Below are 114,330 nucleotides of genomic sequence, written 5' to 3' on the forward strand. Positions count from 1 at the left end.
ATATCGCCTACTCGATTCCCAAGGAAGGTTCCAACCTGTGGTTCGACCTGTTGGCCATTCCCGCCGATGCCAGCAACCCGAAAGAAGCCCATGCCTTTATCAACTACCTGCTCGACCCCGAGGTGATCGCCAAGGTCAGTGCCTCGGTGGGTTACGCCAACGCCAACCCGGCTGCGAAGGCCTTCATGGACCCGGAACTGGTGAACAACCCCGAGGTGTACCCGTCCCAGGAAGTGCTCGACAAACTCTACATTTCCACCACGCCCACCCCGGCGACCATGCGCCTGATGACCCGCGCCTGGAGCAAAGTGAAGACCAACAAATGATCGCGTCCAACGACCATGCCCATTCCTATTACCGGGCCACGGCCAACGCCATGCCCCAGCGCCTGTCACTGGGGGCCGACCTGAGCGCCGATGTGTGTGTGATCGGCGGCGGGTTCACCGGTGTGAATACCGCCATCGAACTGGCCCAGCGCGGGCTGTCGGTGATCCTGCTGGAGGCCCGGCGCATTGGCTGGGGTGCCAGCGGGCGCAATGGCGGGCAATTGATCCGTGGCATCGGTCATGACGTGTCGGGGTTCGCCAAGTACGTGGGCGAGGAGGGCGTGCGGTACCTGGAGCGGGCCGGGATCGAGTCGGTGGAATTGGTGGGGCAGCGTATACGTGATCATCAGATCGACTGCGACCTGCGCTGGGGCTTCTGCGAGCTGGCGAACACGGCGGCGCAATTCGCTGCGTTCAACGCTGAGCAGGAGCACCTTGCCACCCTGGGCTATGCCCACCAAACCCGCCTGGTCGGCCCGCAGGACATGCCGCAAGTGGTCGGTTCGACGGTGTACGCCGGTGGCCTGGTGGACATGGGCTCCGGGCACCTGCACCCGCTGAACCTGGTGCTGGGCGAGGCCCAGGTGGCCGAGTCCCTTGGCGTGCTGATCTATGAAAACACTGAAGTGCTGGAGCTGATCCATGGCGACAGGGTGCAGGTGCGCTGCGCGGGTGGCACGGTGCGCGCTGACACGCTGGTACTGGCCTGTAATGCCCACCTTGAGGAACTGGAGCCGCGCCTGAGCGGGAAGGTGCTGCCGGCGGGCAGCTACATCATCGCCACCGAGCCGTTGTCAGCGGAACTGGCCAACCAGTTGATCCCGCAGAATCTGGCGCTGTGCGACCAGAAGGTCGGGCTGGATTACTACCGGCTCTCCGCCGACCGCCGTCTGTTGTTCGGCGGCGCCTGCCATTACTCCGGGCGTGATCCGGCGGACATCGCGGCCTACATGCAGCCGAAAATGCTCAAGGTGTTCCCGCAGTTGGCCAATGCCGCCATCGAGTTTCAATGGGGTGGCAAGATTGGCATCACCGCCAACCGCTTTCCCCAGGTCGGGCGGTTGAAGCAGTACCCCAACGTGTTCTACGCCCAGGGCTATTCCGGGCATGGGCTGAACGTGACGCACTGGTGTGCAAAATTGCTGGCCGAAGGGATTCACGCCGGCCACAGCACCGGCCTGGATATCTTCAGCCAGGTGCCGCACATGACCTTCCCAGGTGGCAAGGCCTTGCGCTCGCCGCTGCTGGCGCTGGGCATGCTCTGGTATCGCCTGCGGGAGTTGGTCTAACTGACGCCACAATCCAAATGTGGGAGCGGGCTTGCTCGCGAATGCGGTCAGTCAGTGACATATGCACTGACTGACCCGCCGCATTCGCGAGCAAGCCCGCTCCCACAGTTTTGAACGGCGTCAGGCTTGGGGTTCGGTGAGCACTTTGCGGAAGGTTTCCACCAATGGCCGCAGGTTGATCCGGTGCCAGGCTGCCCACAGCGGGGTGGTGTAGGTCAGCCATGGCAGGTCGCGCAAGACCACGCCGGGCGGTGCGTTGCGGCTCAGGCCTTTTTGCACCATGGCCACGCCCAGCCCCGAGGCCACCAGGCCCAGGGCGGTGAACGGCTCGCTGGCCTCCATGGGAATCTGTGGGGTGAAACCGGCGCGGATGCAGGCGGCTACAAAGTCATCGGTAGGGCTGGCGCCGGGTTTGCGTTGTACGCCGATCCACTGCTGCTCGGCCAGGTGCTCGGGCAGCAGCGGTTGTTGGTGGGCGAGGGGATGGTGCTCGGGCAAGGCCAGCAACATCGGGTCGTCCAATACTTGCAGCGCGGTCAGGTCCGGGTCATCGGCGGCCGGTGGTTCGCCCACCAGTGCAATATCCAGGCTGCGTTGGCGCAGGCCTTCGAGCTGTTCGAGGGAGGGCATGTTGTACAGCTTGATGTGCACGGTCGGGCGGTCGTCACGCAGTACCCGCAAGGCATTGGGCAGCACGCCGGCATGCATGGCGTTCTCGATGTAGCCGATGCACAAGCCGCCTTCTTCACCGCGTCCCAGGCGTTTGCCGAGGGATTCCAGGCGATTGGCATGGGTGAGCAACGCCTTGGTTTCGGCCAGAAAGGTCTGACCATCGCGGGTCAGGCGGATGCGCTGCTGGCTGCGTTCGAACAGGGTCAGGCCCAGGCGTTCTTCGAGCTGGGCGATCTGCCGGCTCAACGGCGATTGGGAGATGTGCAAGCGCTCGGCGGCGCGACCGACGTGTTCTTCTTCGGCGACCACTTCGAAGTAGCGCAGCTGGCGTAGGTCGATCATGTTAGACCTCATGGGACTCAAGTCTGTCGAAGTATGTCTTGGACGGTCAGATCTTGGCAATCTAGGATCTGCTCAACGGTCACCGCGACCACGAACCGATTGAGGATTCACCATGAGCTTGAGAGACAAACTGCCCGGCCCACTGGGCTTTGGCACCGCACCACTGGGCAACATGTTCCGCGCCATTCCCGAGGACGAGGCCCAGGCCACCGTCGAGGCGGCCTGGAACCAAGGCGTGCGTTACTTCGACACCGCGCCGTTCTACGGCTCGGGCCTTTCCGAGATCCGCCTGGGCCAGGCCCTGGCGCAGTACAACCGCGACGACTTCGTGCTCAGTACCAAAGTGGGCCGGGTGATTCTCGATGAAGTCGAAGAAAGCACTCGCGACCTCGGCGAAAAGAGCGGCGTGTTTGAACACGGCCGCCCCAACAAGATGCTCAACGACTACAGCGCCGACGCCACGCTGCGCTCGATTGAAGACAGCCTGAACCGCCTGAAAACTGATCGCCTGGACATCGTGTGGATCCACGACATCGCCCAGGACTTCTACGGCGACCAATGGCTGGAGTACTTCAACCAGGCCCGTACCGGCGCCTTCAAGGTGCTGACCCGCTTGCGTGAAGAGGGCGTGATCAAGGCCTGGGGCCTGGGCGTCAACCGCGTCGAACCGTGCGAATTGACCCTGGACCTGAGCGAGGCACAGCCTGATGGTTTTCTGTTGGCCGGCCGCTACACCTTGCTGGACCACGACCGCGCCCTGCAACGCCTGATGGACGCTGCCTTGGCACAGAACGTCGAGTTTGTGGTCGGCGGCCCTTACAGCTCGGGCATCCTGGCCGGCGGCGCGCACTTCGAATACCAGAAAGCCAGCCCGGCGATCATCAGTAAAGTCGAGCAGATCAAGGCGATTGCCCAGGCCTTCGGCGTCAGCGTGAAAGCCGCTGCGCTGCAATTCTCCCTGGCGCATCCGGCCGTGGCTGCTGTAATTCCGGGTGCCAGTCGTCCGGGGCGAATTGCCGAAGACGTCGCGGCGTTGTCAGAAACCATTCCGGCAGCCTTCTGGCTGGCCCTGCGCGACGCCCGATTGATTTCGGACCGCGCACCTCTGCCGCTCTAACTCAAGGAATCTTGCGATGAACATTGATGTAAGTGGAAAGGTTGCCATTGTCAGCGGCAGCACCGCCGGGATCGGCCTGGGTATCAGCCAGGCCCTGGCGCAGTCCGGCGCAACCGTGGTAGTGATCGGGCGTGAAAAGGGCAAGGTCGACGAGGCCCTCGCAAGTATCCGCCAGGCGGTACCGGGCGCCGACCTGCGTGGCCTGGTGGCCGACCTGGGCACGGCCGAGGGCGCGCAAACGCTGTTCGCCGCCGAACCTCGCGCCGACATCCTGGTCAACAACCTGGGCATCTTCAACGATGTGGACTTCTTCGAGGCGCCCGACAGTGAGTGGACGCGCTTCTATGAGGTCAATGTGATCTCCGGCGTGCGCCTGGCGCGGCACTATGTGCCGGGCATGGTCGAACAGGGCTGGGGGCGGGTGATTTTCCTGTCCTCGGAGTCCGGCGTGGCGACCCCGGCCGACATGATCAACTACGGCGTGACCAAGAGCGCCAACCTGGCGGTGTCCCACGGCCTGGCCAAGCGCTTGGCCGGTACTGGGGTGACAGTCAATGCGGTGCTGCCGGGGCCGACGTTCACCGATGGCCTGGAGCATATGCTCAAGGACGCCACCGCCAAGTCGGGGCGCAGTGCGCGGGACGAGGCCGACGTGTTTGTGCGCCAGGCGCGCCCTACGTCGATCATCCAGCGTGCGGCCAATGTGGATGAAGTGGCGAACCTGGTGGCGTACATTGCCTCACCGCTGTCTTCGGCAACCACAGGCGCGGCATTGCGGGTCGACGGTGGTGTTGTCGACAGCATGGCGATCTGAATTCTTTTAATGGTGTGGAGTATTTATTGTGGCAACAGCCTCTTCTGTAATCGAAGTACCCGTATCGGCCGATCAGGTCTGGCAATTGGTGGGTGGTTTCAACGCGCTGCCGGACTGGCTGCCGTTCATCGTCAAGAGCGAGCCAAGTGACGGCGGCCGCGTACGCCATTTGCAAACCGCTGACGGCGGGGTGGTGGTCGAACGCTTGCAGACGTTTGACAACGTGGCTCGCACCTACAGCTACACCATCGAGCAATCGCCGTTCCCGGTGAGCGCGTACCTGGCGACCTTGCAGGTTGAGGCCTTGACCGATGCGTCGGCCAAGGTGACCTGGTCCGGCGTATTCACCCCGGTAGCGGGCACCACCGATGCGGCGGTCGAAGAGTTGTTTGCCGGCGTCTACAGCGGCGGCCTTGAGGCCCTGCGCGCCAACTTCTAACCCGACTCGCTAGACAACACAAATCCAATGTGGGAGCTGGCTTGCCTGCGAAAGCTGTGTATCAGTCACCGGAATGATTGACTGATCCACCGCTATCGCAGGCAAGCCAGCTCCCACAGAGTTGTGTGGTGCTCGTGTTATTCGGGCATGAGTTGTTGGCGGCACTCGAGAATCAGGCGGGCACCGCCTTGCTCGCTGGTGCCCACCTCCAACTTGAACCCATGCAAGTTGATGATCGCCGCCACAATCGACAAGCCCAACCCGAAACCGCCTTGCTGGTCGCTTTCATCCACGCGATAGAAGCGCTGGAACACCGCATCGCGTTCCGCCACCGGTATGCCGGGGCCGGAGTCGTGCACTTCGATGCGCGTGCTGCCCGCATCATTGACCCCGCGCAGAATCACCTCGCCGCCGGGTGGGGAGAACTTGATCGAGTTGCTCAGCAGGTTGGCCAGGGCTTCGAACAACAGGGCGCGGTCGCCGGTGATCCACGGCAGGGACTCCGGCGCCTCAAGCCGCAGCTGCAATTCACCTTCTTCGGCCAGCGGCAGGTAGAAGTCGTGCAGTTCGCGCAACAGCGGCAACGGGTCCATCACCAGGAAGCCTGAACGGCGCTGGTGGTCTTCCAGCTCCGAGATGCGCAACAGCCCGCGAAAGCGCGCCATCAGGGTGTCGGTTTCGGCAATGGCGTCATCGAGTTTTACCGCGTAGCCCGAGTCTTGTTCAGCTTCCTGCTTGATGCGGTATAACTGCGCCCGCAGGCGTGTCAGCGGCGTGCGCAGGTCGTGGGCGATGTTGTCGCACACGCCTTTGACCTCGTTCATCAGCTTCTCGATGCGGTCGAGCATGGCGTTGACGATGGCCGCCAGCATGTCCAGCTCATCACGTCGGTTCGACAGCGGCAGGCGATGGGTGAGGTCGCCTGCCACGATGGCCTCGGCACTCGCCTGGATCCCACGGATACGCCGCAGCGGGCGGCGGCGCAACAGATGCCAGCCGGCCGCACCGGGGATGATGGTCAGGGACAACGCCCACAACAGCGCATGCCAGATGATCCGGGTCACGCCGAATAGCGAACCGTTGGCCCGCACCAGCACCAGCCAGCGGCCGTCTTCGGTGTGGGTGGCCACGGCGTCGCAGCTGTCCTTGGGCAGTTTCGGGTCGTCGGAGTCGACGCAATTGGCCAGGGCGTGGATCTTGCCGTCCAGCGGCAGGTCCGGCGGCACGGCACGAATCGGCCCGCTCAAGGGGCGGAACTGTTCATCGAACAGGCCGTAGGCATCCACGCCCTTCATGTCGAAGGTCATGCTGGTGGTCAGCGCTTCGACCAGCTCTTCGCCGTCGAAACGCTGGAACAGGTGCTGGCGCTGCATCAGGGAGTGGCGCGACAGGTCGCCCAGGTAACCCGACACTTCGTAGTACAGCACCCCCATGAGGATGCAGCTCCACGCCACGAACAACGAACTGTAGAGCGCCAGCAAGCGGCTGCTGGAAGAACGCCAGCCCTTAGAGGGGTTCAGCAATGACATAGCCGGAGCCTCGTACCGTGCGGATCAGCGGCGTGAGGCCCGGTGGATCGATTTTCTTGCGCAGGCGACCGATGTGCACGTCGATCAGGTTGGTGCCCGGGTCGAAGTGGTAGCCCCAGACTTCCTCGAAAATCATCATTCGCGACAGGATCTGGCCGGTGTTGCGCATCAGGAATTCGAGCAATTTGTACTCGGTGGGCAGCAGGCTCAGGGGTTGCTCGGCGCGGCTGGCTTCGCGGCTGATCAGGTTCAGTTCCAGGTCGGCCACGCGCAGGGCGGTCTCGAACTCCTTCACCGTGCTTTTGCGGCGCAGCAGCACTTCAACGCGGGCCGCCATTTCGTCGGAGGCGAACGGCTTGGTCAGGTAGTCGTCGCCCCCGGCTCGCAGGCCACGGACCCGCTCGTCGACATCGGAGAGGGCGCTGATCATCAAGATCGGCGTCGACACCCCGATGGTGCGCAGGGTGGTCACGATGGCCAGGCCATCGAGTTCCGGCAGCATACGGTCGAGGGTAATCAGATCGTAATCACCACTGACAGCACGGACCAGGCCTTCGCGGCCGTTGTCCACCCAATCCACATCCAGTCCATGGCTACTCAGCTCGGCGACGATCTCGCGGGCTGTTACGGCGTCATCCTCGATTGTCAAAATACGGGTCATAGGATTACCTGGTGAGCGGTTCACACGACAGAAGTGGGGCCATTTTGCCAAGAAATGCCTGAACGCTTCCTAAATTAAACTTCATCTTGGCAAAACCGACACATTTTCATGTTGCAGGCCGGCAGGAAACCCAGCCACCGATAACAGAACCCACCCTACAATCCCGTAGGAGCCGGCTTGCCGGCGATGAGGCCCCTGAGCCTTGCGCTGTGGCAGAGGCCGCGATCGCCGGCAAGCCGGCTCCCTACAGGGGGGGCGGGAGTGCATAACGCCCGCCGCAATCGATCAGTTCTTGCAAGTTGCACGGTCCTAGGAAGTTCAAGTTATTTAACGCATTGAAAAACAAGACATTTTATTTTTGCGACGACTGGCATGGTGCCTGCACTGTCTCTTTTGAGACTTGTAACACTATTTTTCTGCCTGGAGTACAACAACAATGATCACATCCTCATCCACGCTGCAAGAGTCGAGCACGCGCTCCGGGGTTTCCTGGGGGGCGATCTTTGCCGGGGCCGCTGCGGCGGCGGCACTGTCCCTGATCCTCGTATTGCTGGGCTTTGGCCTGGGTTTCTCGGCGGTGTCGCCGTGGGCCGACAGCGGTATGAGCGCCAAGGGGCTTGGCATTTCCACGATAGTCTGGCTGGCCTTCACCCAGATTGTCGCGTCGGGCCTGGGCGGCTACATCGCCGGCCGGTTACGCGTGAAGTGGGCCAATATGCACGGCGATGAGGTGTACTTTCGCGACACCGCCCACGGTTTCCTGGCCTGGGCCGTGGCCACGCTGGTGACCGCGATGCTGGTGGTCGGCTCCCTCAGCAGTGTGGTCGGTGGCGGCGTGAAAGCCGGTGCGAGTGTGGCTTCGGGCGCAGCTCAAGCCGTCGGCAGTGCCGCCCAAGGGGTGAAAGGCGATGACTTCGGCTACTACGTCGACAGCCTGTTCCGCGACGACCGCCCGGTTGCCGTCAGCGATGACGCGGCCCACGGCGTGGTCGCGCGCATCTTCACCCGTACCCTCGCCAACGACGGCCAACTGGCCCCAGAGGATCGCGCCTACCTGGCCCAGTTGATCAGCCAGCGCACCAACCTCAGCCAGGCCGACGCCGAAGCGCGTATCGACAAAGTCTATGGCGACGCCCGCAAAGCCGTGGAAGACGCCAAGCTCAAAGCCAAGCAGGCTGCTGATACCGCTGCAAAAGTCGCCGCCTATACCTCGCTGTGGACCTTCATTTCCCTGCTAATCGGTGCGTTCTTTGCCAGCTTCGCGGCCACCTACGGCGGTCGCCGCCGTGATGCCGTGGTGTATGTCGAAACCGAACACTTCGTACGTTAATTCAAGGAGAACGTCATGCGCTCATTACTGTTGTGGTTCCTCGGTGTGCCTATCCCGGTCATCATCCTGATCGCGATCTTCATGCACTGATCCCGAGCCTGGCTCGGTCCCCTGTGGGAGCGGGCTTGCTCGCGAATGCGGTGTGTCAGCGACTGATGAGTTGGCTGACACGGCGCTTTCGCGAGCAAGCCCGCTCCCACATTTGTTAATGGCGGCTTAACACGTGCTTGGCTAGACTCGCGCCCCATGAGCCGCCTTCTACGTGTCATCCTCGTCATGCTGCTGAGTCTCACGCTTCCCCTCACCGGGATGGCGGGTGTGCCGTCGAGCACCGAGCCTTGCCCGATGAAGATGAGCGACATGCGCCTGATGAGCGACATGTCTCCCGACTGCTGCCAGAGCGGCGTCGACCACGGCAAGGCGTGCAAACCCGGCCAGGAATGCAAGACCGGCGGCCTGTTGCAATTGTCGATGCCGGTGCTCAAGGCGCCGTTGACCCTGGCCCATCCCCTGGCCGCAAACTTCGCCTCGGACTTCATCCCCGACCGCACGCCGTCCGGCGTCTGGCGCCCACCCCGTACCTGATTCCTGTTGACCTCAAGCCTCATTCCGCTTTCGGGATGACCTTGCTGTGGGCCGCATAACGCGGCGCGCAGTGGAACAGATCAGGAATCTTCACCATGAATGCCCTCTACCTGCGCGCCCTGATGATGGGCGTGCTGGCGTGGCCGGCGTTGGCGAGCGCGCTGACCCTGGATGACGCCCTGCGCCTGGCGCAAAACAACGCGCCGTCGTTGACGGCCGAGTCGGCCAAGCTGCACGCCGCGACCCAGGCGGCGATCCCGGCCGGCGAGTTACCCGACCCCAAGCTGGTGGTTGGCCTGCAGAACTTCCCCATCGGCGGGCCCAATCGCGGCACGTTGTATGGCGATGACATGACCCAACAGATGATCGGCATCCAACAGCAGGTGCCCAGCCGTGACAAGCGCAAGGCACGGGTCGAGCTGGCCGATGCCACCGTCGAACGCACGGCGGCCGAAGGGCGGATCGAACGCCTGAACGTGCGCCAGGCCACCGCCCAGGCGTGGATTCGCGCCTATGCGGTGGAGCAAAAACAAGCGCTGTTCCCGGCGTTCTACCAGCAGAACCGCCTGCTGCAAGACAGCGTAAGGGCGCAATTGGCGGGTGGGCGTGGCCAGGCGTCCGATGCGGTGATTCCCCGGCAGGAAGCCGCCGACCTGAACGGGCGCGAAGACGAGCTGACCGAGCAACGTGCCCAAGCCCGTGCAGCCCTCAAGCGCTGGATCGGCCCGGCCGCCAATGAAGCCCCCAGCGGTGCGTTGCCCAACTGGACGCTCGACAGCCACGGCCTTAGCCACAACCTGCACCAACACCCTGAGCTGCAAGCCTACGCGCCGCGTACCCGCGAGGCCCAAGCGCGGTTGCAGGAAGCCAAGGCGCAAAAGACGTCGGATTGGAGTTGGGAAGTCGATTACGGCCATCGCGGCCGTGAGTTCGGTGACATGGTCAACGTGCAGTTTACCTTTGACCTGCCGATTTTTCCTGGCCGCCGCCAGAACCCTGGCATCGCTGCCAAGCAGGCTGAATTGGACCAGCTGGATGCCGAGCGTGAAGCCGCCACCCGTGAGCATGTGCAGAGGCTCGATGACGACCTGGCGCAATACCAGCGCCTGGACCGGGCGGTGCAACGCAGCCAGGACAGCCTGGTGCCGCTGGCCGAGGAAAAGGTGCGCCTGAGCCTGGCCGGTTACCGGGCGGGCAAGGCTGACCTGATGAGCGTGGTCGGCGCCCGCCGTGAGTTGGTCGAAGCCCGTTTCAAACAGATTGATGCCTTGGAACAACGCGCCCTGGTCGGCGCCCAGCTGTATTTCGCCTATGGGGAACCTGCCAATGAATAATCGAATCGTGGCTGCGCTAGTGCTGCTGGGGCTGGGCGCAGGTTATGGGGTGGCACAGCTGCATCCCACCGCTTCGGCACCGGCTAAAGACGACAAAAAGGCGCTGTATTGGTACGACCCGATGTACCCGCAACAGCAATTCGACAAGCCCGGCAAGTCGCCCTTCATGGACATGCAACTGGTGCCGCGCTACGCCGACGGTGGCGCAGCGGCGGCAACGCCGGCGGTGCAGATCGACCCGCGTCTGGCCCAGAACATCGGGGTGCGCCTGGCGCCGGTGACCCGGGGTGTACTCACCACCACGCTGGACGTATCGGGCACCCTGGCGTTCAACGACCGTGACGTGGCGGTGCTGCAGGCGCGGGCGGCGGGGTTTGTCGAGCGTGTGTACGCCCGGGCGCCGGGGGACGTGCTCAAGGCCGGGGCGCCGTTGGCGGACATTCTGGTACCCGAATGGGCAGCCGCCCAGGAGGAGTTCCTGGCACTGCGCCGCAGCGGTGAGGGCAGCCTGATCGGCGCGGCTCGCCAACGCCTGCGGCTGAGTGGCATGCCGGCGACGTTGATCGCGCAGATGGAACGCAGCGGCCAAGTGCAGTCGGTGTTGACCGTCAGCAGCCCGTTGAATGGCGCGCTGCAGACCCTGGAGGTGCGCGAGGGCATGACGGTCGCGGCGGGGCAGACCCTGGCGCGTTTCAATGGCTTGGATCACGTGTGGTTGCAGGTCGCTGTGCCCGAAGCCCAGGGCGCTGCCTTGCACGTGGGGCAAAGCGTGCAGAGCCGCTTTGTCGGTTTGCCGGGCAAAACGCTTACCGGCACGGTCAGTGCGATCCTGCCGGCCGCAGCTCTGGACAGCCGCACCCTGCAGGTTCGCGTCGAGCTGCCCAACCCCGACGGTACCTTGCGCCCCGGCATGACGGCCCAGGTCAGCCTGGCGCAAAGTAGCGCGCAACCGGTGCTGCAGGTGCCCAGCGAAGCGTTGATCCGCACCGGCAAGCGGGTGCTGGTGATGCTGGCCGAGGAGGGTGGTCATTACCGGCCCGTCGAGGTGCACGTGGGGGCTGAAAGCCAGGACCAGACCGCAGTCGTCAGCGGCTTGCAGGAAGGCCAGCAGGTGGTCGCCTCCGGGCAGTTCCTGCTCGATTCGGAGGCCAGTCTCAAGGGCATCACCGTGACCCCCGCCGAAGCCGCGATGAACATGCAGCCGGGAGCCCAGCCATGATTGCCTTGTTGATTCGCTGGTCGGTGGCCAACCGCTTCCTGGTGTTGCTCGCCACGCTGTTCATCACCGCGTGGGGCATCTGGTCGGTGCAGAACACCCCGGTGGACGCCTTGCCGGACCTCTCGGATGTGCAGGTGATTATCCGCACGCCGTACCCGGGCCAGGCGCCGCAGATTGTCGAGAACCAGGTCACGTACCCGATGACCACCACCATGCTCTCAGTGCCGGGGGCCAAGACCGTGCGCGGTTTTTCGTTCTTTGGCGACAGCTACGTGTACGTGTTGTTTGATGAAGGCACCGACCTGTACTGGGCGCGCTCGCGGGTGCTGGAATACCTCAGCCAGTTGCAGGCGCGCCTGCCGGCGTCGGCCAAACCCTCGCTGGGGCCTGACGCCACGGGGGTGGGATGGATCTACCAGTACGCCTTGGTAGATCGCACCGGCCAGCATGACCTGGCGCAATTGCGCGCCTTGCAGGACTGGTTCCTCAAGTTCGAGCTCAAGACCCTGCCCAACGTGGCGGAAGTCGCGACCATCGGCGGCCAGGTCAAGCAGTACCAAGTGCAGCTCGACCCGCTGGCGCTGGCCAGTCGCGGGATCACCCAGGCGCAGGTCAAGGAAGCCATCGACAAGGCCAACCAGGAAACCGGTGGTTCGGTGCTCAACCTGGGCGAGTCTGAATACGTGGTGCGGGCCTCCGGCTACCTGAAAAGCCTGGCTGACTTCCGCGCCATTCCGTTACGCCTGGACGCGAACAACGTGCCAGTCACCCTCGGCGATGTGGCGAACATCCAGTTGGGCCCGGACCTGCGTCGGGGTATCAGTGAGTTGGACGGCGAGGGCGAGGCGGTGGGCAGTGTGGTGATCCTGCGCAGCGGCAAGAACGCGCGGGAAGCCATCGCGGCGGTCAAGGTCAAGCTCGACCAGCTCAAAGCCAGCCTGCCGCCCGGCGTGGAGATCGTCACCACGTATGATCGCAGCAAGCTCATCGACCGCGCCGTGGACAACCTCAGCCACAAACTGCTGGAAGAATTCCTGGTGGTGGCGCTGGTGTGCGGGATTTTCCTGTGGCACTTGCGCTCATCCCTGGTGGCGATCATCTCGTTGCCGGTGGGGGTGCTGATCGCCTTTATCGTCATGCGTTTCCAAGGCATCAACGCCAATCTGATGTCCCTGGGCGGCATCGCGATTGCCATCGGGGCGATGGTGGACGCGGCGGTGGTGATGATCGAGAACGCCCATAAGAAAATCGAAGCCTGGCACCACGCCAATCCCGGACGGGACCTGAAAGGTGAAGCGCATTGGAAGGTAATGACGGAGGCGGCGGTGGAGGTTGGCCCGGCGCTGTTTTTCTGCCTGTTGATCATCACCTTGTCGTTCATTCCGGTGTTTACCTTGCAGGCTCAGGAAGGCCGCCTGTTCGGCCCGCTGGCCTACACCAAGACCTACGCCATGGCGGCGGCCGCCGGTTTGTCGGTGACCTTGATCCCGGTGCTGATGGGCTACTGGATTCGTGGGCGCATTCCCGATGAGCAGCGCAACCCGCTCAATCGTGGCCTGATCAAGCTCTATCAACCGGCCCTGGACGCTGTGCTGCGTTGGCCACGCATGACCTTGCTGGTGGCGTTGCTGATGGTCGCCAGTGCGCTGTGGCCGATGTCGAAGCTGGGCGGGGAATTCCTGCCCCCGCTGGACGAGGGCGACTTGTTGTACATGCCGTCTGCGTTGCCGGGCTTGTCCACGCAAACGGCGGGCGAGTTGCTGCAACGCACCGACCGGCTGATCAAGACCGTGCCCGAAGTCGCCCACGTGTTCGGCAAGGCCGGGCGCGCCGAAACCGCCACCGACCCGGCGCCGCTGGAGATGTTCGAGACCACCATCGAGTTCAAGCCCAGGGACCAATGGCGCCCCGGCATGACCCCGGATGCGCTGGTCAAGGAGCTGGACCGTGTGGTGCAGGTGCCGGGCCTGACCAACATCTGGATCCCGCCGATCCGCAACCGTATCGACATGCTCGCCACCGGGGTCAAGAGCCCGATTGGCGTGAAAGTCGCGGGCAGCAACCTGATGCAGATCGACGCCGTGACCCAGGCCGTGGAAAAGGTCGCCAAAGGCGTGCCGGGGGTGAGTTCGGCGCTGGCTGAACGCTTGACCGGCGGGCGTTACATCGACGTGGACATTGACCGTGCCGCTGCCGCGCAATATGGGCTGAACATCGCCGATGTGCAGTCGATTGTGTCGGGGGCGGTGGGCGGCGAGACCATCGGCGAGACCGTGGAAGGCCTGGCGCGTTTCCCGATCAGCCTGCGTTACCCCAAGGAATGGCGCGACTCGGTGCAGGCGCTGCGGGACCTGCCGGTGTACACACCGAAGGGCAGCCAGATCACCCTGGGCACGGTGGCAAAAATCCAGGTCAACGATGGCCCGCCGATGCTCAAGAGTGAAAACGCGCGGCCTTCGGGCTGGGTGTACATCGACGTGCGTGATCGTGACTTGGCCTCGGTGGTGAAAGACCTACGCACGGCTATCAACGCGCAGGTGCATTTGCAACCGGGGATGAGCTTGAGTTACTCGGGGCAGTTCGAGTTCCTGGAGCGCGCCAATCAGCGTTTGAAGCTGGTTGTGCCGGCCACGCTGCTGATCATTTTTGTACTGCTGTACCTGACCTTTCGCCGGGTGGAGGAAGCGCTGTTGATTCTGGCGACGCTGCCGTTTGCCCTGACGGGCGGTGTGTGGTTGCTCTACTGGCTGGGTTTCAACCTGTCGGTGGCCACGGGCGTGGGGTTTATCGCGTTGGCGGGGGTGTCGGCGGAGTTTGGCGTGATCATGCTGCTGTACCTGAAAAACGCCTGGGCCGAACGCAAGGACGGCAACCTGTTGGCCGCCCTCAGCGAAGGCGCGGTGCTGCGGGTGCGGCCCAAGGCGATGACGGTGGCGGTGATCATCGCCGGGCTGTTGCCGATTTTGCTGGGCGGCGGTACGGGCAGTGAGGTGATGAGCCGCATTGCGGCGCCGATGATTGGCGGGATGCTCACGGCGCCGTTGCTGTCGCTGTTCGTCATCCCGGCGGCGTACTACCTGATGCGTAAAGCCAAACACTGACCCAAAAATGTGGGAGCTGGCAAGCCAGCTCCTACAGGGGGCGTGGTGCGACAGGCGTCAGTCGTCGAACCCAACCTGTTCGTGGATTTCGTCCACCTTCAGTTCCAGGCGGTAGGCCACGGCGATGAACAGCGCCTGGCACAGGCACAAGGTGGCGCTCAACGAGCGGAAGGCAAACGAGGAACCTTCGTTCACCAGCAGCACCGCGTTCGCCCGCTTGGCCAGGGGCGACAGGTTGCTGTCGGTGATGATCAGGGTCTTGGCCTGGTGATGCTGGGCGATGCGCAGGCAGTGCTGGGTCTCTTTGCCGTAGGGCGTGAAGCTGATGGCGATCACCAGGTCGTTGGCGCGCACGCTGCGCATCTGCTCGCGGTAGCTGCCGCCCAGGCCCGAGATCAGGTGGATGCGCTTGTTGGTGTGCTGCAGGTTGTAGACCAGGTAATCGGCCACCGCGAAGGACCGGCGCACGCCGACCACGTAGATGTTGTCGGCATTGACCACCAGGTCCACGGCTTTTTCGAAGGCCGCATCATCCAGTTCCAGCCCCAGGCGCTCGATGCCGGACAGGGTGGCGTTCACACATTCCCGCGCCAGGTCGCCGCCGCTGGCTTTCTGCGACTTGTTGGCGATCATGCTGCGGATGCGCTGCTGGTAGTTCTGCACCGGCGTGGTCTTGTGGGTGTAGGCCTCGCGAAACAGCGCCTGCATTTCGCTGAAACCACTGAAGCCGAACCGCTGGGAGAACCGCACGATGGCAGATGGGTGCACCTCGCATTCGCGGGCGATGTCGCTGATGCGGTCGACCATGATCCGGTCGCTCTGCTGGCTCATGTAGCTGGCGATGCGCTTGAGCTGGCGCGGCAGGCTTTCGTATTCGTCGGTGATCAGCTGCAACAGGCGCTCGGCATTGATCGGAGGGCTGGCGATGGTTCCTTCCAGGGTGGTCTCGTGATCGGTGCTGGACATGGGCAATCCTTCTGGCTTGTTCGTCTGATGCGCTGATGGGTGGCGCAAGTCTACAGGGTAGGCGCAAAAAAATACCCCGGCATCACGGCGTGCCTGGCCTGCTGAATCGATGCAGTGTCGGGGCAGAGCCTTCAAGGTGGCGTATTGGAAAAAATATTCCACTAAAAATAATTATGGAATAAATATTGATTGCCGTCGCCGGACGTTCTAGTCTGCTCCCACCAAGAGCGTTTGCCGTCGCCACGGCGGCACAACGCAGGCTGATAAAAATAACAGGAGCCAGCATGGGCCAGACTCGTTTTGCCAGTGGGCGTCAATTGGATCTGATTTGCCTCGGGCGCCTGGGCGTCGACCTCTACGCACAGCAAGTGGGTGCGCGGCTTGAGGACGTGTCCAGCTTCGCCAAGTACCTCGGCGGGTCCTCCGCCAACATTGCCTTCGGCACTGCGCGGCTGGGGCTCAAGTCGGCCATGCTGAGCCGGGTGGGCGACGACCACATGGGGCGCTTCCTGGTGGAATCCCTGGCCCGCGAAGGCTGCGATGTCAGCGGCATCAAGGTCGACCCGGAGCGCCTCACCGCCCTGGTGCTGCTGGGCCTCAAGGACCGCGAAACCTTCCCCCTGGTGTTCTACCGCGAAAACTGCGCCGACATGGCCCTGCGCGCCGAAGACATCAGCGAAGCCTTCATCGCTTCCAGCAAAGCCCTGTTGATCACCGGCACGCATTTCTCCACCGAGGGCGTGTACAAGGCCAGCATCCAGGCGCTGGATTACGCCGCCAAGCACAACGTCAAGCGCGTGCTCGATATCGACTACCGCCCGGTGCTGTGGGGCCTGGCGGGCAAGGCCGACGGCGAGACGCGCTTTGTTGCGGACCAGAATGTCAGCCAGCACGTGCAAAACATCCTGCCGCGCTTTGACCTGATCGTCGGTACCGAAGAAGAATTTTTGATCGCCGGTGGCAGCGAAGACCTGCTCACCGCCTTGCGTACCGTGCGCTCGCTGAGCCCGGCCACGCTGGTGGTCAAGCTCGGCCCGCAGGGTTGCACGGTGATTCACGGCGCGATCCCGGCACGCCTGGAAGACGGCGCGATCTACCCCGGCGTGCGCGTCGAGGTGCTCAATGTGCTCGGCGCGGGCGATGCCTTTATGTCGGGCTTCCTCAGCGGCTGGATCAAAGATGCCAGTGATGAGCGCTGCAGCCAGTTGGCCAACGCCTGTGGCGGCCTGGTGGTGTCGCGCCACGCCTGTGCACCGGCCATGCCGACCCCCGCTGAACTGGACTACCTGTTCAACAGCCCGGTGCCGATCACCCGGCCCGACCAGGACGTGACCCTGCAACGCCTGCACCGGGTGACGGTGCCGCGCAAAGCCTGGAAGCAGTTGTTCGTGTTTGCCTTCGACCATCGCTGGCAACTGGTGGACCTGGCACAGAAGGGCGGCCAGGACCCGGCGCGCATCAGCGATGCCAAGCAACTGTTTATCCAGGCCATCGAACGCGTCGAGAAAAAACTCGCCGAGCAAGGCGTGGAAGCTGACGTGGGCCTGCTGGCCGACCAGCGCTTCGGCCAGGACGCGCTCAACGCCGCCAGCGGTCGTGGCTGGTGGATCGCGCGCCCGGTGGAGGTGCAGAACTCTCGGCCCCTGGCGTTCGAACACGGCCGCTCGGTGGGCAGCAACCTGATCGCCTGGCCGCAAGAACAGATCATCAAGTGCCTGGTGCAATTCCACCCCGACGACGAACCCATGCTGCGCCTGGAGCAGGAAGCCCAACTCAAGGCGGTGTACGAGGCGTCAATAGTCAGTGGCCATGAGCTGCTGCTGGAAGTCATCCCGCCCAAGGATCACCCGTCTACTTATCCCGACGTGCTCTACCGCAGCCTCAAGCGCCTGTACAACCTGGGCATCTACCCGGCGTGGTGGAAGATCGAAGCGCAGTCGGCTGAAGACTGGAAAAAACTCGACGAGTTGATCCAGGAACGCGACCCGTACTGCCGAGGCGTGGTGCTGCTGGGCCTGAATGCATCGGCCGAATGCCTCGCCGAGGGCTTCCAACAGGCCGCCCAGAGCACCACCTGCCGAGGGTTTGCCGTAGGCCGCACGATCTTCCAGGAGCCGAGCCGCGCGTGGCTGGCGGGGGAGATTGATGACGAGACGCTGATCCAGCAGGTGCAGGCCACCTTCGAACAGCTTATTAACGCCTGGCGCCAAGCGCGGGACTGAAAATGCTCTCAATCTGAAATGCAATCCAATGTGGGAGCTGGCTTGTCGGGTCGCCGCACCGCTGCGATGCAGACGACTCGGTCCATCAGACATACCGAGTTGATGCCATCGCAGGCAAGCCAGCTCCCACAGAAGCCAGATCTCAGTGATATCTGAAAACAATAAAAGGTGCAGCCATGCCCGCAATCCGAATTGGCATCAACCCGATCTCCTGGAGCAACGACGACCTGCCGGCCCTGGGCGGCGAGACGCCCCTGAGCACTGCCTTGAGCGAGGGCAAGGACATCGGCTACGAAGGTTTTGAACTCAATGGCAAGTTCCCCAAGGACGCCAAGGGCGTGGGCGATGTGTTGCGCCCCTATGACCTGGCCCTTGTCTCCGGCTGGTACTCCAGCCGCCTGGCGCGTCGCTCGGTGGCCGAAGAAATCGAAGCCATCGCCGGGCATGTCGAGCTGCTCAAACAGAACGGCGCCACCGTGCTGGTGTACGGCGAGGTCGCCGACTCGATCCAGGGCTCGAAAATCCGCCTGATCGAACGCCCGCGTTTTCACAGTGAACAGGCCTGGCAGGACTATGCCGACAAGCTCACTGAACTGGCGCGCTTCACCCTGTCCCAGGGCGTGCGCCTGGCGTACCACCACCACATGGGCGCCTACGTCGAATCTCCGGAAGACATCGACCAACTGATGAGTCGCACCGGCCCCGAAGTCGGCCTGCTGTTCGATTCCGGCCACTGCTACATGGGTGGCGGCGAGCCCATCGACGTGCTGCGCAAACACATCGGCCGCGTCTGCCACGTGCATTTCAAGGACGTGCGCAAACCGGTGGTGCAACTGGCGCGCAACCAGATGTGGAGCTTTCCCGATTGCATCGTAAACGGCACCTTCACCGTGCCTGGCGACGGCGATATCGATTTTGCCGAACTGCTCGATGTGCTGCTGGCCGCCAGATATGAAGGCTGGCTGGTGGTGGAAGCCGAACAGGACCCGGCTGTGGCGCCCAGCTACATCTATGCGAAAAAGGGTTATGACACGTTGCGTGCGCTTCTCACTGAGAGGGTTGGACAATGAGCCTGTTGGTCAAAAGCAGCAAACGCGGGCAAACCATGGTCGCCCTGGAAGACGGGCGCCTGGAGTACGTAGGCTTCGCCGCGTATCGCCTGAGCCTGGGCGAAACCTTGCCGGTGACCGCCGGCGATCAAGAACTGTGCCTGGTGCTGCTCAGCGGTCGCGTGAACATCGAGGGCGAGGGCTTCAACTGGCAGAACCTCGGTGATCGCCAGTCGGTGTTCGAAGACAAATCACCCTTCGCCGCCTACCTGCCGCCCGGCACCGATGCCCAGGTTACCGCCTTGAGCGACGTGCAGATTGCCGTCTGCGCCGCGCCGGGTGCCAGCGGCTACGAACCCCGGCTGATCCGCCCCGAGCAGTGCAAGCGCAGTGTGCGCGGCAAAGGCGCCAACACTCGCTATGTGTGCGACATCCTGCCCGACAGCGAGCCGGCGCATTCGCTGCTGGTGGTGGAAGTGCGCACGCCGTCCGGCCACTCGTCCAGCTACCCGCCGCACAAGCACGACACCGACGACTTGCCACACCAGAGCTTTCTGGAAGAAACCTATTACCACCAGATCAACCCGCCCCAGGGCTTCGTGTTCCAGCGCGTCTACACCGACGATCGCAGCATCGACCAGGCCATGGCCGTGGAAAACAGTGACCTGGTGGTGGTGCCCAAGGGGTATCACCCGGTCAGCGTGCCGTACGGCTACGAGTCGTACTACCTGAACGTGATGGCCGGCCCCAAGCGCGCCTGGCATTTCCATAACGACCCGCAGCACAGTTGGCTGTTGGACCTTTAACCGGTTTGGACGGAGAACAACAACAATGAAGTCGCCGTTACGTTTTGCCCTTAACCGCATGGTCGCCCCCAACCTGTCCCTGCCGGACTTCATCCAATTGGCGGCGGCGTTGAAGTGCGATGCCATCGAAATCCGCAATGACCTCGGGGACAAAAAGATTGAATTCGGCACCCCGGCCAGCCGCGTGCGTGAACTGTGCGCGGTGCAGGGCATCACGGTGTTGTCGATCAACGCGCTGTACCCGTTCGATGTGTGGAATGACGAGCGCCGTGCCCAGGCCATCCAGCTCGCCACCTACGCCCGTGAATGCGGGGCCAAGGGCCTGGTGATGTGCCCGCTCAATGAGCGCGGCGACACCCGCACCGAAGCCCAGCGTGCAGCTGGCTTGCGCACGGCCTTGAGCGAGCTGGCGTTGATCCTGCGTGACCATGGGATTCTCGGGTTTATCGAACCCTTGGGCTTTGAAGAATGCTCACTGCGGCGCAAACGCGTGGCGGTGGACGCGATCCAGTCCATTGGTGGCCTGGATGTGTTCCGCCTGGTGCACGACACCTTCCACCATCACCTGGCCAGCGAGCACGAGTTCTTCCCGGAACTGACCGGGCTGGTGCATATCTCCGGCGTAGAAGATGCCGAGGCGCCGCTCAACTTGATCCGCGACGGCCACCGCGTGCTGGTGGGCGAGGGCGACATTCTGGGCAATGCTGCGCAGATCGACACATTGCTCAGCACCGGTTACAGCGGTTACCTGTCGTTTGAACCGTTCGCCGAGAGCGTGCACGAGTTGGCGGATATCCAGCAGGCGTTGGGCGCGAGTATTGCCCACCTACAGAAATCTCGAACCTGACAACGATCAACCTGTAGGAGCCGGCAAGCCGGCTCCTACAGTGGATCGGGGTTGAACGATCGAATTGCATTCACAAGGTGTGAACATGAGTACAACACGATTGACCATGGCCCAGGCCCTGGTGAAGTTCCTGGATAACCAATACATCGAAGTCGATGGCGTGCAGAGCAAATTCGTCGCCGGGGTGTTTACGATTTTCGGGCATGGCAACGTGCTGGGCCTGGGCCAGGCCCTCGAGCAGGACGCCGGCGACTTGGTGGTGCACCAGGGCCGCAATGAGCAGGGCATGGCCCACGCGGCCATCGGTTTTGCCAAGCAGCACCTGCGCCGCAAGATCTATGCGTGTACTGCTTCGGTCGGCCCCGGCGCCGCCAACATGCTGACCGCGGCGGCCACCGCCACCGCCAACCGGATTCCGTTGCTGTTGCTGCCTGGTGACGTCTACGCCAGTCGCCAGCCGGACCCGGTGTTGCAACAGATCGAGCAATTCCACGACTTGAGCATCAGCACCAACGATGCCTTCCGTTCCGTGAGCAAATACTGGGACCGCATCAACCGCCCCGAGCAACTGATGACGGCGGCAATCCACGCCATGCGCGTGCTCACTGACCCGGCTGAAACCGGCGCCGTGACCCTGGCATTGCCCCAGGACGTGCAGGCCGAGGCCTGGGACTATCCGGATTATTTCCTGCAAAAACGTGTGCACCGTATCGAGCGTCGCCCGGCCACGACGGCGATGATCGGCGACGCGCTGGCCGCGTTCCGGGGCAAGCGCAAGCCGCTGATCATTTGTGGCGGCGGGGTGAAGTACTCCGGCGCGAATGCCGCGCTGCAAGCCTTTGCCGAGCGCTTTGATATTCCCTTCGCAGAAACCCAGGCGGGCAAGAGTGCGGTAGTGTCCAGCCACCCGCTGAACGTCGGCGGCATTGGTGAGACCGGCTGCCTGGCGGCCAACCTGCTGGCGCCCGAGGCGGACCTGATCATTGGTGTCGGTACGCGCTACACCGACTTCACCACCTCGTCCAAGTCGCTGTTCAAGCACCCGGACGTGACATTCCTCAACCTCAATATCAGCCCTTGCGATGCGTTGAAACTGGACGGTGTGCAAGTGCTGGCCGACGCACAGGTCGCCCTCGAAGCCCTCGCCGATGCCCTGGGCGACTACCGTGCCGGTTGGGGCGGGCAGGTCGCCGAGGCCAAGGCGCAGCTGGACGCCGAAGTGGACCGTGTGCATCAGGTGGAATATGCCGGCGACAACTTTGTGCCCGAGGTCGATGACCACCTGGACCGCGCGGTGCTGCGCGAATTCATCGAGCTGACCGGCTCCTGCCTGACCCAGAGTCGCGTGCTGGGCGTGCTCAACGAAACCCTGGCCGACGACGCCATCATCGTCGCCGCAGCCGGCAGCCTGCCTGGCGATTTGCAGCGCGCCTGGCGCAGCAAGGGCGTGAACACCTACCACGTCGAATACGGCTATTCGTGCATGGGCTACGAGATAAACGCGGCGCTGGGCGTGAAGCTCGCGGAGCCGGCAAAAGAGGTCTACGCCCTGGTCGGCGATGGCTCCTACATGATGCTGCATTCGGAACTGGCCACCTCTATTCAGGAGCGGCGCAAGATCAACGTGGTGCTGCTGGACAACATGGCCTTCGGTTGCATCAACAACCTGCAGATCGGCAATGGCATGGACAGCTTCGGCACCGAATTCCGCTTCCGCAACCCCGAGAGCGGCAAGCTCGACGGCGGCCTGGTGCCGGTGGACTTCGCCATGAGCGCGGCGGCCTACGGCTGCAAGACCTACAAGGTCAGCACCGTGGAGCAGTTGGAAGCGGCCCTGGCGGATGCGCGCACGCAAACCGTCTCGACGCTGATCGACATCAAAGTGCTGCCCAAGACCATGGTCCACGGCTATCTGTCGTGGTGGCGGGTGGGCGTGGCGCAGGTCTCCACCAGCGAACGCACGAATGCAGCGGCGAAAAAACTCAATGAACACCTGGCGAAGGCCCGGCAGTACTAATAACAAGAGGAGTTTTGTATGTCTTTGAAGCTTGGAGTCATCGGTACGGGCGCCATCGGCCGGGACCATATTCGTCGTTGCAGCCAGACCCTGCTCAACAGCCAGGTGGTGGCGGTGACCGACATCAACCTGGAGCAGGCTGCCAAGGTGGTGGCCGACCTGAATATCAGCGCCGAGGTGTACGCCGACGGCCATGCGCTGATCCGTTCGCCTGAAGTGGAGGCGGTGCTCGTCACCTCTTGGGGCCCGAGCCACGAAGAATTCGTGCTGGCCGCCATTGCTGCCGGCAAGCCGGTGTTCTGCGAAAAACCCCTGGCGGTCACCGCCGAAGGCTGTCGCAAGATCGTCGACGCGGAAGTGGCGTTTGGCAAACGCCTGGTGCAAGTCGGCTTTATGCGCCCTTATGACGAAGGCTATCGCGCCCTGAAAGCCGTGATCGACAGCGGCCAGATCGGCGAGCCCTTGATGCTGCACTGCGCGCACCGCAACCCGACGGTGGGCGAGAACTACAAGACCGACATGGCGATCACCGACACCCTGATCCACGAGCTGGATGTGCTGCGCTGGTTGCTCAACGACGACTACGTGTCGGTGCAAGTGGTGTTCCCGCGCAAATCCAGCAAGGCCCTGGCCCACCTGCGCGACCCGCAGATCGTGCTGCTGGAAACCGCCAAGGGCACGCGCATCGACGTGGAAGTGTTCGTGAACTGCCAGTACGGCTACGACATCCAGTGCGAAGTGGTGGGGGAGACCGGTATCGCCAAGCTGCCGGAGCCGTCGCAAGTGCAACTGCGCAGTGGTGCGAAGCTGTCCAACGCCATTCTGATGGACTGGAAGGATCGGTTCATCGGCGCCTATGACGTGGAGTTGCAGGCCTTTATCGACAGCGTGCGGGCCGGGCAAGTCGGCGGGCCGTCGGCGTGGGATGGGTTTGCGGCAGCGGTGGCGGCGGATGCGTGTATTGAAGCGCAAGGCAGTGAACAGATCGTGAAGGTGAGCTTGCCGGAGCGTCCGCACTTCTACGGCTGAACCACTGAAGAAACTCGGTCAAAAATGTGGGAGCTGGCTTGCCTGCGATAGCGGTCTTTGAGTTAAAAATGCAGTGCCTGATACACCGTCATCGCAGGCAAGCCAGCTCCCACAGTTGACCGGGTTTCCAATTCAAGAAGGAATCGACTCATGAGAATTGGATTGGTTGGCTACGGCCACGGAGGGCGCTTCTTTCATGCGCCGCTGATTGCCACGCTGCCAGGCGCCACGTTTGTCGGCGTGGTCACGCGCTCAGCCGAGCGCCGCCAGCAATTGAATACTGACCATCCGGGCGTGAAGGCCTTTGACTCCATCGGCCAGATCGTCGAAGCCGGCGTCGACGCCCTGGTGATTTCCACCACCCTCAAAGGCCGCCCGGCCCTGGTGCTGGAAGCCATCGAGCACGGTGTTGCCGTGGTCAGTGACAAACCCTTTGCCGCCAACGCCGAACAGGCCCAGGCCCTGATCACGGCGGCCGAGCGTCAGGGCTCGCTGCTCAGCGTCTACCAGAACCGACGCTGGGACTCGGATTACCTGACCCTGCGCAAACTGATCGATGCCGGCGCCCTGGGCACCATCACCCGTTTCGAATCCCGTGTGGAACGCTACACCCCCGAGGCCGTGGGCAACGCCAGCGGTGGCGGCTGGTTGCGCGATTTGGGCAGCCATCTGGTGGACCAGGCGTTGCAACTGTTCGGCCCGGTCGACCGGGTATTCGCACAACTGCAGTTCAGCCCTGAATACCCTACGCTCGACCATGGCTTCTTTGTGTCGCTGAGCCACGCCAACGGGGTGATTTCGCACCTGTGGGGCAGCGCGTTGCAAAACAGCCAGGGGCCGCGCTTTCGGGTCAGCGGCACCGCCGGGTGCTACACCGTCGACGGGCTGGATGGCCAGGAGGCGTTGCTGATGGCCGGCAAGTCGCCGAAAACCGAAGGCGAGCACTGGGGCGCGGAAGAACACCGGCGCTGGGGCTGGTTCGAGCAGGGCGAGGAGCGTGAGCGGGTGCCATCGGAAAAAGGCTGCTGGACGCAGTTCTATCGACAGTTGCACAGTGCTGTGCAAGGGCAGGGGCCGCTGCCGGTGGAGGCCGCTGATGCACTGGAAACCACGCGTATTTTGGACGCCGCACGGCTCAGTCATGAGCGTCGTCAGGTGGTCGAAACGAAGGCGCTGTAGGGCTTTTCCAGAAAAATAGAATAAAATTCTAAAACTTGTTGATATGGAAATTATTTTCCAATAAAGTCTTTTCCAGGTTGCATAAAGTACGTTCGGACTCGATTCGAGCGGCTCAACAAAAACAAGATCAAAAACAACCAGGTACCGTCAGATGAAAATCTTCAACGCTGTACTGCGAGTTTTACGCCCTGCCCACACGCCACGCGGCCTGCCCCGCGCCCGGCCGTTCTACTTCTCCTTCCTCAATGTGCTGATCGTCGAAAATAAAGACGCGCTGGTGTGCTGCATTCCAGGGGCGCCGGTGGTTCGACTGCCGTCTTCGCCCGTACCGCTCTGATAAACGCAACGTCCAAAAAACCAACAAGAAATTGGAGACAGACCGTTCATGAAGACCCCGATCCGTTTTACCGCGCTGGCCCTGTCCATGCTGCTTGCCAGTGGCTTTGCCTCGGCTGCCGACCTCAAGATAGGCGTGAGCATGTCCGCGTTCGATGACACCTTCCTGACTTACCTGCGCGAAGACATGGACAAGCAAGCCAAGTCCTATCCCAAGGGGGACGGTGTGCAGCTGCAGTTCGAAGACGCCCGCGCCGACGTGGTCAAGCAACTGAGCCAGGTTGAGAACTTCATCAGCCAGAAGGTCGACGCGATCATCGTCAACCCGGTGGACACCGCCTCGACCGCCAACATCATCAAGGCGGCTACTGCAGCAAAAATCCCGCTGGTGTTCGTCAACCGTCGTCCTGACAGCCCGACCCTGGCCCCAGGCGTGGCGGCCGTGACCTCCGACGACGTCGAGGCCGGCAAGCTGCAAATGCAGTACATCGCCGAAAAGCTCGGCGGCAAGGGCAATATCGTGATCCTGCTGGGTGACCTGGCGAACAACTCCACCACCAACCGTACCAAGGGTGTGAAGGAAGTGTTGACCAAATACCCGGGCATCAAGGTGGAACAGGAACAGACCGGTATCTGGTTGCGTGACAAGGGCATGACCCTGGTCAACGACTGGCTGACCCAGGGCCGCGACTTCCAGGCGGTGCTGGCCAACAACGATGAGATGGCCATCGGTGCTTCCATGGCGCTCAAGTCGGCGGGCAAGAAGGGCGTGTTGATCGCCGGTGTCGACGGCACCCCAGATGGCTTGAACGCGATCACCAAGGGCGACATGACCGTGTCGGCCTTCCAGGACGCCAAGGGCCAGGCCGACAAGTCGGTGGAGACAGCACGCAAGATGGCCAAGAACGAGCCTATCGAGCAGAACGTGGTGATCCCGTTCCAGCTGATCACTCCGGACAACGTCAAAGATTTCAAATAGCCCTGACATAACAACAATAAGCCGGCGGGGCGGCCTCGGTCGCCCCGCAGATGGAGTACCTTCTATGCTCGCTCAAGCGACTGTCTCGCAGCCTCCCGGTATCCAGCCTCAGCCGTTGGAAGAACCCTACCTGCTGGAAATCGTCAACATCAGCAAAGGCTTTCCCGGTGTCGTGGCCCTGGCCGACGTGCAACTGCGGGTACGCCCCGGCACGGTGCTGGCGCTGATGGGCGAGAACGGTGCGGGCAAGTCGACGTTGATGAAGATCATCGCCGGCATCTACCAGCCCGACGCCGGCGAGATTCGCCTGCGCGGCAAGCCGATTGTGTTTGAAACGCCCCTGGCAGCGCAGAAGGCCGGGATCGCGATGATCCACCAGGAACTCAACCTGATGCCGCACATGAGCATCGCCGAGAACATCTGGATCGGCCGCGAGCAGCTCAACAGCCTGCACATGGTCAACCACCGCGAAATGCACCGCTGCACCGCCGAATTGCTGGCACGCCTGCGCATCAACCTGGACCCCGAGGAACACGTGGGCAACCTGAGCATCGCCGAACGGCAGATGGTCGAGATTGCCAAGGCCGTGTCCTACGACTCCGACATCCTGATCATGGATGAACCGACCTCGGCCATTACCGAAAAGGAAGTGGCCCACCTGTTTTCGATCATTGCCGACCTCAAGTCCCAGGGCAAAGGCATCGTCTACATCACCCATAAAATGAACGAAGTGTTCGCCATTGCCGATGAAGTGGCGGTGTTCCGTGACGGCCACTACATCGGCCTGCAACGCGCCGACAGCATGAACAGCGACAGCCTGATCTCGATGATGGTCGGCCGTGAACTGAGCCAGCTGTTCCCGGTGCGTGAGACGCCGATTGGCGACCTGCTGCTGTCGGTGCGCGACCTGCGCCTGGATGGCGTGTTCAAGGACGTGTCATTCGACCTGTATGCGGGTGAAATCCTTGGCATCGCCGGGTTGATGGGCTCAGGCCGCACCAATGTGGCGGAAACCATTTTTGGCATCACCCCAAGCTCTGGTGGGCAGATCACCCTGGACGGCAAGCCGGTGCGCATCACCGACCCGCACATGGCCATCGAAAAGGGGTTTGCGCTGTTGACCGAGGACCGCAAGCTCAGTGGCCTGTTCCCGTGCCTGTCGGTGCTGGAGAACATGGAAATGGCGGTGTTGCCGCATTACACCGGCAACGGTTTTATCCAGCAGAAAGCCCTGCGCGCCTTGTGCGAAGACATGTGCAAGAAACTGCGGGTGAAGACGCCGTCCCTGGAGCAGTGTATCGACACCCTGTCGGGCGGCAACCAGCAGAAGGCCCTGCTGGCGCGCTGGCTGATGACCAACCCACGCTTGCTGATCCTCGATGAACCCACCCGTGGCATCGACGTGGGCGCCAAGGCCGAGATTTACCGTTTGATTTCCTTCCTTGCCAGTGAAGGCATGGCGGTGATCATGATTTCCTCCGAGCTGCCCGAAGTGCTGGGCATGAGCGACCGGGTGATGGTGATGCACGAGGGCGACCTGATGGGCACCCTGGACCGCAGCGAAGCGACCCAGGAAAAAGTCATGCAGTTGGCTTCCGGTATGACCGCAGTCCACTGACTACAGAATAAGAAGGTGATTGGCTATGAACGCAATAACAGACAACAAGCCCGCCACGGCACCGGTCAAGCACCGTCGACGCATGCCGACCGAACTGAGCATTTTCCTGGTGCTGATCGGCATCGGCCTGGTGTTTGAACTGTTCGGCTGGATCGTGCGCGACCAGAGCTTTTTGATGAACTCCCAGCGTCTGGTGCTGATGATCCTGCAGGTGTCGATCATCGGCCTGCTGGCCATCGGTGTGACGCAAGTGATCATCACCACAGGGATCGACCTGTCCTCCGGCTCGGTGCTGGCGCTGTCGGCGATGATTGCCGCGAGCTTGGCGCAGACGTCGGACTTTTCCCGGGCGGTGTTCCCCAGCCTGACCGACTTGCCGGTGTGGATCCCGGTGGCGATGGGGCTGGGCGTGGGGCTGTTGGCCGGGGCAATCAACGGCAGCATCATCGCCGTCACGGGGATTCCACCTTTTATTGCAACCCTCGGCATGATGGTCTCGGCCCGTGGCCTGGCGCGTTACTACACCGAAGGCCAGCCGGTGAGCATGCTCTCGGATTCGTACACGGCCATCGGCCATGGCGCGATGCCGGTGATCATCTTCCTGGTGGTGGCGGTGATCTTCCACATTGCCCTGCGCTACACCAAGTACGGCAAATACACCTACGCCATCGGCGGCAACATGCAGGCGGCGCGGACCTCGGGCATCAACGTCAAGCGCCACTTGATCATCGTGTACAGCATTGCGGGCCTGCTGGCGGGCTTGGCCGGCGTGGTGGCCTCGGCACGTGCCGCGACCGGGCAGGCGGGCATGGGCATGTCCTATGAGCTGGACGCGATTGCGGCGGCCGTGATCGGCGGCACCAGCCTGGCGGGCGGGGTAGGGCGCATCACCGGCACCGTGATCGGCGCGCTGATCCTCGGGGTGATGGCCAGCGGGTTTACCTTTGTCGGGGTGGATGCGTACATCCAGGACATCATCAAGGGCCTGATCATCGTCATCGCGGTGGTGATCGACCAATACCGTAACAAGCGCAAGCTCAAACGTTAGTGCTGCCTCCTCGGAAATGCGCGATGGTGCACTGCGCCTGGCGCATGTAGTGAGCGGGCTTGCCCCGCGCCGCGGTACACCAGCCTCCTGAAGCCAACCTGACACCGCCGCGCAGGGCAAGCCTGCTCACTACAAGTCAGCTGCAGTTTGTAGTGAGCGGGCTTGCCCCGCGCCGCGGTACACCAGCCCCCTGAAGCCAACCTGACACCGCCGCGCAGGGCAAGCCTGCTCACTACAAGTCAGCTGCAGTTTGTAGTGAGCGGGCTTGCGCCGCGCCGCGGTACACCAGCCACCTGAAGCCAACCTGACACACCGCCGCGCAGGGCAAGCCTGCTCACTGCATCAAGGCGCCAGGGGGAGGAACCGGCGTTCGGCCAGCTCCCGGCTGATCCCGCCGCGATGCACGTCCACCACACTCTGTGGGCTTTGTGCCTTGTTCAGCAGTGAGTAGTAGCTCTCGGTGCGCTGGGCCTTGGTCTTGAGGTGGGCGACGCTGTACTCGGCCTTGGGCGTGTCCGCCTTGGCGTAATGGAAGTGTGCATACCACAACGGAAAGCCGCGCTTGTCGTTGACGGCATATTCCTGGATGAAGTCCTTTCGCTCCCCACGCATGGCTACCCGTGGGCCGAGGCTGGCGAGCTGGATCTTGTCCTGCCCAAGCAGGTACGCCACATGGCTGTCGGTGGGGGGCAGCTCCAACGTGCGCTGGACCCGCAGCTCATGCCCCTTGGCAATCATGGTATCGGACGCACTGCGCAGTTCTGCCGCCAGGTTGCGGTCGGCCGTAAGTTGCAGGTCGGGCGCCAGGGCTGCAATCGCCCGCTCCAGTTCGCCCGCCAGTTCGGTGAAGCGTGCAGCCTCGTTCTCCAGGCTTTCCTGTATTTCGATCGGGAATCGCGACATCGTTGCGTAACCTTCCTGGCGCTGAATGATGGCGGCCAGGTCCTTGACGCGCTTGCGTGCCTCGCCTTTGATCACGTTCAAGGCGCGAGTGTCGGGCGCGGGCGCGCTTGGGCGGCGCTGCTCGAGGACCTCATCCCAGCCGCTCTCGTGCTGTGAATAGGTCACCAGCAGTTCGTTTGCCTGTTCGGTGCGAACCTCCACCACCTCGATGGGCAAGGTGCTGCCGGCGGGCTTCACGTCACCGATCAGGATGCCTTGCCTGCGGGTCTTGATCACTTTTTTCTGCGGTTTTCCAGGCGCGGTCATCGCCCGTTTTGGCGGGCTTTTGGGCATCTCGGCAGATGGCTTGACCTCAGCGGCCAATTGCAGCAACACGTCCTGATACAAGGAGGTGACCAAGGCCTGCAAGGGCTGGAAGTACGTATTGTCCAGCGCTTCGGCGTGCACCAGCGCTACGCCTTGCAGCGCGTCTACGGCCTGGCCGTACTGCAGGAACAGGCTGTCCAGTACGGCCATGCGATCGGCCGGGCTGAGGTTGAGCAGGTTCAGTTCGCTGTGGGTGCGCAGGTGTGGACCCAGTGGGTCCAGGGCCAGGTCCAGTTCATTGGTGAACAAGCCGGCGCGCCAGTCCCTTCGGCTCAGGTATTTGAGGTTTTGCAACTGCAGGTATTTGAGTGACAGGGCACTGAGCTCATCCGGGCGATTGAGCGTCAGGCGGTTGAACGCGTCCAACCCGGGTTGGCCAACGTTGAACAGCTCCAGGAGGTGACGGTCCTTGAGCTCCAGGGCCTGAATCTGGCGTTCATTGATGCGGCTCAGGCTCATGAGGAATTGTGCATAGTGCGCCGGGTTGGCGATGATCGACGGCAACGCCTGTTCGTAAGGACAACTGAAGTCAGGGTGTTCGGCATACAGCGCCTGGCGGTCCATGTCGGCCACCACCACCGACTTGCGGGCGTTGTTCACCGTGTTCTCCAGGAATACCGCCGCAGCGTTGACGGGCATGGGGATGCCCAGCTCCATGCGTTCCTGACGGCTGTCGAGCAGCGCCTGGTAGGCGTTTATCTGCTCGTGCAGCGCGCGGTCGAAATTCGTGCGGGTGTTGGCCCGGGCGGCGTCGGAGTATTGGGTGTTGCTGGCGGCGCGGTGCATCAGCTGTTGCGCCATGTCGACTTTGGTCTGCAGCGCTTGCTGGCGGCTGTTGAGAAAGAGCGCCTGCTCATCGACCAGTTGCTGCGTGCGCAGGGCCTTGCGTTCGCGCGCGGCAGCAATTCGCTTGGGAGGCATGCCTCCGAGCAGGCGCAGGCGCAGGTCGAGTGACCAATGGCCGTGGCCGTCGGTTTGCAGGTAAGGGCCGAGCCGAGTGGTGTCAAAGGGGTCGACGATCACCACGCCGCCCTCTGTTTCGAGCCTGACCTGGTACCAGCGATGTTCGATCAGCGCGTACCAGTCACGCAGATGATGATAGAGACCCCGTCGCGGCCCATTGAGGACCGGTTCAGGCAGGGTTTGCGGCTTCGGCGCCTGCAGTCGCCACAGGTGTTCCTGCTGGCTGGGGCTCAGTTGGTCGCGGGCACTGGAGAAACTGAAGTCGAACACGGTGTCGGTGAGCCCCTGGCTCTCCAGCAGAACCGGACCTTGTTGCAATACGGGCTCCGGTGGTTGCGGCCATTGCTCGGCACGGCGCGCCGCAAACGGCGAAGGCGTCGGAACGGAGTTGGCGTGCTCATGGATAACCGGTGCCGTCGAGGAAGGCGTCATCTGGAACATCAGCATGCCCACATTGAGCAGCAGATCCACCACCGCCAACTCCCGTGCGATCGGGTCCTGGCTATTGAGTGCCGGCAGGTCCTTGCTGGCGGCATCCATCAGGCTGAACAGCCAGCCCGCGAGCATGAAGGGCCCACGTGCCAGCGGCAGCAGCAGGGTGTTGAACAGCAGGCTGGCGCCTTCGAGCAATATTTTCCAGCGGCTCTCGGCATTGGACACCGTTTCCCGGTCCGCCTGGTCCACCAGGGCGCGGGCGTTGCAGCCGTACAGGTACTGCATCAGGTGGCCGTTGGCGAGGAATTGCAGGAGTTCATCGCTGATCCCGTCGGTGGCCAGGGTGACGGGCTTGGGGATCTCCGGTGTGTCGAACTCGCTGCCCAGGCCGAAGCGCACATAGTGGGGTTCGTGGAATCCGCCATTGGCGTAAATGGGGCGTGCGCTATCGGACAGCCAGGCCAGCACGCTGTCTTGCAGTTCGCCGGGGCGGGCAATCGCGTCCAGCATGGCCTGGCGGCTGGGGAACTGCTGCAGGGCATCGGCATACAGGGGGCGGTACAGGATGTGAACCCCTGACTCGGCGCTTTCGGGTTCGATGATGTACATGTTGCTCACCCCATCTGCCGCAACCTGTGGTTTGCGCACGAGGGCCAGGTGGCGGATGACGATGGTTTGGCCATCGACTTGGCGTTGATCGGTGTTCATCAGCGCCGCTACGTAGGCCGCCCCTTGTGGCGTGAACCCGTGTTGCCGTCGCAGGCTCAGTTCCAGTGCTTGCAGGGGCAGTTGTGCCTCGGTTTGTGCGGCAAAGTCCCGCTGCCGTTGGCGAGCGTCTTCACTGTCTGCCAGTAACCGGGTCTGGAGCAGCTCCGGGTAGGTCTTGCCGATATCGACGCGCTGGATAAGCCCGTTACTGCCGAGGAGATAGTCGGACGTCAACCAGGCGGGCAGCGATTCGCCGAAACGATGGGTTACGGTGAGCCGCCCTCGGGGTTGGCCTTGCAAGTTGTTGATCGCCAGGTCAACGAGGGTCATGTGTACCTTGTCGACAAACCCGGCACCGCCTGGGTAGCCAGCGGCCACGTTGAAGGTCAGTTGCAGGTCTTCGGGCAGCAGCGGGGTGGTGTGATTCGGTTCAAGGCGCAGTTGGTCCCTCTTGAGTTGGTTCAGCAGGGCGGTGCGGGTGAAGGTGCTCAGGTCCGGGATGTCACTGAGAAAGGTCCGACCCTGGCTGCGTTTTTTGGCACTGGCCAGTTGCAAGGCGTAGTGCCGGTAGCGTGCACGCTCCTCCTCGGATGCCTGTTGCAGCCAGCCAGGGACCTGCTTGCGCAAAGCTTGGAGCACGGGGTGTGGCGCAGTGCTGGGAAAGACACTGGCCGGGTTTGTGAGGGTGCGATACAGCGCCTGGAGTTGGTCGGGTGTCTGCTGTTGGGGCAATTTGACCTGTTGCAGGCGCTCCAACTGCTGGTTGAGCAAGGCGGCGGCCTGGGTGTCGAACAGGTTGCCGTCTGGCTCGTAGCGCTGCAGGGTGATGTGTTCGATTATTTCGTCCTGGGTGATGCCCTGGACCCAGGCCTGCAAGGCCTCGTCGACACTGTTGAAGCCTGTGCAGGGACCCGTGGAGGGGCAAAGCAGCACGCGGGCCTGGCTTTGCAGCGAGCACACCAGCAACAGGTCGGTGCCCAGCCGTTTCTGTACCCGGCTACCGGCCTTGAGGGTGGCATGGGGAAGGTAGGCGTGCACGGCAGTGTCGCCCCAGCGTGTGAAACGTTGGTCACGGTCGGGGCAGTCGATGAGCTGGCCGAGCATGTCCCGTTCAGGCCGGGTGAGGTCGGGTTGGCTGATGGCTCCGATGTTCAGGGTGTCTCGCAATACATCGCTGAGCCAACGCCAGCGTTCAGTGCCCCAGAAACTGGCCAGGCTGTTTTGCAGGGCGATGGGCAGTGTCCAGGCCAGGACCTGGACCTGCTTTGCGATGACCTGCATATCCAGTGGCTGCCCGTCTGGCGCCGTGAGCCGGGTGGGTGGTCGGTCAGACAGGTAGGCGGGGCGACCGTCGTGGTCCCGAAAATCTGGCAGGGTGCCCTTGGCCAGGTACTCCAGCACCACTGGCATGAAGGGTTCAAGCTTCCAGCCGCTGGCCAGCGGGGTGGCGAGCTGGGTTCGCTGCAGGTCAAGGGTGAGTGAGGGGTAGGCCTGGGCAATCGAAGTCGCAAGCAGTTGCCGCGCCACTGCCGCCAGTGAGGGTCGGTTGGCGAATTGAGCGCTGACGGCGGCAGCCGATGGGTTGGGAGGGGTAGGCATGAAAGCTCCTTGTGCCACTGCAAAATCGCAGAGGCCATCAGCTAATGCCTATTCACCCCCGGCCTGGCGTTATGTATTGCTGGGGGCTTATCAACCGTTTGTCTTCTATATAGCTCCACAACCCTGAATTTCTTGCTATAAACGCACTCCGATGACCGTTCGCCGAGCCCGTCCTGGTGCTTTTGGGGGTTATCTGGGAAAAAATGCCTGTCTTTTCAGTTGCTGCGCCCTCAAGTCGGCCTTAGACTGCCGCCCCTCGTAAATTGAGTGCCGGGTGGCGCTTGGAATGGACGGCGCCCTTCCGAGACCTGCAGAGGTCGGCCGGAACGCTCCCTTATTCGCCTTAATGCACGTATTTTTTATAGAGAAATCAATGACAAAGGAAAAGTTGCTGGCCATGCCGGCGGATGACTACATGAATGCCGAACAGCACGCTTTTTTCGAGCAGTTGCTGCAAGACATGAAAGTGGAACACCACGAGCGCATTGAACAGAACCGTATCGCCATTGAAAGCCTGGACACCCCGGCTGACCCGGCCGACGCCGCTTCCGTTGAAGAAGAGCGCACCTGGCTGGTGAACGCCATCGACCGCGACCAGCGCATGCTGCCGCAACTTGAGCGCGCACTGGAGCGCATCAAGGAAGATTCCTTTGGCTGGTGTGATGACAGCGGCGAGCCAATCGGCCTCAAGCGCCTGCTGATCAGCCCGACCACCAAGTACTGCATCGAAGCGCAAGAGCGCCACGAGCAGATCGACAAGCACCAGCGTCAAGCCTGATGCGGTGAAACGGGGGGCCGAGCCATCGGTGCCCCCGGGAAACACCTGTTACGCCCCGTCTATTGATCTGCTGCAAGCCACCCCACTAAAGGCCCATGGATAATGGCCTGATAGTGGCGTTTAATGCAGACACAATAACGACAAGCAGTGGGGTAACAACGATGGCTGGAGACGGATCTCTGATGAGTGCAGCAGTGCCACCGCATTCGGTGGCGCGCGGGCTGCCCGGCTGGCTGACGCCGTGCTTGCAGAGTACTGCCCTGGTGCTCGTGCTGCTGAGCCTGGCGTTTGCCAGCTTGCCGCTGTACCTGTGCCTGCCACTGGCCTTGCTGGTGATCTGGCTGCCCCGCCTTAAACATCGCGCGCCGGTGATTGCGCCTGCCGAAGGTGCCGATGCGATGGGTGAGCTGACTCGCGACCTTTCGTACACCACCAGCCATAACGCGCTGTCTGCTGCCGGCGTGGCCTATTCGGTCAAGCAACTGGCCGCGCGTTTGCAATCGCAGTTGAGCGCGGCCAAGCAAATCGTCGGCAGCGCCGAGGTGATGATCGGTACGGAAAAGGTCACCTCCCAACGCAGTCGCCAAGCCCTGGAAGCGGCCAGCCAGGCCCACCGGCGCAGTACCGAAGGGCGGGAAGTGCTGGCTCAGTCGATCACCCGCATGCACCAGCTCAGCCAACGTGCCAACGCCAGCCGCGAGCTGATCGAAGCCCTGAGCCAGCGTAGCGAAGAGATCCAGCGGGTCACCCTGGTGATCCAGTCCATTGCCAGTCAGACCAACCTGTTGGCGCTGAACGCCGCCATCGAAGCCGCGCGTGCCGGTGAGCATGGGCGTGGGTTTGCCGTGGTGGCTGATGAAGTGCGCGGGCTGGCCGGGCGCACAGCCACTGCCACGGATGAAGTCGGGGTGATGGTCGCCGATATCCAACAACGCACGGCCCAGGTGGTGGAGCAGATTCGCCAACTCTCGGCGGACCTGCACACCGGTGTCGAACAGGTGGAACACGCCGGTGAACAACTGGAAAGCATCGCCAGGCTGGCGGCGGATGTAGAAGGGCAGGTCAATGAGATTGCCGAGGGCGCCGATACCAACCGCACCCAGCTCGACAGTCTGTTCCATGCCGTGGAGCAGATGCGCAGCGACCTGACCGTGAGCGACCAGCAAACCCGCCAGCTCGCTGACGCGGCTGTGCAAATGGAAGGGCAGGCCGAGACCATCAGCGAACGCCTGGCCGAAGTCGGGCTGGATGACTATCACCAGCGTATCTATGACCTGGCCCGCGAAGGCGCCCAGCGTATTGCCGAGCAGTTCGAGGCCGATGTGCAGCAAAGCCGTATCAGCCTGGAAGACCTGTTCGATCGCAGCTACACCGCCATTCCCAATACCAGCCCCAGCAAGTACCACACGCGTTTTGACGGCTATACCGATCAGGTCTTGCCAGCGATCCAGGAAGCCTTGCTGCCCCGTCACGAGGGGCTGGTGTTCGCGATTGCCTGCACGCCCCAGGGTTATGTGCCGACTCATAACAAAGCGTTTTCTCACGCCCTGACCGGCGATGCACAGGTGGATGCCGTGCAGAACCGCACCAAACGCAAGTTCGAAGACCGTACCGGCATTCGTTGCGGCAGCCATCAACAGGCGGTGCTGTTGCAGACGTATACCCGTGACACCGGCGAGCTGATGCACGACTTGTCGGTGCCGATCATGGTCAAGGGCCGGCACTGGGGCGGGCTGCGCCTGGGCTATAAGCCGGAAGGGGCAAAGCCTGCCCATTAGGATTGTTGCGGTTTATGCAATGCAGCTATTCCGGGGATAGCTTTTTCCTACTGGCAGAAAACCGTAGCATGGCGAACATTGTTAGCCAGCTAACTAATGCTGCGGAGAAGCGCCATGCAAAACAAAGTCGATGTCGCCGTGATGATCGGCAGTGGTGTGCCTGAAACCCTGCGTGCGCTGGGTCAGAAAGCTTGTTGGGTGGTGCTGCTGAACGGGGAACAGCGCGGCACGGCGTTCGCCAGCCGTGAAGAAGCCCAGGAATGCCAGGCTGCCTGGCAAGCGCTGTTGCGCCTGGAACAGTCAGACAGCCTGCATTGAGCAGCCTTACTGCGGTTGGTGCAGGCGCTGGTTCAACTCGTCCACGGCAATCGCCCATTCGGCATCTTCGCGCAATTCTTCCTTCAGGAACTGCGCTTGCTGGGGCGTCCAGAAGGGCGCATCGATCAGCTTGACGTCTTCAGGCAGCGGGTGCGCGACGATGAATGCGTCGATCGCCTCGGGCGTGGAGTCCAGGCCCAATTGTTCAAACAGTGTTTCCAGCGTGGGTACGGGCGCGTCCATATCGATCTCCCTGCAAGGTGATGGTCGTTGTGCATGGGAGGCCTGCCGCGCTTCAGAGTTCTATCGGATTATCAGGAATTGAGTGCGCCGCAATCCACCGCAGCCTTCAACGCGACTGCGGCTTCCTTGGCCGCGATGGCCGCGGCGTCGACGGTTTTGAACCAGCGATCTTTTTCGACCTGGTGCGTGGTGACCGTGGTCAGCGGTGGTTTGGCGCGCATGATGATGACTGCCTGAAACTCACCGTCTACTTCCCTGGCATCGCCATGGATGAAAAATTCGCCAATATCAAATTCCGTCACGTATAGCCTTCCCTTCGAGGTAACTGCACTGATGAAACCTGACCCGCAAGGGACAAACTTCAATGGACGGGCCAGTATGGCAGTTGTTGGGCAGCGACGGCGCAGTAAACTCACTCAGGTGATGAAACGACCACGCCGTAGGGGGCCTGCAGGACCGCCTCCAGTTTCTTGGCCAGCTCGCAGGCTTTGTCATGGTTGCTGCGAAAGCCTTTGACCCGGCCACTGGTGACTTCGCGGATATGAAAAAAATTCCTGCCGGCGGGAATCACTTGGTAGAGGACCGGATCCGGGTATCCGTCACGGCCATGCAGGCAGTAATATGGTTGCTCGTCCTGGCAGGATGAACGAGTGGCGGAATAGGGTGTATCGTGTCGTGAGTGTTGCATGGCCAGCTCCCGTTGATCGATCTTGTTGACCCACCAGCAGCGTTTCGGGTGGTTTTGACCCGTGTTGCTGTTTTAGTATTGTTGGCGGCAGCCTCGGTCGAGTTCCTAGCCAGATCGTTACATTTGTTTAGGCTGTCGGAAAACTGCATTTTTGATTGGGTTATTCTCTGAAGTTGGCCGACCCGTGTTCTCTGGTCGTTGAACCTGTGATTTGCTGTGATGCCGGATGACCTTGCAAAAGGTCCATCGCGTACGTCTGTACGAGTCTTGCGGCGCGGCTGCAGGCCCTTCTTCAGCTTTTTTACGAATGTGTTGTGTGATCGTGCCGTTACGGCCTTTTCTTGTGCTGCCCGCTCAGGCGGTCGGCGCTCTTTTTGATGTGGGGGCGTTTCCTTGGCAGTCAGTAATCTGGATATGCACGCGTTATTCGTGCTGGGTGATTTGCGCGCAAAGTTGGTCAAGCAGTTTCAATCCCGTTTTGTTTACATCACTGAACAGACGCCGGAAGGTATCTACATCGCTGAAATCGATACCGAAACAGCGATGGTCGTGGACGACAAGCCACGCCTGGAACTCAAGGTCGGCGATCACTTTCGTGCCGCCGTATTGCCCAGCCGTGAAGGTGGCAAGTTCGAACTGAAGTTCCGCGACATCAAGTTGACCGTATATGGCCTGGGCGATTACGCCTTTGTGTCTTCTGCCGAAGGCCAGGGCATCGTGTTCAAGGAAGGCCACAGCGTCATGCTGGTGTTTGCCGCCAACGAGCAATTGCAGGAAGGGCTGACCAAGACCCTCAAGGCCGTGACCGGCAAGGCCGCCAAGTGGCGCAAGGGCGAACTGGTGACCTTCAAGGCCAGCGAGTAGTCCATAAACATCGCGTGTACCGTTCTCTCCCGGAACCTCTACTACAGTTGAGTTGACTTAACTACTTAGAGGCTTCGCGCATAGGCAGCAAAGCCATCCGCTATTTGCTGCGACATCGCGAGGTGCAAAGGCATGAAAGGATTGAGAACGCTGTTGGCTGCATCGCTGACTACCATTGGCCTGTCGATGGCGACGTTGCCAGCAAGTGCCGCCGAGGCGCCGGTGCATTTTGCTGACCTGAACTGGGAAAGCGGCAGCCTCATCACCGAGGTGCTGAGGTTTATCGTGGAGAAGGGCTATGACCTGCCCACGGATACCTTGCCCGGCACCACCATCACCCTGGAAACCGCCCTGGCCAAGAATGACATCCAGGTGATTGGCGAAGAGTGGGCCGGCCGCAGCCCCGTGTGGATCAAGGCCGAAGCCGAAGGCAAGGTGGTGGGCCTGGGCGATACGGTCAAAGGCGCGACCGAAGGCTGGTGGGTGCCGGAATATGTGGTCAAGGGCGACCCTGCCAAAGGCCTCAAGCCGCTGGCGCCCGACCTCAAGAGCGTGCAGGACCTGGCGCGCTACAAGGACGTGTTCAAGGACCCTGAATCCCCCGGCAAGGGTCGCTTTCTCAACAGCCCCATCGGCTGGACTTCTGAAGTGGTCAACGCCCAGAAGCTCAAGGCCTACGGCCTGGACGACAGTTATGTGAATTTTCGCAGCGGTTCGGGCGCAGCCTTGGATGCCGAAATCGCCTCGTCGATTCGTCGCGGTAAGCCGGTGCTGTTCTACTACTGGTCACCGACTCCCCTGATGGGCCGTTTCAAACTGATTCAGTTGGAAGAACCACCGTTTGACGCCGACGCCTGGAAAACGCTGACCGATGCGGACAACCCCAACCCAAGGCCGACGCGTTCATTGGCGTCCAAATTGAGCATTGGTGTGTCGACACCGTTCCAGAAGGAGCATCCACAGATCGCTGAGTTTTTCACCAAGGTTCAGTTTCCGATTGACCCGTTGAATAAAGCGTTGGCGGCGATGAGTGAAAATCACACGCCGCCGCGGGACGTGGCGCAGGTGTTTCTCAAGGAGCATCCTGAAGTGTGGAAGGCGTGGTTGACTGAGGATGTGGCGCAGAAGGTTGAGGTAAGTCTCAAGTAACCGGGATATTTTGCCGAGTGGAGAACCCAATGTGGGAGCTGGCTTGCCTGCGATAGCGGTGAGCCAGCCAGCAAATTTATCGCCCGATATACCGCTATCGCGGGCAAGCCCGGCTCCCACATTGACCGGGTGGTATGTTTTAGAACTTGGTTTGCACGGCCAATTCGAAGGTCCTCGGCGACCCCAGGTAATACGCCGGTGACACATGGGCAAATTCGGCATACACCTCATTGGTCAGGTTGCGCACGCGACCGGTCACCGAGGTGTGCGAATCCACCTTGTAGCGCAGGAATGTCCCGAACAACGTATAGGCCGGCACCGTCTGGGTGTTGGCATTGTCTGCATACACTTGCGCCACGTACCGTGCATCCACACCGCCTTGCCAGTCCTCGGCAAAGTCATAGGTCAGCCACAGGTTGCCCACCTGCTTGGGCACGTTGGTCGGCGTATTGCCCTTGCGCGAGACCACCGCGCCGCTGGCGATTTTCTCGTTGAAGTCATCGTATTCGGCGTCGACCCAGGCGAAGTTGCCTTCAGCCAATAACGTCGGTGTGATGCGCAGCGAGCTGGCCAACTCAATGCCCTTGGACGATTGTGCGCCCACTGGAATGCTGTTGGTCGGGTCCAGCGGGTCGGTGACGGCAAAGTCCTTGCGCTCGATCTTGTAGGCGGCAACGGTGGCCGAACCGCGACCGTCCAGGTAGTCGAACTTGCTGCCCACTTCCCACTGTTTTCCCGTCGAGACGTCGAACACTTGCGTAGTCGTGCTCGGCTGCTCGGCGGCGGTGCTGTATTGCACATACACATTGGCCGTTGGGATGAACTGGTAAGTCAGGCCCACGCGGCCGGTTATCGGTTCCCAACGGCGGGTGAAGTGCCGTGGGTTGATTGCAGTCACCGTACGGTGGTTGGTCACGTCCAGGTCGATGGCGTCGTAGCGCAGGCCGGTGAGCAGGGACAGTTTATCGGTCAGGCCCAGGCGATTTTCCACGAACAGCGCACGGGTGGTGACCTCGTTGGTCTTGTCGCTGACAAAGCCGGGCTTGGTGCCCGGGATGTCATAGAAGTGCCCCGGGTTGTAATTGTTCGGGTCCACCGTGCTGTTGCCCGGCACGTTCAGCGGGTTGTTGGTGGTGCTGTTGACCTTGTATTCAAAACCGCCGGACCACGTGGTCGACAAACCGAACACACTGCTGTCGTGACGCAGCTCGAACTGGTTGCCGTTCTGCTCACCCTGATGGCGCACCTGGTAGGCGGTGGAGCGGTTCACCGCGCTGTTGTCGGCGTTGTACTGGTAGGTTTCCAGGTTGCGGTAATCACGCTGGCTGTCCAGGTGATACAGGGTGTTCTTCAGGGTGGTGCTGTCGTTGATCCGGTAATCGATGATCGAGCGCGCCCAGATCGTGCGTTGTTCATAACGACCATCGGCGACGTTGTAGTTATTGAAGCGGTTATGCCGGTCGATCTTCAATTCGCCGGCCTTGGGGTTGAGCACTGGCGTGCCCCAGTAAGGGCTGTCTTCGTGCTCATCCTGGTATTCCAGGGCCAGGGTGTGGGACAGGTTGGGGGTCAAGTCACTCAGGAGGGAAAACGCAACGCTCCAGGCATCACGCTGATCGCGATCAATGTAGCTGTGGTTGGTGTTGCGGCTCACATCCAGGCGCGCGTAGTGCTGCACCTCGGCACCCGGTTCGGTCAGGGCGTGGTTGACACCGAAGGCCATGCCGGCCGTGTCGTAGCTGCCATAGGTGAGCTGGCCTTCGGCAGCTTGCTCTTCACGGGTGGCCAGTTTGGTCACGTAGTTCAGCGAGCCGCCCACGGAGCCAGCGCCGTTGATCAGGGAGGAGGGGCCGCCCACCAGCTCGACGCGGTCGTAGATCCACGCATCCACCGGACGTGCCAGGCCGGTGGCGACATTGATACCGTTGAACATCTGGGTGATCTGGCTGCTGGTAAAACCACGGTACGACACGAAACCGCCAAACCCCGGCGGTGCACTCGCGTTGACGCCGGGCAGGGTGTTGGCCGCATCGCGGAAAGTCTTGGCGCCATGGCGCTCGATGTCATCGTGATTGGCGATAGCGACTGACGCCGGGGTCTCCCGCACGCTCAGTCCGAGGCGCGACGCCATGCCGCTGGATTGATCCAGCACCAGGCCAGGCTCAGCGGCTTGATCGCCATCAATGGTGGTGGGGGCCAACTCGATAGCCACGGCGCAAACAGGCAGGCAGCCGAACAGGCCCGCCAATAGGGGAAGATGCTTCATGATTGAATCCTGAAAAACTTGGCTTGAAAACAACGCACAGCCGGCCGTAATCCCCAACGGGAACGGTGGTCAGTGCTGATCAGAAAGCGAAGGTGTCAGGCAAAAACAGGCGGCGCGCGCGGGTGAGCCGTGGGCCAGGTGAAGCGGGCAGGGATGTCGGCAGCCACAACCACCGCAGGCGGTGGCGCGTGAGGTTGTGGCAGCACCGCCACATTGAGGCTGGTATTGAGCGCCGGGCCCATGCCACCCGTTGAACACAGCGGGCAACCGAACGCCTTCGACAGCGTCGGCAGGTTCTCGTCGGTCGAGTTCTTCTGTACCGGCGCCTGGGTACGCGGGTCTACCGTACAGAACTGCCCGCCGATGCCATTGAGCTGCATCCCCAGCATCTGCCCATGACCAATACTGCACGCGAACACATTGAACAGGACGCAGCAATAGAGCATCCAGGCAATGAGCGAGCGGTCGGCACGGGCGATTTTCATGGGGCGGCACTTTACCATCAGCGGCCGACGAAATGCCTACAAAAAATCTCAGGCCGACTATCCTCATTCGCACGTTTTCAGGGAGAGCCATCCATGAGCTTCGTCATCGCACGATGGATCGTCGGGATTTTCACCTGCATCAGCATGGTGCACTTGTACTGGGCCGCAGGCGGCAAGCTCGGCAGCCTGGCCGCCATCCCCCAGTTACCCGGCGAATTCGCCCGAGGGCCACGGCCAGCATTCAAGCCTTCGGCCTTGGGCACCTTTCTGGTGGCGATGGGGCTGGTGGCCATAGCGCTCCTGGTTTGCCTGCGCGCCGGGCTGTATTTCTCGGCGGTGTCCCATGGCGCGTTGCAATGGGGAATCAGCGCCATAGCCGTGATCATGTTTGCCAGGGCGATTGGGGATTCGGAGCTGGTGGGTTTTTTCAAGAAGGTGAGTGGGTCCAGGTTTGCGAAGTTGGATACGTATTTTTACTCGCCGTTGTGTTTGGTGTTGGGGGTGGGGTTGTTGGTGGTGGCGTGGGGGTGAGAGTGAGAGGCTGATCGGTCATCAGCCCGGTTATCACAGTCATGGTTCAATAAAGTACAAACTGGACATCGCACCTGGGATTTTCTTGGCTTTGCCTAGCTTTAGGTACTCGTTGAAATCGTTCTCCAGAAATTCTCTATCTGTGTACTGTTTGTATTTTTCCGGAAGCTCACAAGCGTATATAAATAGCCGCCAAAGGTCGAAACCGTCGACCCTGTCATCAGGGCCGTAGTCGAAGTCGATACATATTTCAGATATGTAAACACGGCAGCCAATCCCATGCAGTTCGTAGGTTACATCGCCACTTACTGAGCCTCGTTGCGGGATTTTTTAGTGTGCCGTAAGCCAAGGATATTTTGGGTCCCAAAAGCGTACTTAAGTAAGTCTATTGCTTTCTTTACTTTCGCTAAATATTCGCTGATAAGATTTTCAATTTTACTATCGCTCATCGCCTTGCAGTTACTCATGGGGGCATAGATTCTTTGCGGTTTAGCTATATTCGTTCGGTGCTGTATCCATCAGCGATAATTGCGAGAACGGTTTCTGAATTGTCGCTAGATTTGAAACAATAATTTTTCTTGCTTTGTATGTTGGTGAAGTGTTTAGAGTTTTGTGAGGACTCAATATTTTCCTCGCTTACACCAAGTGTCTCAGTGCCAAGCGCGCCATAAGCCTGGAAAGCAGTGGGGTTATGAAAAGTAATTACTAAAAAATCGCCATTGAGATCGGAAAAAACAACCCATAGCTCATTTTTTTTGCAACATATCTGTTCGATCGTTCCTTTTGGGATTTTAAACGGATCTGTGATGCGAACTCTTTTATTCAGAGGCTGATCGGGTTTCCAGAACGTCAAGTAAGAGACATGTCGTTCTATGTCGTCCATATCATCTTCTCCGAGAGTGTCGTCAAACTTTCGAGAAATGATGGAGCGTACTTTTGCTAGGCGATGAGTGATCGCACAATCGTCAATGAAGTCGGTAGTTGCTTTTCTATATTCGTCAGTGGAATTAGGTTTCTCCGCGTAATAGCTACCCATTTTACGTAGGGATATCAATATGAATTCGATTTCTTTAAGAGCGTCAAGTGCTTCTGCTCCCGTGAGGGCGATACGTTGATTCTGTTTTAGCATGATTTCTGCTCGTGATTTTAAGGTTTTTGTTGTTTAATTTATTTTTGGTCTTGGAATAATGATGTTTGAAATGAGTTTTTAATTTTCATTTGACTAGGAATGTTGGCGTTAGTGGTTGTTCTGTGGTGGTCAGGTTAGAAGAAGAAAAATAGCCCGGTATGGTTTTTTATCGCTAAGGTGTTTAATTTTATTAGTTTTTCGATGATGGTTGAGTTTGTAGTTGTTTTTATTGTATGTAATATGTTTAGTGCTTTTTTTAGATCTTTGAAGGTGTCAATTTTTTCGTCTTCGTATTCATCGATTAATTTTCCAAGGGTGATGTTTATAGTGTCTATCGCCTTGGACTCTAAGAGTTCTTTATATTCTCTAGGAGTGAGATTGATTGTTTTGAGTAAAGAGTTTGGGCAGGTGTCTGTGTCCATTAAGAGCATGGCCTCAGGACTGAGCGGGACACAGATCATCTTCATTTTTTTAGTTTCCTTGTTTACGCAGGTAACTTAATTCTATTCGCGTTGTGTTCTGTCTTTCTGTTAGATCTAATTGTGAATGCAGTGCGAGTAGTGCTTGGTAGTCAGGTTGTTAACTTGTCAGAAGAGTTCGATATTTACGTCATCATCGGTTTCGTCGACTCGCCGCCTAGACTGATCATAGCGAAAACTCGCAGTTCGGCCGTTGAGTGGGTGCGGTAACACAGCTTGATTTCAACTGGGGATGGATGGCCACATGCAAGGCGTCATTGTTTTTAAGAGGCTGCGTTACTTATGTTTTTATGACAGGTTTGCGAAGTTCAAATCACCTTCAAAAGAAACGCAGGCAATCCAAGCTAGCGAGTCTTGCACGATGTAAGTGTGCTGAGGTAGTTCAGAAAAGATTTTGATTGCTTTTTTTATATATTCAGGGGGGATGAAGTAAGCCTCATCACAGGCCGAATCGCCGATAAAAATCAAGTCGCCATCAGCGATCATCTTAATTTCTTCGGCCAACTGCAAGATTGCCGAATCTGAAGATGTTTGACCGAAATCAATGCTGTTGCTCAATCTGCTCCAAGCTACTTTGTTCACGGAAAATGGTACAATTTTATTTATTCTTCTAGTGATTGATATTTGTTCGCTCTCGGAGAGGATGTTAAAGGGGATATCATTGTTGTTTAAGTCTTCACTTAACTCTTCGTCGAAGTAACTCATTTTTTTGAAAACCTTTTTGTCAGTTTTAATACTATTTTTGGACTGGCATCAAAAACGAAGTGTGGCCCCTTCTTTTTGTGTGACCAAACATTTATATGGGCGCCGTGACTCTCGTCATGTTCAACGCGGTACCCGGTTTTTCCATTGGCTGTCTGCATTCCAACCGGTTCCCCGATACGTGGGCCAAATCTTCCGGGAGTTGGCTTTTCCGCGCGGAAGCCATTTTCAAGTAGCCACTTCAACGCCTTATTCAGTGCTTGTTCATATGTCGAAGACCGGTTGGGGTCACCAACCTCCGGGGGCTTTTTCCCATGCTTTCGTGTTAACGCTTTGCCTTGCCGAAGTGGGCAATCTCCAGGGATGCAAGCCAATCCCAAAGGATCCACCCACCCCGTAGGATTGGGCACGTACCGGTACGCATTGATCCCACCCGCCAGCTTCACCGGGTCCGGCGTCAGGTAGCGACCAATATCCGGATTGTAGTAGCGATGGCGGTTGTAGTGCAGCCCGCTTTCCTGATCGAAGTACTGGCCCTGAAAACGCAGCGGGTTGTCGATTTTTCCGACGTCCAGGCGGCTGATTTCGCCGTAGGCGCGGTAGTGGGCGGACCAGACGATTTCGCCGTTGGGGGCGGTGAGTTCTTGTGGGGTGCCCAGGTGGTCGAGTTGGTAGTGGAAGGGCTTGGTTTGTTTAGGACCGAAACCTTCCAGTAAGGCCAGTGGCCTGAAGCTACCGGGCTCGTAGAGGTAGCTGCGATGGCGGTCCTTCTGATGCTCGGCAATCAGCTTGTCGCCTTGCCAAAAGAACTCGGTCGTTATCGCATCAACGGTTTTGCTGATCCGTCGCCCGAACGGATCGTAGCAATAGCTAGCCACCCGTCCGTTGGGTTGGGTGATACCAATCAGCCGATGCTGACAGTCATAACGGTACTCGGTGACTAGCGCGTGCCCGCGCCCACGCCGCTCACGGATCAGGTTGCCGAACGCGTCATAGTCATAATGTCGATCCCCCTGAATCATCAGCCGGTTACCAGCCACGATGTCCGGGCCGGGGCGGTTTTGCATGAGCAGGTTGCCGGCCGGGTCGTGGGCGAAGCGTTCTTGCAGGTCTTGGGAATGGTCGGCGCGGGTGAGGCGGTTCAGCGGGTCGTAGGTGTAGTCGTGCTGGCCTTTGCGGGTATCGAGCAGGCGGGTGAGGTTGCCGGATTTGTCGTAGGTGTAGTGGCGTGCGTAGAGGTGGTGTTCCTGCTGGGTGACGGTGTGGGCGTGCAGGCGTTGTTGGTCGTCGTAGTGGTAGTGGCTAAGGAGCTGGCCTTGTTGGCGTTGGTGTTCCTGGCCGGCTTTGAACAGGTGGGAGGTGAGGATTTCGCCATTGAGTTCGACGGTGGCGAGGTGGCCGCCTTTGGCGTGATTAAAAACAACGCGGTTGTTGTCGGGCAGGCGCAGGTTTTGCAACTGGTCACAGGCGTCGTAGCCATAGCGCAAGGTGCCCCAGCCCTGGTGTTCGGCGGTGAGGCGGTTTTGGCTGTCGTACTCGTAGGCTAAAGCCCAGTGACCGTCCTCGACGCCTAGGAGGTTGCCCTGGCGGTCGTAGGTGTAGTCGACGGTTTTGCCATCGGGGAGGGTTTTTCTTACGAGGCGGCCGGCAGGATCGCGCTCGTAGCGGGTAACCAGCTGACTGCCGTCGTCACCGTGTTCGGTCTTTTCCTGCAGGTTACCGTTGAGGTCATAGACGTAAGCCGTGCGCTGACCGTCAAACCCTATCTCCTGCTGGATCAGGCCATTGGGGTGGTACTGCAATCCATAGGTTTCACCGACTTCGTTTTCGATTTCAGTCAGCAACAACCGCGCATTGTCGTAGCGATACTTGACCTGGGTGCCGTCGGAATTGATACGACGGCTGATCAGATGCAGCCCATCGGCATACTCGTAACGAGTAACGCGGCCTAACTCATCCCGCTCAGACGTGATTTTTCCGTAAGGGTTGTAGCTGTATTCCCTACAAGCGCCCCCCGGCAACACCACCCGAACCAGTCGCCCTACGCTGTCCCACTGATACTGGGTCAGCGCGCCATGTTCATCCTCCCGCGCCACCTGACGGCCAAGGTCGTCATAGCGATACCGCTTGATCCCACCCTCCGGCAGATGCTCCTCAAGCAACTGCCCGCGTTCATTCCACACCAGCCGCTGACAACTGTTATCCGGAAACCAAACCCCCGTCAGTTGCCCATATTTGTTGTAGCTGTAGTCGGTGCTGTGGCCTTCAGGATCAATCCTGCGGGTGATATCGCCCCTGTCATTTCGCTCATATTTCCAGACCGCCTGACCGCGCCTTACAACCCGTACGAATCCGTTGTCATGCTCGTAGGACGTCGGCTCATCGTCCCCCGGAAACAACGCCACCAAACGCCCAGCTTCGTCGTACTGATAGGCCGTGATCGCGCCCAGTGGGTCCTGCTCAACCGTCAGCCGGCTTTTTTCGTCGTAGGATTTGAAGTGTTCAGCGCCGTCCGGATCAATGCGTTGCACCAACCGCGCACGCCCGTCATGCACATAGACTTCCTGGCTGCCATCGGCGTTAAACACCGTGACCTGGCCGTTGTCATCCCAGGCATACCGGGTGTCGATCTGCGAAAAGCTCGCCCAGTGCCGGACACAGCGCGCCGCCTTGCCAGACCGTTCCCACTCCCAGTAAAAACTTGCCCCACCGGCCAACTGGCGTTCGAGAATGACGTGCTGATCGTCGTAGCGATAAACCTCGCTTTCACCGACAGCGTTGGTCGCACTGATAAGCCGGCCAAGGTCGTCATAGGCGTAGGAAACGACGGTGTACTCAGTGACCCAGACAAACTCACCCGGCCCTTCGGCCCGATGAATCTGATAGTCCACACCAACAATGCGGCCCGACGAATAGCGCAAGAACAACGACCGCCCGACGCCGTTATCCAACCGCTCAATGCGCCCCCTGAAATCCCGGGAGATACGCAGCCGGTTGTCATACGCATCGCTGATCGCTGTCAGAAAACCATTAACGAAATGGTAGAAGCGCGAGCCTTGCGCCAGCACTAATTCATCGGGCAAGACCCCCAGATAAATCGCTGCTTCGGCCAAGCTGTTGGTGATCGCAGGGCGGGCGGAGGAGGGCAGTGGAAACTCAGTCGAGCGGTTCTCATGATCGGTCCACACCACCGAATCACCGGAAACCTCCAGCCGGTGCGCCAGCGCATGACTCCAACCAAACCCCAACCCGCAATCCACTTCCACGGCGCTGGTGCGGTACAACCGCGTCCACTCGAACGGCAATATCCCATCCAAAGTGCCATCGGTGAGGGTGAGCAATTCCTCGCCGGTGACCATCGACACCGGGCAGCCGTTCTTGCACGTAGTCGCCGAGCAGGTCGCCGCATCACCGTTCTGGTTCTTCCCTGACGCAGGCACATCATCCACATGCTCTTTCTGCGTCAGCACCGCGTTCTGCCGTGCCCGCCAGCGCATCTGCATCGTGCCTTGCTTCAGCCCGCCGACCACGCCGCGAACCGCCACGGCCTTGTAGCGATCCACCGCTTGCATGAATTTCGTCAGAATCGCCAAAAGGCTCTTAACAAAACCCACCGCCGCATCAAGGATCTGCGTGCCGTACTTGACCAGGCGCAACCCCAGGTAAGCCACGCCCGCCGCTGGCAACGCGATGGTCAAGACCGCGCCAATCACCAGGTCAATCAGCAACGAGACCGCCAACCCGGCTGCCTTCTCGGCCATCTCGCCGGGGGGCAGCGCGTCGAGCCAGAGCATCGCCGTGCGCAGCATCAGGTACAGCGCCGCCTCGTCACTGGCCAGCAGCATGGCTTGTTCCATGACCCTGGGCGTGTCAGCGGCCAATTGCGCCAACTTGATGGCCTGGTCACCGAGCTGCTCGCCGAACTTCAACGGGTCTTCAAGAATCGCCTGGACCCGCTTGATGCTGTCCCACACCTCTTTGATCGCCGCCCAACTGCCGGCCAAAATACCGTTGCCAATGGCACTGGCGGTCGAGCGCTCCCAGTGCGGCTTGAACCCAGACCACTGCGACCGCAGCCACTCTTCCAGATCCGCCGTCAGCCCGGCATAGGAGGCAAACAGTGCGTCCACCTGTTCCTCGGAAACGCTCCCTCGCACCCGCACCTGATAGCGCTTGCCCGCCGCGCAGTGGTGCGAGCCTTTACCGTGCTCATCGAGCACGACCACAGTGGAAGTGCCGTCATCGAGCCCGATCACCTCAACCGGGATGTTGCCGATCGGCACGTCATACACCGATTCAAACAGGCTCTCGATGTTCAGCTCGCCGCCCAGCGAGCAATGGGTCACTGTCGAAAAATCAGCATCGGACACACTCACCGATTGCTGCGAATCACCCACCCGCAACACCCGCTCCATCCCCAACAACGAAGGCAAGTCCGCTGCATGGCTGGCTGAATCCAACGCGCGTGAGTACCAGGCGCCCATCTGCTGGCGATACTCCGCCAGGCTTTGATGGAAGCCATCCAGCTCGTGTTCGATAAAGGCAATGTGGGCGGTGTGAGTCATCCGTGACGTCTCGTCGAAGGGCAAGGCATCGGAGTCTGCCGCAGCAAAAAGCGGCTGGATGAACGGTTGGAAAAATCAGAATGGGACGACGTGAAGCAGGAAAAAGCCGCGAAAAACTAGCCCGGGGGATTACGTCAAAAGACGATCCGGCTCATTGCGAAAAGCTACGCAAATAAAAATGGCTCTCATCCTTGCCCGATTTTCCGACCTGGCCGTCATGGTTAATAGAACCTCTATTACGCAGGATTTCCCATGTCGCGCCTTGCTCGTCCCTTGCATCCACTGGCCCTGTCAGTGGCGTTCGCCTTTGCTGCCGTGCCGTTGCTGTCTGTTCAACCTGCCTTCGCCGAAGAAAGCAGCAGCGCGCTGCGCCGTTTCTCGATTCCCGCGGGTGAGCTGAGCCAGGCACTCAACAGCCTGGCCGAGCAGGCCAACCTGGTGCTGGCGTTTGATGCGAGCCTGGCGCGGGGCAAGCACAGCAATGGATTGAGCGGGCAGTACGACACCGACGTGGCGCTGAACCAGTTGCTCGCCGGCACTGGCCTGCAGGCCCTGAAGCTCTCCGCCGACCGCTACCGGCTGGAGCCGATTCCGGATAACGGCGGTGCCATGGAGTTGCAGGCCACCACCATCAGCGGTGCCTACCGCACCGAAAGCCCCACCGGGCCGGTGGCCGGTTATGTGGCCACGCGCAGCCTGTCGGGCACCAAGACCGACACCGCGCTGATCGAGACCCCGCAGTCGATCTCGATTGTCACCAAGGACCAGATGCACGCGCAGAACGCCGAGAGCCTCAACCAGATCCTGCGTTACAGCGCCGCCGTGATCCCGGAAACCCGTGGCGCCACGGCATCGCGCCTGGACCAGCTGACGATCCGTGGCTTTTCCCCGGCCACCTACCTGGACGGCTTGCGCATGCCGTCGAGCCGCGATGCATTGCCGCAAAAGGACGCCTTCGACCTGGAGCGCGTCGAAGTGCTGCGCGGGCCGGCCTCGGTGCTGTACGGGCAGGGCACGCCGAGCGGCGTGATCAACATGGTCACCAAGCGCCCGCTGGACACGCCGTTTCATGAAGTTGGCGTGGAGTACGGCACTTTCAACAAGAAGCGCACAACCTTCGACCTGAGCGGGCCGATTGATGACCAAGGCGTGTATTCCTACCGCGTCGCCGGGCTTTTCGACGATGCCGATGGGCAAGTGGACCACACCGAGACCCGCCGTCAGTCGCTGTCCACCGCATTCACCTGGCGCCCGGACGAGGCGACGTCGCTCACGTTGCTCGGGCACTTTCAGAAGGACCCCAAGGGCGCGTCCTACGGTTCGGTGCCAGCCTGGGGCTCGGTGTTGCACAGCCCGACCGGGCGCAGCATCGACGTGGATTTCTATGACGGCGAGAAGAACTTCGAGAAGAGTGACCGCGAGTACTATTCCATCGGCTACGCCTTCGAGCACCACTTCGATGACGTGTGGACCGTACGCCAGAACGCGCGTTACCTGCGCAGCGAAGGCCAGTACCGCAGCCTCTACAACAACTACCTGATGGCGGATTACCGCACCATCCGACGCTCGACCATTGCCGCTGACGTCGACATGGATGCCTACACCCTCGACAACCAGTTGCAAGCCAAATTCGACACCGGCCCGTTGCAGCACACGCTGCTGATGGGGCTCGATTACCAGAACACCAGCACCGACACCAAGCAGGGCTCCGGCGTGTACACCGCAGGCCCGACCCTGGATATTTTCAATCCGGTGTACGGCGCGGCGGTTCCGGTGCCTGCGTATACCACCGACGGCACGTCGCGCAGCGAGCAGACCGGCGTGTACCTGCAAGAGCAGATGAAGTGGGATAAGTGGGTGCTGCTGCTGGGTGGTCGCTATGACTGGGCCAGCACCGACAACAGCACCCAGACCCTCAGCACCGGTGCCAAGGCCAAGTCGTCCCTGGACAGCAAGGCCTTTACCGGCCGCGTGGGGCTGGTCTATCTGTTCGATAACGGCCTGGCGCCGTACGCCAGCTATTCGGAGTCGTTCCAGCCGCAATCGGGTACGGGGTATGGCGGTTCGGTGTTCAAGCCTACTGAAGGCAAGCAGTATGAGGTCGGCATCAAGTACCAGCCGCCGGGCAGCAACAGCTTTATCACTGCCGCGATCTTCGACCTGCGCCAGACCAACGTACTGACCACCGACCCGGACCCGACGCATTTGTGCGGTACCGGCCGCTGCCAGAGCCAGGATGGCGAAGTGCAGTCCCGTGGTTTCGAGCTCGAAGGCAAGGCCAGTCTCAATGACAACCTGGACATCACCGCGGCCTACGCCTACCTGGACAACCGTATCAGCAAGTCCAACAGCACCGTGCGTTATGCGCCGATCAGCGACATTGCCGTAGGCCCGGCCGTTGCCGCCGAGGGCACCACCACCTACGGCGTGCCGCGCCATACCGCGTCGGCGTGGGCGGATTACACCTTTCATGATGGCAGCCTGAAAGGCTTTGGTGCGGGCGCCGGGGCGCGGTATGTCGGGTCGTCCTGGGGCGATACCGCCAACACCCTGAAGGTGCCGGGCTACACCTTGTTCGACGCGGCGGTGCATTACGACATCCCGAACATCACCCGCCTCAAGGACAACCTGCGCCTGGCATTGAACGCCACCAACCTGGCGAATAAAGAGTACGTGGCCTCGTGCTACTCGTACTCGTGGTGCTGGTACGGCTCGCAACGCACCGTGCAGGCGAGTGCGACTTATCAGTGGTAAAAAACCACCGATAAGGCAATTTAATGGCCCCTTTGTAACAAAATCCTCGCCAGAATCGCTTTTATTTTCAGGTGGTTAGGTGGGGATGCAAATGCGCACTGTTGGAATCATGCTGATCGCCTGCTCCCTGGCAGGCGGCGCGGCTGCCGTGCAGGCACGGGAGCTGCGCGAGGGTGACAAGTACATGTGCAGTTGGGGCGCTGGCACGGCCGCCAGGGCCCAGGAACTCAAGCTGTCGGGTGTGTCGCTGTATGCTGCGCGGCAGAAGATCCAGACCATCAAGTTCAGCAAATCGTGGATGCGCATGATGGCCATGGGCATCACCGAGCAGACCTATGACAGCCGTTCCCGGCTGAAACCCGAGGCAATCCGCCAGAGTTTTTACCAGGATTGCCTACGCTACAAAGTGGCGCGCAAGTAATGGCCTGACTGGCTCAGCGTGACAGCGGTGAGCCGGCATCTTCCTGGAAAAACACCTTGGCAATGTCGATAAAGCGCCGATTGGCTTGGGACAGGTATTCATCGGCGCGCCAGCACAGGTTGAAGTGCATGAATTGCGCCGGCGCAAAAGACACCCCCACCAACCCTGGCTCCTGCTCCTGAACGGAGCGCAGCAGAGTAGAAGCGCCCATCCCGCTGCGCGTGGCCGCTATCACCAGCGGCACGAAGTTGCTTTCCAGGGCGATGTTGAGCCGCACCCGTGCGGTACTGCAAAAAGTATCCAGCAGGTGACGTTGCAGGAAGGTGTTGTCGAACACCAGCATCGGTTCGTCATGCAGGCGGTCTGCTGACAGCGATTCCGCTCCCGCCAAAGGATGATGCTCGTTCACGCACAGCACCATCTCATCGCTGCCCAGCAGCACCGACTCCCAGCCAGGTTCGACGCGCCGCGACTCCAGCAACGCGACATCAATCGCCCGTGTCGCGAGGCGTTCGCTGATGTCGTCAGCGCTGCCTTCGATCACGTGCATGGCAATTCCGGGGTAGCGGGCACGAAATTGCATCAACAGATCCGGAATATGGCGGATGCCATACATCGGTGGCACACCGACGCGGATTTCGCCGCTGTGCAGTTGCGTCAAGTCCTGCAGTTCGCGGCGTGCGCCGGCCAAACCCTCCAGGCACGCTTCGGCGCGAGCCAGAAACAGCTGGCCTTCGGCCGTCACGCTGATCTGGCGTGTGGCCCGGTTGAACAAGGCCACGCCCAGCTCATCTTCCAGGCGGCTGACCGCCATGCTCAATGCCGGCTGCGCCACATGCAGGGCCTGCGCGGCTTTGGTGAAACTGCCTTGGCGGGCGATTTCGACGCAGTATTCCAGGGCTCTGAGGTTCATTCCGGCTCACATAACAAAGAGTGATGAATGGCTTCACAAATGGATATTTTTTGTGATGCGCGGCAGTCTATAACCTGTCGGCATTCTTCTCCATGCCGGATGTCATCATGCCCCTCCACCTTCGCTGTTACTGGCTCGCCACCCTCATTGTTGGCGCCTTGGGCGGCAGCCTTGCCCAGTGGGCAGGGTGGCCTTTGCCTTGGGTTGTCGGCTCATTGCTCGCGGTGTTGCTGACCCGCTGCGCGGGCAGCCGGGTGCCGGAAATTCCCCACGGGCGCAAAGCCGGGCAGTTGATCGTGGCCGTGGCCATCGGCTGCCATTTCACCGTGCCGGTGATGCAGCAAGTGGCGGGGCATCTGGGGCTGATCGTAACGGCAGTATTGCTCACGCTGGTGTTGGCCTTGGGGTCGGTGCTGGTCTTGCACCGATGGGGCGTTGCCTTGAACACGGCGTTCTTCGCGCTGATGCCGGCCAACTCCACTGAGATGGTGCACCTGGGGCGGCAGCGTCAGGCGGACACCAGTTTTATCGCGGCGGCCCACAGCATTCGGTTGCTGCTGATCCTGTTGGCGGTGCCCGCGGTGGCTACCTTTGGCGTGTCCCATTCCGTGGCGCACGAGCCGTTGCCGGTCATCTGGCCTTGGCTGATCTTTATCCTGGCAATGGGCTTTCTCGCCGCGCTGGCGTTCAAGCGCTGCAACCTTCCCAACCCCTGGACCTTCGGGCCGTTCCTGATCTGTGCGGTGGGGGTGGGTTGCAACCATTTGTCGATGAGTATGCCGGGCTGGCTCAGCGGATGCGGGCAGTTGCTGATCGGGTGTGCGTTGGGTGTTGCGTTCGACCGCCGTTTTTTCCGCCGTGCGCCGGGTTTTCTGGCCAAGGTGCTGGTGCTCTTGACGGGCTCAGTGATTGCCACTGCGCTGGCCGCGTGGGGGCTCGGTGCCGGGTTGGGCATGCCGTGGCTGTCGCTGGCCCTGGGCATGATGCCCGGCAGTGCCCCGGAAATGAGCCTCACCGCCGAAGCCTTGGGGTTGGCGGTCACCTTGGTCACGGCCATGCAAGTTATCCGTATGCTGTTGATCCAGGCTGCGTGTCTGCCGCTGTACCGCCTGCTGGACCGAGCGCTGCAAGAGCAAGCACCGGCCAGTACAAAATCTGCGTAAGCCTGTCCAACTTTGCCCTCGTGCCCCTCGCCATACTGGCGCCAGGTAAACGAAGAGGCATAGGCCATGACTGATTACGTATTCACCCCCGCGCACATTCCCTCCCTTGCCATCCAGGGCAGCGACGCACGTTTCCCGCTGCGCCGGGTGTTTTGTGTGGGGCGCAACTACAGCGAGCACGCCCGCGAAATGGGGCATGACCCAGACCGCGAGCCGCCGTTTTTCTTTATGAAGCCGGCGGATGCCGTCGTGCCCGCCGAAGGGGTGATCGCTTACCCGCCGCTGACCGCCGACCTGCACCATGAAGTGGAACTGGTGGTGGCCATCGGCAAGGGTGGGGTGGATATCAGCCCTGAAGAGGCGTTGTCCCATGTCTGGGGGTATGGCGTCGGCATCGACCTGACCCGCCGTGACCTGCAAGCCCAGGCGAAAAAACTCTCCCGTCCGTGGGAATGGGCCAAGGCGTTTGATGAGTCGGCGCCGACCACTGCCTTGCAACCCGTGAGTGCCATCGGTCACCCCTCAACGGGGAAAATCTGGCTCAAGGTCAACGGTGAACAACGCCAGGTGGGTGACCTGGCCGACCTGATCTGGTCCGTCAGCGAAGTGATCAGCCACGCGTCCAAATCCGTGGCGCTCAAGGCGGGCGACCTGATCTTCACCGGCACGCCCGCAGGTGTTGGCGCCGTGCAGCCGGGGGATGTGCTCACGGCCGGCATCGACGGCATTGGCGAGTTGAGTTTCACCCTCAGCCAGGGTTGAGGCTAAAGTGGTGCCCAGGCCACCCGAGAGACTGTTATGCCAGGCACCCGCGTCACCACCTATGGCATGGAACAACGCAGCGACCGCCCCGACTTCTACATCCGCGACAAGCGCGGGCGGGCGGCGCTGACCAGTCCCCATCGCCATGAGTATTTCCAGATCCAGATCAACCTCGGTGGCGACACCGTGCAGCATATCGGCGGCGCGGTGCGGCCGTTTCCGCACAAGGCCCTGGCGTTCATCCTGCCCCATCGCCTGCACGTGATCCCTCATCCCGAGGATGGCGAGTTCATGTTGATCAACTTCAGCCAGGCGTTTTTCCTGCCGCAGCTGACGTGCGACCCACTGGACCTGGAAGACATCCCCATCGGCCAGGCGCCGGAACTGGCACCGTTCCGCTTCCAGGAACAACTGGACTTCATCCTCGACGACGCCGCCTTCGAAGAAGTGAAAACCTGGCTCACCCAGATGCGTACCCTCGACGCCCACCGCACCTTCGGCGCGCGCGAGCGCCTCAAGGGCTACCTGTTCCAGCTGATCGGCCTGGTGTGCCAGGCCTACGCCGAACCGCTGCAGGCATTTGCCGCCAGCAATGCCACCCGGCGCGGGCGCAAGGACGCGTTGGCACGGGTTCAGGGGCACATCCGCGAGCACCTGCACGAACCCACCCTCAACCTGACAGACACGGCTGCTGCGGCCTTCCTGTCGCCCAACTACCTCACCCACTTGTTGCGCAAGGAGACCGGCAAACCGTTTTCCCAGTTGGTGCTCGACCGCCGCATGCAACTGGCGCGCACCTTGTTGCTCAACAGTGCGCAATTGATCGGCGTTATCGCCCAACGCTGTGGCTTCACCGATGAGGCGTACTTTTCCCGCTGTTTCCGCAAGGCCCACGGCTTGGCGCCCGGGCAATTCCGCCGCCAGCAGCACACTGAATCCCTGTAATCCCGCGCTTTTTACAAAACCACGACAATGCATATGTTTCTATTTGCATACAATTGCGTGCTTCAACGGAGGAAGCGCCCATGAATACGCGGATACGGCTGGCGACACTGCAGGACATCGACACATTGTTTGCGATTCGGACCTCGGTGACGCAGAACCACCTGAGCCGAGAACAAATGGCCGAGCGGGGTATTACCCCTGAAGTGCTGGCAGACAGCATCCGTGAAGCGCCCTGTGTGTGGATCGCCGAGGTCAATGGTGAGCCTGCCGGGTTTTCCATGGTCGACCTGGACAGTGGCGAAGTGTTTGCGATGTTCGTGCGGCCGGCCTATGAGAACCAAGGGCTGGGCCGCCAATTGATGGCGGTTGCCGAGGCAGCCTTGTTTGAACGCCATGACACGTTGTTCCTGGTCACCGACGGGCGTGATGAGATACGCGCCAATGGGTTTTACCAACGCCTGGGTTGGTCGGTGGTGGATCAGGTCGACGGCGACGACGTTCGTTACCAGAAGAGCAGGGCGCTGTAGTGCCATGAACCCACCCGAAGCCCCGTCCTCCAAAAGCTTTCGCTACTTTGTGGTCGGCGTGCTGTGCGTCGCGGTTTTGCTGGGCGTTTACTTTGTGCGGCTCAATGCGCGGGTGGACCAGGAACGGGAGGAGGCCGCCGAACGCCTTACCCTTTGCCAACATATCGAAAGCGTGGCCCGTGCGGCCTTGCCGGCCAACCTCCAGCCGCCCGAGGCGTGCAGGCAACTAAAGGCTCGCTCTTCCGAAAGTGTCGCACCGTTATAATCAATAACCTTATTTATACAGCGGATATATACCGGGGAAGTGTCAGGTGATAGTCGCAGTACTTGCACCAAAAAGTGGCACAAGTGCGTCGTGCTACCTTAAAAAATGTGTGGTTATTGAATGACTTACGCGACTTTTAATCCGACGAAAGGATTAAAATAATCTTGTTACAGGTTTTTACAGTCGGTACTATAGCCGGGCGTTCACCTCCCACGGTTTATGCATTTTTAAATCCCAAGTTTCCATCAGCTACTTGGGATTTTTTTTGCCTGCGATTTGACTCAAACGTCAAACTTCCACCTCGGCGAACTCCGCGCGCATGCGCCCGTTGCGCTTGGCCTGGTACAGTAACTTGTCCACCTCCTCGACAAACCCCAGCATGGCGCTGTCGGGCGTGACGAGGTGGGTGCCCACACCCAGGCTCAGGGTCAGCAATTTCGACACCGGTGAAAAACCGTGCTCGATCTGCTGCTGGCACATCAGGTGCAGGCAACGCTGCGCCACCTGTTTGGCCGAGGCGGCATCGGTCTCCGGCAGCAACCACACAAACTCCTCGCCGCCGATGCGCGCAATGAAATCCCGTGGCCGGTTGGCCGCCAGCGACAGCGTGCGCGCCACCTGGCGCAGGCACTCATCGCCTTTGATATGGCCGTAGTGGTCGTTGTACTGCTTGAAAAAATCGATATCCAGGATGATCAGCGACAGCGGCAACTGGCTGCGCTGGGCGCTGGCCCACTCGCGTTCCAAAACCATGTCGAACATGCGCCGGTTGGCGATGCCGGTCAGGCCGTCCTGGTAGGAATATTCTTCGAGCTGCTTTTGCAAGCGAATCAGGTGCTCTTCGGTCTTCTTGCGCTCGCTGATATCGAACATGAAGCCGATCAGCGCTTCGACTTCGCCATCCTTGCGCACCACGTGCACCACGTCGCGAATCCACACGTAGTCGCCATTCACCGTGAGCGCCCGGTAGTCGGCCTCATGGTCCACACCGGCACGGGACTGCGACACGCAGAAATTCACCACGTATTCGCGGTCATCGGGGTGCATGCGCTCGACCCAGTCATCCACGCTGACCCAGCTTTGCGGGGTCCAGCCCAGCAGTGTCTCGATCTGCGGGCCGATGTAACTGAAGGTCATGGTCTGCCAGTCGATGCGCCAGGGGATGGCTTTGGTCGACTCCAGCAGGGTTTTGTAGACGTCGCTGTCGGGCTGGCTCGGTGGGGCGATGCTCATGGGTGGGCTGCTCGAAGGGAGGGCGAAATGCCATGAGCGTCTTTTGAACCGGCCCTTGAGTCAAGCCTTCGCCAGCGCACCGGACGAGAGGTCAAGTGCCGGGTTCCTGGCGCCAACGCACCAGCGTTTACGAGGCAAAATGCGCGGTAGCTAACACTTTTGCATTAATTGTTACGCCAGGGTCGCAAGCTCATCTACTCTGGTTCCATCACACCGACAGGGCAGGGCCCAGGGACGGGGGCTTATGATGATTTCGATCACTGAATTCAGTCGCATCATGGCGTCAGGCTTCTTGCCGCTGTCTTGTGATTGCAGCCTCAACAGCGACGGTTCGCTGCGCATCAGCGTGTTCGAGCCGGTGACGGGGCGCGTCGACTTGCTGCTGACCCGCGTCTCGCCCGAAGGCCTGGACAGCATCCGTTCCATCTCAAACCTGATTGGCGAGCTGCGCACCGAGATCAAGGCCGGGCGCCGCGGGTTTGCAGCCGTAGGCTAAGCGTCATGACACGGCGCTGTCGGCCTGGGTCGAGACCGCGCCGTAGTAGCGCCAGCAGCAATGCCGATGTTCCGGCAGGATCACACAGCCGCTCAGGCTCACGATCAGCAGGGCGGCAACCAGCATAGATAGGCGACGGGACATGATGTTTCCTCTTGGTGTGTTCGGCGTTACAGGTTGAACGCCGCCACCCTGGAATATCCGTCGCGATGCTTTCAAACATTTCATCAAGCGCCGCCATCCCCTGGGCAATACTCCTCTTACGCATTGCGTAAAAAAATCTGCGGTGTTCGCGACGGATTCTTCCCGCACCTGGCGTTCAACCCATCAGCAGCGTGCACTTTCGCTCGCCGTATGAGGAGTTGCCATGAAACCACTGGCCAAATTGCGCCTTGTCTTGCTTGCCCCGCTGGCACTCGCTGCGTTTGTCAGCACCCCGACGTTTGCCCAGACCGAAGTCATCATTCGCCAGGCGCCACCGGCCGAGCGCGTTGAAGTGATACCCGCCGAACGCCCCGGCTACGCCTGGGACCGTGGGCACTGGCGCTGGGAAGGCGGTGCCTATGCCTGGGTGCCGGGGCACTGGCAGCCAGTGATGCGCAACGCGCGCTGGGAGCCCGGCCATTGGGAATCCCATGGGCCGAACTGGTACTGGCGCGAAGGGCATTGGATCCGCTGAACCCTGAAACTTAGCCTCCGGACCGAGTATTACCCGATTGAAAGACACTGATCCGGACGTTGAGCTACTGGCACGTATCGGCAACAACGAACCTGCGGCCGTCAACGAGATGGTGACGCGCAAGCTGCCGCGTCTGCTGGCGCTCGCCGGTCGGATCCTGGGGGACGCCGACGAGGCCAAGGACGTGGCCCAGGAAAGCTTCTTGCGGATCTGGCGCCATGCGGCGAACTGGCGTGCTGGCGAAGCGCGGTTTGACACCTGGCTGCATCGGGTGGCGCTGAACCTGTGCCACGACCGCTTGCGTCGGCGCAAGGAGCGCCCGTTGGACGAGGACGAAGTGCTGGAGCTGGCGGACAGCGCACCGTCCCTTGATGAGCAGTTGGAAACCGCCGACCGCAGTGCGAGGATGGCCGCCGCGTTGGCGACGTTGCCCGAGCGCCAGCGCGAAGCCATTGTGCTGCAGTATTACCAGGAGCTGTCGAACATCGACGCCGCGGCCCTGATGAATATTAGCGTCGAGGCACTGGAGAGCCTGCTGTCGCGGGCCCGACGCCAGTTGCGCAATCAACTTGCCGACACACCAGGGCTTGCCCGCCCAGGAAGGGAAAAACCATGACGCCCGAACGATTTGCTCATCTGGCTGATGCCTACGGGGCCAGCCTGCACCGCTGGCCCGTCGCCGAACAAGCCGCCGCCCAGGCGCTGCTCGATAACGGCAATGCCAGCGCCCGCGAGGCGTTGCGCGAAGCCAGTTGGCTGGATGCCCAGCTGGACAGCCATCAGCTGGCGTTCGCCGACCCGGCGCTGGCCCGACAGATTCGCCAGTCGGCGCCGCGCCGTGCGTCATTCTGGTCGCGCTACGCCAGTTGGTTGTCACCCGCCGGCCTGGTGGGGGTGGGCATCGCCGGTATTGCGGCCGGGGTGCTGGTGGCGTCGCTGAGCGTGCCGCTGCCGATGTCGTCATCCGAAGTGCTGCCCAGCGTCTTCGATCAGGGCGACGCCGACGTCGTCTTTACCGTCAACGCCGAGGAAACCGAGCAATGACCCCCAAATCCCTCAAGCCGTGGTTGGTCGTCTCGGTGTTGCTCAATGTGTTTTTGATCGGCGGCGTCGGCGGTGGCTTGTACCACTGGACCACAGCCGCCAAGCCCGCCGAAGCGGTGGTCAACCAGCATGGCCTGCGCCAGGCGATGATCAAGTTGCCGCCCGAGCGGCGCAAGGAACTGCGCCAACTGCTGCGCCAGAACCGTGCCGACAGCCAGCCGCTGATCATGGCCGGTCGCGAAGCCCGCCTTGGCGTGATCAAGCAGTTGGAATCGCCGACCCTGGACCGCGACGCGCTGGTCACCGAACTGGCCAAGGCCCGCGAGGCAGACGTTGCGCTCAGGGCCCTGGTGGACACCACCCTGGCGCAATTTGCGAGCAACTTACCCCAGGACGAACGGCAGAAACTGGTCGAGGCGCTGTACCAGCGCGGGCAGGTCAAGGCTAAAGAAAAATTCATCCAGACGGCGGGGAATAAACCCCGCTCTTGAGTTGTTAAGCCCGCATGAACTCAATGGAAGTGTGCTTATGCCGGCTGCGAAAAAGAAACAGGCTTTTGATTTTTCCTGTGGGGCTGCGTCGTTGTTGTGCGCGGCAGTGGAGCTGGAGGCAACTTTGCCCGGTGGCATGACCGCAACCGATGCGTTGCGCACCAACATGTGTGAGGTGGAACTCTACAAATTCACCTCCGGCGCGCTGACCGGCGGGGTGGTCAAACCCTTCGATCCGACCAAAGCCGGCTACTCCTACCCCCACAGCGTGGCGTTGGCGGCGCGGACGTTGGGGTTGAACGTGACCATCTACATGGAAGGCTTTCTGGCCAGCGCATTGGCCACCTTGTACCCCAAGTGCGAAGAGCTTTGCGTGAAGGCAGGCTTCCCCGTGATCCACGGCGCGCCGCCGCCGATGGCCGCGAATCGCCGAGCGTTGTGTGTGGTCACCACCTTTGTAGTGGGGCTGCACTACGTAATGCTGCGCCCGGGCGGAGACTTCATGGACCCGGCCGATGGCGACAACCACGATAACTTCAAGACGATGAACACCTGGTCGAAGGTGTACTCGCAAACGGGGATTACCTTGGTGCTGGAGAAGGAAGTGGAGGTTTAAAGCACTCTTCAAGCCCGCCACCACAGGGGATCAGCGGTGTACCCAATTTCTCGACCGAACACAGCTCAAAATGTGGGAGCTGGCTTGCCTGCGAAAGCGGTAGGCCAGCTGGCATCTGAGTCGACTGACACACCGCCTTCGCGAGCAAGTCGAATCGTCGCACCGCCACTCCCACAGGGGGTTAGCGGTGTACTATTTTCGCCCATCCCCAAAAATCCCCACCACCTCCTTCCTCAACCACAAATGCCGCGGATCCTTCTGATTCCGCGCATGCCAGTGGTGTTTCAAGCTATACGGCGGTATCTCCACCGGCGGTTCAATCATTCGCACCGCCGAGTGCTTTTCATAGATATGTGCCACCGACCTCGGCATCACCGCGATCAACTCCGAGCGCTCGATGATGGCCGACATGCTCATGTAGTGGGACATCTGCACCACGATCTTCCTTTCGATCCCTTGCTCGGCCAGAAAGCTCTCGTACATTTCCTGGCTGCGGCTGCCGTCGCGTACCTGCAGGTGCTCCAGTGTGCAGAACTCTTCCATGCTCAGTTGCGGCGCGGTGATGCGGTGGTGGCGGCCGATGAGGCAGACCAGGTCGTGGTCGAACAGGCGTTGTTGGTAGATGTTCGGCGCGTCGAGGTCGGGGAAGTAGCCCAGCGCCGAGTCCACGCGGCCTTCGCGCAGGGCGTCGTGGAGGTCTTTGGGGCCAAGGCTCAGGCACTGGATCTTGGCGTGGGGCGCGGCACTGCGCAGGCGGTCGAAGAGGGCGGGGAGGAACACCACTTCACCGATTTCACTGAGGCAGAAGGTGAAGGTTTCGCGGCTTTGCTCCGGGTCGAAGGTGGGGCTGGGGAGGATTTCCTGGTCGATGGTGGCGATCACTTCGCGGGTGCGTTCGACGATGCTGCGCGCCCGTGGCGTGGGCTCCATGGCGGTGCCGCTGCGCACGAACAAGGGGTCGCCGAGGGAGTGACGCAAGCGCGATAACGCGGCACTGGCGGCGGGCTGGCTCATGCCCAGGCGCTTGGCGGCGGCGGTGACGTTGCCGCAATCGTGAATGGCCAACAAGACGCGTAGCAGGTTCAGGTCCGTGCGCATGACTATAACCAGATCAAATAGTTTGAATAACTAGAATTTGCTTCTGCTATTTGTGCCCCACGGCGAGGATGGTGTCCAGACAAGAATAAAACCAAGAGGCACCCTCATGATCAATCTGCATGACATCCGCTATGTGCGTCTGGGCACGGCGGACCTTGCCCAGGCCAAGCTGTACGCCACGCAGATGCTCGGCCTGCAGGTGGTGCGCGAGACCAACGGTGCGATCTATTTTCGCTCCGACAGCCGCGACCACACCCTGTGCTACTACGAAGGCGACCCACGGGAAACCACCACCGCCTTCGAAGTCACCAGCTGGAACGAACTCGACCACGCCGCCCAATTGCTCGAAGACAACGGCTTTGCCGTGCGCCATGGCAGTCGCCAGGACGCCGAGGTGCGTCACGTCAACGAGCTGATTCAGTTTCGCGACCCCAGCGGCAATCACATCGAACTGGTGCTGCGCCCCCATGCCAGTGGCAGCCGTTACTTCGCCACCCGCGATGCCGGTATCACCGGTTTCAGCCATATCGGCCTGCGCACCACCGACGCCAAGCGCGACGAAGCGTTCTGGACCACCCTGGCCAACGCACGGGTCAGTGACCGCATCGGTGAAGCGCCGCTGCTGCGCATCGATGAGGTGCATCACAAGATCGCGCTGTTCCCCTCCAGCCATGCCGGCGTACAGCACATCAACCACCAGGTGGAAAGCATCGATGACGTGATGCGCGCCTGGTACTTCCTCAAGGAACGCGGGATCAGGATTCTGTTCGGGCCGGGTCGTCACCCGACGTCAGGGGCGATGTTCCTGTACTTCGAAGGGCCAGATGGCATGACCTACGAATATTCCACTGGGGTGAGTCATATCGCCCCGGAAGACGAGGCCACCCACCAGCCCCGGCAATTCCCGCTGGTCACCAGCTCGTTCTGTGCCTGGGGTTCGAAGCCGGACATTCCGGAGTTCAAATCATGAGCCGCGTCAGCCAAGAAGCCGAAGTGCGGGTGGCCGCGCGTGCCCTGGCCAACGCCGGTTTTGTGCACGCCTACGGCCATTGCAGCCTGCGTCTGGATGCCGAGCACTTCCTGGTGTGCGCCGCCAAGCCCATGGGCCTGATCCCGCCCGGCGAGCCCGGCACCGTGGTGCCGGTGCATGGTCCGCTGCCGGAGGGTGTGCTGGGTGAAGTGCGCATTCATCAACAGATTTACCAGCGTCGGCCAGACGTCAACGCGGTGATCCGCTGCATGCCGATGCAGGTGATGAGCTTGTCCTGCGCCGGGCTGACCCCGCGTTTGCGCCACGGCATGGGCGCCTATTTCAAGGACGGCGTGCCGCTGTGGGATGACCCGCAACTGCTACGCGACGACTCGCAGGCCGCCGCCCTGGCCGAACAGTTGGGCTGCGCCCAGGCCCTGGTGATGCGTGGCAACGGCGCCATGGTGGTCGGCGGCTCCCTGGTGGAAGCACTGACCCTGGTGTTCTACCTCGAAGACGCCGCCCGTATCGAACTGCAACTGCTGGCGGCCGGCGTGGCCGACCACGCACCGCTGCTGAGCCGTGAAGAAGCGGACCGCCGCGCCACCGCCAGCGGGCGAATCTTTGAACGCATGTGGGACTACCTCACCGCCGGCGATGCCGAGCTGAACCTGATAACAAGAGACGAGCGCCAACCATGACCAAGCATTTTCATAACTTCATCGATAACCAATGGGTCGAGGGCGTGCGCACCTTCGACAACCGCAACCCGGCCGACAATAGCGTGATCGGCCAGGTTCACGAGGCCGGCCGCGAGCAGGTCGACGCGGCGGTCAAAGCCGCCCGCGCCGCACTGAGCGGCCCCTGGGGCAAGATGACCATCGCCCAACGCACCGCCTTGCTGCACAAGGTGGCCGACGGCATCGAACAGCGCGCCGAAGAGTTCGTCGCCGCTGAAGTGGCCGACACCGGCAAGCCCCACGCGCTGGCCAGTCACCTGGATATCCCCCGTGGCGCTGCCAACTTCAAGGTGTTTGCCGACCTGATCCGTAACGTGCCCACCGAAAGTTTCACCATGGACACCCCCGACGGCGGCAAGGCGGTCAACTACGCGGTGCGCAACCCGCGCGGGGTGATCGGGGTGATCTGCCCGTGGAACCTGCCGCTGCTGCTGATGACCTGGAAAGTCGGCCCGGCCCTGGCCTGCGGCAACACCGTGGTGGTCAAACCGTCGGAAGAAACCCCGGCCACTGCCACCTTGCTCGGTGAAGTGATGCGCGACGCCGGCGTGCCCGCAGGTGTCTACAACGTGGTGCACGGCTTTGGCGAACACTCGGCGGGGGCCTTCCTCACCGAACATCAAGACGTAGACGGCATCACCTTTACCGGCGAAACCGGTACCGGCGAAGCGATCATGAAAGCCGCGGCCAAGGGCGTACGCCCGGTCTCGCTGGAACTGGGTGGCAAGAACGCCGGGGTGATTTTCGCCGACGCCGACCTGGACAAGGCCGTGGCCGGCATCGCCCGCGCGGTGTTCGAAAACAGCGGCCAGGTGTGCCTGGGCACTGAGCGCGTGTACGTGCAACGGCCGCTGTTCGAGGCGTTTGTCGCCGCCCTCAAGGCGCGTGCCGAAGCCATCAAGGTCGGCCCGCCAAATGCTCCTGGCGTCACCATGGGCCCGCTGGTTTCCGTGGGCCACCGCCAGAAGGTGTTGAGCTATTACGCCCAGGCGGCCAAAGACGGCGCCACCGTCGTGACCGGCGGCGGCATCCCGGACATGCCTGCCGAACTGGCCGAAGGCGCCTGGGTGCAGCCGACGATCTGGACCGGCTTGTCGGAAGACTCTGCTGTTGTGCGTGAAGAAATCTTCGGCCCGTGCTGCCACATCGCACCGTTCGATGATGAAGACGAGGTGGTGCGCCTGGTCAACGACACGCCCTACGGCCTGGCCGCCAGCGTGTGGACCACCGACCTGCAGGTTGCCCACCGCATGGGCGCCGCGCTGGATGTGGGCATCTGCTGGATCAATTCGTGGTTCCTGCGCGACCTGCGCACCGCGTTTGGTGGCGCCAAGCAATCGGGCATTGGCCGTGAGGGCGGGGTGCATTCCCTGGAGTTCTACACCGAACTGCGCAACGTGTGCATCCGTCTGTGAGGTCCGCCATGACACATCTCAACCCCCTCGGCGCGCAACTGCACCAGGCACTCACCGCGCGTAAACCGCTGGCGCCGCTGACCGAGCAATACCCCGAGCTGACGGTGGCCGACGCCTACCAGATCCAGCTGGCCATGCTGCAACCGCGCCTCGATGCCGGGCAAACCGTGATCGGCAAGAAGATCGGCGTCACCAGCCAAGTGGTGATGGACATGCTCGGCGTGGACCAGCCCGACTTCGGCCACCTGCTCAGCGGCATGCTGGTCAACGACGGTGCCGCGCTGGCGTGCGCCGACTTCATCGCGCCCAAGGCCGAAGGCGAGATCGCCTTTGTGCTCAAACAGGACCTGGTCGGTCCGGGCGTGACCGTGGCTGATGTACTGCGCGCCACCGCGTATGTGATGCCGTGCTTCGAGATCGTCGATTCGCGAATCAAGGACTGGAAAATCAAGATCCAGGACACCGTCGCCGACAATGCCTCGGCCGCGGCGTTCGTGCTCGGCGACGGCGTGGCCGACCCGCGTGACATCGACTTGGCGTGCGTGGGCATGACCCTGGAAAAGAACGGCGAGATCGTCGCCACCGGCGCCGGTGCGGCGGCCCTCGGCCACCCGGCGAATGCCGTGGTATGGCTGGCCAATACCCTGGGGCGTCTGGGCATCCCGTTGAAGAAAGGCGAGGTGATCCTGTCCGGCTCCCTGGCCGCCATGGTCCCGGTCCAGCCGGGTGACCAGTTGCGCATGAGCCTGGGCGGTATCGGCTCGGCTTCCATCCGTTTTGTTTGAAGGACCACCCCATGAACCTGTCAGCCGCAACCATCGCCGAACTGGCCATTCACCTGGAAAACGCCGAGCTCAACCGTGAAGCCGTGACCAAGATCACCGACGCCCACCCGGACATGGACTGGGAGGATGCCTACGCGATCCAGAACACCATCCGCGCCAACAAGGAAGCACGAGGCGTGCGCATTGTCGGCCTGAAGATGGGCCTGACGTCCTTTGCCAAGATGAAGCAGATGGGCGTCACCGAACCGATCCACGGTTTTATCACCGACTACGGCGCCTGCGCCGATGGTTCGGTGATCGACGTCGATAGGCTGATCCACCCCAAGGTCGAGGCCGAAATCGCCTTTGTGCTCAAGCACCCGCTCAAAGGCCCGGGCGTGCACGTGGGGGATGTGCTGGCGGCCACCGACTTCATTTTGCCGGCGGTGGAAGTGATCGACTCGCGTTATGAACACTTCCGCTTCGACCTTAAAAGCGTGATCGCCGACAACACCTCGTCCGCCCGTTTTGTCACCGGCGGGCAGGCTCGCAGCCCGCTGGGCATCGACCTCAAGTGCCTGGGCGTGGTGATGGAAAAGAACGGTGAAGTGGTCGCCACCGCCGCCGGTGCCGCCGTGCTCGGCCACCCGGCGCAAAGCGTGGCGATGCTCGCCAACATGCTGGCCACCCAGGGCAAGGAGCTGCCTGCCGGCACCTTCATCATGACCGGTGGCGTGACCGAAGCCATTGCGGTGGCGGCGGGCGACCAGATCACCGTGCGCTACCAGCACCTGGGCAGCGTGTCCATGCGCTTTGCCGCCAAGTCCGAGTGAGGAAAGCACCATGCCGATCATGCAGGTTTATCTGATTGAAGGCCGCGACGACGAGCAAAAGGCGCGGCTGATCGAGGCGTTGACCCAGGCTGCGGTCGACTCGATCCAGGCCCCGCCGGAGTCCGTGCGGGTGATCATCACCGAAGTGCCGAAGACCCAGTTCGGGATCGCCGGCAAAACCGCCAAGGCCCTGGGGCGCTGACATGAGCACACACAAGAAGAACGTCGCAATCATCGGCTCGGGCAACATTGGCACCGACCTGATGATCAAGATCCTGCGCCATGGCCAGCAGTTGCAGATGGCGGTGATGGTGGGCATCGATGCCGCCTCCGACGGCCTTGAACGGGCGCGGCGCCTGGGCGTTGCCACCACCCACGAGGGGGTTGAAGGCCTGGTGCGCATGCCGGAGTTTGCCGGGATCGACTTTGTCTTTGACGCCACCTCGGCCACCGCCCATGTGGCCAACGATGCACTGCTGCGCCAGCACAAGTCGGGCATCCGCGTGATCGACCTGACGCCGGCAGCCATTGGCCCGTATTGCGTACCGGTGGTGAACCTGGACGCCAACCTGGCGGCGCTGAACGTGAACATGGTCACGTGCGGCGGCCAGGCGACCATTCCGATGGTGGCGGCGGTGTCCCGGGTGGCCAAGGTGCATTACGCGGAAATCATTGCCTCCATCAGCAGCAAATCCGCCGGCCCCGGCACCCGGGCGAACATCGACGAGTTCACCGAAACCACCGCCCAGGCCATCGAGGCGGTAGGCGGCGCGGGCAAGGGCAAGGCGATCATCGTGCTCAATCCGGCCGAACCGCCGCTGATGATGCGTGACACGGTGTACGTGTTGTCGGAGGCGGCGGATCAGGCTGAAGTACAAGCGTCCATCGAAGACATGGCCAATGCGGTCACGGCCTACGTGCCGGGGTATCGCCTGAAACAGCAGGTGCAGTTCGACGTGATCACGCCCGACGCACCGTTGAACATTCCCGGGCTGGGCCGCTTCAGCGGCTTGAAGACCACGGTGTTCCTCGAAGTCGAAGGCGCCGCCCATTACCTGCCGGCTTACGCCGGCAATCTCGACATCATGACCTCCGCTGCGCTGGCCACCGCCGAGCGCATGGCGCAGGCTTTGTGAGGCCCCGACCATGACCTTCAACCCTGGCAAGAAGCTGTATATCAGCGACGTGACCCTGCGCGACGGCAGCCATGCCGTGCGTCACCAGTATTCCCTCGACAACGTGCAAACCATCGCCCGCGCCCTGGACAAGGCCCGTGTCGACTCCATCGAAGTGGCCCACGGCGACGGCCTGCAAGGCTCTAGCTTCAACTACGGCTTTGGTGCCCATACCGACCTTGAGTGGATCGAGGCGGTCAGCGATGTGATCCGCCACGCCAAGGTCGCCACCCTGTTGCTGCCGGGCATTGGCACGGTGCACGACCTCAAGGCCGCGTACAACGCCGGGGCGCGGGTGGTGCGGGTAGCCACCCATTGCACCGAGGCCGACTGCGCCCGCCAGCACATCGAGTTCGCGCGCACCCTGGGCATGGACACCGTGGGTTTCCTGATGATGAGCCACCTCACCAGCCCGCAGAACCTGGCCGTCGAAGCCAAGAAAATGGAAAGCTACGGCGCCACCTGCATCTACGTGGTGGACTCCGGCGGCGCCATGGGCATGCACGACATCCGTGAGCGTTTCCGCGCGGTGAAGGCCGTGCTCAAGCCTGAGACCGAAACCGGCATGCATGCCCACCACAACCTGTCGCTGGGGGTGGCCAACTCCATCGTCGCCGTGGAGGAGGGCTGCGACCGCATCGACGCCAGTCTCGCCGGCATGGGCGCCGGTGCGGGCAATGCGCCGCTGGAGGTGTTCATCGCCGCCGCCGACCGCATGGGCTGGAACCACGGCACTGACCTGTACGCACTGATGGACGCCGCCGACGACATTGTGCGCCCACTGCAGGACCGCCCGGTGCGGGTGGACCGCGAGACCCTGGCCCTGGGTTACGCCGGGGTGTATTCGAGCTTTTTGCGGCATGCCGAAGTCGCGGCCAGGCGCTACGACCTCAAGACCGTGGACATCCTCGTGGAACTGGGCAAACGCCGCATGGTGGGCGGGCAGGAGGACATGATCGTCGACGTCGCACTCGACCTGCTTAACCGGTGATTTCACTTGCTGGTGGAGAACCCAATGTGGGAGCGACGGTGCGACGATTCGACTTGCTCGCGAAGACGTTGGGCCAGCCACTGATGTGTTAACTGACACACCGCTTTCGCGAGCAAGTCGCACCGCCGCTCCCACAGGTGATCGGATTTCAAACTGGAAAATTTGCGTTGCAGTACATTGGCTTCACCCCAAGACAACTCCAAAAACAGGGGAACATTGATGAACAGCAAGACTGCCAACCTAGGCGCAACAATTGATAACAACAGGATTTCCGGCTACCAGATCATGGTGCTGGTCTTGTGCTTCCTGGTGGTACTGGTGGACGGCTTCGACACCGCCGTCATCGGCTACATCGCCCCGGCCCTGCGCCAGGAATGGGGCCTGCAACCGGCGCAACTGTCCCCGGCCTTCGGCGCCGGGCTGTTCGGCCTGATGGTCGGCGCGTTTATCTTCGGCCCGGTGGCCGATGCCTACGGGCGCAAGAAGGTGTTGCTGGTCTCGGTGCTGATCTTCAGCCTCGGCACCCTGGCTTCGGCATATTCCACCTCCATCGACATGCTCACCGCCTTGCGCTTTCTCACCGGCATCGGCCTGGGCGGGGCGATGCCGACGTGCATCACCTTGAGCGCCGAGTATTCGCCGGCCCGGCGCCGGATGATCATGGTCACCTTGAGCTACAGCGGGTTCACCACCGGCCTGGCGCTCGGCGGTGCGGTGGCCAGCCAGATCATCCCGGTGTTCGGCTGGCGTGGCGTGCTGATGATCGGTGGCATCGTGCCGTTGCTGTTGCTGCCATTGCTGGCGTGGTTGCTGCCCGAATCGGTGCGCTTCATGGCTGCTCATCCGCAGCATGCCGATGCGCTGCGCAAGGTGATGGGCAAGATCACCGGCCGCAACGACCTGCACGACGTCACCTTCATCGAGCCGCAAAGCCCGGTGGCCGTGCGTTCGCCGATCTCGCAACTGTTCATCGAAAACCGTGCCCTGCGCACCGTGCTGTTGTGGGGCACGTTCTTCTGCTCCTTGTTTGTGTTCTATCTCCTGACCAGCTGGCTGCCGAGCATCCTCAAGGACGCCGGCTACGACATCGCCGCCGCTGCGCGGATCGGTGCGATGGTGCCGCTGGGCGGCACCGTGGGCGCCATTCTCATGGCGTTGCTGATGGACCGTGTCAGCCCGTATCGGGTATTGGGCCTGGCCTACCTCGGTTCGGCGCTGGTGATCGCGCTGATTGGTTTTGTGCTGGCGGACGCGTTCTGGCTGGGGCTCACGGTGTTCATGGTCGGCTTTGGCGTTGCCGGGGCGCAGAACGGCTTGAACCTGCTGTCGGCGAGCATCTACCCGACGGCAGCACGGGCGACCGGCGTGAGCTGGGCCATGGCCAACGGGCGGGTGGGTTCGATCATCGGTTCGGTGCTCGGCGCATGGCTGATCGCGCAGCTGGGCCAGCCCTCAGTGTTCTTTGTGGTGCTGGCGATTCCCGCGTTGTTCGGTTCGATTGCGATCTTCTCTTTGCAGCGCATGACCGAAAAAAAGCGCGGGCCTGAGGTCACCGTACTCCCAACCTGACACCCCTGTTTTTGTAGGAGCCGGCTTGCCGGCGATGAGGACTTTGCCTTCATCGCAGGCCTCAAAACCGCCATCGCCGGCAAGCCGGCTCCTACAAGTTTTAGCTGCACCCCACACAACAATAAAAGCCAACGGGTACACCCAATGAAAACTTCCGTATTCCAAGCGGCGCCTGCGTGCGCCTGCGTTTTGCTCGCCGTCAGCTCGGTCGCCCAGGCCGAAGGCTTCATCGATGATGCCCACGCCAAGCTTGAGGCGCGCAACGTCTACTTCAACCAGGACAACCGCAGTGGCCCGGCCCAGCCGTCCAAGCTGGAGGAGTGGGGCCAGGGCTTTATCCTCAACTTCACATCCGGCTACACCCAGGGCCCGGTAGGTGTTGGCGTGGACGCACTGGGCATGCTCGGCATTCGCCTGGATTCCGGGCGCGGCACCCACGGCAACCCCAACAGCGTGACCCAGGGCGGGTTCGTCTTCCCCACCGACAGCGACGGGCGCGCGGTCAGTGACTTCAGCAGCCTGGGGCTGACCGGCAAGGTGCGCGTGGCCAAGACTGAACTGAAAGTGGGCACCCTGATGCCAAGGTTGCCGGTGGTGGTCTACAACGATGGCCGGTTGTTGCCGGAAACCTTCCAGGGTTGGCAGGCCACGTCCAAGGACTTCGACAACTTCACCCTGATCGGCGGACGCTTGAGCGGTGTGAAAAGCCGTAACTCGTCCAACAACGAAGACCTCGCCATCAGCGGGGCTGGCGGCCCGACCGGCAAGCGCAGCAACCAGTTCTACTACGCCGGCGTGGATTACACGCTGCGCCCGAACCTGTTGTTGCAGTACTACTACGGCGACCTCGAAGACTTCTACCAGCAGCACTTCGTCGGCCTGGTCCACACCCTGACCCTGCCGGTGGGCAGCTTCAAAACTGACCTGCGCTTTTTCGACAGTTCATCGGACGGCCGCAACGGCAACGTTGCCGGGCGTGCCGAGGGCTATCGCAGCACCGGTTACCACAACAACGGTGAAGTCGATAACCGCGTGCTGGCGGGGCTGTTCACCTACAGCCTGGGCGGCCATGCGGTGAGCCTGGGCTACCAGCACCTCAACGGTTCCAGCGACTTTCCGTTCCTCAATCAAGGCGACGGCTCGGCGACCTACCTGATCACCGACCGCCAGACCGGCGCACGTTTCCAGCGCGCCGGGGAGAACACCTGGGTGGCGCAACATGCGTTCAACTTTGCCACGTTAGGGTTGCCGGGGCTGACCTCCCAAGTGGTCTACCAGCGTGGCGGGGATATCAAGTCCGACCAGGGCCCGCAGCACGAGTGGGAACGTGATGTGATGCTGACCTATGCCTTCCAGAGCAAGCCGCTCACCGGGTTCGCCGTGCAGTGGCGCAATGCGATGCTGCGCAGCACCGTGGCTACACAGCGGGACCTGGATGAGAACCGGCTTTATCTGACCTATACCCACGCGTTTTTCTAAGGCCGGGCAAAAATCAAAATGTGGGAGCGTCGAACCGCCGCTCCCACATTTAGGATTGTGTTGTACTCACCAGCACTGCCTGCTCTCGCTCTGCGCTGTTGACGTTGACGGTGCGCGCGAAGCTCACGCCGTCACCTTCGAACACGCACACCACCCGGTCCCTGAAGGCCGTCTGCGGGTAGATCCAGGTCATTTCCAGGGTCTGGGCATTCAGCCAGCGAGCGCCGGCGACGATCTGCGCATTGTGGAATTCATAGCCATGGTGCAAGGCGCGGCCGGGCATGCTGGTGTTGCCTGGCAGCCAGTCGTCGATGCCCACGCTCAGGCGGTGAGTCGCTTGGTTGTCGGTCAATTCGAACGTCAGCACACCCGCCCGGAAGTCGAACGACAACTGCTTCACGCCCAACCCGTTCTCGGCCATCGCAAACACGCGCGTCGAGTCTGCGGGTGCCGCACAGGCTGAAACCAATAACGGCCGCTCAGCCATGCTCGCCAAGCGCGCCTCCAGTCGCGCATCCGCCTCGGGCGTCCCACCGCCGCCAAACGCCGCCGGAAAATACCGCTCGATAAACGGAATGATCTCGGCCGAGTTCTTCATGCCGCCGACCACTACCAGCGTCGCGCCATGTTCGCGGTACACCGCCGCCATCTGCACAAACACACCCAGTGCACTGAAGGCACCGCCCGGTTTCATCATCCAGTGGTAGCCGTAGCGGCTGTCCGGCCCGCCCTGGGGCCGGGTCGCGGCTTCGACCCAGGCTGCCGGCAGGATTTGTCGGCCTTCCCATACGCCATTTTGCCCGTGCAGCACCGCCAGCTTGAGTGCCGCCGACACCGGTGCGGTGAGGCCATTGCCGCCGGGGTTCACGCCGTCGGGGCCGATGTCCCAGGTTTCGTTGTGAATGGCCAGCGGCTCGAACAGGCGCGGCTTGAGGTAGTCGTGGAGGGTTTGCCCGGTGACGCGGTTGATCAGCGCCGAGAGCATGTAGCTGGCGGCGCTGGTGTAGACGTATTCGGTGCCGGGCGCATAGGCCAGGGGAATCTTGAAAAATTCGGCGATCCAGCTGGTGTCGATGCCGCGCCACACGGAACCGGAGGTGTTGCTGGCATGGCCGGTGCGCATGGTCAGCAGGTGTTCGACGGTCATATCGCTCAGGCGCGGGTCGGCGTCGGCCGGTACGTCGTCGGGGAAGAAGGTCACCAGCCGGTCATCGAGCCTGAGCAACCCCTCATCGATCGCCAGGCCGATGGCGCAACCGGTGAAGCTCTTGGCCATGGAGTGCAGCACGCGAGGCTCATTGGGGTCGACCGGCCAGGTCCAGCCTTCGGCGACGACGTGGCCATGGCGATACAGCATGAAGCCGTGCAGGTCGAGGCCAGCGGCCTTGACCTCGTCGAGAAAGGCGATCAGGCGGTCGGGGTCCACGCCCACGCTGCTGGCACTGGCGCGGGGCAAACCATCATAGGAAATCGGGGGCATGTAGGGGCTCGCGGGTAGGGTGGGTCAACGGTTGCGGTGCACCAGCCGGGAATAGGAAATCAGCATGCTGGTGAGCTCCTGGCTGACCCCGGTGAGGGGCGAGGAGCGGCGACTGATCAGGCACACATCGCGCGACGCCAGCGGCTCTTCGATGGCGATGGTGGTCAAGGCGCTGGAAAACAGCTTCATCCCCGGCAGCATGCGCGGCTCGATGGTGAGGTAGTCGGTTTCGGAGACGATGTGCAGGGTTTCCAGCAGGGAGTCGGTGGTGATGGCGATTTTCGGCGGTGCCAGGCCCTGGGTGCGGAACAGCTCCACCAGGCGGTTTTCTGCGCCGCCGATGACGCCGGTGGAGCGCACGCTGATCCATTGGCAGTCGACCAGTTCCCGCACCGACCTGGCCTGGGCCAGGGGATGGCCCTTGCGCGCAATGATGCCGGCGCTGGACGGGTAGAGGCGGTCGATGGACAGGTCGATGTCGGTGACATTGGGCGCCAGCGGGCACAACACGAAATCCAGCCGGCCGTCGCGGACCTTTTCTACCAGGCCCTTGGTGGTGCCGCTGGCCACGTGCACCTGGATACGCGGGAAGCGCTGGGTGAAGTTGCTCAGCACCGGCACCAGCAGCTCGGCCAGGGGTTCGGAGGTGACACCCAGGTCGATATGGCCTTCAGGCTCGCCTTTCCAGGGTTGCAGGTCGAGCAAGGCGCGTTCGCAGTCCAGGGTGATGGAGCGGGCACGCACCAGGAACACTTCGCCGGCCGGGGTCAGGTTGATGCCTTGGTTGGAGCGTTGCAGCAGCACCACGCCCAGTTCCTTTTCCAGGGTCTGGATCGATTGGGTCAGGGTGCTTTGCGCCACATCCAACTGGCGTGCGGCAGAGCGGAAACTGCCTTTTTCGACCACGGCACAGAATGCACGAAGGTGGGTGAGAGTCATGAAGGACTGCCTCAGGTTTCAGCATTTAAACCATTGAATGCCCGCCAGCTTATCTGATGGCTATAGGTGCGCACAGATCGGTTTGGCCGATCAGGTTCATTATTTTTGAACGCATGCAAACGGCTCCAATCCCTGATTTTTCGGTAGGCTGCAGGCAGGTCACGCGCGGCTCGGCAGGTGATCGGAAAAGCCGAGCCTGATCACTTGGAGCGTTCTTCTCAAGCTTGCCGCACGAAGAATAAGATCGGTCCAGGAACATTCGCCAACCGTGAAGGCGACCAGAACAACAACAATTATCCAGGAGTTCGGCCGTGCCTCTTATTGGGTCCTGCCAGCGTCCGAACTCCATGCGTAAGGAATCTTTAAGGTGCAGTTATCCATGAACAAGACTTTTATCCTGGCAGGCGCCTTGTCTGCGGCACTGGTGGGCACTGCCCATGCTGAAAGTGTGTTGAAGGTGGCGCTCAACGCTGACATCCGCAGCACCGACCCGGGTGTGAACCGCGACACCAACTCCGATGCGGTGATCATGCACATCACCGAAGGGCTGGTGGCCTTTCGCGAAGACGCCACCGTCGGCCCGCTGCTGGCGAAGGACGTGCAGGTGTCCGACGACGGCCTGCGCTACACCTTCCACCTGCGTGACGGGGTGAAGTTCCAGAATGGCAAGCCGCTGACCTCCGCCGAGGTGCTGTGGACCTGGAAGCGCTTCCTCGACCCCAAGACCCAATGGCGTTGCGCGCCTGAATTCGATGGGCATGGCGGCGCAAAGATCGTCGACATGAGCGCCCCGGACCCGCTGACAGTGGTGTTCACCCTCGACAAGCCCAACGGCCTGTTCCTCACCAGCACCGCGCTGCCCGAATGTGGCGGCAGTGGCATCCTGCACCCGGACTCGGTGGCGGCCGACGGCAGCTGGAAAGCCCCGATCGGCACCGGCCCGTTCCGCTTGGGCGACTGGAAGCCCGGTCAATATGTCGAACTGCTGCGTAACGCCGACTACAGCGCCCGCGATGAAAAAGCCCCCGACGGCTACACCGGTAACAAGAGCACCACCCTTGACCGCGTGCGCCTGCTGGTGATCCCGGACCCGGCGGCGGCCAAGGCGGCGCTGCTGTCGAAGAACGTTGACCTGCTGATCGACGTCACCCCGCTGGACGCCACCGAACTGGCGGCCAACCCGAATGTGCGGGTGACCTCCAGCGGCACCATGTCGGTCAACGCCTTGCTGTTCCAGACCCGCGACCCGCTGCTCAAAGATGTGCGCCTGCGCCAGGCCATCGCCCATGCGCTGGACTCGGCGCAAATCGTCGAAGCCCTCACCGGCGGGCGTTCCAAGGCCAACAACTCGATGGTCGCCAGCGGCAGCCATTACCACACCGCCGTCGAGGACCAGGGCTTTGCGTTCGACCCGGCCAAGACGGCGCAACTGCTGCGTGAAGCCGGCTACAAGGGCGAGCCGATCAAGCTGATCGTCAACAAGCGCTACGCCGCGATCTTCGACATGGGCGTGTTTGTGCAAGCCATGGCCAAGGCCAGCGGCATCAACCTGGAGCTGGAAACCCTGGAGTGGGGCACCCAGTTGGAACGCTACCAGAGTGGCAACTACCAGATGATGGCCTTCCCGTATTCCGAGCGCCTCGACCCGGCCCTGAGTTTCGACTCGATGACCGGCGACAAGGACAAGGAAGCGCGCAAGGTCTGGGACAACCCCGACGCCCGTCACTGGCTGCGTGAAGCCCAGCGCGAAGGCGACATCACCAAGCGCCAGGCGCTGTTCGACCAATTGCACCAGCAGATGATCAAGGACGTCCCGATGATCCCGATGTACAACGGCAACGCGATTGCCGCCAGTCGTGACTACGTCAAGGGCCTGCGCACCTGGCCGGTGTCCAAGCCGCGCCTGTGGACCGTCAGCGTCCCCAACTCCGGGAGTAATTGAGGATGTTCCGTTTTATCTCTCAACGCCTGGCCATGTCGATTCCGACCTTGCTGCTGATCTCGCTGATGGTCTTCGCGATCATCCGCCTGGTACCGGGTGACCCGGCGTTGCTGATGCTCGGCGACATGGCCGATGCCCACAGCCTGGAGGTGGCGCGTGCGTCCCTGGGCCTGGACCAGCCGTTGCCGATGCAGTTCCTGATCTGGTTCAAGGCGGTGCTCAGCGGCGACCTCGGGCATTCGATCACCACCAACGAAGCGGTGCTGCCGCTGATTCTCGACCGTTTCCAGGTGAGCGCCGGGATTGTGTTGGTCTCGGTGTTGCTGGCCGCCCTGATTGCGGTGCCGGCGGGCTTGCTCGCTGCTTGGAAACAGGACAGCGCGCTGGACTTTGGCGTGGTGTCGACCGCTACCCTGTTGCTGTCGATTCCCAGCTTCTGGTTGGGCCTGCTGTTGCTCTATGCGTTCGGCATCAAGCTGGGCTGGTTGCCGGTGGTGGGGTACGTGTCGTTTGGCCAGGCGCCATGGCAGGCCTTGAGTTTTATCGTGCTGCCGATTGTCACCCTGACGCTGGTGGAGCTGGGTGCGATTACCCGCATGGCCCGGGCCAGTGCGATTGAAGTGCTGCGCCTGGAGTACATCACCCATGCCCGTGCCAAGGGCCTGTCGGAGCGTGCGGTGTTGTGGCGGCATGCGCTGCGCAACTCGTTTGCACCGACGCTGACCCTGATCGGCCTGATCCTGGGCAACCTGCTCAGCGGTATCGCGGTGCTGGAAACCGTGTTCACTCTGCCCGGCATCGGCCGCCTGATGGTCGACGCCATCTACGCCCGGGACTACCCGGTGCTGCAAGGCTGCCTGTTGCTGGTGACCTTTGTTTATGTGCTGGTCAACCTGTTGGTGGACCTGCTGTACCCGCTCTTCGACCCCAGGGTTAAGTTATGAATAAGCCGCTTCCTGTTGCACCCGAGGTGCTGTTGCCTGCACCGGTGCGTGCCCCCAGGGCCTGGCGCGTGCCGCCGTTGAACGCGCTGATCGGTGCGTTCCTGTTGGGCTTGCTGTTGATCATGGCCGCGCTCGGCCTGGTGTGGACGCCCCATGACCCGCTGGCGCTGAACCTGCTGGCGCGGTTGCAGGCACCGACCGCCGCGCATTGGCTGGGTACTGATGAATACGGCCGCGATGTATTGAGCCGCCTGATGATCGGCGCGCACACCAGCCTGTGGGTCAGTGTGTTGACCGTGAGCATGGCGATTATCGCCGGCACGTTCCTCGGCTTGCTGGCCGGCTTCCTGCGCGGCTGGGTCGACCGTGGCCTGATGATGATCAACGACGCATTGCTGGCGTTCCCGGGGATCCTGTTGGCCCTGGGCCTGATGGCGATCATCGGCCCGAGCCTGTACGGCATTGTGTTTGCCCTGAGCCTGGCCTACACGCCGTCGGTGGTGCGAGTGGTGCGCGGTACCGTGCTGTCGCTGCGTGAGAAAGAGTTCGTCGAAGCCTCCCGGGTGATCGGCAACTCCGAGCTGTACACCATGCTACGCCACATCGCACCGAACTGCGTGGCCCCGGTGTGTGTGCTGGCTACCAGCATGTTCGGCTGGGCGATCCTCGCGGAAAGTGCGTTGAGCTTCCTCGGCCTGGGTGTGCCGCCACCGGCGGCGACCTGGGGCAACATGCTCGCGGCCAGCCGGCCGTATATCGCCACAGCCAGTTGGCTGGGGCTGTTTCCCGGTGTCTGCATCGCCATGGCGTTGCTGGCGTTCAACCTGTGTGGCGATGCCTTGCGTGACCGCCTTGATCCACGGATGAGTAAATGAGCATGCCTGACGTACTTTTGGCAGTCGATCACCTGAAAATCCGCGTCGGCGCCCACGGCCCGCTGGCGGTCAATGACTTGAGCTTCACCATCGCCCCCGGCGAGATCGTCGCCCTGGTGGGTGAGTCCGGCAGCGGCAAGACCATGGCCGCCCGCGCCGCCATCGGCCTGCTGCCGCCGCCGCTGGAACATTGTGGGGGCCAGGTGCGGTTCCAGGGCCATGACCTCAACAGCCTCAAGCCCGAGCAACTGCGCGAGCTGCGCGGGGCGAAGATCGGCATGGTGTTCCAGGAACCGATGGTGTCGCTCAACCCGTCCATGAGCATTGGCGAACAAATGGCCGAAGGGCTGCGCCTGCACACCAAGCTGACCGAGGCGCAGATTCGCGAGCGCAGCCTGGAGATGCTCGGCCACATCGGCATCAAGGATGCCGAGCGTTGCCTGGCCGCATTCCCCCATGAGTTCTCCGGCGGCATGCGCCAACGCATCATGCTCGCTTCGGTGATGCTGCTGCGCCCGGCGCTGCTGATCGCAGACGAACCCACTACCGCCCTGGATTGCCTGGCGCAGCTGGACGTGTTGAAGCTGATGCTCGACCTGACCCGCGAACAGGGCACGGCGATTCTGTTCATCAGCCATGACCTGTCGCTGGTGGCGCGCTACGCCCACAAGGTGGTGGTGATGCGCGAAGGCCGTGCGGTGGAGCAGGGCACCATCGAACAGATCCTGTTGGCGCCCAAGGCCGACTACACCCGGCAACTGCTGGAGGCCCTGCCGCGTCGCGGGGTGCTGGCAGACTTGCCGCAGGCCGACGGCCCACTGCTGACGGTCAAGGACGTGTGCATCGAGCATCCTGGCCCGCGCAGCCTTTGGGGGCGCACCGCGTTCAAGCGGGTGGTGCACTCGGCCAACCTGAGCATTGCGCCGGGGGAAACCCTGGCCCTGGTGGGCGGCAGCGGTTCGGGCAAGACCACCCTCGGCCGCGCCATTGTCGGCCTGAACAAAGCCTGTGCCGGCGCCATCGAGTTCGAGGGCGTGGACATTCTGAAGTCCGGCAACCGCGAACATCGCCTGCAATGCCAGATGATTTTCCAGGACCCGTACTCGTCCCTCGACCCGCGCATGAAGATCGGCGACATCCTCGCCGAACCCTTGCGCCACGTGCCCGGCATGAGCGCCGAGCAGAAGCGTGAGCGGGTGGCGAAGACGCTGCTGGACATCGGCCTGGCCGAGCAGTTTGTCGACCGTTTCCCGCACCAGCTTTCCGGAGGCCAGCGCCAGCGTGTCGCCATTGGGCGCGCCCTGGTGCGCCACCCGCGACTGGTGATTGCCGATGAGCCGATCTCGGCGTTGGACATGACCATCCAGAAGCAGATTCTGGAGCTGTTCGAGCGTTTGCAGGCCCAGTACGGCTTTGCCTGTCTGTTTATCTCCCACGACCTGGCGGCAGTAGAGCGCATCGCGCACCGGGTGGCGGTGATGAGCGAGGGCAGGGTGGTGGAAATGGGCGCGCGCGATGAGATCTTCGACCGCCCGCAACACCCGTACACCCGCAAGTTGCTGGCCGCCGCCAGCCCCTTGGAGAAGCTTGAAAACGGGGGCTACCGCATCCGCCAGGGCCCCGTACCGCTAGCGCTGTAACCAGGACTGACTTCACCCGCCGCGCAAATCAGCGACTTGCGCGAACGGCGAAGCCATGCCCGAAGAACAATAAAAACACCCCCAACCCCTCACTGCCAGGAGCTAAAAAAATGAAAAAATCCCTGACTCAATTCATCACCGGCGTAGGCGTCGTGAGCAGCGGGATGATCCCGTTCGCCGCCCATGCGGACTTCATCAAGGACAGCAGCGGTACGCTGGAATTGAAGAACTATTACTTCAACCGTGACTACCGGGAAGCCGCTTCCCAGTCGATGCGTGCGGAGTGGGCCCAAGGCTTTCTACTCGGTATCAAGTCCGGGTATACCGACGGCACCGTGGGTTTCGGCCTGGATGCAATCGGCATGCTGGGCCTGAAGCTCGACTCCAGCCCAGGGCTGTCCGGCACCGGCCTGTTGCAACGTGACAGCGACAAGCGCGCCTCCGACAGTTATTCCAAGCTCGGCGTGACCGCCAAGGCGCGCTTCGCCAAGAGCGAGCTGCGTGTGGGCTACCTGGTGCCGGACCTTCCGACCCTGCAACCCAACACCAGCCGGTTGTTCCCGCAGTCGTTCAGCGGCACGCAACTGGTGTCCAACGACATCAGCAACCTCAAGCTCAGCCTTGGCCAGCTGGACCAGGCCAAGGATCGCGACTCCACCAACTACGAAGACATGAAGCTGACCACCGTCAGCAAAGTCTACAAAAGCACGGCCCTGAGCGATCAGTTCCGCTTCGCCGGTGGCGATTATTCGCTCACACCCAACACCTTGCTCAGCTACCACTACGCGGCGCTGGACAGCATCTACCACCAGCAATATGGCGGCTTCAAAAACAACTTCGGCCTGGGCCCCGGCACCCTGAAAACCGACGTGCGCTACTTCAAGGCGGACAAGGACGGCGCGGGTCTGGCGGGGAATGTCGACAACCGCGCACTGAGTACGCGCCTGACCTACCAATACGGCGGCCACAGCATCGGCGGTGGTTTCCAGCGCCAGTACGGCACCACGCCGTTTACCTACCTGGACGGTTCGATCACGTACCTGTTCACCGAGTACCAGTTCACCAACTTCACCCAGACCAAGGAACAGGCCTGGCACGCGCGCTACGACTACAACTTTGCCGACCTGGGGCTGCCAGGCCTGCTGATGGGCATCAAGTACGCCAAGGGTGATTCGGCCGAGGTGGTCGGTTTCAACGGCGAGGGCCGTGAATGGGAACGTGACCTGGACATCAGCTACGTGGTGCAGAACGGTCCGTTCAAAGGCGTATCGATGCGTTGGCGCAACGCCCTGGCCAAGGGCAACTTCTACAACGACGTCAACGAGAACCGTGTGCTGTTGGGCTACACCCTGGCGCTCTGGTAGTCGACCCCTGTGGGAGCGGGCTTGCTGTGGCGAGCAAGCTTGCTTGCGCTGGGGTGCGAAGCGCCCCCAGACAGTCTGCTCCCACACTGATCGGATTATCAGATCGAGATAGCTGTAGCCGCCCTTACGGGCGATCACCCGGTCTCGTTAGTATTTTTCTCAAGGTCCATCACTCGAATATCGAGATTTCCGGTTTATGAAACTTAATCAACACCCCTTGCTGCAAGCGACACCGGGCACCCACAGGTACGTGGAAAGTGAGCATTACGGCGCGGCGGGTGCAGGTCGAAAAATCTATATTCAGGCGGCGCTGCATGCCGATGAAACCCCGGCGATGCTGGTGGCCGCGCAGCTGCGTCGGCACCTGGTGGCGCTGGAAAGTGCCGGGCGCCTGAATGCGCACGTTGTGCTGGTGGCAGTGGCCAACCCGGCGGGTCTGGGCCAGTACATCATGGGCGCCCCGAGCGGGCGTTTTGAACTGGGCAGCGGGCGCAATTACAACCGGGGTTTCCCGGTGCCATACCAGGCGATTGTCGGCAAGGTCGAACACCAGTTGGGCCAGGATATCCACGCCAACCGCGAGCTGATCCGCACTGCCTGGGGCGAATGCCTGCGCGCCGCCCATCCGATGGACGAATACCAGTCGCTGCAACAGACCCTGATGCTGCTGGCCCATGACGCCGACATCGTGCTGGACCTGCATTGCTCCCGCGAAGCGGCGATGCACCTCTACACCGGTGAGTCGGTGTGGCCGACCATCGAACCCCTGGCCCGTTACATCGGCGCCGAAGCTACGTTGCTGGCCACCGACTCCCAGGCCAATTCCTTCGATGAAGCGCTGTACCTGTTGTGGGTGAACTTGCGCGAACAATTGGGCGAGCGTTTCCCGATCCCCGACAGCAGCATTGCGGTGACGGTGGAGCACCGTGGCCAGCGCGACGTCTCCTATGAGCTGGCGGAGCATGACGCCGCCGCCATTATTGATTACCTGACCCACCTGGGCGCCATCGAAGGCACGCCGCGCCCCTTGCCGGCCCTACGCAACCCGGCCACGCCACTGGCGGGCAGCGAGCAGTTCTACGCGCCGAGCGCGGGCGTGCTGGTGCACCGCGCCGCGGTCGGCAGCCGCATTGAGGCGGGGCAGGCGTTGTTCGACATCGTCGAGCCCCACAGCGGCCAGACCGTGACGGTCAACAGCCAGACCACCGGAGTGCTGTACATGCGCCGTGATGTGCGCTTCGTGAAACCGGGCGACCCGCTGGGCCGGGTCTCCGGCGCCACGCCGATTCGCAGCGGCAAGCTGCTCAGCGCGTGATCTTGCGGCCATGAAATGCAATTCACTGTGGGAGCTGGCTTGCCTGCGATAGCGGTACATCAGACAGACCGTTATCGCAGGCAAGCCAGCTCCCACAGTTGATCTTCATTGTTTGATAAACCTTCTTCTTGCAGGACACCCCCCATGCACTCCAACCCGGCAATCACCCTCGAAAACCGTTTCTGCGCCCATAACTATTCGCCACTGCCGGTGGTCATCGTCAAGGGCGAAGGCGTGTGGGTCATTGGCAATGACGGCAAGCGCTACCTGGACATGATGTCGGCCTATTCGGCTGTCAGCCACGGCCATGTGCACCCGCGTATCCGCGCCGCCGCCGTGGCGCAGATCGACAAGATCAGCGTGGTGTCACGGGCGTTCTACAGTGAGCCGTTGGGCAACTTCCTCCAGGCCCTGTGCCGCATTACCGGGTTTGATTCGGTGCTGCCGATGAACAGTGGCGCCGAGGCGGTGGAAACCGCGATCAAGGCCGCGCGCCGCTGGGGCTACCGGGTCAAGGGCATTGCCGCGAACCAGGCCAAAATCGTGGTGGCCGACAACAACTTCCATGGCCGCACGTCCACGATTGTCGGCTTCTCTTCCGAGCCGGATTACAAGGCCGATTTCGGCCCGTTCTGCAATGGCTTCACCGAAGCGCGCTTTGGCGATATCGACAGTTTTCGCCAAGCGATCACCGCCGACACCTGCGCAGTACTGATCGAGCCAATCCAGGGCGAAGCCGGTATCCGGGTGCCGCCCGCCGGTTTCCTGCGTGCGCTGCGCCAGCTGTGCGACGAGACCAACACCTTGCTGATCCTCGATGAAATCCAGTCGGGCCTGGGCCGTACCGGCAAGTGGTTTGCCTTCCAGCACGAGGGCATTCGCCCGGATGCGCTGATCCTCGGCAAGGCCCTGGGCGGCGGGATCATGCCGGTGTCGGCGTTTGTGGCGGACCACTCGGTGATGGACCTGTTCGATGCTGGCAGCCACGGCTCCACGTTTGGCGGCAACCCGCTGGCCGCCGCCGTTGGCCTGGAAGCCTTGAACGTGCTGGAAGAGGAAGGCTTGATCGATAACAGCGCGACGCTGGGCCAGTACCTGGTGGAGCGCCTGAAGGCGATGAACGTACCGGCGGTCCGTGAGATTCGCGGGCGCGGTTTGTGGGTGGGCGTGGAGCTGGACCGCGATGCGCGGCCGATCTGCGAAGCGTTGCTCGCCGAAGGCCTGCTGACCAAAGAAACCCACGAAAACGTGCTGCGTATCGCGCCGCCACTGTCCATCACCCGTGAGGAACTGGACTGGGGCCTGGCTCGTATCGAGCGGGTGTTTGCAGCGCTATGAGCGACTTTCTCAACCACCTGACCATCGACCAGCAGCGCTACGCCTACATCGACCTGCATCAGCTGTTGACCCCGGCGCAGTTGCACCGGCTGCCGTACTCCCTGCGCATTCTGCTGGAGAACATCGCGCGTTGTGCGCCGGCATCCTTGCCACAGGTGCTGGCGCGGGCGACGGCGGGGGGGCCGGACTGCGAGGTGCCGTTCCAGCCCAATCGCCTGATGTTCCATGACACCACCTGCCTGCCGGCCCTGGCGGATTTTGCCGGGATGCGCGACGTGGTGGCGGAACTGGGCGGCGACCCGACGGCAGTGAACCCGTCGATTCCGGCGGTGCTGACCATCGACCATTCGGTGATCGTCGAGCACTACGCCGAAGCCGGTGCGGTGGATGCCAACCTGGACATCGACTTTCGCCGCAACAGCGAGCGCTACCGGTTTATCAAGTGGGCCCAGGCCAGCCTGGACAACTTCAAGGTGATCCCGCCGGGCACCGGGATCATCCATCAGATGAACATGGAGTCCATCGCCCAGGTGGTGTGGGAAAGCCCCACCGCCGACGGCGGTGTGCTGCTGCACCCCGACTGCATGGTCGCCACCGACAGCCATACGCCGATGATCAACGCCATCGGCGTGCTGGGCTGGGGTGTGGGTGGCCTGGAAGGGCAGGCGGCCATGCTCGGTGAGCCGGTGCCGATCCCGTTTCCCCAGGTGGTGGGGATTCGCGTCAGCAATGCCCTGCGCCCAGGCGTGACCGCCACCGACCTGGCGCTGACCGTCACCGAACTGCTGCGCCAGCGCAGCATGGTGGGCAAGTTTGTCGAATTCAGCGGGCCGGGCCTGTCGAACCTGACGTGGGCGGCACGCGGTACGGTGGCGAACATGGCGCCGGAGTATGGCGCGACCGTGGTGTTTTTCCCGTTCGATGACGAGACGCTGGCCTACTTGGAATTGAGCGCCCGACCGGCGCCGCTGCTGGCCAAGGTCTCGGCCTATATGGCGGCGCAATCCTTGTGGCGGCAGGCGGGTGAACCGGAGCCGCAGTTCGATGAGTTGATCGAACTGGACCTGGCGCAGGTCGAGCCCAGTGTCGCCGGACCCCATCAGCCGCATCAGCGCCAGTCGCTGGCGGGCGCCGGCGCGTCCTTCCACCGGCATGTGCAGGGTGAGCCAGGGCAGCAGTTCTTCGAGCCGTCGTTTGAGGCGCCGCTGACCCATGGCGCGGTGGTGATGTCGGCCATTACCAGTTGCACCAACACCGCCAACCCGGCGCAGATGATCCAGGCCGGGCTGTTGGCGCGCAACGCCCGTGAGCGTGGCGTGGGGCGCAGGCCGTGGGTCAAGACATCGCTGTCGCCGGGGTCGCAGGTGGTGGCGGACTACCTCGGCGAGGCCGGGTTGCTGGAGGACTTTTCCGCCCTGGGGTTTGACCTGGCGGGGTTCGGTTGCATGACGTGCATCGGCAACTCCGGCAGCCTGGAGGCGCATGTCGAGGCGTTTGCCGGGCAGGGGCTCAAGGGCGTGGTGGTGCTGTCGGGCAATCGTAATTTCGAAGGCCGGGTCAACCCCCGGGTGCCCGCCGGATACCTGGCCTCGCCGGCACTGTGCGTGGCCTATGCGATTGCGGGCAGCATCGACATCGACCTGTCCTCCCAGCCATTGGCGCTGGATGACCGGGGCCTGCCGGTGTACCTGCATGACCTGATGCCCAGCGATGCCGACGTGGCCGCGCTGGTGGCGCGGGTGGTGCGCCCGCAGGTGTTCCGGCAGCGCCAGGACTTGCTCTGGCGCGGCACCCACCATTGGCAGGCGCTGGAGGCCGATGGCAGCGTGCAATTTGCTTGGAACCCCGATTCCACCTACCTGCGCCGCCCGCAGTATCTGGTGGGTGTGCAACCCCGACCGGTCAACCGCCTGGCCCTGAGCAATGCGCGGGCGTTGGTGGTGCTTGGCGATAACGTGACCACCGACCATATCTCGCCGGCCGGCACCATCCCGGCCCACAGCCTGGCCGGTGCCTGGCTGCGTGAGCGTGGCGAGGCCGAGGCGGACTTCAACCAGTATTCGACTCGGCGCAGCAACCACGAAGTGATGGTGCGCGGTGCCTTCACCAACCCGCGCCTGAACAACCTGCTGGACCGCACCCAAGCACCGCGCCAGGGCGTGTGGGCCTGGAATGCCGATCACAGTGAATACCTGCCGCTGTACCTGGCAGCGCACAGCTACGCGGGCACGCCGACGGTGTTGTTTGCCGGGGTCAACTACGGCGCCGGTTCCAGCCGCGATTGGGCGGCCAAGGTGTTGAGCCTGCTGGGGGTCAAGGCCGTGGTGGCGCGCAGTATCGAGCGTATTCACCGCAGCAACCTGATTGGCATGGGCGTGTTGCCGCTGGTGTTTGCCGATGGCGCTTCGGTGCAGGACTTGCAGCTCGACGGCAGTGAGCGGTTGACGTTCCTGGGGCTGGAGACCCTCCAGGTGGGTGAGAACCCGATCACCCTGCTGATCGATCGCGCTGACGGCAGTGTGTCCCACTGTGCATTGGCCTTGCGCCTCGACTCGCAGCAGGAGCTTGGGTACCTTGAGCACGGTGGGGTCTTGCCATTCGTGATTCGCAAGACCGTGCAACGAACCCGCCAAGGAGCACTCGATGGTTGACCCACGTGTCATGCAACAACTGGCCCCTGAGGGCGTGCTGCGCGCCGCGATCAACTTCGGCAACCCGGTACTGGCGCAACGCGGTGCAGGTGGCGAACCCCAAGGGGTTTCGGTGGAACTGGCCAAGGCGTTGGCCGAGGTATTGGGCGTCGAACTGCAATTGATCACCTTCGAGGCGGCGGGCAAGGTCTTCGCCGCCTTGGCCGAGGATGCCTGGCGTGTGGCATTCCTGGCGATCGAGCCGGTGCGCGAGCAGGAGATTGCCTTCAGCGCGCCTTACGTGGAGATCAAGGGCACGTGCCTGGTGGCCATGGATTCGTCCCTCACTCACGTCGCCCAACTGGACGCACCGGGCCGGCGCATCGCCGTGGGCCAGGGCGCCGCTTATGACCTGTATTTGAGCCGTACGCTCAAGCATGCGGAACTGGTGCGTGCGCCCACTTCGGCGGCGGCGGTGGACTGGTTTGTCGAGCAGGAACTGGATGCGGCGGCGGGCGTGCGGGATTTCCTGCGTACCCAGGTCAGTGCGCAACGGCGTCTGCTCGAAGATGACTTCATGACCATCCGCCAGGCCATGGCCGTACCGGTGGCGCATGCGGCCGCTGCCGCGTTCGTCAGATCCTTTGTCGAACGGCAGATCGCAAATGGCAGTGTGAAGCGAGGGTTGCTGGCCAGCGGCCAGAGTGCTGAGTTACAGGCGACGTAGGAAGGCTTTGACGATGTGGCGGGTGGCGTCGGTGGTGTCCAGTTCATCCATGGCGCCATAGGGATGCCACTGGCAGTCGACTATTTCGTTGCAAGGTTTTGCATCGGTGATGTTTACCACTGACGCTTCGAACACGTGGTGGACGGTGTCGCGGGCTTTCAATTCCTGCAAATACAACAGGCCGTCCACGTTCAATCCGGTTTCTTCCTGCAGCTCGCGTTCAGCCGCGCCGACCGCGCGCTCATGGCGTTCGACCTTGCCGCCCGGCAACGCCCATTTCGATCTGGCCTTGCGCACGAAGAGGATGTGCCCCTCGTGTTCGCAAATGACCGTTGCCCTGATTTTCATCGTGTCTGCCCCTGCACGGGATGAATGTCATAAAAGTGTAATGCAATTGTCATGCTCAGTGGTTATGGCGCGTGTCGGCGGGGATGTGGATACTGCCGGATTGATGAAAACGGACGAGGAGAACAGATGAACACCGTACGTTGGGGCATGATCGGTTGCGGCAGTGTCACTGAGTTGAAGAGTGGACCCGCTTTCTACAAAGCGCCAGGTTCGGCGCTCGTGGCCGTGATGGGGCGCCGCGAGGACGCCGTGCGCGATTACGCGGCGCGCCATGGCATTGCCCGTTTCTACACCGACGCCCAGGCCCTGATCGACGACCCCGAGGTGGACGCGGTGTACATCGCCACGCCCCCTGACAGTCACCTGGAGTACAGCCTGAGGGTGGCGGCAGCCGGCAAGCATTGCTGTGTCGAAAAGCCCATGTCATTGAATGCCGAGCAGAGCGCCCTGATGCAGCGCACCTTCGAGAAGGCCGGGCTGCATCTGTTTGTGTCGTATTACCGTCGCTCGCTGCCACGCTTCCAGCAAGTGCGCGACTGGTTGCACGAGGGACGCATCGGCGAATTGCGTCACCTGACGTGGACCCTGTGCAAGCCCGCCGCCGTCGAGGATGCCAACGCCGCCAACTGGCGCACCGACCCGGCCATCGCCGGTGGCGGTTACTTTGCCGACCTCGCCAGCCATGGCTTTGACCTGTTCCAGTACCTGGCCGGGGATATTGTCGACGTGTCCGGCTTTACCGCGCGCCAGGAGGGCCGCTATGCCGCCGAGGACGCCGTCACCGCCAGCTGGCGCTTTGCCTCGGGCGCACTCGGCATGGGCTGCTGGAACTTTGTGGCGGACCGGCGCGAAGACCTTGTGGAGATGATCGGCAGCCGCGGGCGTATTCGGTTTTCCGTGTTCGACGACCAGCCGCTGCGGCTTGAGGGCGAGTCCAACGAGGTGCTGGAGGTGCCGTGCCATATACATATCCAATGGCATCACGTACTGGGCATGAATGCGCATATCCGGGGTGAGGCTGAACACCCGTCGCTGGCGATCGAAGCGTTGAAAACCGACAAGATTCTGGACCGGGTGCTACTGCGTAACCCCCATCAACCCGAATAGTCGGGCTAGGGTTGATGGGTGAATGACTTTCTCAAGGAATAGACCGATGAAGTACTGGATGTTGATGTGGCTGGCGATTGCCACGGGTGCGATGGCGGCGCCACGAGAGCAGGGCACGCCTGGGGTGTTTGATTTTTATGTGTTGTCGTTGTCATGGTCGCCGACGTTTTGCCTGACGCACCCGGACAACGAGCAGTGTTCTGGCAAGGGTTACGGGTTTGTCTTACACGGCTTGTGGCCGCAATACGCACGGGGCGGGTGGCCCGCCTCTTGCGCGCCGCAATCGCAATTGAGCCGCGAAGAGATCGACAAGGGTGCGACGCTGTTTCCGACCCGTTCGCTGCTCAGGCACGAATGGGCCAAGCATGGCACCTGCAGCGGGCTGGAGCCGCTGGCGTACCTGGAAAAAACCGATGCGGCACTGGGTGCGGTTGTGATTCCGCAGCAGTTGCAGCCGTTCAACACGCCGCCGTCGTTGCAGGCCAGCGAGATCGATGCGCTGTTTCGCCAGAGCAACCCGCGCATGGGCAACCATGGGCTGGCAGTGATCTGCAAAGGCAAGGTGCTGTCGGAAGTGCGCGTGTGCCTGACCAAGGACCTGGCCTTCGCCGGCTGCCCGCGCAGTGTCAAAAGCCAATGCCGTGACGGCGATATCCGCATCCCTTCACAGCGCTAAGGCAGCATGGCTACGCGGTAGCGCTCGTCAAAATCGTCGGCCAACTGCGCCAGGGTGACATCGCCCAGGCGCTTGAGCAGTAGGGCCTGGGCCTGTTCGAACGCGTCCGTCAGTGCCGCGTTCACCGCTTGCTCCACCAGGCATTGCGGGTGGTCGGTGGACAGGCCGATGGCAAAGATCGACGGCGTGCCCAGCGCGTTGTGGATCTCCAGCAAGGTGATTTCACTCAAGGGCTTGCCCAGGGTCCAGCCGCCCTGGTGGCCTTTTTCCGAGCGCACATAGCCTTTTTCCTTGAGCAACCCGAGCGTGCGTCGCACCACCACCGGGTTGGTGCCCAGCATTTGCGCGATGGTGTCCGACGTGGCGCGCGCTTCGTGGCGGCCCATGTGGATCAGCACGTGGAGCATGCGGGACAGCCGGGTGTCGTTTCTCATCAAAAAACCTCAGGTCGATTCGACGCAAAGTATCGTTCGTAACCTAAAAAGTTGCGAGACTCTTGACGGCGTATTTTTACGTAACTTATGGTGTGTCGTGAAAGTGCCCGGACAACCAGGGCGCATGCACAGCGAGATCAGAGCCATGATGTACGACGTCATTATCGTAGGCGGCAGCTATGCCGGCTTGTCCGCAGGCCTGCAACTGGCGCGGGCGCGGCGCCAGGTGCTGGTGGTTGATGCGGGGCTTCGGCGCAACCGGTTCGCGGCCACTTCCCACGGTTTTCTCGGTCAGGATGGCGAGTCACCCGCGGTCATCGCGGCCGAAGGGCGCAGCCAATTGATGGAGTACCCGACGGTGACGTGGGTACAGGACACCGCGCTTGAAGCGCTGCGTCAGCCTGAGGGTTTCAGCCTGCGTACCCAATGCAACGGCACGTTCAGCGCCAAGCGCCTGATCCTGGCCAGCGGTGTGGTCGATGACTTGCCGCCGATCGACGGCTTGCAGGAACGCTGGGGCACGCGGGTGTTTCATTGCCCTTACTGCCACGGCTATGAGTTGGACCAGGGCCGAATCGGCGTCCTGGCCACTTCACCCCTGGCGATGCACCACGCGTTGATGTTGCCGGATTGGGGCAGCACCACCTTGTTCACCAACGGCGTGTTCGCGCCGGATGCCGAGCAGCAGGCGCAACTGGCACGGCGGGGCGTCAGGGTGGAAAGTGCTGGGGTAAAGCGCATCAGCGGTGAGCGTGCGGATCTTGAGTTGGTCGATGGGCGCGTCTTCAAGCTCGACGGCATCTTCACCCTGTCGCGTACCCGCATCAGCCCACTGGCGGCCCAATTGGGATGCGAGCAGGTCGATGGCCCCACAGGGCCGTATCTGCAGACCAACGAAACACGCCAGACCTCGGTGGACGGCGTGTTTGCCTGTGGCGATGTCGCCCTCGCGGGAGGCTCTGTGGCCTTGGCAGTGGGTGAGGGCGTGCGCGCCGGGGTGGGCGCGCATTTTTCGTTGATCAGCGGGTGAGGTAGATCGGACGTTCGGTGGACAGCGAGGCCTTCACCGCGTGGCCCATGTCACTGATCACCACTTCTTCGCGGCCTTCGCTGAGCCCTTGCAGGGTCAGTGCAACCACTTCTTGGGGTGTGCTCTTCGGCGCTTCGATACCGGCGGTCATGTCGGTGTCGATGTAGGCGGGGTGCACGCCGATCACCAGTGTTTGCTGCTCGCGCAATTCGCTGCGCAGGCCGTTGGTGAGGCCCCACTGGGCCGATTTTGAAGCGCTGTAGGCCCCGGCGCCCGGGCTGCTCAGCCAACTCAATACCGAGATGATGTTGATCAACGCGCCGCCGCCGTGTTTGGCCAGGACCGGCGCAAAGGCACGGGTCACGCGCAGGGTGCCGAGGGTGTTCACATCAAAATGGTGCTGCAGGTTGTCGACGCTGTCGGCATCCAACAGGGCGCCGCGATTGAGTGCACCGGCATTGTTGATCAGCACGCTGACGTCACTGCATTGCTCGGCGGCGCGCTGCACGCTGGCTTCGTCGGTGATGTCGAGGGCGATGGGCGTGCTGCCGGAAATATTCACGCTGGCCACATCCCGTGCACCGGCATACACCTTGGCGGCACCCGCTTGCAGCAGGGCCGTCACGAAGGCTTTGCCCAGGCCACGATTGGCGCCGGTGACCAATACCACTTTTCCACGAATATCCATGATGAGCTCCGTACGCTGATTTAGGTTTAATGATGAAACTGTTTTTATCCTGAGCGCATCGGTCCTATAATGCAACCTAATATTTCTGACTGCCGGGAGGCCCCACGATGAAACGCAAATGCCTGGAAGGTGACGGTTGCCCGGTCGCCCGTGCATTGGATGTGGTGGGGGATTGGTGGACGCTGCTGATCATCCGCGATGCGTTTGCCGGCGTGACGCGCTTCGGTGATTTCCAGAAACGCCTGGGCGTAGCGAAAAACATCCTCGCCACGCGCCTCAAGGACATGGTCGAGCAAGGCCTGCTGCAAACCAGCGAAGTGGGCGCACGCAGTGAATACCAACTGACCGACAAAGGCCGCGCACTGATGCCGGTACTGGTGACCCTGGCGCAATGGGGTGAAACCCACACCCAGCCGGAGACGGTAGGGCGGCGAGTACTGGACGCGCGCTTACTCAAGCCGTTGCGCAAGGTGGAGGTGCTGTCCGAGGACGGTCGCGTGCTGGGCCTCGAAGACATCGTTACCCAGGCACCAGTGGCTTGATCAGGCGCACGCGCTAGACTCTACACACCGCCTCTTCGCACAAAGGACATCGCTTGAGCGCCGACTTCGAAAGCAAGACCACGTTCCAGGGGCTGACCTTCAAGCTGTACCGTGGCGAGGGGGCGGCGCTGTTGGCCTTCGATTTGGCGCCGGACCTGGCGACGCCGGATTTTGTCGGGTTCAGCATCGAAGTGCGCTACCCCGGCGCCGACCACTGGGGCGTGCTGCACAACCGCCTGCACTTCGACTACCCGCCCACCCCGGAGCAGCCGCGCAGCTTTCCGTCCACCGAGGCGCCGTTCCAGAAATTCCGCTGGATCCACGTGCCCAGCGAGATCCTGCCCGGCGTGTTCCGCTACCGCGTCACCGCGTGCTACATGGGCGCAGACGGCACGTTGTCCAAGGGTGTCAGCCTGGAAAACCAGGTGTCCCTGGAAGCGCAAACCATCAGCGACATCGTGAACATCGGCTTTACCCGAGGGTTCGCCTCATCCCAGGCCTACGGCGATCGTTTCAACAATGAAACCCGCATCCTGCCGCCCTCAGGTTCCGCGCCTCGGGCCTACCTGGACCTGGACATGACGCCCTTCGAACGCAACTACGCCTGGCTGGGTTTCGAAGCGCGGCAGCTGATCCTCAACGTGCTGGATCAGGTGGCCAACGACCCCGAGCTGACCCTCGACGCGCTGATCTATGAGAGCAAGGAACCCGATATCCTGCGCCGCCTCGAAGGCCTCGGCCCACGCTTACGGGCGATCATCGATGACCACGGTGACCAGGGCACCGCCGACAGTTGCGAAAGCCTCAGTGCTGCGCGCCTGACGGCAGCGGGTGCGCAGATCCGGCGCCTGCATTTCTCCAGCCAGCAACACAACAAAGTGCTGATCGTGCGGCGCGCCGGAGAGGCGATCCGGGTGTTGGGCGGCTCGACCAATTTCGCCCTGCGCGGTTTGTATATCCAAGCCAATAACGTGCTGCTGTTTGACGACGCCACGGTGGCCGGCAAGTTTGCCGAAGTGTTCGAGGCCTATTGGTCGGCGCCCACCACCTTTCGCAAGCACCCGCTCTCGCAACAATGGTGGGTGGTGCGCGATCAGCCGGGCTCCAAAGTCTCGTTGTGCTTCGCGCCCCATGCTGACAGCGCGCTGTCCCTGGACCCCATCGCCACCAGCATCGAGCAGGCCACCAGTTCGGTGTTGTACTCCATCGTGTTTCTGAGCCTGATCAACGGCAAGGTGCGTGACGCCCTGGACACGCTGATGCAGCGCTCATTGTTCTCCTACGGCGTGGCCCAGCGCACCGGCAAGCTGGCGGTGCGCAAGCCGGATGGCTCGGTGGGCTTGCTGCCGTTCGGTTACCTGGCCAGCAACGTGCCGGCGCCGTTCAAGGCTGAATGGTCGGGCAATGCGGGGAACATGGTGCACAACAAGTTTGTGGTCACCGACTTCAATGGCGCCAACCCCACGGTGTACACCGGTTCGTCCAACCTGGCGGGCGGCGGTGAGAAGAACAACGGTGACCACCTGATCCGCATCGAAGACCGCAAGATCGCCGTGGTGTATGCGATCGAGGCGCTGCGCCTGTTCGATCACTTCCACTTCCGGGTCAATGCGAGCAAGCCCGGCGCGCTGCAAACGTTGCGCCTGGCCAAACCGCCCGCTGCAGGACAGAAGACCTGGTTCGACGCGTATTACAGCCCCGGCCACGTCAAGGCCCGGGACCGCGAGTTGTTTGTGAAATAAGCGCGCTCAGCCGTCCACGAGTTGCTGGAACAGGGGCGTCAACAGATCGATCAGCACCTGCGGATCAGCCTTGGCCAGCGCCGACAGTTCGAGCATCTGGCGCATCACCTGAAAGCCCGAGACCAGTGCCATCACCAGGGCCGCACGTTCTTCGTGGTGCGCGCCCTTGAGCGCGGCGGCCATGGTTGCCTGATGGCCTTTTTCCACTTGTTCGCGACCGATCACGGCGGCGCGTTTGCTCGACGCCGAATGCAGCATGATCAGGAAACCTTCCAGCGGTGTGCTGCCGGCTTCGGTGATGCTGACCAGTGCCGTGGCGATCGTGCGGCCGAGGTTTTCCGCGCTGAGGTTGCTTTCGGTGAGGATGATCGGGCTGGCCATGGTGTCGGCGATCACCTCGGCAAACAGCTGTTCCTTGGAGCCGAAGTAACGGTTGACCAGCATCGCCGTCACGCCCGCACCGGCCGCGATTTCACGCACGCCGGCGCCGTCGTAGCCGGATTGGGCAAAGGCCTTGCGCGCTGATAACAGGATGGCATCGCGGGTGGCGGCGGCATTGCGCCGTCGTGGAGTGGGGTTGGGCATGGGCGTCCTGACATGACTGGGGGCTGTGGGTGCGCAGGTCGTGCGCGCCCACAGGGTACAGGGTCTATTTGCTGTCGAGGAAGCCCAGTACCGCGGCATTGAACAACGCCGGGTCTTGCAGGAAGGCAAAGTGGCTGGTGTTGGGCAGAATCAGCAGGCCGGCGCCAGGGATGGTCGCGGCCATGTACTCGGTGTGCTCGCGCTTGATCGCTTCGTCATGGTCGCCATCGGCGATCAGGATCGGCGTCTTGATGCTCGCCAGTTGTGCGTCGGTCCAGTTCGGTTGGCTGGCCCACATGTGGCTGATCTGCTCGACGAACGCGTCGTACTCTTTCGGCGTTGGCGACAGCTTGGCGTACTCCTTGCCGGCGCGTTCGATAAAGGCGGCAAAGGTCGGGTTTTTCTCCACGGCGTCTTTTACGCCGGCGGTCTGGGTGTTGGCGGCAAACGCAAAGACCTTGCCGATGCGGTCCGGATGACGCAGGGCCAGGTCGATGCCGATGATTGCGCCGTCGCTCCAGCCGACGATGTCGGCACGCGGGATTTTCAGGTTGTCCAGCACGGCCACCACATCGTCGGCCATCAGGTCATAGCCGTACGGCTGTTCATTGCGTGAGCTGCGCCCGTGGCCACGGCTGTCGATGCTGATCACTTCGTGCTTGGCCGACAGGGCCTTGACCTGGTTGCCCCAGTAATCCGAGTTGGACAGGCCGCCGTGCAGTAACACCACCGGCGAACCGTGGCCGGTGCGGGTGTAGTAGACCTTGATGCCATTGACCGGGGCATAGCCGGTTTTTGCGCCGGCCACGGGGGCGGGTGTCGGCGGCAGGGTTTCCCAGCGTTCAGCGGCCTGAGCCGCGGAAAAAGACAGCAACAGGCAGGCGGCTGCCAGTAGACGGCGTGACATGGCGGTTCCTTTTTGCAGTGAGTAGGCGCTGAACTCTAGCACCGCCGCTGATCGGCAAAAACGCATTTTTGCCTATCGGAAATCGTCGGCTGAAAGAAAAAAATTCAGCTATATCAATGGAATAAAAGCGTCTAAAGCGCCTTGTGGTCGATCAGGCCAGTGGCACAATCGATCAATGTGTCCTCCGCCGGGCGCGCTTGCCAGCCCAACAGCAGGCGGGCCTTTTCCGCGCTGTGGCGGTGGGCGCGGCCAAGGTTGGGGGTGAGGCCGCGCAGCAGGGGGTCGAAGCGCGCCAATAGGCGCAGCAGCCAGTCGGGGATAGTGCGCGTGGGCACTTTGTGCGCGGCGTCACCCAACCGGTCGCGCAGCACCTGGGAAATCTCGGCCATCCACATGAACCTGCCAACGCCGAGGAGCCGTTGGCCCGCAGCGGCGGGGGCGGTCATGGCGCGGATATGCAGGTCGGCCAGGTCACGCACATCCACCACTTCGAAGCCCAGGCGCGGGTTGCCCTTGGCGCGGCCTTGCAGCAGGCGCGCGATGACTTGCACCGAACCCAGGGTATCGCGGCTCATGATCGGCCCGAAGACCGCACCGGGCAACACGGTGGTCAAGGTCGTCGGGCCTTCATGCTTGGCCATGAAGTCCCAGGCGGCACGCTCCGCCTGGCGCTTGGCGTGGCGGTAAGGGGTGACATGGGTTTCAGCGGGGTCGAACCACACCGTCTCGTCGCTCAGGCTGTCGGGGCTTTGCAGCGGCGGGGTGGCGACGGTGGCGGCGCTGGTCATCACCACCCGGCGCACGCCGGCCCCGGTGGCGGCACGCAGGATGCGCAAAGTGCCGTCCCGTGCCGGGGCAACCATGTCGTCCAGGTGTTGCGGCGCGTCCAGGCCCAGGGGCGAGGCCACGTGCAGTACGTAATCACAGCCGATCATGGCAGCGTCCCAGCCTTCATCGCGGGTGAGGTCGGCGATGAAGAACGTCAGCCGGTGATGATCGATACCCAGGCCGCTCAACGCGGCGCGCACCCCAGCCTCTTTGTCAGGGCTGCGCAAACTGGTGCGCACCTGATAACCCTGTTGCAACAGGCCTGCCAGGCACCAGCCGGCGATGTAGCCCGTACCACCGGTGACCAGAACGGTCTCAGCCATCACTTTTCTCCCGCTTGTGTGAACGAAGTGAGGCTGACTCTAGGGCTGAAATCAGTATAAGTCTACAGTCGTATACAAAATAATTCACAGAGGGTTATTTTCTTCAATACCCCGCGAAGCCGGCCCTTTACCGTATCCCCTCGTGACTCGTCGACTAAAAGGAACTGCAATGAGCGCTCTTCTTTCCATGGCCGCTTTTGCCCTGGCCACGTCTATCACGCCGGGCCCGGTGAATGTGGTCGCGCTGAGTTCGGGGGCGCGCTTTGGCTTCGTCGCCAGCCAGAAGCACGTGTTCGGTGCCGCCAGCGGCTTCACGGTGCTACTGGTGCTGATTGGCCTGGGGTTGCACGAAGTGCTGGTGCGTTGGCCGATCCTGACGCAATTGATCCAGTGGGGCGGGGTGGCCTTTTTGCTGTACATGGCGTGGAAGCTCGCGGCGGACGATGGCCGGCTGGACGCCGACGGCACGGCCACGGCGCCGTCGATGCTGTATGGCGCGATCATGCAATGGCTCAACCCCAAGGCGTGGCTGGCCTGTGTGGCAGGCATGGGCTTGTTTGTGGCCGATGGCGATGCGCGGCAGGTGTGGCTGTTTGCGGCGCTCTACCTGGTGATCTGTTACCTGTCGGTGGCGTGCTGGGCCTATGCCGGGACCTTTCTGCGTCGCTACTTGAGCAACCCTCAGGGCATGCGCCTGTTCAACCGCTCAATGGCCGCGTTGCTGGTGGCCAGTGTGGGGTATTTGCTGATGGCTTGAGCACGTCACGGTATTGCCCGGGCGTGGCCGCACAATGCTGTTTGAAGGCCCGTTGGAAATGCGCCTGGTCGGCAAACCCTGCGGCCAGCGCCACATCGGCGATCAGCTCGCCCTGGCGCAATTTGGCGCGGGCAAACTGGATGCGCAGGTTCACCAGGAACGCATGGGGCGTCAGCCCGTAATACTGCTTGAAGGCACGGATCAGGTAGGAGGGCGACAGCTCGGCCGCCAGGCAAATGTCTCCCAGCTTCAGGGCCTGAGTGCAGTGCTCGCGGATGTAGTCGGCCGCGCGCTCCAGCTTGCCATTGACCTCACGCAACGGCGTATCGACCGGGTTCAGTCGCTGCTGCACTTCAGTGAAATAACTCACCAATGCGCTTTGCTTTTGCAGAGGTTCAGCGCGCTCATCCACCAGTATCCGGTACAACGCCAGCAGGCCCGCGTACAACATCGCGTCGCGGGTATAAGGCGTATTGAAGGGGCGGTAGCCCTGATCCGTGCTGAAACCCAATTGGTGCTGCAGGTCAGTCAGCCAGAGGGTGTCGATGTACAGCATCTGATAAGACCAATGCTGGTCATGGATGGGGTTGCAGGCATGTACATCGCCTGGGTTCATCAGCACCACGGTGCCAGCGCTGATCTCGAACGTCTGCGCGCCGTAATGGTAGTAGCTGCACCCCGTGGTCACGGCGCCGATGGAAAAATGCTCGTGGGAATGGCGGGTGTAAGTCACCTTGCGCCCGTCAGCGATCGTGCGCGCTTCGATAAACGCCAACGCCGGGTCACGCCAGAACAGCGGTGCCGTCGCGGCGGTCATGAGCGAGGCACCAGGAACGCCGCTTCCAGCAACTGCCGCGTATAGCCATGCTGCGGTGCGGCGAAGATCGCCTGGGCATCGCCTTGTTCCACTACCTGCCCATGTTTGACCACCATCAGCTGATGACTCAGCGCCTTGACCACCGCCAGGTCATGGCTGATGAACAGGTAGGTCAGGTTGTACTTGGCCTGCAAGCTACGCAGCAATTCCACCACCTGGCGTTGCACCGTGCGGTCCAGGGCCGAGGTGGGCTCGTCCAGCAGGATCAGGCGCGGCTTGAGCACCAGGGCGCGGGCGATGGCGATGCGTTGGCGTTGGCCGCCGGAGAACTCGTGGGGGTAGCGATGGCGGGCGTCCGGGTCCAGGCCCACCTCCTTGAGCGCGGCGATGATCGCCGCTTCCTGCTCGGCCGGGGTGCCCATCTTGTGGATGCGCAGGCCTTCGCCGACGATCTCGCTGACGCACATGCGCGGGCTCAGGCTGCCGAACGGGTCCTGGAACACCACCTGCATTTCCCGGCGCAGCGGGCGCACCTGTTGCTGGTTGAGCTGGTCCAGTGGTTGGCCTTCAAAACGAATACCACCCTTGCTGCCGATCAACCGCAGAATTGCCAGGCCCAGGGTGGATTTGCCCGAGCCGCTCTCGCCGACGATGCCCAGGGTCTGGCCCTGAGGCAGGCTGAAGTTGATGCCGTCCACGGCCTTGACGTAATCGACGGTGTTGCGCAGAAAGCCCTTCTTGATCGGGAACCAGACCTTCAAGTCATCCACTTCTAGCAACGGCGGGCCGACCTCATTGGTCGCCGGGCCACCGCTCGGTTCCGCCGCCAGCAGTTCCTGGGTATAAGGGTGCTGTGGCGACTGGAACAGCGTCTCGCAATCGGCCTGCTCGACGATGCAACCCTTCTGCATCACACACACGCGGTGGGCAATACGCCGCACCAGGTTCAGGTCATGGCTGATCAGCAGCAGTGCCATGCCCAGGCGCGCCTGCAATTCCTTGAGCAGTTCAAGAATCTTCAGCTGCACGGTCACGTCGAGGGCGGTGGTGGGCTCATCCGCAATCAGCAGCTCCGGCTCGTTGGCCAGGGCCATGGCAATCATCACGCGCTGGCGCTGGCCGCCGGACAATTCGTGGGGCAGGGCCTTGAGGCGCTTATGCGGCTCGGGAATCCCCACCAGTTCCAGCAGTTCCAGGGTGCGCCGGGTGGCGACCTTGCCCTGCAGGCCTTTGTGCAGGCCCAGCACTTCGTTGATCTGCTTCTCGATGGAGTGCAGCGGGTTCAACGAGGTCATCGGCTCCTGGAAGATCATCGCGATGCGGTTGCCGCGAATATGGCGGATGGTTTTCTCTTTGAGGGTCAGCAGGTCCTGGCCGGAATACTCGATGCTGCCCGACGGATGCCGCGCCAGCGGGTAGGGCAGCAGGCGCAGGATCGAGTGGGCCGTCACCGATTTGCCCGAGCCGCTTTCACCCACCAGCGCCAGGGTTTCGCCGCGCTTGATATCGAAGCTGACGTTGTTCACCACGCGGTGGTGGTGATCGCCGGTGACAAACTCGACGCTGAGGTCGCGGACTTCGATCAGATTGTCCTGATTCATCTCATTTCCTCGGGTCGAAGGCATCGCGAGCAGACTCGCCGATAAACACTAGCAAACTCAACATGATCGCCAGCACGGCAAAGGCACTCATGCCCAGCCACGGCGCTTGCAGGTTGGATTTGCCCTGGGCCACCAACTCGCCCAAGGACGGCGAACCGGCCGGCAAGCCGAAGCCGAGGAAGTCCAGTGCGGTGAGGGTGCCGATGGCGCCGGTGAGAATGAAGGGCATGAAGGTCATGGTCGAGACCATCGCGTTGGGCAGGATATGGCGGAACATGATCGCGCCGTTCTGCATGCCCAAGGCCCTGGCCGCGCGCACGTATTCCAGGTTGCGCCCGCGCAGGAACTCGGCGCGCACCACGTCCACCAGGCTCATCCACGAGAACAGCAGCATGATCCCCAGTAGCCACCAGAAGTTGGGCTGCACGAAACTGGCGAGGATGATCAGCAGGTACAGCACCGGCAGGCCGGACCAGATCTCTAGGAAGCGCTGCCCGGCCAGGTCGACCCAGCCGCCATAAAAACCCTGCAAGGCGCCGGCGATCACGCCAATGATGGAGCTGAGCACCGTGAGCGTCAGGGCAAACAGCACCGACACCCGGAAGCCATAGATGACCCGCGCCAGTACATCGCGCCCCTGGTCATCGGTGCCCAGCAGGTTCACCGACGAGGGCGGCGCAGGCGCCGGCACCTTGAGGTCGTAGTTGATGCTCTGGTAGCTGAACGGGATCGGCGCCCACAGGGTCCAGGCGTCCTTGGCTTTTAGCAGTTCCTGGATGTACGGGCTCTTGTAGTTGGCCTCCAGCGGGAACTCGCCGCCAAAGGTGGTTTCCGGGTAGCGCTTGAGCGCCGGGAAGTACCAGTCGCCATCGAAGTGCACCGCCAGGGGCTTGTCGTTGGCGATCAACTCCGCGCCCAGGCTGAGCACGAACAGAATCAGGAACAGCCACAGCGACCACCAGCCACGCTTGTTGGCCTTGAACCGCTCGAACCGACGGCGATTGAGGGGGGACAGGTTCATCTCAATGCTCCCGGCTGGCAAAGTCGATACGCGGATCGACCAGGGTGTAGGTGAGGTCGCCGATCAGTTTCACGATCAGCCCCAGCAGGGTGAAGATAAACAGCGTGCCGAACACAATCGGGTAGTCGCGGTTGATCGCCGCTTCAAAGCTCATCAGGCCCAGGCCGTCGAGGGAGAAGATCACTTCCACCAGCAACGAGCCGGTGAAGAAGATACCGATGAAGGCCGAAGGGAAACCGGCGATCACCAGCAGCATCGCGTTACGAAACACATGGCCGTAGAGCACTCGATGGTTGGTCAGGCCCTTGGCCTTGGCGGTGATCACGTATTGCTTGTTGATCTCGTCGAGAAAGCTGTTCTTGGTCAGCAGCGTCATGGTGGCGAAGTTGCCGATCACCAGGGCTGTGATCGGCAGCGCCAGGTGCCAGAAGTAATCGAGGATCTTGCCGCCCCAGCTCAGTTCGTCGAAGTTGTTGGAGGTGAGCCCGCGTAACGGGAACCAGTCGAAATAACTGCCCCCGGCAAACACCACGATCAACAGGATCGCGAACAGGAACGCCGGGATCGCGTAGCCGACGATGATCGCCGAACTGGTCCACACGTCGAAGTGGCTGCCGTGTCGCGTGGCCTTGGCGATCCCCAGTGGGATCGACACCAGGTACATGATCAGCGTGCTCCAGAGCCCGAGGGAAATGGACACCGGCATCTTTTCCTTGATCAGGTCGATGACCTTGGCGTCGCGGAAGAAACTGTCGCCAAAGTCCAGCCGGGCGTAGTTCTTGACCATGATCCACAGGCGTTCCGGCGCCGATTTGTCGAAGCCGTACATCTTCTCGATTTCTTTGATCAGGGCCGGGTCCAGGCCCTGGGCGCCGCGGTAGCTGGAGCCGGCCACCGAGACCTCGGCACCGCCGCCGGCAATGCGGCTGGTGGCGCCTTCAAAACCTTCGAGCTTGGCGATCATCTGTTCCACGGGCCCACCGGGGGCGGCCTGGATGATGATGAAGTTGATCAGCAGGATCCCGAACAGCGTGGGGATGATCAGCAACAGGCGGCGAATGATATAGGCCAGCATTTAATCGCCTCCACTCGCCGGATCGGCGCTTTGGGTAGTGTCCAGGGAGACCGCCGGCTTGGCGTCCGGTTTGGCCCACCAGGTGGCGGTGCCGACGTCATAACGCGGCGAGACCTTGGGGTGGCCGAGGTGGTCCCAATACGCCACGCGGAAGGTCTTGATGTGCCAGTTGGGGATCACGTAGTAGCCGAACTGCAGCACGCGATCCAGCGCCTTGGCGTGGGCGACCAGGCTCTTGCGCGAGTCGGCATCGATCAGCTCTTCGACCAACTGGTCGACGGCCGGGTCCTTGAGGCCCATGTAGTTGCGGCTGCCAGGTTTGTCGGCACTGGAGGACGACCAGAATTCGCGCTGTTCATTACCCGGCGAGGTGGACTGCGGGAAGCTGCCCACCAGCATGTCGAAGTCCCGCGAGCGAATGCGGTTGATGAACTGCGAGACGTCCACCCGACGGATCACCAGGTCGATGCCCAGGTCGGCGAGGTTGCGCTTGAACGGCAGCAGGATGCGCTCGAACTCGGTCTGGGCCAGCAGGAACTCGATGGTCACCGGCTTGCCCGTGGTGTCGACCATCTTGTCATCGACGATGCGCCAGCCGGCCTCTTGCAGCAGTTGGTAGGCCTCGCGTTGCTGGGTGCGGATCATGCCGCTGCCGTCGGTTTTGGACGGTTCGAACGCCTGGGTGAAGACTTCTTCGGGGACCTTGCCGCGCAGCGGTTCGAGGATTTTCAGCTCATCCGGGCCGGGCAGGCCGGTGGCGGCCATCTCCGAGTTTTCAAAGTAACTGCGCGTACGCGTGTAGGCGCCGTTGAACAGCTGCTTGTTGCTCCACTCGAAATCCAGCAGCAGGCTGATCGCCTTGCGCACGCGCACGTCCTGGAACATCGGCTTGCGCGTGTTGAACACGAAGCCCTGCATACCGGTGGGGTTGCCGTTGGGGATTTCTTCCTTGATCAGGCGCCCCTGGGCCACGGCCGGGATGTTGTAGGCATTGGCCCAGTTCTTCGCGCTGAACTCCAGCCAGTAGTCGAACTGCCCGGCCTTCAAGGCTTCCAGGGCGACGGTGCTGTCGCGATAGTAGTCGGTGATGCGATTGTCGAAGTTGTAGAAGCCCCGGGTGATCGGCAGGTCCTTGGCCCAGTAATCCTTGACCCGCTCGTAGCGCACCATGCGCCCGGGCTTGACCTCGGCCACCTTGTACGGCCCGCTGCCCAATGGGATTTCCAGGTTGCCCTTGGAGAAATCGCGGGTGGCCCACCAGTGTTTGGGCAATACCGGCAATTGCCCGAGGATCAGCGGCAATTCGCGGTTGTTGGTGCGCTTGAACTTGAACAGCACGCGCAACGGGTCTTCGGCCACTACTTCGTCAATGTCGGCGTAGTAGGTGCGGTAGATCGGCGAACCTTCTTTCATCAACGTCTGGAAGGTGAAAATCACGTCTTCGGCGCGGATCGGGTGGCCATCATGAAAGCGTGCTTCGGGGCGCAGGTAGAAGCGTACCCAGCTGTTGTCCGGGGCCTTTTCGATCTTGCCGGCCACCAGGCCGTACTCGGTGATTGGCTCGTCCAGGCTCTGCATGGCCAGGGTGTCGTAGATCAGCGGCACATTGTCGGCGGGCACACCTTTACTGATATAGGGGTTGAGGCTGTCGAAGCCGCCCATGCTCGATTCGCGGAAGGTGCCGCCCTTGGGCGCATCGGGGTTCACGTAGTCGAAGTGTTTGAAGTCGGCGGGGTATTTCGGCGGTTCGTTGTACAGCGTCAGCGCATGTTGCGGTGCGGCATGGGCCACGGCACTCAGCAACAGGCTGGAGAGCAGAGCAGTACGCAAGAACATCATTGGGCTTTCTCCGAAGCTTTCAGCCACCACGCGCTCAGGCCCAGGCTGTAGGGCGGTGTGGTGACAAAGGCGAACCGGTTGCGGTACGCCAAGCGATGATAGTTGAGATACCAGTTGGGAATACTGTAGTGCTGCCACAGCAGCACCCGGTCGAGGGCTCGGCCAGCGGCCAATTGCTCTTCGCGGGTCTGTGCGGCCAGCAGTTGCTCCAGCAGGTGATCGACCACCGGGTTGGCGATGCCTGCGTAGTTCTTGCTGCCCTTGATGGCCGCCTGGCTGGAGTGGAAGTACTGCCACTGTTCAAGGCCGGGGCTCAGGGTCTGGTTGAGGGTGATCAGGATCATGTCGAAGTCGAACTGATCCAGGCGCTGTTTGTATTGCGCCCGGTCAACGGTGCGCAGGCGGGCGTCGATGCCGATGCTGATCAGGTTTTCGACGTAGGGCTGCAGGATGCGCTCCAGGTTCGGGTTCACCAGCAGGATCTCGAAACGCAACGGCTGGCCGTCACTGTTGAGCAGGCGCTGGCCCGACAGTTTCCAGCCGGCTTCGCCGAGCAGGGCCAGGGCGCGGCGCATGGTCTCGCGCGGGATGCCGCGGCCGTCGGTCTGCGGCAGGCTGAAGGGTTGGGTGAACAGGTTGGCCGGCAACTGGTCGCGGTAGGGCGACAGCATCAGCCACTCGTGACCCACGGGTACGCCGGTCGCCGAGAATTCGCTGTTGGGGTAATAACTCAAGGTGCGCTTGTAGGCGCTGCTGAACAGGGTGCGGTTGGTCCATTCGAAGTCGAACATCAGCCCCAGGGCTTCGCGCACCTTGGTCTGGCTGAACGTGGGCCGCCGCGTATTCATGAACAGGCCCTGGCTCTGGGTCGGGATCTGGTGGGCGATCTGCGCCTTGATCACGTCGCCCCGGTTGACCGCCGGGAAGTTGTAGCCGGTGGCCCAGTTTTTTGCCTGGTGCTCGATATAGATGTCGAATTCGCCGGCCTTGAAGGCTTCGAAGGCCACGTCGCTGTCGCGGTAGAACTCCACCTCGACCTTGTCGTAGTTGTAGAGCCCCTGGTTGACCGGCAAGTCCTTGCCCCAGTAGTCCTTGACCCGCTCGAACACCAGTTGCCGGCCCGGCGTTACCTTGGTGATGCGGTACGGGCCGCTGCCCAATGGAGGTTCAAAGGTGGTGGCCTTGAAGTCGCGGTTTTTCCAGTAGTGCTGGGGCAGCACTGGTAGCTCGCCCAGGCGCAGGATCAGCAACGGGTTGCCGGCGCGCTTGAACACAAAACGGATACGGTGGCGGTTGAGAATATCGACCCGGGCGACTTCCTGCAGGTTGGTGCGGTACTGCGGGTGGCCTTCGGTGAGCAGTGTGCGATAGGAAAACGCCACGTCATAGGCGGTGATCGGCTTGCCATCATGGAAGCGGGCTTCCGGGCGCAGGTTGAACACCACCCAGCTGCGGTCTTCGCTGTACTCCACCGACTGCGCAATCAGCCCATAGCTGGAGGTGGGCTCATCACCGGACGGCGCGTACTGGCCGGTGCCGACCATCAACGGCTCATTGAGCTCATTGACGCCGTACTGCAGGAAATTGGGGGTGGAAACCGGGCTCGAGCCCTTGAAGGTGTAGGGGTTGAGCGTGTCGAACGTGCCAAACGCCATGACCCGCAAGGTCCCGCCTTTCGGCGCTGCAGGGTTTACCCAATCGAAGTGGGTGAATTTGGCCGGGTACTTGAGCCTGCCGAACTGCGTGTAACCGTGGCTCTCGGTAATCGTCGCGTTCGCAGCAAAGCTCAAGGCCAGACTTATTAGAAGAAGGAGGGGACGCTTCAAGTCAGAGATCCGATCCAGGCGGCTTGGGCTTTATGATCGGTACAGTAACAGCTTGTTCCGGTTGGAAAAAGCGTGCCGAGAGCACTGGGGATCCAATGTGGGAGCGGGCTTGCTCGCGAATACGGTGTGTCAGTCACTGGTTGCATTGACTGATCCTCTGCATTCGCGAGCAAGCCCGCTCCCACATTAGCCCGCGGTGTGCTTCAGGCCTCAGCGAGGCCCGGACACCACCAACATCTGCCCAGGCTTCAGCGCCTGGCCAGTGCGCGGGTTCCAACGCTTGAGATGTTGCATCTCGACGTTGAAACGCTTGGCGACGATGTACAGCGAGTCACCTTTCTTGACCTTGTATTGCACCGGCTTCTTGCTGTCAGCCTTGGCCACCAGCTTGCGGGTGTCCTGCATCACCAGGGTCTGGCCGACCTTGAGGGCCTGGCCGTTGAGCTTGTTCCAGCGTTGCAGGTCATGCACGTCGACTTTGTTGGCCTTGGCGATCAGCGTGAGGTTGTCGCCGCTGCGCACCTTGTAGCTGCGTGAACGCCCGGCAACACGTGCAGTCTCGACTTCGTCGAACACCTGCTTCTTCGGACGCATCGCCAGCAATTCCTCTGGCTTCATCGTCGACAGGGTGCTGGTGAGCAGCTGCGCCTTGGAGCTTGGCACCAGCAAATGCTGGGGGCCGTCCAGGGTGGTGCGTTGCTTCAACGCGGGGTTGAGCTGGAACAGTTCGTCTTCGTCGATCTCGGCCAGCGCGGCGACCCGGGACAGGTCCATGCTCTGCTTGACCTCGACCACTTCGAAATACGGCTGGTTGGCGATCGGGCTCAGGTTGACGCCGTAGGCCTCGGGGGCCAGCACCACCTGGGACAGCGCCAGGAACTTGGGCACGTAGTCCTTGGTTTCCTGGGGCAGGGGCAGGTTCCAGTAGTCGGTCGGCAGGCCGAGCTTCTCGTTGCGCTCTATCGCCCGGCTCACCGTGCCTTCACCGGCGTTGTAGGCGGCCAGCGCCAGCAACCAGTCGCCGTTGAACATGTCGTGCAGGCGGGTCAGGTAGTCCAGGGCGGCGGTGGTGGAGGCGGTGATGTCGCGGCGGCCGTCGTAGGCGCGGGTCTGGCGCAGGTTGAAGTAACGCCCGGTGGAAGGAATAAACTGCCACAAGCCAACTGCATCGCTGCGCGAATAGGCCATTGGGTTGTAGGCGCTTTCAATCACCGGCAGCAGCGCCAGTTCTAGCGGCATGTTGCGTTCTTCAAGGCGTTCGACGATGTAATGAATGTAGAGGCTGCCGCGTTCTCCGGCGTTCTCCAGGAAGGAAGGGTTGCTGGCGAACCACAAGCGCTGTTGCTCGATGCGCGGGTTGACACCCAGGCCGTCCTGCAATTGAAAGCCCCGTCGCATGCGTTCCCAGACGTCCTGGGGCACTTCGGGGCTGGGCTTCTCTGATAGCCAAATAGGTTTTTGCTTGATCTTGGCAGCAAGATTCGGTTTGGGTTGCACGGTGGATTGTGCAGCGAAATTTGTCGATTGGCAGCCCGCCAGAGTCGCGGACACAGCCACCGCCACAGCTTGAGCCAGGCGGGTCAATGCGTCTGAAGAAATGGATTTACGAATAGATGACGACATTGGCTGGAAGTAAGTTCCGGGCAAAAATGTCGGGCGATTCTAGAAAGCGCTTGGGTTCCGGTCAACCATTCAGAAAATACGTATCAGATTGCGATCCATTAGAACTTATCTTTCCAAGCCCTCAAGCTAGCAAACACCTCGGCCCCAGCGCGGTTGTCGCGGCCATTCCGTTCGTCCGCTTTTTGTTTAACGGATGTTTCAGTGGTACGCAGGAAAGGGTTAGTACGTTTTTCCAGGGCCAGGTTGGACGGCAGCGTCATCTCGCCGCGCGCCCTGAGTTGATTTACGTTCTCCACCCGTTCGGCGATGTCGGCGTTGTCCGGTTCCACGGCCTGGGCGAACCTCAGGTTGCTTTGTGTGTATTCGTGGGTGCAGTACACCAGGGTGTCGGCGGGCAGGGCCGCCAGGCGTTCCAGGGAGGTGTGCATCTGTTCTGGCGTGCCTTCGAACAGGCGGCCGCAACCGGCGGCAAACAGGGTGTCACCGCAGAACAGCACGCCGTGGTGATAAAAGGCGATATGGCCGAGGGTGTGGCCGGGTACGCTATAAACGTCGAAGTCCCAACCCAGTACGCTGACACGGTCGTTGTCTTGCAAGGCCACGTCTCGCCCCGGGATCTTCTCGTTCGCCGGGCCGTAGACCTTGGCGCCGGTCAGCTGTTTGAGCTGTTCGACACCGCCGACATGGTCGTGGTGATGGTGGGTGATCAGGATGTCGCTGAGGGTCCATTGCGGGTTTTGCCCGAGCCAAGCCAGCACGGGCGCAGCATCGCCTGGGTCGACCACCGCGCAGCGTTGGCTTTGAGGGTCTTGTAACAACCAGATGTAGTTATCGGTGAAGGCGGGCAGGGCACTGATCTGTATCATTCTTCGATTCGCCAAGCTGAACACATTGGTGCATCTTAGAACGTCTAGGCGAGTTGGAGAATGCAATGACTGATAAAGCGTTCGCCCAGGCCGATCCTGAATGGCTGGCCCTGATCGGCGCGGCCCGTGAATGGCTGACCGGGCCCATCGGGCAATTTTTGCTGGACGAAGAGCGGCGCATGCTCGAAGACGAGCTGGGCCGCTTCTTTGGTGGCTACCTGGTGCATTACGGCCCGTCGGCCGAGACACCGCCCACCGCGCCACAGGTGCAACGCAATGTGCGCCTGGGTGCGCCGCTGCCGGGGGTGGAAATCGTCTGCGAGGAACAAGCCTGGCCGTTGAGTGAACATGCCGCCGATGTGGTGGTGCTGCAGCATGGCCTGGATTTCTGCCTGTCGCCCCACGGCCTGCTGCGCGAGGCCGCCAGCAGCGTGCGCCCGGGTGGCCATCTGCTGATCATCGGCATCAACCCCTGGAGCAGTTGGGGCTTGCGTCATGTGTTCGCCCATGATGGCTTGCGCCAGGCGCGCTGCATCTCGCCGTCGCGCGTAGGGGATTGGCTGAACCTGCTGGGCTTTGCGCTGGAGAAACGCCGCTTCGGGTGCTATCGTCCGCCGCTTGCCTCGGCCAAGTGGCAAGGCCGCCTGGCCGGCTGGGAACGCCGCGCGGGTGCCTGGCAACTGTCGGGTGGCGGCTTCTATCTATTGGTCGCGCGCAAGATCGTGGTTGGGCTGCGCCCTGTGCGCCAGGTGCTGCGCCAGCCCATGGGCAAGCTGGTGCCGATGCCGATGGCCAAGGTCAACCGCAAGCAAAGCGAACCCTAATACCTTTTTTGATTTCAGACTTGCCTGTCTTGATGGATGTAACCGATGACCGATACCGTAGAACTCTTCACTGATGGCGCCTGCAAGGGCAACCCAGGCCCTGGTGGCTGGGGCGCGTTGCTGGTGTGCAAGGGCGTGGAGAAGGAACTGTGGGGCGGCGAACCCAACACCACCAACAACCGCATGGAGCTGATGGGCGCCATCCGTGGCCTCGAAGAACTCAAGCGCCGCTGCGACGTGCTGCTGGTAACCGACTCGCAATACGTGATGAAGGGCATCAACGAGTGGATGGTCAACTGGAAAAAGCGTGGCTGGAAGACCGCCGCCAAGGAACCGGTGAAAAACGCCGACCTGTGGCAACTGCTCGATGAGCAGTGCAACCGCCACAACATCACCTGGAAATGGGTGCGCGGGCACATCGGCCACCCGGGCAACGAACGGGCTGACCAGCTGGCCAACCGTGGCGTGGACGATGTGCGCGGCTACAAGCAGAGCTGATCATTAAAGCGCGGTAACGCCCAGGGCCGGCCTTGGGCTGCGTGGGGCATGACGTGCTAATATCCCGCATCTTGAAATACACCCCCGTTGAGAGCTGAACCCTGATGGCCATCCGATCTGTTGTACTCGATACCGAAACCACCGGCATGCCGGTGACCGATGGTCACCGGATCATCGAAATCGGTTGTGTCGAACTGATGGGCCGCCGCCTCACCGGCCGTCACTTTCACGTGTACCTGCAACCGGACCGCGACAGTGACGAAGGCGCAATCGGCGTCCACGGCATCACCGACGAGTTCCTCAAGGGCAAGCCACGTTTCGCGGAAGTCGCCGATGAGTTTTTCGAGTTCATCACCGGCGCCCAGCTGATCATCCATAACGCGGCGTTCGACGTCGGCTTCATCAACAACGAATTTGCCCTGATGGGGCAGACCGATCGCGCGGACATCTCCCAGCACTGCTCGATCCTCGACACCTTGATGATGGCCCGCGAACGTCACCCGGGCCAGCGCAACAGCCTCGACGCCTTGTGCAAACGTTATGGCGTCGATAACTCCGGTCGTGAGCTCCACGGCGCCTTGCTCGACTCCGAGATCCTGGCGGACGTCTACCTGGCCATGACGGGCGGGCAGACCAGCCTGTCGCTGGCTGGCAACGCCTCTGACGGCAGCGGTTCTGCCGAAGGTTCGGGCAATCGCCCTTCGGAAATCCGTCGCCTGCCGGCTGATCGCAAGCCGAGCGTGATCATTCGCGCCAGCGAGCAGGACATGGCCGAGCATGCCGCGCGCCTGGAAGCCATCGCCAAGTCGGCGGGTGCACCGGCGTTGTGGTCGACCCTGACCCAGCAATAGGCTGACTCGACGCGGTAAACAATGTGGGAGCGGGCGTGCTCGCGAATGCGGTGGTTCAGTCGGCTCATTTATTGACTGAAACACCGCATTCGCGAGCACGCCCGCTCCCACATTTGATTTCTACGGCTTTCGAAATCTTCATTCGCGTCATCCGTCCCAAGCTTCTACCCTTGAGTGCATAGCCCTCAGGACTGAACGCACTCATGTACAAAGACCTGAAGTTCCCTGTTCTTATCGTGCACCGTGACATCAAGGCCGACACGGTGGCCGGTGATCGGGTCCGGGGCATCGCCCGGGAGCTGGAACAAGAGGGCTTCAGTATCTTCTCTGCGGTGGACTACGCCGAAGGCCGGCTGGTGGCCTCTACCCATCATGGCCTGGCGTGCATGCTGATCGCCGCCGAAGGGGCCGGCGAAAACACCCACCTGCTGCAAAACATGGTCGAGCTGATCCGTCTGGCCCGGGTGCGGGCGCCCAACCTGCCGATCTTCGCCCTGGGCGAGCAAGTCACCCTGGAGAACGCGCCGGCCGATGCCATGAGCGAACTCAACCAACTGCGCGGCATCCTCTACCTGTTCGAAGACACCGTGCCGTTCCTGGCCCGACAAGTCGCCCGAGCGGCGCGTGGCTACCTGGATGGCTTGTTGCCGCCTTTCTTCAAGGCCCTGGTGCAGCACACGGCCGACTCCAATTATTCCTGGCACACCCCCGGCCACGGTGGCGGGGTGGCCTATCGCAAAAGCCCTGTAGGGCAGGCGTTTCATCAGTTCTTCGGGGAAAACACCCTGCGTTCGGATTTGTCGGTCTCGGTGCCCGAGCTGGGCTCGCTGCTCGATCACACCGGGCCGCTGGCGGAAGCCGAAGCCCGCGCCGCGCGCAACTTTGGCGCCGACCATACGTTCTTCGTGATCAACGGTACGTCCACCGCCAACAAGATCGTCTGGCATTCCATGGTTGGCCGCGATGACCTGGTACTGGTGGACCGCAACTGCCACAAGTCGGTGCTGCATTCGATCATCATGACCGGCGCGATCCCGCTGTACCTGTGCCCGGAGCGCAACGAGCTGGGTATCATCGGCCCGATCCCCCTGAGTGAATTCAGCCCCGATTCCATCCGCGCCAAGATCGACGCCAGCCCCTTGACCCGAGGGCGCCCGCCGAAAGTCAAGATGGCGGTGGTGACCAACTCCACCTACGACGGCCTGTGCTACAACGCTGAGCTGATCAAGCAGCAATTGGGCAACAGCGTCGAAGTGCTGCACTTCGATGAAGCCTGGTACGCCTACGCGGCCTTCCATGAGTTCTTTGCCGGACGCTATGGCATGGGCACCTCGCGCACCCCGGACAGCCCACTGGTGTTCACCACCCACTCGACCCACAAGCTGCTGGCGGCATTCAGCCAGGCGTCGATGATCCATGTGCAGGATGGCGGCGCTCGCCAGCTGGACCGCGACCGTTTCAACGAAGCGTTCATGATGCACATCTCCACCTCGCCGCAATACAGCATCATTGCCTCGCTGGACGTCGCTTCGGCCATGATGGAAGGCCCGGCCGGGCGCTCGTTGCTGCAGGAGATGTTCGACGAAGCCCTGAGTTTTCGCCGCGCCCTGGCCAACCTGCGCCAACACATCGCCGCCGAAGACTGGTGGTTTTCCATCTGGCAGCCGCCCTCGGTGGCCGGGATCGACCGCGTCGCCACGGCGGATTGGCTGTTGCAGCCGCAGGATGACTGGCACGGGTTCGGTGATGTGGCCGAAGACTACGTATTGCTCGATCCGATCAAGGTCACGTTGGTAATGCCGGGCCTCAACGCGGGTGGCGCCTTGAGCGACTGTGGGATTCCCGCCGCGGTCGTCAGTAAATTCCTCTGGGAGCGTGGGCTGGTGGTGGAAAAGACTGGCCTGTATTCCTTCCTCGTGCTGTTTTCCATGGGCATTACCAAAGGCAAGTGGAGTACCTTGCTTACCGAGTTGCTGGAGTTCAAGCGCAACTACGACGCCAACGTCAGCCTGGCCAGCTGTTTGCCCTCGGTGTATGCCCAGGGTCCGACGCGTTACCAGGGCCTGGGGCTGCGCGACCTGTGCGACCAATTGCACAGCTGTTATCGCAGTAACGCCACGGCCAAGCACCTCAAGCGCATGTACACGGTATTGCCGGACATCGCGATGAAACCGGCCGACGCTTACGACCAGTTGGTGAGGGGGGAAGTGGAGGCGGTTTCCATTGATGCCTTGCCAGGGCGCATCGCAGCCGTGATGCTGGTGCCTTATCCGCCGGGCATTCCGTTGATCATGCCCGGTGAGCGCTTTACCGAATCGACACGATCGATCATCGACTACCTGGCGTTTGCCCGGACGTTCGATAGCAGTTTCCCCGGTTTTGTCGCGGATGTTCATGGGTTGCAACACGAAGATGACGGCAGTGGTCGTTGTTACACCGTCGATTGCATCAAGGGTTAAGGATGGTTATGCAGGCTGTAATGAACCCGAAGTACCCGGGGCTCAGTGTAAGGGTCGCCGACGAGGGCTTTGATGCCTACGTGTGGGGCAATGACTTCAGTTTTGAGGTGAGCACCTACGGCGAGCCGCAGATGGGCAAGCGGGTCGATCAGTGGCCGGTGGAGCGCATCGTGCCGTACCGCAAGTGCTACGGGATCGATCCTGAAGAGTTCGCCAGTTTCCGTGACGCGCCGGACAGTGCGATCTTCATGGCCTACCTGGACGACCGAGCGGTGGGGCATATCGTGGTCAGCACCAACTGGAACGGCTTTGCCCACGTCGACGAACTGGCGGTGGCCTTGCCGGCGCGGCGCCATGGCGTGGCGAAGGCGCTGCTGGATGTGGCGCAGTTCTGGAGCCGCAAGAAGAACCTGCCGGGGATGATGCTGGAGACCCAGAACAACAACCTCGGCGCCTGCCGTTTGTATGAGCGTTGCGGTTATGTGATGGGCGGGATCGACCACCTGCGCTATCGCGGCATCGACCCACAGACCCGCGAAGTGGCGATTTTCTGGTACCGGTTGTTCAAGAGCGAAGTCGAACAGGTTTAACCCGGCAGCAGGCTTTCGGCCTTCTGGGTGACGATCTCCAGCAGCGCATTCAAGGCCGGTGACGGCGTGCCGTCCTTGAGGGTCAGCGCATACAGGCTGACCGGGATCGGTGGCGACACCGGGCACGCATCCA

General features: G+C 61.9%; 106 protein-coding genes (2 of these 106 cut by a window edge). 70 read left to right on the forward strand and 36 right to left on the reverse strand.

Features of this window, described 5'->3' with window-relative positions; all coding sequences use genetic code 11:
* A protein-coding gene (locus M2394_RS28745) for a polyamine ABC transporter substrate-binding protein (RefSeq protein WP_259175533.1) crosses the window boundary here: on the forward strand, positions 1-326 show its 3' end. The gene continues 763 nt to the left of window position 1, outside the view; the window shows 326 of its 1,089 coding nt (coding positions 764-1,089); its start codon lies off the left edge, out of view; its stop codon occupies positions 324-326.
* Positions 323-1,615, forward strand: coding sequence for an FAD-binding oxidoreductase (locus M2394_RS28750; protein ID WP_259175535.1), 1,293 nt, complete (start codon positions 323-325; stop codon positions 1,613-1,615). Before M2394_RS28745 ends, M2394_RS28750 begins: the two co-directional genes overlap by 4 nt.
* Before the next feature lie 120 nt (positions 1,616-1,735).
* Here M2394_RS28750 and M2394_RS28755 read toward each other — a convergent pair whose 3' ends face one another.
* Entirely contained in the window at positions 1,736-2,629 is an 894-nt protein-coding gene (locus tag M2394_RS28755; protein ID WP_259175537.1) for a LysR substrate-binding domain-containing protein, read from the reverse strand.
* A 112-nt stretch (positions 2,630-2,741) separates the two neighbouring features.
* Here M2394_RS28755 and M2394_RS28760 point away from each other — a divergent pair, with 112 nt between their 5' ends.
* From M2394_RS28760 to M2394_RS28770, 3 genes are read left to right on the forward strand one after another with little or no spacing between them, the layout of a single operon-like run.
* Positions 2,742-3,746, forward strand: coding sequence for an aldo/keto reductase (locus tag M2394_RS28760; protein WP_178924938.1), 1,005 nt, complete (start codon positions 2,742-2,744; stop codon positions 3,744-3,746).
* 16 nt (positions 3,747-3,762) lie between these two features.
* On the forward strand, positions 3,763-4,560 hold the full coding sequence (locus tag M2394_RS28765) for an SDR family NAD(P)-dependent oxidoreductase (protein WP_178924936.1): 798 nt from the start codon (positions 3,763-3,765) through the stop codon (positions 4,558-4,560).
* 28 nt (positions 4,561-4,588) lie between these two features.
* Positions 4,589-4,999 (forward strand): SRPBCC family protein, encoded by a 411-nt coding sequence (locus M2394_RS28770; RefSeq protein ID WP_178924935.1) that lies wholly within the window; start codon positions 4,589-4,591, stop codon positions 4,997-4,999.
* Positions 5,000-5,136: 137 nt separating this feature from the next.
* Here the strand turns inward: M2394_RS28770 and M2394_RS28775 are convergent, their stop codons facing one another.
* Both M2394_RS28775 and M2394_RS28780 read right to left on the reverse strand, forming a co-directional pair.
* Entirely contained in the window at positions 5,137-6,528 is a 1,392-nt protein-coding gene (locus M2394_RS28775) for a HAMP domain-containing sensor histidine kinase (RefSeq protein ID WP_178924933.1), read from the reverse strand.
* Positions 6,506-7,189, reverse strand: a complete 684-nt coding sequence (locus tag M2394_RS28780; RefSeq protein WP_003219726.1) for a response regulator transcription factor — start codon at positions 7,187-7,189, stop codon at positions 6,506-6,508. The genes M2394_RS28775 and M2394_RS28780 overlap by 23 nt, the downstream gene beginning before the upstream one ends.
* A 436-nt stretch (positions 7,190-7,625) precedes the next feature.
* On the opposite strand from M2394_RS28780, the gene M2394_RS28785 reads away from it, so the two are divergent.
* The 5 genes from M2394_RS28785 (at position 7,626) to M2394_RS28805 (ending at position 14,758) form a co-directional block, all read left to right on the forward strand.
* Entirely contained in the window at positions 7,626-8,519 is an 894-nt protein-coding gene (locus tag M2394_RS28785; RefSeq protein WP_259175555.1) for a hypothetical protein, read from the forward strand.
* A 246-nt stretch (positions 8,520-8,765) separates the two neighbouring features.
* Positions 8,766-9,104 (forward strand): hypothetical protein, encoded by a 339-nt coding sequence (locus M2394_RS28790; RefSeq protein ID WP_259175557.1) that lies wholly within the window; start codon positions 8,766-8,768, stop codon positions 9,102-9,104.
* A gap of 95 nt (positions 9,105-9,199) precedes the next feature.
* Positions 9,200-10,438 carry a TolC family protein gene (locus tag M2394_RS28795; RefSeq protein ID WP_259175558.1) on the forward strand — a complete coding sequence of 413 codons (1,239 nt, stop codon included), beginning with the start codon at positions 9,200-9,202 and terminating at the stop codon, positions 10,436-10,438.
* Positions 10,431-11,657 carry an efflux RND transporter periplasmic adaptor subunit gene (locus tag M2394_RS28800; RefSeq protein ID WP_259175559.1) on the forward strand — a complete coding sequence of 409 codons (1,227 nt, stop codon included), beginning with the start codon at positions 10,431-10,433 and terminating at the stop codon, positions 11,655-11,657. Before M2394_RS28795 ends, M2394_RS28800 begins: the two co-directional genes overlap by 8 nt.
* The gene (locus tag M2394_RS28805) at positions 11,654-14,758 is read left to right on the forward strand and encodes an efflux RND transporter permease subunit (protein ID WP_259175560.1); all 3,105 of its coding nucleotides are present in this window, start codon (positions 11,654-11,656) and stop codon (positions 14,756-14,758) included. Before M2394_RS28800 ends, M2394_RS28805 begins: the two co-directional genes overlap by 4 nt.
* Before the next feature lie 57 nt (positions 14,759-14,815).
* Here M2394_RS28805 and M2394_RS28810 read toward each other — a convergent pair whose 3' ends face one another.
* Positions 14,816-15,724, reverse strand: coding sequence for a MurR/RpiR family transcriptional regulator (locus M2394_RS28810; RefSeq protein WP_176999041.1), 909 nt, complete (start codon positions 15,722-15,724; stop codon positions 14,816-14,818).
* A 284-nt stretch (positions 15,725-16,008) separates the two neighbouring features.
* On the opposite strand from M2394_RS28810, the gene iolC reads away from it, so the two are divergent.
* The 11 genes from iolC to M2394_RS28865 all read left to right on the forward strand — a co-directional run bounded on the left by iolC (position 16,009) and on the right by M2394_RS28865 (position 28,854).
* On the forward strand, positions 16,009-17,946 hold the full coding sequence (gene iolC / locus M2394_RS28815; protein ID WP_259175562.1) for a 5-dehydro-2-deoxygluconokinase: 1,938 nt from the start codon (positions 16,009-16,011) through the stop codon (positions 17,944-17,946).
* 176 nt (positions 17,947-18,122) lie between these two features.
* On the forward strand, positions 18,123-19,016 hold the full coding sequence (iolE, locus tag M2394_RS28820; protein WP_259175563.1) for a myo-inosose-2 dehydratase: 894 nt from the start codon (positions 18,123-18,125) through the stop codon (positions 19,014-19,016).
* Positions 19,013-19,801 carry a 5-deoxy-glucuronate isomerase gene (gene iolB / locus M2394_RS28825; protein WP_078742045.1) on the forward strand — a complete coding sequence of 263 codons (789 nt, stop codon included), beginning with the start codon at positions 19,013-19,015 and terminating at the stop codon, positions 19,799-19,801. Before iolE ends, iolB begins: the two co-directional genes overlap by 4 nt.
* A 25-nt stretch (positions 19,802-19,826) precedes the next feature.
* The gene (locus tag M2394_RS28830) at positions 19,827-20,648 is read left to right on the forward strand and encodes a TIM barrel protein (RefSeq protein ID WP_259175566.1); all 822 of its coding nucleotides are present in this window, start codon (positions 19,827-19,829) and stop codon (positions 20,646-20,648) included.
* An 85-nt stretch (positions 20,649-20,733) separates the two neighbouring features.
* Positions 20,734-22,665 (forward strand): 3D-(3,5/4)-trihydroxycyclohexane-1,2-dione acylhydrolase (decyclizing), encoded by a 1,932-nt coding sequence (iolD, locus tag M2394_RS28835; RefSeq protein WP_259175569.1) that lies wholly within the window; start codon positions 20,734-20,736, stop codon positions 22,663-22,665.
* Positions 22,666-22,683: 18 nt separating this feature from the next.
* Positions 22,684-23,694 (forward strand): Gfo/Idh/MocA family protein, encoded by a 1,011-nt coding sequence (locus tag M2394_RS28840; RefSeq protein WP_176999046.1) that lies wholly within the window; start codon positions 22,684-22,686, stop codon positions 23,692-23,694.
* 150 nt (positions 23,695-23,844) lie between these two features.
* The gene (locus M2394_RS28845) at positions 23,845-24,873 is read left to right on the forward strand and encodes a Gfo/Idh/MocA family oxidoreductase (protein WP_259175571.1); all 1,029 of its coding nucleotides are present in this window, start codon (positions 23,845-23,847) and stop codon (positions 24,871-24,873) included.
* Positions 24,874-25,024: 151 nt separating this feature from the next.
* Positions 25,025-25,210 (forward strand): hypothetical protein, encoded by a 186-nt coding sequence (locus M2394_RS28850; RefSeq protein WP_176999048.1) that lies wholly within the window; start codon positions 25,025-25,027, stop codon positions 25,208-25,210.
* Between the two features lie 48 nt (positions 25,211-25,258).
* Entirely contained in the window at positions 25,259-26,188 is a 930-nt protein-coding gene (locus M2394_RS28855; RefSeq protein WP_176999049.1) for a sugar ABC transporter substrate-binding protein, read from the forward strand.
* Positions 26,189-26,252: 64 nt separating this feature from the next.
* On the forward strand, positions 26,253-27,806 hold the full coding sequence (locus M2394_RS28860; protein WP_259175572.1) for a sugar ABC transporter ATP-binding protein: 1,554 nt from the start codon (positions 26,253-26,255) through the stop codon (positions 27,804-27,806).
* A 25-nt stretch (positions 27,807-27,831) separates the two neighbouring features.
* Positions 27,832-28,854 carry an ABC transporter permease gene (locus M2394_RS28865; protein WP_026083090.1) on the forward strand — a complete coding sequence of 341 codons (1,023 nt, stop codon included), beginning with the start codon at positions 27,832-27,834 and terminating at the stop codon, positions 28,852-28,854.
* A gap of 342 nt (positions 28,855-29,196) precedes the next feature.
* Here the strand turns inward: M2394_RS28865 and M2394_RS28870 are convergent, their stop codons facing one another.
* Positions 29,197-33,828, reverse strand: coding sequence for a hypothetical protein (locus M2394_RS28870; protein WP_259175573.1), 4,632 nt, complete (start codon positions 33,826-33,828; stop codon positions 29,197-29,199).
* Positions 33,829-34,201: 373 nt separating this feature from the next.
* On the opposite strand from M2394_RS28870, the gene M2394_RS28875 reads away from it, so the two are divergent.
* From M2394_RS28875 to M2394_RS28885, 3 genes are all read left to right on the forward strand, one after another.
* Positions 34,202-34,606: a TraR/DksA C4-type zinc finger protein gene (locus M2394_RS28875; protein ID WP_010564800.1), complete on the forward strand. Its 405-nt coding sequence runs from the start codon at positions 34,202-34,204 to the stop codon at positions 34,604-34,606.
* A gap of 545 nt (positions 34,607-35,151) precedes the next feature.
* A complete protein-coding gene (locus M2394_RS28880; RefSeq protein ID WP_405046589.1) occupies positions 35,152-36,384 on the forward strand; it encodes a methyl-accepting chemotaxis protein in 1,233 nt (410 codons plus the stop codon).
* A 114-nt stretch (positions 36,385-36,498) separates the two neighbouring features.
* Positions 36,499-36,702 (forward strand): hypothetical protein, encoded by a 204-nt coding sequence (locus M2394_RS28885; RefSeq protein ID WP_176999053.1) that lies wholly within the window; start codon positions 36,499-36,501, stop codon positions 36,700-36,702.
* Positions 36,703-36,708: 6 nt separating this feature from the next.
* On the opposite strand, the gene M2394_RS28890 is transcribed toward M2394_RS28885, so the two are convergent.
* The 3 genes from M2394_RS28890 to M2394_RS28900 all read right to left on the reverse strand — a co-directional run bounded on the left by M2394_RS28890 (position 36,709) and on the right by M2394_RS28900 (position 37,633).
* A complete protein-coding gene (locus tag M2394_RS28890) occupies positions 36,709-36,945 on the reverse strand; it encodes a DUF2789 domain-containing protein (RefSeq protein WP_178923304.1) in 237 nt (78 codons plus the stop codon).
* Positions 36,946-37,016: 71 nt separating this feature from the next.
* Positions 37,017-37,247, reverse strand: coding sequence for a hypothetical protein (locus tag M2394_RS28895; protein ID WP_178923303.1), 231 nt, complete (start codon positions 37,245-37,247; stop codon positions 37,017-37,019).
* A gap of 110 nt (positions 37,248-37,357) precedes the next feature.
* Positions 37,358-37,633 carry a hypothetical protein gene (locus M2394_RS28900; protein WP_218647132.1) on the reverse strand — a complete coding sequence of 92 codons (276 nt, stop codon included), beginning with the start codon at positions 37,631-37,633 and terminating at the stop codon, positions 37,358-37,360.
* Positions 37,634-38,047: 414 nt separating this feature from the next.
* Here M2394_RS28900 and M2394_RS28905 point away from each other — a divergent pair, with 414 nt between their 5' ends.
* Entirely contained in the window at positions 38,048-38,497 is a 450-nt protein-coding gene (locus tag M2394_RS28905) for a hypothetical protein (protein ID WP_174244875.1), read from the forward strand.
* 132 nt (positions 38,498-38,629) lie between these two features.
* Complete coding sequence (locus M2394_RS28910; protein WP_259175578.1) at positions 38,630-39,646, forward strand: ABC transporter substrate-binding protein; 1,017 nt, start codon at positions 38,630-38,632, stop codon at positions 39,644-39,646.
* 139 nt (positions 39,647-39,785) lie between these two features.
* Here the strand turns inward: M2394_RS28910 and M2394_RS28915 are convergent, their stop codons facing one another.
* Both M2394_RS28915 and M2394_RS28920 read right to left on the reverse strand, forming a co-directional pair.
* Complete coding sequence (locus M2394_RS28915) at positions 39,786-41,912, reverse strand: TonB-dependent siderophore receptor (RefSeq protein ID WP_259175579.1); 2,127 nt, start codon at positions 41,910-41,912, stop codon at positions 39,786-39,788.
* A 95-nt stretch (positions 41,913-42,007) separates the two neighbouring features.
* Positions 42,008-42,397 (reverse strand): DUF2946 domain-containing protein, encoded by a 390-nt coding sequence (locus M2394_RS28920; RefSeq protein ID WP_178923299.1) that lies wholly within the window; start codon positions 42,395-42,397, stop codon positions 42,008-42,010.
* 93 nt (positions 42,398-42,490) lie between these two features.
* Between M2394_RS28920 and M2394_RS28925 the strand changes: the two genes are divergently transcribed.
* Positions 42,491-42,928, forward strand: a complete 438-nt coding sequence (locus M2394_RS28925) for a DUF3995 domain-containing protein (protein ID WP_176999060.1) — start codon at positions 42,491-42,493, stop codon at positions 42,926-42,928.
* A gap of 39 nt (positions 42,929-42,967) precedes the next feature.
* On the opposite strand, the gene M2394_RS30585 is transcribed toward M2394_RS28925, so the two are convergent.
* From M2394_RS30585 to M2394_RS28945, 5 genes are all read right to left on the reverse strand, one after another.
* Positions 42,968-43,255, reverse strand: a complete 288-nt coding sequence (locus M2394_RS30585) for a DUF6896 domain-containing protein (RefSeq protein ID WP_405046590.1) — start codon at positions 43,253-43,255, stop codon at positions 42,968-42,970.
* A 166-nt stretch (positions 43,256-43,421) separates the two neighbouring features.
* Entirely contained in the window at positions 43,422-44,057 is a 636-nt protein-coding gene (locus M2394_RS28930) for a hypothetical protein (RefSeq protein ID WP_259175581.1), read from the reverse strand.
* A 134-nt stretch (positions 44,058-44,191) separates the two neighbouring features.
* Positions 44,192-44,524, reverse strand: a complete 333-nt coding sequence (locus M2394_RS28935) for a hypothetical protein (protein WP_259175582.1) — start codon at positions 44,522-44,524, stop codon at positions 44,192-44,194.
* Positions 44,525-44,824: 300 nt separating this feature from the next.
* Positions 44,825-45,241 carry a hypothetical protein gene (locus M2394_RS28940; RefSeq protein WP_259175583.1) on the reverse strand — a complete coding sequence of 139 codons (417 nt, stop codon included), beginning with the start codon at positions 45,239-45,241 and terminating at the stop codon, positions 44,825-44,827.
* Positions 45,238-49,803 (reverse strand): RHS repeat-associated core domain-containing protein, encoded by a 4,566-nt coding sequence (locus M2394_RS28945; RefSeq protein ID WP_259175584.1) that lies wholly within the window; start codon positions 49,801-49,803, stop codon positions 45,238-45,240. Before M2394_RS28945 ends, M2394_RS28940 begins: the two co-directional genes overlap by 4 nt.
* A gap of 252 nt (positions 49,804-50,055) precedes the next feature.
* Here M2394_RS28945 and M2394_RS28950 point away from each other — a divergent pair, with 252 nt between their 5' ends.
* Both M2394_RS28950 and M2394_RS28955 read left to right on the forward strand, forming a co-directional pair.
* Positions 50,056-52,557 carry a TonB-dependent siderophore receptor gene (locus tag M2394_RS28950; RefSeq protein ID WP_259175585.1) on the forward strand — a complete coding sequence of 834 codons (2,502 nt, stop codon included), beginning with the start codon at positions 50,056-50,058 and terminating at the stop codon, positions 52,555-52,557.
* Positions 52,558-52,648: 91 nt separating this feature from the next.
* Entirely contained in the window at positions 52,649-52,978 is a 330-nt protein-coding gene (locus M2394_RS28955; RefSeq protein ID WP_065906328.1) for a hypothetical protein, read from the forward strand.
* A 13-nt stretch (positions 52,979-52,991) separates the two neighbouring features.
* Here the strand turns inward: M2394_RS28955 and M2394_RS28960 are convergent, their stop codons facing one another.
* The gene (locus tag M2394_RS28960) at positions 52,992-53,891 is read right to left on the reverse strand and encodes a LysR family transcriptional regulator (protein WP_259175588.1); all 900 of its coding nucleotides are present in this window, start codon (positions 53,889-53,891) and stop codon (positions 52,992-52,994) included.
* Positions 53,892-53,998: 107 nt separating this feature from the next.
* Here M2394_RS28960 and M2394_RS28965 point away from each other — a divergent pair, with 107 nt between their 5' ends.
* The 5 genes from M2394_RS28965 (at position 53,999) to M2394_RS28985 (ending at position 57,553) form a co-directional block, all read left to right on the forward strand.
* Entirely contained in the window at positions 53,999-55,054 is a 1,056-nt protein-coding gene (locus tag M2394_RS28965; RefSeq protein ID WP_259175589.1) for an AbrB family transcriptional regulator, read from the forward strand.
* 66 nt (positions 55,055-55,120) lie between these two features.
* Entirely contained in the window at positions 55,121-55,816 is a 696-nt protein-coding gene (locus M2394_RS28970) for a fumarylacetoacetate hydrolase family protein (protein ID WP_259175590.1), read from the forward strand.
* A 36-nt stretch (positions 55,817-55,852) separates the two neighbouring features.
* On the forward strand, positions 55,853-56,761 hold the full coding sequence (locus tag M2394_RS28975; protein WP_259175592.1) for an AraC family transcriptional regulator: 909 nt from the start codon (positions 55,853-55,855) through the stop codon (positions 56,759-56,761).
* 80 nt (positions 56,762-56,841) lie between these two features.
* Positions 56,842-57,288 (forward strand): GNAT family N-acetyltransferase, encoded by a 447-nt coding sequence (locus tag M2394_RS28980; protein ID WP_259175594.1) that lies wholly within the window; start codon positions 56,842-56,844, stop codon positions 57,286-57,288.
* Positions 57,289-57,292: 4 nt separating this feature from the next.
* Positions 57,293-57,553 (forward strand): hypothetical protein, encoded by a 261-nt coding sequence (locus M2394_RS28985; RefSeq protein ID WP_259175595.1) that lies wholly within the window; start codon positions 57,293-57,295, stop codon positions 57,551-57,553.
* A 288-nt stretch (positions 57,554-57,841) separates the two neighbouring features.
* Here M2394_RS28985 and M2394_RS28990 read toward each other — a convergent pair whose 3' ends face one another.
* Complete coding sequence (locus M2394_RS28990) at positions 57,842-58,786, reverse strand: diguanylate cyclase (RefSeq protein WP_259175596.1); 945 nt, start codon at positions 58,784-58,786, stop codon at positions 57,842-57,844.
* Positions 58,787-59,033: 247 nt separating this feature from the next.
* Between M2394_RS28990 and M2394_RS28995 the strand changes: the two genes are divergently transcribed.
* Positions 59,034-59,282: a DUF1652 domain-containing protein gene (locus M2394_RS28995; RefSeq protein ID WP_178923802.1), complete on the forward strand. Its 249-nt coding sequence runs from the start codon at positions 59,034-59,036 to the stop codon at positions 59,280-59,282.
* Positions 59,283-59,285: 3 nt separating this feature from the next.
* Here the strand turns inward: M2394_RS28995 and M2394_RS29000 are convergent, their stop codons facing one another.
* Positions 59,286-59,426, reverse strand: coding sequence for a hypothetical protein (locus M2394_RS29000; RefSeq protein WP_178923785.1), 141 nt, complete (start codon positions 59,424-59,426; stop codon positions 59,286-59,288).
* A gap of 223 nt (positions 59,427-59,649) precedes the next feature.
* Between M2394_RS29000 and M2394_RS29005 the strand changes: the two genes are divergently transcribed.
* Genes M2394_RS29005 through M2394_RS29025 form a run of 5 tightly spaced genes read left to right on the forward strand, consistent with a single transcriptional unit; the run spans position 59,650 to position 62,112 of the window.
* Positions 59,650-59,961 (forward strand): YXWGXW repeat-containing protein, encoded by a 312-nt coding sequence (locus M2394_RS29005; RefSeq protein WP_176997828.1) that lies wholly within the window; start codon positions 59,650-59,652, stop codon positions 59,959-59,961.
* 37 nt (positions 59,962-59,998) lie between these two features.
* Positions 59,999-60,577: an RNA polymerase sigma factor gene (locus tag M2394_RS29010; protein WP_178923781.1), complete on the forward strand. Its 579-nt coding sequence runs from the start codon at positions 59,999-60,001 to the stop codon at positions 60,575-60,577.
* Complete coding sequence (locus M2394_RS29015) at positions 60,574-61,005, forward strand: hypothetical protein (RefSeq protein WP_178923779.1); 432 nt, start codon at positions 60,574-60,576, stop codon at positions 61,003-61,005. The genes M2394_RS29010 and M2394_RS29015 overlap by 4 nt, the downstream gene beginning before the upstream one ends.
* Positions 61,002-61,496: a periplasmic heavy metal sensor gene (locus tag M2394_RS29020; RefSeq protein ID WP_178923777.1), complete on the forward strand. Its 495-nt coding sequence runs from the start codon at positions 61,002-61,004 to the stop codon at positions 61,494-61,496. Before M2394_RS29015 ends, M2394_RS29020 begins: the two co-directional genes overlap by 4 nt.
* 37 nt (positions 61,497-61,533) lie before the next feature.
* A complete protein-coding gene (locus M2394_RS29025) occupies positions 61,534-62,112 on the forward strand; it encodes a hypothetical protein (protein ID WP_178923775.1) in 579 nt (192 codons plus the stop codon).
* Between the two features lie 192 nt (positions 62,113-62,304).
* Here the strand turns inward: M2394_RS29025 and M2394_RS29030 are convergent, their stop codons facing one another.
* Positions 62,305-63,210, reverse strand: coding sequence for a LysR family transcriptional regulator (locus M2394_RS29030; RefSeq protein ID WP_259175598.1), 906 nt, complete (start codon positions 63,208-63,210; stop codon positions 62,305-62,307).
* Between the two features lie 106 nt (positions 63,211-63,316).
* On the opposite strand from M2394_RS29030, the gene M2394_RS29035 reads away from it, so the two are divergent.
* From M2394_RS29035 to M2394_RS29080, 10 genes are all read left to right on the forward strand, one after another.
* Positions 63,317-64,180 (forward strand): VOC family protein, encoded by an 864-nt coding sequence (locus M2394_RS29035; RefSeq protein ID WP_259175599.1) that lies wholly within the window; start codon positions 63,317-63,319, stop codon positions 64,178-64,180.
* On the forward strand, positions 64,177-64,881 hold the full coding sequence (locus M2394_RS29040; protein WP_259175600.1) for a class II aldolase/adducin family protein: 705 nt from the start codon (positions 64,177-64,179) through the stop codon (positions 64,879-64,881). Before M2394_RS29035 ends, M2394_RS29040 begins: the two co-directional genes overlap by 4 nt.
* On the forward strand, positions 64,878-66,335 hold the full coding sequence (locus M2394_RS29045; protein WP_178923767.1) for a 2-hydroxymuconic semialdehyde dehydrogenase: 1,458 nt from the start codon (positions 64,878-64,880) through the stop codon (positions 66,333-66,335). Before M2394_RS29040 ends, M2394_RS29045 begins: the two co-directional genes overlap by 4 nt.
* An 8-nt stretch (positions 66,336-66,343) precedes the next feature.
* Positions 66,344-67,120 carry a 2-oxopent-4-enoate hydratase gene (gene dmpE / locus M2394_RS29050; RefSeq protein ID WP_259175601.1) on the forward strand — a complete coding sequence of 259 codons (777 nt, stop codon included), beginning with the start codon at positions 66,344-66,346 and terminating at the stop codon, positions 67,118-67,120.
* Positions 67,121-67,131: 11 nt separating this feature from the next.
* Positions 67,132-67,932, forward strand: a complete 801-nt coding sequence (gene dmpH / locus M2394_RS29055) for a 2-oxo-3-hexenedioate decarboxylase (RefSeq protein ID WP_259175602.1) — start codon at positions 67,132-67,134, stop codon at positions 67,930-67,932.
* A gap of 10 nt (positions 67,933-67,942) precedes the next feature.
* Positions 67,943-68,134 carry a 2-hydroxymuconate tautomerase gene (locus M2394_RS29060; RefSeq protein ID WP_178923761.1) on the forward strand — a complete coding sequence of 64 codons (192 nt, stop codon included), beginning with the start codon at positions 67,943-67,945 and terminating at the stop codon, positions 68,132-68,134.
* Position 68,135: 1 nt separating this feature from the next.
* Positions 68,136-69,068, forward strand: coding sequence for an acetaldehyde dehydrogenase (acetylating) (locus M2394_RS29065; RefSeq protein ID WP_259175603.1), 933 nt, complete (start codon positions 68,136-68,138; stop codon positions 69,066-69,068).
* A gap of 10 nt (positions 69,069-69,078) precedes the next feature.
* A complete protein-coding gene (dmpG, locus tag M2394_RS29070) occupies positions 69,079-70,098 on the forward strand; it encodes a 4-hydroxy-2-oxovalerate aldolase (protein WP_178923757.1) in 1,020 nt (339 codons plus the stop codon).
* A gap of 219 nt (positions 70,099-70,317) precedes the next feature.
* Positions 70,318-71,667, forward strand: a complete 1,350-nt coding sequence (locus M2394_RS29075; RefSeq protein ID WP_259175604.1) for an aromatic acid/H+ symport family MFS transporter — start codon at positions 70,318-70,320, stop codon at positions 71,665-71,667.
* A gap of 144 nt (positions 71,668-71,811) precedes the next feature.
* Positions 71,812-73,146 (forward strand): OprD family porin, encoded by a 1,335-nt coding sequence (locus M2394_RS29080; RefSeq protein WP_259175605.1) that lies wholly within the window; start codon positions 71,812-71,814, stop codon positions 73,144-73,146.
* A gap of 49 nt (positions 73,147-73,195) precedes the next feature.
* Here the strand turns inward: M2394_RS29080 and M2394_RS29085 are convergent, their stop codons facing one another.
* A complete protein-coding gene (locus M2394_RS29085) occupies positions 73,196-74,626 on the reverse strand; it encodes a serine hydrolase (protein ID WP_259175606.1) in 1,431 nt (476 codons plus the stop codon).
* 24 nt (positions 74,627-74,650) lie between these two features.
* Complete coding sequence (locus tag M2394_RS29090; protein ID WP_178923749.1) at positions 74,651-75,565, reverse strand: LysR substrate-binding domain-containing protein; 915 nt, start codon at positions 75,563-75,565, stop codon at positions 74,651-74,653.
* A gap of 379 nt (positions 75,566-75,944) precedes the next feature.
* Here M2394_RS29090 and M2394_RS29095 point away from each other — a divergent pair, with 379 nt between their 5' ends.
* The 9 genes from M2394_RS29095 (at position 75,945) to M2394_RS29135 (ending at position 88,340) form a co-directional block, all read left to right on the forward strand.
* A complete protein-coding gene (locus M2394_RS29095; RefSeq protein WP_259175607.1) occupies positions 75,945-77,507 on the forward strand; it encodes an ABC transporter substrate-binding protein in 1,563 nt (520 codons plus the stop codon).
* Positions 77,508-77,509: 2 nt separating this feature from the next.
* Positions 77,510-78,451, forward strand: a complete 942-nt coding sequence (locus tag M2394_RS29100) for an ABC transporter permease (RefSeq protein WP_178923745.1) — start codon at positions 77,510-77,512, stop codon at positions 78,449-78,451.
* Positions 78,448-79,326: an ABC transporter permease gene (locus M2394_RS29105; RefSeq protein ID WP_178923743.1), complete on the forward strand. Its 879-nt coding sequence runs from the start codon at positions 78,448-78,450 to the stop codon at positions 79,324-79,326. The genes M2394_RS29100 and M2394_RS29105 overlap by 4 nt, the downstream gene beginning before the upstream one ends.
* On the forward strand, positions 79,323-80,966 hold the full coding sequence (locus M2394_RS29110) for an ABC transporter ATP-binding protein (RefSeq protein WP_259175608.1): 1,644 nt from the start codon (positions 79,323-79,325) through the stop codon (positions 80,964-80,966). The genes M2394_RS29105 and M2394_RS29110 overlap by 4 nt, the downstream gene beginning before the upstream one ends.
* Positions 80,967-81,076: 110 nt before the next feature.
* Positions 81,077-82,330, forward strand: a complete 1,254-nt coding sequence (locus M2394_RS29115; protein WP_259175609.1) for an OprD family porin — start codon at positions 81,077-81,079, stop codon at positions 82,328-82,330.
* A gap of 196 nt (positions 82,331-82,526) precedes the next feature.
* Positions 82,527-83,645: a succinylglutamate desuccinylase/aspartoacylase family protein gene (locus M2394_RS29120; RefSeq protein WP_259175610.1), complete on the forward strand. Its 1,119-nt coding sequence runs from the start codon at positions 82,527-82,529 to the stop codon at positions 83,643-83,645.
* Between the two features lie 144 nt (positions 83,646-83,789).
* Complete coding sequence (rocD, locus tag M2394_RS29125; RefSeq protein WP_259175611.1) at positions 83,790-84,983, forward strand: ornithine--oxo-acid transaminase; 1,194 nt, start codon at positions 83,790-83,792, stop codon at positions 84,981-84,983.
* The gene (gene acnA / locus M2394_RS29130; protein WP_259175612.1) at positions 84,980-87,634 is read left to right on the forward strand and encodes an aconitate hydratase AcnA; all 2,655 of its coding nucleotides are present in this window, start codon (positions 84,980-84,982) and stop codon (positions 87,632-87,634) included. Before rocD ends, acnA begins: the two co-directional genes overlap by 4 nt.
* Entirely contained in the window at positions 87,627-88,340 is a 714-nt protein-coding gene (locus M2394_RS29135) for a transporter substrate-binding domain-containing protein (RefSeq protein WP_259175613.1), read from the forward strand. Before acnA ends, M2394_RS29135 begins: the two co-directional genes overlap by 8 nt.
* Here the strand turns inward: M2394_RS29135 and M2394_RS29140 are convergent.
* Positions 88,326-88,688 (reverse strand): NUDIX hydrolase, encoded by a 363-nt coding sequence (locus M2394_RS29140; RefSeq protein WP_178923728.1) that lies wholly within the window; start codon positions 88,686-88,688, stop codon positions 88,326-88,328. The two genes, M2394_RS29135 and M2394_RS29140, sit on opposite strands and share 15 nt — an antisense overlap.
* Positions 88,689-88,814: 126 nt before the next feature.
* Here M2394_RS29140 and M2394_RS29145 point away from each other — a divergent pair, with 126 nt between their 5' ends.
* Positions 88,815-89,795 carry a Gfo/Idh/MocA family protein gene (locus M2394_RS29145; RefSeq protein ID WP_259175614.1) on the forward strand — a complete coding sequence of 327 codons (981 nt, stop codon included), beginning with the start codon at positions 88,815-88,817 and terminating at the stop codon, positions 89,793-89,795.
* Between the two features lie 46 nt (positions 89,796-89,841).
* Positions 89,842-90,471, forward strand: a complete 630-nt coding sequence (locus M2394_RS29150; protein ID WP_259175615.1) for a ribonuclease T2 — start codon at positions 89,842-89,844, stop codon at positions 90,469-90,471.
* Here M2394_RS29150 and M2394_RS29155 read toward each other — a convergent pair.
* Positions 90,468-90,905, reverse strand: a complete 438-nt coding sequence (locus M2394_RS29155; protein WP_259175616.1) for an Rrf2 family transcriptional regulator — start codon at positions 90,903-90,905, stop codon at positions 90,468-90,470. The genes M2394_RS29150 and M2394_RS29155 overlap by 4 nt on opposite strands.
* A gap of 145 nt (positions 90,906-91,050) precedes the next feature.
* Between M2394_RS29155 and M2394_RS29160 the strand changes: the two genes are divergently transcribed.
* Positions 91,051-91,935 carry an NAD(P)/FAD-dependent oxidoreductase gene (locus M2394_RS29160; protein ID WP_259175617.1) on the forward strand — a complete coding sequence of 295 codons (885 nt, stop codon included), beginning with the start codon at positions 91,051-91,053 and terminating at the stop codon, positions 91,933-91,935.
* Here M2394_RS29160 and M2394_RS29165 read toward each other — a convergent pair.
* A complete protein-coding gene (locus tag M2394_RS29165) occupies positions 91,925-92,623 on the reverse strand; it encodes an SDR family oxidoreductase (RefSeq protein ID WP_259175618.1) in 699 nt (232 codons plus the stop codon). The genes M2394_RS29160 and M2394_RS29165 overlap by 11 nt on opposite strands.
* Positions 92,624-92,730: 107 nt before the next feature.
* On the opposite strand from M2394_RS29165, the gene M2394_RS29170 reads away from it, so the two are divergent.
* Positions 92,731-93,165 carry a helix-turn-helix domain-containing protein gene (locus M2394_RS29170; protein ID WP_259175619.1) on the forward strand — a complete coding sequence of 145 codons (435 nt, stop codon included), beginning with the start codon at positions 92,731-92,733 and terminating at the stop codon, positions 93,163-93,165.
* Positions 93,166-93,218: 53 nt separating this feature from the next.
* Positions 93,219-94,907 (forward strand): phospholipase D-like domain-containing protein, encoded by a 1,689-nt coding sequence (locus tag M2394_RS29175; RefSeq protein WP_259175620.1) that lies wholly within the window; start codon positions 93,219-93,221, stop codon positions 94,905-94,907.
* Between the two features lie 6 nt (positions 94,908-94,913).
* Here M2394_RS29175 and M2394_RS29180 read toward each other — a convergent pair whose 3' ends face one another.
* From M2394_RS29180 to M2394_RS29190, 3 genes are all read right to left on the reverse strand, one after another.
* Positions 94,914-95,492: a TetR/AcrR family transcriptional regulator gene (locus M2394_RS29180; protein WP_178923721.1), complete on the reverse strand. Its 579-nt coding sequence runs from the start codon at positions 95,490-95,492 to the stop codon at positions 94,914-94,916.
* Positions 95,493-95,556: 64 nt separating this feature from the next.
* The gene (locus tag M2394_RS29185) at positions 95,557-96,399 is read right to left on the reverse strand and encodes an alpha/beta fold hydrolase (RefSeq protein ID WP_259175621.1); all 843 of its coding nucleotides are present in this window, start codon (positions 96,397-96,399) and stop codon (positions 95,557-95,559) included.
* 131 nt (positions 96,400-96,530) lie between these two features.
* Positions 96,531-97,550 carry an NAD-dependent epimerase/dehydratase family protein gene (locus tag M2394_RS29190; protein ID WP_259175622.1) on the reverse strand — a complete coding sequence of 340 codons (1,020 nt, stop codon included), beginning with the start codon at positions 97,548-97,550 and terminating at the stop codon, positions 96,531-96,533.
* Between the two features lie 169 nt (positions 97,551-97,719).
* Between M2394_RS29190 and M2394_RS29195 the strand changes: the two genes are divergently transcribed.
* Positions 97,720-98,307: a LysE family translocator gene (locus M2394_RS29195; protein ID WP_259175623.1), complete on the forward strand. Its 588-nt coding sequence runs from the start codon at positions 97,720-97,722 to the stop codon at positions 98,305-98,307.
* Here the strand turns inward: M2394_RS29195 and M2394_RS29200 are convergent.
* The 8 genes from M2394_RS29200 to gloB form a co-directional block, all read right to left on the reverse strand.
* Positions 98,249-99,124 carry an AraC family transcriptional regulator gene (locus M2394_RS29200; RefSeq protein WP_259175624.1) on the reverse strand — a complete coding sequence of 292 codons (876 nt, stop codon included), beginning with the start codon at positions 99,122-99,124 and terminating at the stop codon, positions 98,249-98,251. The two genes, M2394_RS29195 and M2394_RS29200, sit on opposite strands and share 59 nt — an antisense overlap.
* Positions 99,121-100,725 (reverse strand): ABC transporter ATP-binding protein, encoded by a 1,605-nt coding sequence (locus tag M2394_RS29205; protein ID WP_259175626.1) that lies wholly within the window; start codon positions 100,723-100,725, stop codon positions 99,121-99,123. Before M2394_RS29205 ends, M2394_RS29200 begins: the two co-directional genes overlap by 4 nt.
* Position 100,726: 1 nt before the next feature.
* On the reverse strand, positions 100,727-101,746 hold the full coding sequence (locus tag M2394_RS29210) for an ABC transporter permease (protein WP_017738565.1): 1,020 nt from the start codon (positions 101,744-101,746) through the stop codon (positions 100,727-100,729).
* Between the two features lies 1 nt (position 101,747).
* A complete protein-coding gene (locus tag M2394_RS29215) occupies positions 101,748-102,821 on the reverse strand; it encodes a microcin C ABC transporter permease YejB (RefSeq protein WP_176997811.1) in 1,074 nt (357 codons plus the stop codon).
* The gene (locus tag M2394_RS29220) at positions 102,822-104,660 is read right to left on the reverse strand and encodes an extracellular solute-binding protein (RefSeq protein ID WP_178923702.1); all 1,839 of its coding nucleotides are present in this window, start codon (positions 104,658-104,660) and stop codon (positions 102,822-102,824) included. It lies immediately after the preceding gene.
* Entirely contained in the window at positions 104,657-106,486 is a 1,830-nt protein-coding gene (locus M2394_RS29225) for an extracellular solute-binding protein (RefSeq protein WP_259175628.1), read from the reverse strand. The genes M2394_RS29220 and M2394_RS29225 overlap by 4 nt, the downstream gene beginning before the upstream one ends.
* A gap of 210 nt (positions 106,487-106,696) precedes the next feature.
* Positions 106,697-108,109: a transglycosylase SLT domain-containing protein gene (locus tag M2394_RS29230; RefSeq protein ID WP_178923698.1), complete on the reverse strand. Its 1,413-nt coding sequence runs from the start codon at positions 108,107-108,109 to the stop codon at positions 106,697-106,699.
* Positions 108,110-108,207: 98 nt separating this feature from the next.
* Positions 108,208-108,975 (reverse strand): hydroxyacylglutathione hydrolase, encoded by a 768-nt coding sequence (gene gloB, locus M2394_RS29235; RefSeq protein ID WP_259175630.1) that lies wholly within the window; start codon positions 108,973-108,975, stop codon positions 108,208-108,210.
* Positions 108,976-109,040: 65 nt separating this feature from the next.
* Here gloB and M2394_RS29240 point away from each other — a divergent pair, with 65 nt between their 5' ends.
* The 5 genes from M2394_RS29240 (at position 109,041) to M2394_RS29260 (ending at position 114,197) form a co-directional block, all read left to right on the forward strand.
* Positions 109,041-109,799 carry a class I SAM-dependent methyltransferase gene (locus M2394_RS29240; protein ID WP_259175631.1) on the forward strand — a complete coding sequence of 253 codons (759 nt, stop codon included), beginning with the start codon at positions 109,041-109,043 and terminating at the stop codon, positions 109,797-109,799.
* Positions 109,800-109,844: 45 nt separating this feature from the next.
* Positions 109,845-110,297, forward strand: a complete 453-nt coding sequence (gene rnhA, locus M2394_RS29245) for a ribonuclease HI (protein ID WP_016972779.1) — start codon at positions 109,845-109,847, stop codon at positions 110,295-110,297.
* A 110-nt stretch (positions 110,298-110,407) separates the two neighbouring features.
* Positions 110,408-111,148, forward strand: a complete 741-nt coding sequence (gene dnaQ, locus M2394_RS29250) for a DNA polymerase III subunit epsilon (RefSeq protein WP_178923800.1) — start codon at positions 110,408-110,410, stop codon at positions 111,146-111,148.
* A gap of 203 nt (positions 111,149-111,351) precedes the next feature.
* On the forward strand, positions 111,352-113,607 hold the full coding sequence (locus M2394_RS29255) for an Orn/Lys/Arg decarboxylase N-terminal domain-containing protein (protein WP_259175633.1): 2,256 nt from the start codon (positions 111,352-111,354) through the stop codon (positions 113,605-113,607).
* Between the two features lie 8 nt (positions 113,608-113,615).
* Positions 113,616-114,197, forward strand: coding sequence for a GNAT family N-acetyltransferase (locus M2394_RS29260; protein WP_176997803.1), 582 nt, complete (start codon positions 113,616-113,618; stop codon positions 114,195-114,197).
* Here the strand turns inward: M2394_RS29260 and M2394_RS29265 are convergent.
* A protein-coding gene (locus M2394_RS29265) for a LysR substrate-binding domain-containing protein (protein WP_178923069.1) crosses the window boundary here: on the reverse strand, positions 114,194-114,330 show its 3' end. It continues 757 nt past the right edge of the window; the window shows 137 of its 894 coding nt (coding positions 758-894); the start codon falls outside the window, past its right edge; it ends in the stop codon at positions 114,194-114,196. The genes M2394_RS29260 and M2394_RS29265 overlap by 4 nt on opposite strands.

Origin of the sequence: Pseudomonas sp. BIGb0164 (genome assembly GCF_024810135.1) — a bacterium.
Taxonomy (GTDB): domain Bacteria; phylum Pseudomonadota; class Gammaproteobacteria; order Pseudomonadales; family Pseudomonadaceae; genus Aquipseudomonas.

Coding starts and splice junctions, on each gene's coding strand:
- M2394_RS29160 (WP_259175617.1), top strand. CDS start 91,051: ATGATGTACGACGTCATTATCGTAGGCGGCAGCTATGCCGGCTTGTCC.
- M2394_RS28780 (WP_003219726.1), bottom strand. CDS start 7,189: ATGACCCGTATTTTGACAATCGAGGATGACGCCGTAACAGCCCGCGAG.
- M2394_RS28995 (WP_178923802.1), top strand. CDS start 59,034: ATGATTTCGATCACTGAATTCAGTCGCATCATGGCGTCAGGCTTCTTG.
- M2394_RS29090 (WP_178923749.1), bottom strand. CDS start 75,565: ATGACTCTCACCCACCTTCGTGCATTCTGTGCCGTGGTCGAAAAAGGC.
- M2394_RS29240 (WP_259175631.1), top strand. CDS start 109,041: ATGACTGATAAAGCGTTCGCCCAGGCCGATCCTGAATGGCTGGCCCTG.
- M2394_RS28955 (WP_065906328.1), top strand. CDS start 52,649: ATGCGCACTGTTGGAATCATGCTGATCGCCTGCTCCCTGGCAGGCGGC.
- M2394_RS29220 (WP_178923702.1), bottom strand. CDS start 104,660: ATGATGTTCTTGCGTACTGCTCTGCTCTCCAGCCTGTTGCTGAGTGCC.
- M2394_RS28795 (WP_259175558.1), top strand. CDS start 9,200: ATGAATGCCCTCTACCTGCGCGCCCTGATGATGGGCGTGCTGGCGTGG.
- M2394_RS28920 (WP_178923299.1), bottom strand. CDS start 42,397: ATGAAAATCGCCCGTGCCGACCGCTCGCTCATTGCCTGGATGCTCTAT.
- M2394_RS28940 (WP_259175583.1), bottom strand. CDS start 45,241: ATGAGTTACTTCGACGAAGAGTTAAGTGAAGACTTAAACAACAATGAT.
- M2394_RS28930 (WP_259175581.1), bottom strand. CDS start 44,057: ATGCTAAAACAGAATCAACGTATCGCCCTCACGGGAGCAGAAGCACTT.
- M2394_RS28885 (WP_176999053.1), top strand. CDS start 36,499: ATGCAAAACAAAGTCGATGTCGCCGTGATGATCGGCAGTGGTGTGCCT.
- M2394_RS29210 (WP_017738565.1), bottom strand. CDS start 101,746: ATGAACCTGTCCCCCCTCAATCGCCGTCGGTTCGAGCGGTTCAAGGCC.
- M2394_RS28915 (WP_259175579.1), bottom strand. CDS start 41,912: ATGAAGCATCTTCCCCTATTGGCGGGCCTGTTCGGCTGCCTGCCTGTT.
- M2394_RS29135 (WP_259175613.1), top strand. CDS start 87,627: ATGGTTGACCCACGTGTCATGCAACAACTGGCCCCTGAGGGCGTGCTG.
- M2394_RS29100 (WP_178923745.1), top strand. CDS start 77,510: ATGTTCCGTTTTATCTCTCAACGCCTGGCCATGTCGATTCCGACCTTG.
- M2394_RS28845 (WP_259175571.1), top strand. CDS start 23,845: ATGAGAATTGGATTGGTTGGCTACGGCCACGGAGGGCGCTTCTTTCAT.
- acnA (WP_259175612.1), top strand. CDS start 84,980: ATGAGCGACTTTCTCAACCACCTGACCATCGACCAGCAGCGCTACGCC.
- M2394_RS28785 (WP_259175555.1), top strand. CDS start 7,626: ATGATCACATCCTCATCCACGCTGCAAGAGTCGAGCACGCGCTCCGGG.
- M2394_RS28805 (WP_259175560.1), top strand. CDS start 11,654: ATGATTGCCTTGTTGATTCGCTGGTCGGTGGCCAACCGCTTCCTGGTG.
- M2394_RS29120 (WP_259175610.1), top strand. CDS start 82,527: ATGAAACTTAATCAACACCCCTTGCTGCAAGCGACACCGGGCACCCAC.
- M2394_RS29080 (WP_259175605.1), top strand. CDS start 71,812: ATGAAAACTTCCGTATTCCAAGCGGCGCCTGCGTGCGCCTGCGTTTTG.
- M2394_RS28775 (WP_178924933.1), bottom strand. CDS start 6,528: ATGTCATTGCTGAACCCCTCTAAGGGCTGGCGTTCTTCCAGCAGCCGC.
- iolC (WP_259175562.1), top strand. CDS start 16,009: ATGGGCCAGACTCGTTTTGCCAGTGGGCGTCAATTGGATCTGATTTGC.
- M2394_RS28870 (WP_259175573.1), bottom strand. CDS start 33,828: ATGCCTACCCCTCCCAACCCATCGGCTGCCGCCGTCAGCGCTCAATTC.
- M2394_RS28890 (WP_178923304.1), bottom strand. CDS start 36,945: ATGGACGCGCCCGTACCCACGCTGGAAACACTGTTTGAACAATTGGGC.
- dmpG (WP_178923757.1), top strand. CDS start 69,079: ATGACCTTCAACCCTGGCAAGAAGCTGTATATCAGCGACGTGACCCTG.
- M2394_RS28945 (WP_259175584.1), bottom strand. CDS start 49,803: ATGACTCACACCGCCCACATTGCCTTTATCGAACACGAGCTGGATGGC.
- M2394_RS28760 (WP_178924938.1), top strand. CDS start 2,742: ATGAGCTTGAGAGACAAACTGCCCGGCCCACTGGGCTTTGGCACCGCA.
- M2394_RS28860 (WP_259175572.1), top strand. CDS start 26,253: ATGCTCGCTCAAGCGACTGTCTCGCAGCCTCCCGGTATCCAGCCTCAG.
- M2394_RS29140 (WP_178923728.1), bottom strand. CDS start 88,688: ATGAAAATCAGGGCAACGGTCATTTGCGAACACGAGGGGCACATCCTC.
- M2394_RS28800 (WP_259175559.1), top strand. CDS start 10,431: ATGAATAATCGAATCGTGGCTGCGCTAGTGCTGCTGGGGCTGGGCGCA.
- M2394_RS29025 (WP_178923775.1), top strand. CDS start 61,534: ATGCCGGCTGCGAAAAAGAAACAGGCTTTTGATTTTTCCTGTGGGGCT.
- dmpH (WP_259175602.1), top strand. CDS start 67,132: ATGAACCTGTCAGCCGCAACCATCGCCGAACTGGCCATTCACCTGGAA.
- M2394_RS29085 (WP_259175606.1), bottom strand. CDS start 74,626: ATGCCCCCGATTTCCTATGATGGTTTGCCCCGCGCCAGTGCCAGCAGC.
- M2394_RS28965 (WP_259175589.1), top strand. CDS start 53,999: ATGCCCCTCCACCTTCGCTGTTACTGGCTCGCCACCCTCATTGTTGGC.
- M2394_RS28855 (WP_176999049.1), top strand. CDS start 25,259: ATGAAGACCCCGATCCGTTTTACCGCGCTGGCCCTGTCCATGCTGCTT.
- M2394_RS29110 (WP_259175608.1), top strand. CDS start 79,323: ATGAGCATGCCTGACGTACTTTTGGCAGTCGATCACCTGAAAATCCGC.
- M2394_RS28910 (WP_259175578.1), top strand. CDS start 38,630: ATGAAAGGATTGAGAACGCTGTTGGCTGCATCGCTGACTACCATTGGC.
- M2394_RS29095 (WP_259175607.1), top strand. CDS start 75,945: ATGAACAAGACTTTTATCCTGGCAGGCGCCTTGTCTGCGGCACTGGTG.
- M2394_RS29170 (WP_259175619.1), top strand. CDS start 92,731: ATGAAACGCAAATGCCTGGAAGGTGACGGTTGCCCGGTCGCCCGTGCA.
- M2394_RS29020 (WP_178923777.1), top strand. CDS start 61,002: ATGACCCCCAAATCCCTCAAGCCGTGGTTGGTCGTCTCGGTGTTGCTC.
- M2394_RS28750 (WP_259175535.1), top strand. CDS start 323: ATGATCGCGTCCAACGACCATGCCCATTCCTATTACCGGGCCACGGCC.
- iolB (WP_078742045.1), top strand. CDS start 19,013: ATGAGCCTGTTGGTCAAAAGCAGCAAACGCGGGCAAACCATGGTCGCC.
- M2394_RS28850 (WP_176999048.1), top strand. CDS start 25,025: ATGAAAATCTTCAACGCTGTACTGCGAGTTTTACGCCCTGCCCACACG.
- M2394_RS29215 (WP_176997811.1), bottom strand. CDS start 102,821: ATGCTGGCCTATATCATTCGCCGCCTGTTGCTGATCATCCCCACGCTG.
- M2394_RS28765 (WP_178924936.1), top strand. CDS start 3,763: ATGAACATTGATGTAAGTGGAAAGGTTGCCATTGTCAGCGGCAGCACC.
- M2394_RS29065 (WP_259175603.1), top strand. CDS start 68,136: ATGAGCACACACAAGAAGAACGTCGCAATCATCGGCTCGGGCAACATT.
- M2394_RS29165 (WP_259175618.1), bottom strand. CDS start 92,623: ATGGATATTCGTGGAAAAGTGGTATTGGTCACCGGCGCCAATCGTGGC.
- M2394_RS29205 (WP_259175626.1), bottom strand. CDS start 100,725: ATGAATCAGGACAATCTGATCGAAGTCCGCGACCTCAGCGTCGAGTTT.
- M2394_RS29255 (WP_259175633.1), top strand. CDS start 111,352: ATGTACAAAGACCTGAAGTTCCCTGTTCTTATCGTGCACCGTGACATC.
- M2394_RS28985 (WP_259175595.1), top strand. CDS start 57,293: ATGAACCCACCCGAAGCCCCGTCCTCCAAAAGCTTTCGCTACTTTGTG.
- M2394_RS28840 (WP_176999046.1), top strand. CDS start 22,684: ATGTCTTTGAAGCTTGGAGTCATCGGTACGGGCGCCATCGGCCGGGAC.
- M2394_RS28875 (WP_010564800.1), top strand. CDS start 34,202: ATGACAAAGGAAAAGTTGCTGGCCATGCCGGCGGATGACTACATGAAT.
- rocD (WP_259175611.1), top strand. CDS start 83,790: ATGCACTCCAACCCGGCAATCACCCTCGAAAACCGTTTCTGCGCCCAT.
- M2394_RS29075 (WP_259175604.1), top strand. CDS start 70,318: ATGAACAGCAAGACTGCCAACCTAGGCGCAACAATTGATAACAACAGG.
- rnhA (WP_016972779.1), top strand. CDS start 109,845: ATGACCGATACCGTAGAACTCTTCACTGATGGCGCCTGCAAGGGCAAC.
- M2394_RS28905 (WP_174244875.1), top strand. CDS start 38,048: ATGCACGCGTTATTCGTGCTGGGTGATTTGCGCGCAAAGTTGGTCAAG.
- M2394_RS29260 (WP_176997803.1), top strand. CDS start 113,616: ATGCAGGCTGTAATGAACCCGAAGTACCCGGGGCTCAGTGTAAGGGTC.
- M2394_RS29150 (WP_259175615.1), top strand. CDS start 89,842: ATGAAGTACTGGATGTTGATGTGGCTGGCGATTGCCACGGGTGCGATG.
- M2394_RS29190 (WP_259175622.1), bottom strand. CDS start 97,550: ATGGCTGAGACCGTTCTGGTCACCGGTGGTACGGGCTACATCGCCGGC.
- M2394_RS29230 (WP_178923698.1), bottom strand. CDS start 108,109: ATGTCGTCATCTATTCGTAAATCCATTTCTTCAGACGCATTGACCCGC.
- M2394_RS29155 (WP_259175616.1), bottom strand. CDS start 90,905: ATGAGAAACGACACCCGGCTGTCCCGCATGCTCCACGTGCTGATCCAC.
- iolE (WP_259175563.1), top strand. CDS start 18,123: ATGCCCGCAATCCGAATTGGCATCAACCCGATCTCCTGGAGCAACGAC.
- M2394_RS28830 (WP_259175566.1), top strand. CDS start 19,827: ATGAAGTCGCCGTTACGTTTTGCCCTTAACCGCATGGTCGCCCCCAAC.
- M2394_RS28755 (WP_259175537.1), bottom strand. CDS start 2,629: ATGATCGACCTACGCCAGCTGCGCTACTTCGAAGTGGTCGCCGAAGAA.
- M2394_RS28960 (WP_259175588.1), bottom strand. CDS start 53,891: ATGAACCTCAGAGCCCTGGAATACTGCGTCGAAATCGCCCGCCAAGGC.
- M2394_RS29185 (WP_259175621.1), bottom strand. CDS start 96,399: ATGTCACGCCGTCTACTGGCAGCCGCCTGCCTGTTGCTGTCTTTTTCC.
- M2394_RS29145 (WP_259175614.1), top strand. CDS start 88,815: ATGAACACCGTACGTTGGGGCATGATCGGTTGCGGCAGTGTCACTGAG.
- M2394_RS29105 (WP_178923743.1), top strand. CDS start 78,448: ATGAATAAGCCGCTTCCTGTTGCACCCGAGGTGCTGTTGCCTGCACCG.
- M2394_RS29040 (WP_259175600.1), top strand. CDS start 64,177: ATGAGCCGCGTCAGCCAAGAAGCCGAAGTGCGGGTGGCCGCGCGTGCC.
- M2394_RS28980 (WP_259175594.1), top strand. CDS start 56,842: ATGAATACGCGGATACGGCTGGCGACACTGCAGGACATCGACACATTG.
- M2394_RS29005 (WP_176997828.1), top strand. CDS start 59,650: ATGAAACCACTGGCCAAATTGCGCCTTGTCTTGCTTGCCCCGCTGGCA.
- M2394_RS29195 (WP_259175623.1), top strand. CDS start 97,720: ATGAGCGCTCTTCTTTCCATGGCCGCTTTTGCCCTGGCCACGTCTATC.
- M2394_RS28790 (WP_259175557.1), top strand. CDS start 8,766: ATGAGCCGCCTTCTACGTGTCATCCTCGTCATGCTGCTGAGTCTCACG.
- M2394_RS28925 (WP_176999060.1), top strand. CDS start 42,491: ATGAGCTTCGTCATCGCACGATGGATCGTCGGGATTTTCACCTGCATC.
- M2394_RS28880 (WP_405046589.1), top strand. CDS start 35,152: ATGATCGGTACGGAAAAGGTCACCTCCCAACGCAGTCGCCAAGCCCTG.
- gloB (WP_259175630.1), bottom strand. CDS start 108,975: ATGATACAGATCAGTGCCCTGCCCGCCTTCACCGATAACTACATCTGG.
- M2394_RS28970 (WP_259175590.1), top strand. CDS start 55,121: ATGACTGATTACGTATTCACCCCCGCGCACATTCCCTCCCTTGCCATC.
- M2394_RS28900 (WP_218647132.1), bottom strand. CDS start 37,633: ATGCAACACTCACGACACGATACACCCTATTCCGCCACTCGTTCATCC.
- M2394_RS29000 (WP_178923785.1), bottom strand. CDS start 59,426: ATGTCCCGTCGCCTATCTATGCTGGTTGCCGCCCTGCTGATCGTGAGC.
- M2394_RS29030 (WP_259175598.1), bottom strand. CDS start 63,210: ATGCGCACGGACCTGAACCTGCTACGCGTCTTGTTGGCCATTCACGAT.
- M2394_RS29180 (WP_178923721.1), bottom strand. CDS start 95,492: ATGCCCAACCCCACTCCACGACGGCGCAATGCCGCCGCCACCCGCGAT.
- M2394_RS28950 (WP_259175585.1), top strand. CDS start 50,056: ATGTCGCGCCTTGCTCGTCCCTTGCATCCACTGGCCCTGTCAGTGGCG.
- M2394_RS29015 (WP_178923779.1), top strand. CDS start 60,574: ATGACGCCCGAACGATTTGCTCATCTGGCTGATGCCTACGGGGCCAGC.
- M2394_RS29060 (WP_178923761.1), top strand. CDS start 67,943: ATGCCGATCATGCAGGTTTATCTGATTGAAGGCCGCGACGACGAGCAA.
- M2394_RS29115 (WP_259175609.1), top strand. CDS start 81,077: ATGAAAAAATCCCTGACTCAATTCATCACCGGCGTAGGCGTCGTGAGC.
- iolD (WP_259175569.1), top strand. CDS start 20,734: ATGAGTACAACACGATTGACCATGGCCCAGGCCCTGGTGAAGTTCCTG.
- M2394_RS29045 (WP_178923767.1), top strand. CDS start 64,878: ATGACCAAGCATTTTCATAACTTCATCGATAACCAATGGGTCGAGGGC.
- M2394_RS29200 (WP_259175624.1), bottom strand. CDS start 99,124: ATGACCGCCGCGACGGCACCGCTGTTCTGGCGTGACCCGGCGTTGGCG.
- M2394_RS28990 (WP_259175596.1), bottom strand. CDS start 58,786: ATGAGCATCGCCCCACCGAGCCAGCCCGACAGCGACGTCTACAAAACC.
- M2394_RS28935 (WP_259175582.1), bottom strand. CDS start 44,524: ATGAAGATGATCTGTGTCCCGCTCAGTCCTGAGGCCATGCTCTTAATG.
- M2394_RS28865 (WP_026083090.1), top strand. CDS start 27,832: ATGAACGCAATAACAGACAACAAGCCCGCCACGGCACCGGTCAAGCAC.
- M2394_RS28810 (WP_176999041.1), bottom strand. CDS start 15,724: ATGTCCAGCACCGATCACGAGACCACCCTGGAAGGAACCATCGCCAGC.
- M2394_RS29035 (WP_259175599.1), top strand. CDS start 63,317: ATGATCAATCTGCATGACATCCGCTATGTGCGTCTGGGCACGGCGGAC.
- dmpE (WP_259175601.1), top strand. CDS start 66,344: ATGACACATCTCAACCCCCTCGGCGCGCAACTGCACCAGGCACTCACC.
- M2394_RS28975 (WP_259175592.1), top strand. CDS start 55,853: ATGCCAGGCACCCGCGTCACCACCTATGGCATGGAACAACGCAGCGAC.